Genomic DNA, 115343 nt, shown 5'->3' on the forward strand with positions numbered 1-115343 from the left:
CACCGGAATCGAGATCGCCTCAGCCAGAGCCGCCGTCTGTTCGACATTCACCCCCTGCATCATCCCATCGCGGCTAATATCGGTATAGACGATAGCGCTCACCCCCACCTGCTCAAAGCTCTTTGCCAGATCAATCGCCTTAACATCGGTCACATCGGCCCAGCCGGAGACGGCCACCTGCCCCTCTTTCGCATCGATACCGACAATAATATGGCCCTCAAACTCGCTACATAGTTGGCGTACAAATTCAGGCTCCTCTACCGCCTTGGTGCCGATAATCGTATAGCTGACTCCGGCGAGTAGATAGCTCTCTACCGTAGCGAGATCACGAATACCGCCACCGATTTGAATTGGCAGCGTAGGGTAGGCTCTGCTAATGGCCGTCACCACCTCGCTATTCACCGGCTCACCGGCAAAGGCACCGTTTAAATCGACTAGGTGGAGGCGGCGGCAACCAGCATCGACCCAACGCTGCGCCACCGAGATAGGATCGGTCGAAAATTGGGTGCTCTCCTCCATCCGTCCCTGACGCAGGCGGACGCAGTGGCCATCTTTGAGATCAATTGCAGGAATCAGTAGCATCGGTGGTAATCCTTAGGCGTCACCGCTCCAGTTAAGAAAGTTATGGTAGAGCTGTAGTCCGTCATGCTGGCTCTTTTCGGGATGAAACTGTACCGCAAAACAGTTGTCGCGGCCGATGGCGGCGCAGAACTCAACGCCATGGTAGCAGCTAGCGCGGCACTCTTGCCCGTTGGTAGGCTCGGCATAATAGCTATGAACAAAGTAGAAGCGGCTCTCTTGGGCAATATGGTGCCATAGCGGGTGGTTATCGTGGTAGCGAACCCGATTCCAGCCCATGTGAGGGACCTTTAGCGCCGTGCCGCTAACGGCATCAACTAAGTGATCACCAAAAAAACGCACCTCCCCCTCAAATAGCCCTAGCGCAGCGGTACCGCCATTCTCCTCGCTGTGGGTTAGTAGTGCCTGCATACCAACACAGACACCGAGAAACGGCTTGTTAACAACGACTTCACGCACCACCTCATCGACCCCTAACCGTACCATTTCGGCGATACAATCACGCATCGCCCCCACACCTGGGAGCACGACTCGATCAGCTCTCCGAATCTGGTCGCCATCGCAGGTGACCACAACACGATGCTCCCCAGCATGCTCCAGCGCTTTGGCCACCGAATGGAGGTTACCCATTCCGTAATCGATCACAGCAACCGTTTGCCCCATCTACAGCGCTCCTTTGGTTGAGGCGAGAGCACCGGCAGAGCGCAGATCGAACTCGACCGCCATTCGTAGTGCCCGGCCAAAGGCCTTAAAGATCGTCTCTGCAATATGGTGTGAGTTGCGACCGCGCAGAGTATCGATATGCAGGGTTAGGTGGGCATGGTTAACAAAACCTTGAAAAAATTCGTAAATAAGCTCGGTATCGAAACTGCCGAGGGTGGCTGAGGGGAAGTCGGCCTGAAACACCAGCCCGGGACGGCCAGAGAGATCGACTACCACTCTCGATAGCGCCTCATCTAAAGGGACATAGGCATAGCCGTAACGGTTAATGCCCCGTTTATCGCCCACCGCTTTCGCAAACGCTTGGCCTAAGGTAATGCCGATATCTTCCGTGGTATGGTGGCCATCAATGTGGAGATCGCCCTGCGCCTCAATGGTAAGATCCATCATCCCGTGACGGGCGACCTGATCTAGCATGTGATCTAAAAAGGGGATACCACTATGGAGCGCCTGCTGGCCAGCACCATCCAGATTTAGGCGGACACTGATATTGGTTTCGAGGGTTTTGCGGCAAACTTCGGCCTGTCTTGAACTCATTTGCGGTCTATTGAATCAGCTTCGGTAACTTAATAAAGAGTCGCCATGATAGCGACAAATCGGCACGATGCAAGGGGTTAGCGAGTACCAAACACGACAATCGTCTTGCCATGGGCCGAAATTAACCCCTCCTCTTCGAGATTTTTGAGCACACGACCGGCCATTTCGCGCGAACAGCCGACAATTTTGCCGATCTCCTGGCGAGTAATTTTTATCTGCATCCCATCAGGATGGGTCATCGAATCGGGCTCTTGCGCCAGTTCGAGCAAGGTACGAGCGATGCGCCCGGTGACATCATAAAAGGCCAGATCACCCACTTTTTGGCTGGTTTTACGCAGCCGATTGGCCATCTGTCCCGAGAGTTTAAACAGAATCTCGGGATCGCTATGGGCGAGCTCCCGAAAACGGGGGTAGCTGATTTCAGCTAGTTCACACTCGGTTCGGGCAACCACACGGGCGCTGCGAGTCATCCCATCTTCAAACAGCCCCATCTCACCAAAAAAGTCCCCAGGGTTAAGATAGGCTAGCACTAGCTCATGAGAGTCCTCATCTTCGATAGTCACCGTGACCGAACCGTTGAGCAGGTAGTAGAGGACATCGGGAAAATCACCCACCGAAATGATCGTACTACCGGGAGGGTAGCGGTGGCGGTGACAATGGGAGAGAAAGCGGTCAGTTACAGCTTCATGGCCAAGATGAGAGAGTTTTGGTTTCAATGGTCGCCCCTTACTTCTTAATTCGGTCTCAATCGCAGATGCTGTTATACTGAAGCTATGAGTTTAGGGCAAGTCTCTTTTTGAAAGGAGGAGTGATGCAAGCGTTAGTCAAGTGGGTTGAGGGGGCACAATTTATCGCCGAATCGGGTAGCGGTCATAGCGTAGTGATGGATGGCCCGCCGGAGCATGGCGGTAAAAATCTAGCCGCACGACCAATGGAGATGGTTCTCATGGGGTTAGGAGGCTGCTCGGCCTTTGATGTCGTCCATATTTTACAAAAATCGCGCCAGCCGGTGAGCGACTGCCGCGTTGAACTGACCGCCGAGCGGGCTGAGAGTGAACCGAAGGTCTTTACCAAAATTCACCTCCACTTTATCGTCGCCGGAGAGGGGTTAAGTCGCGACAAGGTGGCGCGAGCAGTCGCTCTATCGGCGGAGAAGTATTGTTCGGCGTCGATTATGCTAGCCCGTGGCGGCGTCACAATAGAGCACGATTTTGAGATGGTATGAGTGTACCTGAGTCGCTTTGCCGTGCGAAACGATGAACCAGGCCGTATAATCAAATGGCTCTCTTAACATCAAGCTAATGAAAGTCTCCGCCTGAATCTCACCTAAATGGCGCATCAATAGCGCCATACCCTCCATTTTGAGTTCAGTTTCCGTCATCGTTGTCATTAATCCACTCCAGAAAATTGATAGGTGAAACCGTCTTTATGCGTTGCTCCTGCCGCATACGCTTTAAAATACGGTGATCGGTAGTAATAAAATAGTCGGCACCCGCCTCTAGCGCACAGACAACATGCAGTGCATCTTTGGTATGTATGCCCAAGCCACTTATGATCATTGCGTTATGTCTAATCGACTCATTCGGCAAAATTTCGATAGTGGCGCGTGTTCGCCATACTCCTATGGCCATGCGGCGCTCAGCGAACGGATTTTGGCTATTCTCCATATCAAGCATAAATGACCAGACTAACTGGTAGTGTTTATCTCGAATTCCCTGTTGAATGGCGAGCTTGGCAATGGTTTCCAGTCGAACCCGTATAGCATCCTGAACATCAAATGGTCGGTTAAACATACAGTTATCGAGATAGAGCAGCACGCTACACACCCCCAAACAGATCACCCATCGACCCCACCTGACCGGCATTAAAGCTCTCTGAGACGATATTACCCCAGCTGGTAATTAGTTCGTTATAACCCCGCGCGTCATCGGCCCAACCGTGGCGTTCGCACAGGGTATAGAGGTGGTAGGCGAGCTGGCGTACCGCTTCGGCTTTGTCGGGAATATGGGCTAACAGTCTGCCGGCGGCGCTCTCGCCCCCTTCGTTGAGCTGGAGGATAAAGTGGTGCAGCGCCTCCCACACCGGCATACGGGTATCGTTTTCGGGGTTCCAGTCGGCGGGGTACTCTTTCCAAGTGAACAGGCGCACTTTACCGCCCCCCGCTTCAACGACGCCTGCCGTTTTTACCCCCTCAACGCTGGTGCCTTTGGCGCGGGCAAGGGTGTCGGCCTCGCCAAAAGCGCCGCTCTTCCAGCCATACTGATCAAACCACGCCGAACAGAACAGGGTATCGCCATCGGCGTTACCGGCATCGGGGCTGAGGTAGTCGGTGATTTCGCGGTTTATCATCACCAGTGCATCGTGGACGCTCATGGCGGTGCCGTCTTGATTCAACACCGCAGCGTATTGGGAGTAGATGCCCATGCCGGGGCCGATAGCGGCTTGGGCGAGGTCAACGGGGGCGATGGGGGGGAGAGACCTCACCCCCGGCCCCTCTCCATGAATGGAGAGGGGAGTTGAGGAGATGCCGATCATCGCTTCTAACGCTTCGGGCATTTCGGCGCGGAGTTGGCGCTGGAAGTCGCGGCGGGAGATGGTGTCGGCGTGGGCGGGGCGTTTTTGGCAGACTAGGACGATGGAGGAGGCTAGGGCGTTGGTGCCGGAACCGATCATTCGATTGGCTAATTCGGTTCGCATTGGCCAGGTGCCGACAATGGCAAAACCGGCATTGATTATCGCTTGTAGAAAGGTCTCCCAACCGGTGTTGCTGGTTTCTAACCTCACCCCCGACCCCTCTCCATGAATGGAGAGGGGGGTGGAGTGCGTTTTGGAGGCTTTGAAGGCGTAGTAGATGGTGACGGGAAAGGCGGGGTGGGCTTGTTCGGCAAGGTTGTGAATCGCTCTGCCCATACCGGTTAAAAAGAACTGCTCCGCCTTCACTTTACTACCGTGACGGTAAGGGGTTGCTACCAGCTCTTCAGCTTTGGGTACTGCCATGGTGGCAAAAAGGTTTGGGTAGATAGAACGAAGCGAACGCCGTAACCAGACATAGAAAAAATCGGAGAGGTCGGCGTAACCGATGTTGTCATAGTAGGGTGGATCTGTGGAAACCACTTTTCTTTGGCTTATAGATTGATTGCTTGCATCCGCTTGGATTGTTTTTGCATTCGATTGAATCGGTAGAAACTCAATCGCCATTTTTCCTTTATCTATGGCAGTTTCTAAATTACCACCTGAATTTGAAAACGGATTCGATTCTGCATAATCCCAAACCATTGGTATGGCTTGTCTAGCAAAAGTTTCTCTAAATGCCCCTCTATCACTCATCCAAGAGGTAATTGTTGACCATAAACTTGCACCTTTATTGATAGCAAACCCCAAATAAACCGCCACCGCATCGCCATACGCTGTAGCCCCACAGCCACCGGCATCTAAGCCTAATTCATCCTCACTGCTCTTGCTCCCCTCTCCATTTATGGAGAGGGGTTGGGGGTGAGGTCTGCTCAACACACGCTCCAACTCTTCCCGACTCACCTGCTCATTTCTCAACCGCACTACCGTTACACCAGCAGCGCGTAACAGAGCATCGCGTTCACGGTCATAATCAGCTTGTTGCAGGTGAATATCGCCATCTAGCTCAAGTGCTAACCGTTTTTCAGCACAGTAAAAATCGACAATAAATCCCTGAATCACCTGCTGACGGCGAAACTTTAGCCCTAAACAACGGCGGCCGCGTACCCATTCCCAAACCTGCGCTTCCATATCAGTGGGAAACTTCCGCATCTGCTTGGCAAAGTTCAGTTTTTCGGCGGATACATTGGCGTGGCCCCCTGAGTGTCAAGATACCCTGAGACCACCCCTGATGAGAAATGAATGTAGAATCAGGGGGGCAACCCTGAGTGTCAAGATACCCTGAGACCACCCCTGATGAGAAATGAATGTAGAATCAGGGGGGCAACAGAGGAGATACACGATGCCCAAAGATACTACCGTTTTACCCTCCAACGAGGTTACCGACCCCGATGAAGAGAAGCGCTCCTACCGCAAATTTAGTGAGGAAGAGAAGCTTCGGATCCTAGCAGAAGCAGAGCAGTGCAAGGAGCCGGGTCAGCTAGGCGAGCTGCTGCGCAAAGAGCAGATCTACAGCTCCCATCTGACCAAATGGCGCCGACAACTGCAAGCACAGGGGCAGGCTGGCCTGAAAGGGAAACAGAGTGGTCGCAAACCGAGCCTAGACAAGCGAGATAAGGAGATAGAGCGTTTAAAGAAGGAAATTCAGCGTCTTAGCCAACGGTTACAGCAGACCGAAGGGGTGATTGCGCTCCAAAAAAAAGCCTTCAGCTTATTGGAGCAGATGAACACAGAGATAAGCTTATGAGATTAGTTGAAAAAGAGTGCCCCAGTTCGGTGAGCATAAGAGCCGCTTGCGATAGCCTAGCGCTCTCGCGTGCAGGCTACTACCGCCGACAGGCTCCGGTTGTCTCCCCCCGAGCGAGCCTTCCAAGACCCGTCGCAGCCAATGCGCTGAGTGAGGCAGAGAGGCAAGCCGTTCTGGGGCTTTTGAACAGCGAACGATTCTATGACCAACCTCCGGCAGAGATCTATGCTAGCCTGCTGGATGAAGGGAAATATTACTGTTCAATCAGTACGATGTATCGGATCCTTCGTGCTAATCAACAGACGGGAGAGCGGCGAGCTCAAAAACCGGCCAAATCACACGCTATCCCCCGATTACGGGCGACCCGCCCGAATGAGGTTTGGACATGGGATATCACTAAGCTTCCCACCACAGAGCAGGGTAACTTCTTGAATCTCTATGTGGTGATGGATCTCTACAGCCGTTTTATTGTGGCTTGGATGGTCTCAAGGAAGGAGAATAGTGAGCTCTCCAAGCTGTTAATCAGTGACGCAGCGGCTCGCTATCGGGTCGCGCTCAGTGGCTTAACACTGCATCAGGATAGAGGTGTGCCGATGACCGCCAGAGGCTATCTCGACTTGATGGCCGAACTGGGGATCACCTGCTCCCACAGCCGTCCACGAGTCAGTAACGACAATCCGTTTAGCGAGAGTCAATTTAAAACACTCAAGCAACAACCCGATTATCCTCAACGATTTACAGGAGTTGACCATGCCAGAATATGGTTTAGTGACTATGTTGACTGGTACTGTTTCCACCACCACCATCGAGGGATTGCGTGGTTCACTCCAGAGCAGGTATTTACCGGTCGTTACAAGGAGGTTAGCGAGCAGCGTGAACAGGCGCTGAAGCAGGCCTATCAGCAGCATCCGAAACGCTTTATTCATGGTGAGCCCAAGGTTAAGCAACCCCCTACTGAGGTATGGATTAACCCCGCTCTACCGGAGGAGGGGGTGGGGTCGCTGGAGGTCAACTATCCAACCCTGAATAGAGCGAAGGAGAGATGAGTGACGGTGCCGCTAGTGGGTCTATCGTCGATGGCTTTAGCCGGTTGTGGTGGCTGAATGACAGAGCGTTATCCATAGCCCGCCCCCCGGAGACCCCCTTATTATCGTAGGGGGGCGGGCTGTGGGTAACGCGGTGCAGGAGGGAGGTTCCTAGATTAGGGGTTGCAGTTCGCCTTGCAGCTCCCCCTTGCTGAAGGGCTTGGCTCTTGCGGCAAAGGGCCATGAGGGTCATGTTCGCTCCTTGTTGCGTCATGACTCAACATAGGCGAAATTTGCCGGTGAGGGCAGTGGCAATCACCGGCTAGATTTAGAGCTTTATTTTTTTAACAACTGGTCTCAAATTGCTTGACAGCTTCCGCCCTCTACCGTGACATTATTTTGCAAACGGTAATGCCGGATAACTTCTCTAAAATAGAGAGGCTCGGTTTTTTGGCCTTCTGTGACGATTAATACCCGATCATAACCTTTCCGTTTTGCTTTTTGCCGCCTGAGTTGTTGCTCTTTACGCTCTTTGCGGCGGTGAAACAGATCATCGCTACCCATGTTCACCATCCAGTAGTGACTGCACAATCGGCAGTGCGCCATAGCGACCGGTCAAGTAAGCACGCTGCAGATTCTCCTCTTTACGCGGACTAAAATCGGTCAGCGGATAGAGTGAAGTCGATTGATTGCGGTTGCGCTCACAAAACCAGATTTGATCACGCCGAAAGGTCTCCTGATCTAGATTGCTGGTTTCATGGGTGGTAAAGATCAGTTGCGCCCCGTTAGGATTCGTTTGACTGTTGTGATAAAAATCGAGCAGATATTTGACTAAAAAGGGGTGCAGGTTGCTGTGTAGCTCATCCATAAAGATGACTTTTCCCTGCTGCAGCGCATCGAGCCACGGGCCGGCAAAACTAAACAGTTTTTGGGTACCGTCCGATTCATCCGCGAGGTTTAGCTCAACGGTTTCATTTTCATTTGTGTGGTGACACATCCACACCCGATAACTTTTTCCCTGTTTAATTTGACTGGCAAAAAGCTGGCGTAACGCTGGGGGGACTTTCTTTTCCACCTCTTCTGGCAGGATGTGCTCCTCTTCCAGACGCAAATCATCAATGGCAATATCGGCACTTTGCAAAAATTTAAGAATTTGTGGCAATTTACTCTGGTTTTGCAGGCACTCTACGGTAAACCCTGGGCTCCAACCGCTTACCGAGGCAATACGCAAAGTATCGTTAAACCAGTTAAATACTGGCAGAAGTTGCTGGCTGTTGAGTTGCACAGCTGTGGTTAAAAAAAGTGCGTCATGGCGGGTTACTTTGCGCCACACCTCTTTTTCTCCGGTTAACTTGTCGCCAAAACGGTACTGCTCCTGATTGGATTGTGGGTCAAAGCTGCGTTCGTACCAGCGTTGTAACCGTCCTTTAGGGTAGGCAAACAGCCACTCGTCGTAAATACGATCGGCGGTCAACCGAAAACCGTATTGATAGCGTACCTGTTCGGCATAGATCACCACTTCAAACAGGGTGGGTGCCTCTCGGTTCGCTGAATCAAACATAAATGGCGTAAGGGATTGATGCCCCAATTGCGTCGATGAACGAATAATTGACTGCATCGCCAGCATTGCTTTGAGCAAATTTGATTTTCCCGATGCATTCGCGCCATAAATCGCAGCCGTATGCAGTAGCGGCATCGATTTTACGCCGTTACAGAGTTCTGGCGTAAAGGTATGGCTTGGGAAAAGCGCCTTATCGCTATTCGCTACCAGCGAAAATCGCTGTTCTGTCTGGTAGGAGCGGTAATTCTGTAAATTAAATTCAATAAGCATGAGTCATCCGATTTAAGGTGATATTTTGCAGAATAACCGCAAATATAACATTTTAATCACATGGTTGTTGCTATTGAAACAAGCTATTTTGTGCTGACACAGCACGAGAAAGCAATTCATCGAGGTCATAATTCACACTCGCCACGCCAAAATCGGGCTCGCTGGTAAAGGCAGTTCGGCGTAGGCTTCATACTCGGCGGCAGAGAGCTCTTCATCGAGCTCATCAAAGTTATCGGGGAGTTCGATGGTTTTAGTGATGGCGTATTCACCAAGGGTTTCGGCAATCTGATCGGTATCGGTTTTAACCTTTTTGCCGCGGGCTATCAGCTTCTCTTCGTTTAAGCGGGATTCAAGCTTTTTGCGCCGCCGTTTGAGTGATTGGTAGATCGCTTCGGGGCTGGAGGCGAGTCGGCGTTGCAGTTGGGTCAGGGCAAAGCCGACGGTGTTTCTGTTCCTAAAAACCTAAGCAAAGTTGCTCATGGCGGTTTTTGGTAATTCGCTCTCCGTTGATAACACCCTTGCGGGCGAGCAACTGGAGTCCTGGTTGAGCAGTCCCAACCGGATGGCCGGTCAACACCGGCAACATGGGCAGTTTCAGCCATCGAAACCCAGCTTGCGCCATAAAAATTGCCTCGACGTTCATCCTGAACAGAGAACAACCTTGCGATTCGACTTCGACTCTAACCATGGCACGCAAAACTTTCGCGCTTGTAGATAACCTATCTACGGTGGAAAATTCTAATGACAAATAAATAAAAAATCAAGAACTGTTTTTTGCTCTTTTTGCCACTTAGGCGGTCGGCGCGGTTCATCTCTTCGCGCACATAGGTGGTGACCTGCTCATAGAGTGCCGCTTCGAGATCGGAGAGGTGGTAGTTGGCGGTATAGGCGCATCGCTCGGGAAAGAGTGGCCGGCCATCAAATTTAAGCAGCTCCTCTTTCACCATGCGCCGCATCAGATCGCTAATATCGACTTGATGCACCCCTTCGCGAAACTTGCCGTAGAAGCGATCGCCATCGAGTAGCAACAGCCAGAGCTGTGCACCGCCATCATCGGATCAAACAGTGCCGCTTGGGTGATGCGGTACGCCTCTAACCCCAGCTTAAAGTCGTCACCATCGGCATCAAACGCCCAAGAACGCCCCACCTCAGCGAGCGATAGCCGCGCTTCATCGACACGAAACACCATCTGCTCCCCCAGCCGTCCCTGAGCATCTTTATAGTAGAGCGTGAGCGCGTCATTGCCGACCGCTTCAATTTGAACGATACGCACGACATCGCTACCGGTGAGGCCAATGATTTGACAATCTTTTTGAATCTGTTCGAGTTTTAGCATGTCCTGTTCGCATCACCCAGTTTTTGGGTTCGTGCCGTCTGGTTATTAAGGCTAATCCAAACGGGGTCGTTTTCAATCGGGCACTAGCATATATCGGTGATGAATAATGTCAATGGCTCTCCCGATTCTGAAGTAATGACACTTGATAGTGACAATATTTATGCTATTATTTACCCATGAACAGCGAAAACACCTATTCCATGACCGAGCTATGCAAGCTGGTGGACATGGCTCCGCGTACCGTGCGCTTCTACATCACCCAAGGGTTAGTCGATGCACCGGGTGCACGAGGCCGAGGCGCTAAATATGGCGCCAAACAGCTACAGCAGCTTCTCACCATCCAACAATGGCAGCAGGCAGGCTTAACCCTCGAAGCGATTAAACGATTGATGCTACAACAGCAGCAGCCGGAAGGATTGATTCCGAGAGAGGAGCCGGGCAGTGTCAAAGTCTGGAGCCATTTAACCCTCGCTGCCGGCATTGAGCTCCATATTCAGCCTGAACTGGCTCAACTCAACCCACAACAGATCCGCCACCTCAGCCAAACCCTGCAGCAGTGGCTCACCGAACAGGAGTCCTATGATGAATAACCCCGGTCTCAACTGTGATCTGCCGCTACAGCGGCTCGATATCACCGTTACTGTCTCCGATATTGCCTATCGTGTCGAAACGACCCAGTCGTGGAAAAATAGCCACGACCACGCGGTGGAGATTCACTATACCCTGCCACTACCGCGTAATGCCGTACTGTTAGAACTCATCGGTCAGCTAGGGGAGAAGCGGCTACAGGCTGAAGTCAAAGCCAAAGCGGTGGCGGAGAATAACTATGAACAGGCGATCAGTGACGGCAATAGCGCCATCCATCTGCAGCAGCTCGAAGCGGGATTATGGGGGCTTTCGTTAGGTAATCTAGCGGCAGGGGAGGAGCTGACACTGACCTACCGTTGGATCCATCGTAGCCTGTGGCAGGGCAATACCCTACGCCTCTATATCCCGACCACTATTGCTCCCAAATTTGGCCGGGCAACCGTCACGGATGAGTTTATCCCCGATATCACCGTGGCAGCAGCCATCCCGTTGGACTGCCGACTGCAATCGGAACCGCTGGCACAACTAGACGGTGAGTGGCACAGCCCGAGTCACCCGTTAGAATCGGATGAGTCGGGGTATCGTCTGGCAGCAGGGGCAGAGCCAGATCGCGATATTATCTTCACCCTAATAGCTGATCAGCCTCCCGTTTCGCGTCTGCTGCCTATTAAGGATGGCGATAACGGCTATTTCCAAATCTCACGCTGGCATATTGACGCGGAGCCGCAGGAGGATGCCGCCTTAGATGAGACGCTATGGCTGGTAATCGACTGCTCCGGTTCAATGGCGGGGGACTCGATTGCAACTGCCAAAACAGCACTGAGCCAAATCATTGACCACCTGCCACCAGAACAGCGGGTGAATCTGCTTGCGTTTGGATCGAGTACCCACCGCTATAGTCGCCAACCACTCAATGTGACTCCACGATGGCGCAAAGCGGCGCTAAGGTGGGTAGCTAAACTCGAAGCCAATTTAGGCGGTACCGAACTGCATCGCGCCTTAGACGAGATCTATCGCCAACAACAACAGAGCTCCTCGCGCATTGTACTGCTGACCGATGGCGAAGTATGGGGGGAGGAGGCGCTGCTTGAGCGGGCTAAAACCGAAACCGCACGCTTTTATACCATCGGCATTGGTAGCGCCGTGAGTGAATCTTTAGTCCGCTCACTTGCCGAGCAGAGTGGCGGCTGTTGTGAACTAGTCAACCCCAGAGAAAATATGACCGAAGTGATAGAGCGTCAAACCTACCGCGCCTGTCGGCCGGTTATCTTAGCTAGCGTGAGCCAGAGTGGTTTACCGTCTGCTCCGTCCGATCCTGCCCTGCCGCATCTTAAAAAATTGTGGCGTTTAGCCCGGCAGCCGCGACCGGTGACGCTCCACTTAGGTCAGCCGTTAACCTTAATTCATCACTTGCCAGCTTTGGCAGATGAGTGGCACCTTGAGTATGGAGAGGGGAAGCCGGTGCAACTAACAGCGGAAACAGCCATTGATGATCGTGACCTGCAACGCCTCGCGGCAGCTGCGTTTAGCCCGTTATGGCAGAGCAACCAGAGGGCGAAATGGGATCAGTTTTACCAACTGCTTGGCCCCGAGACCAGTATGGTGGCGGTGTTACAACGGGAGGAGGCGATTGAAACGCTACCACAGAGCCTGAAGCAGCCGCACCTGCTAGCTGCGGGGTATGGGGGCAGTAGTGGGGTGTTAGACTATGCCACTTGCATACCCTCAGTAACCGATGCGTCACTGGATCTGCTGGAGGTACCGGTCTTTTTAAGACGCCTCTCTAGTCCGGCGCGTTCAGAAGGAGTCAATGTTAATCAAAACGATATGAGTTTGGCTGAACGGATTAAAGCGACATTCCAGGCACCACCGCCCCCGCCTGATCCGATGACAGAGCTACTACTTCGGTTAGAAAAGTGGCTACGCGGCCATCCGACCCTGACTAAAACGGCACTGTTAGAACAGTTGGCAGCCTATCTCTATCAGCTATGGTGCGAAGAGAATCTGCCACCGCTGGAGCGCCTGACTCAAACCGAGATAGAACAGATGCTGGAGGATAGCGATAGTTTTATTGCCATGGTGCAGCAGTGGATAGCGCAATCAGAGGTTAGTAAGAGTAAAACTAAACAGCTAGAGCGGTTGTTGCAAGGGGCACATGATTAAACCGGAGATAGAGAACGAGATCCACCGCCGTTTGCAAGCGGCGGAGGTAGAGCATCAGGTCACTATACTCTATGCCTGTGAATCGGGAAGCCGAGCATGGGGCTTTGAGTCATCAGACTCAGATTACGATGTGCGTTTTATCTATGCCCACCGGCCTGAATGGTACCTGACTTTTGATGTAGAGCGGCAGCGGGATGTGATTGAGTACCCGATTGTTGATGAGATTGATTGTAACGGCTGGGATATGCGCAAAGCACTCTATCTTTTTACCCGAACCAATCCCATCTTTCGTCAAATCCGACCAAAATCCCCAAAATATATCGGGAACCCGATATGCTATTTTAATTAAATCAATTACTTGAGTTTTGAAAATAAATCGTAGTGCCATAATGTGACGGATAGGCTTGCAATCCCCCATTTTGCAGCTACACTGTCAGTATGTATATTCGTCGCACTACGATTAAAAGCCACGGCTCCGGTGAGCCCTACTTCACCTATCGACTGGTGGAATCCACCCGTGTGGCCGGCAAGGTCAAGCAACAGACCCTGCTCAATTTGGGTCGCCACTTTAGTGTAGAGTCGGCGCAATGGCCGCTTCTGACCGCCCGCATTGAGCAACTGTTGAACGCACAGGGCGATTTTCTCACCCTGGCACTGCCAACCGCCCTGGAGCAGACCGCCCAGCAGTTGAGCAACAAACTACAGCAAACCGGTTACGGCGAACCGTTACCGCCGCACACCTGGCAATCGGTCGATATGGACTCTCTGGAGCTAAGCCGGCCTCGTCAGGTTGGCATTGAACAGTTGGCTCTGCATGCGCTGCAACAGCTGAAACTGATTGATAAACTGCAAGAGCTTGGCTTTAACCGTCATGAACTGGCCGCAGCCATTGGCAATATCGTTGGGCGCATGGCTTCTCCTGCCAGCGAGTGGGCCACCTATCACTGGCTCCAGCAGCAGAGTGGACTGGGCGAGCTCATCGGTTATGACTTTGACGCCATGGGGCATGATCGCCTCTATCAAGCCAGCGACCTGCTCTGGAAACACAAAGCGGCACTGGAGGCCCATCTCTGGCAGCGGGAGCAGACGCTTTTCGATCTGAAGGAGACTATCGCCCTCTATGACTTGACCAATACCTTCTTTGAAGGAGCGCCCGACTCCGAACTGGCACAGCGTGGGCGCTCCAAGGAGCGGCGCAGTGACTGCCCGCTCGTTACCCTCGGTCTGGTACTCGATAGCAGTGGCTTTCCGCGCTGTTCACGCCACTTTGCCGGTAATGTCAGCGAACCCTCCACCCTGGAGGGTCTGCTCACTGAGCTGGAAGCCTCGCCACACAGTACTGTTATTATGGATGCCGGCATTGCCAGTGAGAAGAATCTACAGTGGCTGAAAGGTGCCGGTTACCACTATATTGTCGTGAGCCGTCAACCCCATCGAGAGTTTGATGAGACCCAGGCCACGCTGATCAAAGAGAGCCCCGGCAATTGCGTACGCGCGCAGCGGGTTGAGGATGGCGAGCGGGGGGAAGTCAAACTCTACTGCCACTCCGAAGCGCGAGAACTGAAAGAGCAGGCGATTCTGGATAGCATTGCGCAACGCTTTGAAGCGGGGTTAACCGCCCTTAATGAGGGACTATCTAAACCCCGTTGCACCAAAAGCAGCGAGAAAATCCATGAGCGGATTGGTCGGCTCAAACAGAAGTATTCCCGTGCAGCCGCCCGCTATACCATTAGCGTCAGCGAACAAGAGGGCAAAGCCACGGCCATCACCTGGTCTCTCAACGATGCCGCCGACTCAGCGGCCAGCCATCCCGGCGTCTACTGTCTGCGCACCGATTTACTCGATTGGGATGCTGCCAAGCTGTGGCAGACCTATATCCTGCTCACCGACCTCGAAGCGGTCTTTCGCAGCCTGAAAAGCGAACTGGGGATGCGCCCCGTCTATCACCATACAGCCGATCGCCTCGAGGGCCACCTCTTCATCACCCTGCTCGGTTACCATCTCGTGCATACGCTGCGACATCAACTCAAAGCACACGACATTCATGCGAGCTGGACATCCCTGCGACAGCTGTTTGCCAATCGTCAGCGGGTGAGTGTCACCGTCAAGCGTGAAGATAATCGCACCATTCATCTGCGCAAAACCACCCGCATCGAACCCCATCAACGTCCAGTTCTGGATGCGCTGGGACTCGACTATTCGGTCCATCCGACAAAGATGACGCTGATCTAAATTCGGCTCAGTCAACACGCGTTCTGCATTCTGCATCGTGAAAAATCATAGATGTAGTGCCATACTACCCATTGAATTCGTCTCAACTATTTGATTTTTTGCACTATTCGATCTAGCAAATCGAAAGATGGGCAATGGTGCGCTGCTGGAGTGGCTTAACAGCCCTGTTATCTATGTGGAGCAAGGCAATACCGCACAGCAGCTACGCCAGTTAGCGCAAACCGCGTTTAACCCGGTGGCGCTCTGTTACCACTATCACCACATGGTACAGGGTAACTGGCGGGAGTATCTTCAGAGTGAACAAGTGCGATTAAAAAAATATCTCTATGTGATTCGGCCTCTGTTAGCAATCCGTTATGTTGAACAATACCATACCCCACCACCGGTCGCTTTTGAGGCACTGGTTGCCGCCGTGGCTCCTGAGTCGGTGAGGGCTGAGATTGAAACCTTGGTCGAGCGCAAACGCCATGCACCAGAATTAGGGGTAGGGGGGGCTATACCAGCGCTTAATCGATTTATTCGGGCAGAAATAGAGCGGCATGGTGATTCGTTCAAAGGGCTGGGGCGACCGGCTCAGAGGGGTGTTGGTCATGTTCGGCAAGCGTTAAATCGGGTATTTAGCCCATCTTTCGATTTGCTAGATCGAATAGTGCAAAAAATCAAATAGTTGAGACGAATTCAATGGGTAGTATGGCACTACATCTATGATTTTTCACGATGCAGAATGCAGAACGCGTGTTGACTGAGCCGAATTTAGATCAGCGTCATCTTTGTCGGATGGACCGAATAGTCGAGTCCCAGCGCATCCAGAACTGGACGTTGATGGGGTTCGATGCGGGTGGTTTTGCGCAGATGAATGGTGCGATTATCTTCACGCTTGACGGTGACACTCACCCGCTGACGATTGGCAAACAGCTGTCGCAGGGATGTCCAGCTCGCATGAATGTCGTGTGCTTTGAGTTGATGTCGCAGCGTATGCACGAGATGGTAACCGAGCAGGGTGATGAAGAGGTGGCCCTCGAGGCGATCGGCTGTATGGTGATAGACGGGGCGCATCCCCAGTTCGCTTTTCAGGCTGCGAAAGACCGCTTCGAGGTCGGTGAGCAGGATATAGGTCTGCCACAGCTTGGCAGCATCCCAATCGAGTAAATCGGTGCGCAGACAGTAGACGCCGGGATGGCTGGCCGCTGAGTCGGCGGCATCGTTGAGAGACCAGGTGATGGCCGTGGCTTTGCCCTCTTGTTCGCTGACGCTAATGGTATAGCGGGCGGCTGCACGGGAATACTTCTGTTTGAGCCGACCAATCCGCTCATGGATTTTCTCGCTGCTTTTGGTGCAACGGGGTTTAGATAGTCCCTCATTAAGGGCGGTTAACCCCGCTTCAAAGCGTTGCGCAATGCTATCCAGAATCGCCTGCTCTTTCAGTTCTCGCGCTTCGGAGTGGCAGTAGAGTTTGACTTCCCCCCGCTCGCCATCCTCAACCCGCTGCGCGCGTACGCAATTGCCGGGGCTCTCTTTGATCAGCGTGGCCTGGGTCTCATCAAACTCTCGATGGGGTTGACGGCTCACGACAATATAGTGGTAACCGGCACCTTTCAGCCACTGTAGATTCTTCTCACTGGCAATGCCGGCATCCATAATAACAGTACTGTGTGGCGAGGCTTCCAGCTCAGTGAGCAGACCCTCCAGGGTGGAGGGTTCGCTGACATTACCGGCAAAGTGGCGTGAACAGCGCGGAAAGCCACTGCTATCGAGTACCAGACCGAGGGTAACGAGCGGGCAGTCACTGCGCCGCTCCTTGGAGCGCCCACGCTGTGCCAGTTCGGAGTCGGGCGCTCCTTCAAAGAAGGTATTGGTCAAGTCATAGAGGGCGATAGTCTCCTTCAGATCGAAAAGCGTCTGCTCCCGCTGCCAGAGATGGGCCTCCAGTGCCGCTTTGTGTTTCCAGAGCAGGTCGCTGGCTTGATAGAGGCGATCATGCCCCATGGCGTCAAAGTCATAACCGATGAGCTCGCCCAGTCCACTCTGCTGCTGGAGCCAGTGATAGGTGGCCCACTCGCTGGCAGGAGAAGCCATGCGCCCAACGATATTGCCAATGGCTGCGGCCAGTTCATGACGGTTAAAGCCAAGCTCTTGCAGTTTATCAATCAGTTTCAGCTGTTGCAGCGCATGCAGAGCCAACTGTTCAATGCCAACCTGACGAGGCCGGCTTAGCTCCAGAGAGTCCATATCGACCGATTGCCAGGTGTGCGGCGGTAACGGTTCGCCGTAACCGGTTTGCTGTAGTTTGTTGCTCAACTGCTGGGCGGTCTGCTCCAGGGCGGTTGGCAGTGCCAGGGTGAGAAAATCGCCCTGTGCGTTCAACAGTTGCTCAATGCGGGCGGTCAGAAGCGGCCATTGCGCCGACTCTACACTAAAGTGGCGACCCAAATTGAGCAGGGTCTGTTGCTTGACCTTGCCGGCCACACGGGTGGATTCCACCAGTCGATAGGTGAAGTAGGGCTCACCGGAGCCGTGGCTTTTAATCGTAGTGCGACGAATATACATACTGACAGTGTAGCTGCAAAATGGGGGATTGCAAGCCTATCCGTCACATTATGGCACTACGATTTATTTTCAAAACTCAAGTAATTGATTTAATTAAAATAGCATATCGGGTTCCCGATATATTTTGGGGATTTTGGTCGGATTTGACGAAAGATGGGTTAGGGAAAGTTTGGGAGCAATTAACAGATTGTAGCTGCTTGATGTGGTTCTCGGTGAACGGGATCTCCTGCCACGACAAGAACACCAGATCCATCAGCTCGGCGTAGCCGGCCACTTCCTGCTCATCGCGGGTAGCGAAAGACTTGATCTCCAGATTCGACAGCAGTTGTTCCACTTCGCGGTCGGACAGCTTGCTGCCCTCTATGCGAGTTGATGAGCCGATGCTCTCGATAGTAGCCACGCGGCGCAGGGCAGATAAACGCTCAGGCGCGAGCATTACGCCAGTCCATGCGTGAAGAGTGTCCAGACTTCAGTGTGAACGATCTCAAAGCGGAGTTCAGAGGGCGCCAATATGTCTTGGAAGCTTTAAAATTGCTTCCAGAAATGCCGGATGCGGTTATTATTGACCAAATTATTCAGCAGGCGGCTAATAGAGGCCGTATTAATCAGATACCTAAGGCTGCCTAGCATGAATAATTTTGGCGAAGGTATTGTGAGATTGACAAAATTGAGAATAATCTTCTTATGAAAATTCTAACCGATGCATTAGGCAATATGACTCAGGATGAGCTGAAACAACTGGCTGAAGCCACTGGTATAGAAAACACAAGTGGGATAACACCAGAAACCATCGCAGGTCTGTTTCAAGCAGTTTTTCGCGCTGGTGGGTTTAAGTCATATCAATTAACACTAATCGTAGTTAATGCAGTTATGAAAGCACTTATTGGTCGCGGTCTATCTTTTGCCGGAAATGCAGCGCTTACCCGAACGATGGCTATTTTAACCGGTCCGATTGGATGGGCTATTACCGGTATTTGGACTGCCATAGATATTGCCGGTCCCGCTTATAGGGTAACGATTCCTGCAGTGATTCAGGTAGCAGCGTTGCGCCAGAAATTTTTGTATGAACAATAGGTTTTTTATGCTGAATCCGGCTAACGGGTAAAATTTTATAGCTAAAATTAGGATTAGATAGATGAATCAAAACCAAAACTACGCCCCCGGCATGCGTATTGTCGTCAGAGATGCCGAATGGGTGATCCATAGAGCCGATATGACCCACTTAGGAGACTATCTGCTTGAGTGTGAGGGTATTTCAGAGCTGGTGCGTGGCAAGGTGGGGCGGTTTTTAACCGAAATTGAGAACGATCCTGCTTTCAGTCCAGAGCCGATCCGAATTCTGGATCCGGCGGAAACGGTGATTACCGAAGATAGCTCCCCTGGTTTTAAAGACAGTCTGCTCTTTATCGAAAGCCAGTTGCGTCAAAAGATGCCGACGGATGAGAAGATCTATTTTGGCCATCAGGCAGCGATGGATCCGCTACCGTTTCAGCTTGATCCAACTAAAATTGCCCTAAAACAGCCCCGACAACGACTATTGATTGCCGATGCCGTCGGTTTAGGCAAAACGCTAGAGGCGGGCATACTGCTATCCGAGCTGATACGCCGCGGGCGGGGCAAGCGAATTTTGGTGCTGGCGGTTAAATCGATGCTCACCCAGTTTCAAAAAGAGATGTGGTCGCGCTTTACTATTCCGCTAACCCGGCTCGACTCCGCCGGTATTCAGCGGGTACGCAATCGCATACCGACTAACCACAATCCGTTTCACTACTACGATAAGGCGATTATCTCGATAGATACCCTCAAACAGGATGTGGAGTACCGCCACTACCTCGAACATGCCTACTGGGATATTATCGTGATCGATGAGGCACATAATGTGGCGCGGCGCGGTAGCAATTCGCAGCGCAGTAAACTGGCACAACTGCTTTCGGGTCGATCCGATACCCTGATTATGCTCTCAGCAACGCCGCATGATGGTAAACCGGAAAGTTTCGCCAGTCTGGTCAATATGCTCGATGCGACCGCCATTAGTCACGAAAAAGATTACCAGCACGACGATTTTAGCGACAAAGGGCTGGTGGTGCGCCGCTTTAAAAAGGATGTTAAAGATCAGATTGCCAGCGAGTTTCCTGAACGCGATATTGCGGTGATAAAAACCCGTGCAACTGCCGAAGAGGAGAGCCTGTTTCGGGAGTTGGCGCAGGCGAAATTTACCACTTTAGATAGAGGTAAGAGCCAAAGTCAGCTATTTCGGGTCACGCTGGAAAAAGCGCTCTTCTCCAGCCCTGCTGCCTGTGTTTCGGTGGTCAATAACCGACTGAAACGGTTACAAAAGCTGGATGATCCGCAGTTTAACGACGATATCGACACCTTACACTCATTAGCTCAGGGGTTGGCGCAAATTACCCCGGATAAATTCAGTAAATATCAACGCCTGCTGAGTTTAATTCAGGATAAAAAGGGTGGTTTTGGCTGGAGGGCAACCCAAACCGATGATCGATTGGTCATCTTTACCGAAAGTATCGCCACCCTTAACTTTTTGGCGCAAAAGCTGCAACAGGATCTTAAGCTCAAACCGGAGCAGTTAGGCATTTTACACGGTCAAATGGCCGATGCCGAGTTAATGAACACGGTGGAGGAGTTTGGTAAAAACCAATCGAAACTGCGGTTACTGGTCTGTTCCGATGTCGCCTCAGAAGGGATCAATCTGCACTATTTGAGCTATCGCATGATTCACTTCGATATCCCCTGGTCACTGATGGTATTTCAGCAGCGTAATGGCCGGATTGATCGCTATGGTCAGAGCCGTCAGCCGCAAATTCGTTATCTGATCACCGAAAGTAGCGAAGAGAAGATTCGTGGTGATAGCCGGATTCTGGAAGTGCTGATTGAAAAGGATGATCAGGCGCAAAAAAATATCGGTGATCCATCGGAATTTACCAAACGCTACGATCAGGAGAGTGAAGAGGAGCTGGTTGCTGAAGTGGTCGGCAGTCAGCAAACCAATGGTGCCGATATATTGGCCGCACTGTTTGATAATAATGCCGCTCATACCGCTAATAAGCAGGATAATCCACTGGCATCATTCGCCCACCACTCACCCATCAGCCACAGTGATGACGATAACGCCACCTTGCCATCCCTCTATAGCAGTCAGCTGGCGTTTGCGACCGAGGCACTGGCGTTTATTCAGCGCAAAGGGCAACCGATCGACTATCAGGTAAGCGGCAATAGCCTCAAGCTGACGGTGAACGATGAGCTAAAACAGCGCATGAAATGGGTGACGCCGGAGATCTACCCTAAGGATGATCAATTCATTTTGACCGAATCGATTAGCGCCATCACGCAGGAGATCGCCGAGGCAAGAGGGGAACAACACGCCTGGCCACGCAAACACTACCTCTGGCACCTACATCCGGTGATGGAGTGGCTCACCGATAAAATGGTCTCCGCTTTTGGTCGCCATCACGCCCCGTTAATTCGCATGCCTACTCAACTATCGGCCAATCAGAATCAGTTTATCCTCAGTGGGCTCTATCCTAATCGTAAGGGGCAGGCGATTATTCACGAATGGATCGTCATTACTTTTACTAATCAACAGATGAGCCAGCTGCAGACACTGGATGAATTTCTGACCACAACGCCGTTAGGCTCAATCAAACTGGCCAATCCCGCCAAAGCGGACAACTGTAAACCTCAGCAGCAGCTACTACCCAAAGCGATAGAGGTGGCGAGCAACCACTTTGCCGGGGTACGCAAAGAGGTCGAGAACCGTTTGAATCAAAAACTGCAACAGCAGATGGATGCACTGGAAAAACTGCGTGGTGAGCGTTTGGAGCAATTAGCGCTTCAGTATAATAGTGAACAAGGGATAGGGGCGATTAGGGAAGACAAAAAGCGCAAGCAGGAGCGGTACATCGAAACCGTTTTTGATGACTATTGGCAGTGGATTGAAGAGACCATGACCACTGAGCCGCAGCCCTATATTCAGTTAATTGCAGTAATTACTGGTGTAGATGTTTAGTAAAAGGAAAAATGAGAATGGATAATTGTGATAAAGACCGTCAAAAAAAACATGAATTGGATAAGAAAATCATATCAGTGAGAAGGTTGCTCTCCGAACCGATACTATCTATTCCTGCTTATCAGCGCCCCTATAAATGGTCACAAAAAAACCTTAACGACCTGTTAGGCGATTTAAGGTTCTATCGTGATAAACCTGCTTACCGTTTAGGCGCAGTGGTGTTTCACCACCACTGTGACGGAGATGACAAGCACGAAAAGCAGGAGAAATTGGATATTGTTGATGGTCAGCAGCGCACCTTAACTTTAATACTTATTGTTAAGGCATTATTGGATGAGCGTGTAGAAAAATTGGAACGAGAGGATATAAAAAAACAACTTTTAGAACTAACCCCTGCAATTGAAAAATTTCTATCTCGACAGCACTTTAAAAGTGATATTAGCCACCACAATCTGCATCAGAATTTTATGGCTGCAAAGCGAGCTGTTGCACGTAAAGATGACTTTACCGAAACTGATATCGACTTTCTATTGAACCGCTGTCAATTAGTCACTTTTGTACTGACTGATATCTCGGAAGCCTTCCAATTTTTTGACTCACAAAATGCCCGTGGTCGAGATTTGGAACCACACGATCTACTCAAGGCCTTTCATTTGCGTGAGTTTGCAGAGTCTGAATCGCACTTAAAGGCAAAAACGGTTCAACACTGGGAAAATCTGGAAAGTGATACATTGGCACAGCTGTTTGCCAACTATTTATACCGTATCCGTCACTGGGTTCAAGGCAAATCAGCGCGATATTTCAGTAAAGCTGATGTGGGTGTGTTCAAAGGGGTTAATCTTGATCGGGTGGGTTCCTACCCCTATGTCGAATCGCTACGTATCGCACACCACTTTGTTGATGACTATAATAGTCAGTATCAACGCCATATTGATCACCAGAAAATGGATTTTCCCTTTCACTTAGATCAGATGATCATAAACGGTCGCAGATTTTTTGAAATGGCTGAGCACTATCAAAAAAAGATTGGTGCCATTACACATGACGAAAAAACGGGCAGGGTGAATGTATTAGATAACGATTTGAGTGAAATGGCATACAAAATTGTCGAAGTTCTGAATAGTTATCCCTCTCGAACACGTACAGGAGATAGGTATATTCGCACTCTGTTTGATTGTGCGCTGATATTTTATATCGATAAATTTGGCACTGACGAACTCTCAGTGGCTATCGAAAAATTATTTATTTGGGCATACAGATGTCGCCTGAAAAAGCAGGTGGTACAGCTGGCTACGATGGACAACCATGCACTTGAAGACAATGTGTTCGAGCGCATCAAACACGCGATTAAGCCTCTCGAAATACTCAGTCTGCCGTTAGAGACAATAAAAAGCTCTGAGGCTAATGGCACCAAATTGGATGAGATTACAGCGCTATTCAAGGGGTTGAAATATTATGAGTGAAGCTATCTCTAGCTACAGTGTTCGTGGATTACTAACCGATACTACTCGCTATTTAATCCCCATGTATCAACGTAACTACGCTTGGGGTGAGGGTGAGATCAAACAGTTAATCCAAGATGTACGGGATATGCTGGATAAGCAGCAGAAACAACATAATTCCGATAATAAGTCACACTATTACATCGGCACTCTAATTGTTTTTAAGCGTTCAGACGGCAGTTTTGAAGTGATTGATGGTCAGCAGCGTTTTACTACGCTCACGCTGATGGCAATTTGTCTACGACGGTTAATGAATTATCCTTCTCATTGCTTGGACATGAGCTGGTACGATAAGCCCAATCTTGACTTTGAGAGTCGGAAAAAGTCATCCGATACTTTTGAAAAGTTGAGCCAAGGTTTAGCACCCGAAAAACTGGATAAGTCGGAATATAATTGTGATGTCATTACAGGATTTGTGCTAATAGAAAAAGAACTATTATTATTGGGAAATCAACTGACTGATTTTTGTGACTATCTCTTTAACTATGTACAGATAGCACGTGTTCCGGTTCCCGATAAGACCGACTTAAATCACTAGACATGTTTCTTTTTTTAAATCAATGGGTTAGCGAGAGAGAAATTCCAGATTCCAGCGCATATTCCTAGTATTTTGCTATATAACTTGACGGAATGAGTTCTTAATCTATCAGCTAAAGCTCTAAAACGTTTTAGCCCACCAATGCTATGTTCAACGAAAATCCTCTCAGAACCAACCATTTTATTTTCTGCTTTTTGCTCATCTGTCAATGAGCCATTTTTAGGTTTTTTATGTGGAATTTTTATTGAGTTAAAATCATAAACAGACTCAATACCAAGAAACCCTAAATCAACATTTGCATTCATATTTTCAAACCAGTTTTCCATCGGATCAAATTCTTGCTTCATCATTGAAAAATCATGTACACTACCTGCATATGGCATACTTATATATGGGATATTTCTTCCAGAGGTTGCAATCACTAAAGCCTTTACTGTATGCCTTTTTTTTTACCTGAAAAATGTTCTTTTTGTCTATCATATTCTGATGGTCTTTGTTTCGGTTGCTCGGTTGCGTCTATGAGTATGTTTTCGATATTATTTTTCTCAAAAAACTCTTTAAATTCAGTGGGATCCTTAAATTTTCTAATTGGCATACATTCTAACTCATTTAATGCGTGCTCCAAAACAGAGAGACCAAATGCTTGAATTTTGTGCGCATAAGATGATGATATTCCAGCCACAAAACCCAAGTTATCATAAGTTAATCCACTCTTTAAACTGAACAGCGTAAAAAATAAAAGTTCCTCTGTGTTTTTGATACAGAATTCATCACCAATTTCAATCGTATTTTTAAGTAATTTCGATTCGATAATACTAGAGTGGCTTTTTTCGAAAGTTTCCAAAATTAAGTAAAACTGCTTTTTCTTTATGCCAGTAGCAGCAGCCCAACCTCTATCAGTATTTAACTCTGATGTGCTAAATTTCATCATTAAAACCTTTCAAAAAATTGTTTAAAAAAATTAATTATAAACTATATGGTTTGATTGGGAAACAACTTTACTATTTTGAAGTGATGAATAATCGTGGAGAGCAGCTCGAAAAACACGAGGTATTAAAAGCCAAACTAATGGCAGTGCTGAATGAGATAGAGGATAAAACGGAGAGGGATGTAGCTATTCAGGTACTTTCAAAGGTCTGGGATGCTGCGTCCAATATGGAGCGCTATATTCAGTATGGTTTTACCATTAATGAACGGTATGAGATTTTTGGGGGTAGCTGGGGAAAGCTTATTCCCAAAAATTTTACTGATCTAACAATGTGTATCACTGATGGTACTGATAAAACAACTGCCATTGAAACTTTTCTAACCATGGAAGAAATTTTGGCCAACCCACCACAAAAAGAGGTGCTTCTGGACGTTGATCCGACAAAAAAATCTGAACGATTTAACAGCGTAATTAACTTCTCAAACTTCCTTCTTCATGTGCTGAGAGTATGTAGCAGGAAAGATATCCCGCTGGATGATAAGCGGTTACTAGAGCAGTTTGAAACATATATTCTGAAATCAGGTGATGCCATTAGCGCGACGAAAAGCTTTATTTTTGCGCTTCTAAAAGTCAAATATCTGTTTGATCACTATATCATTAAACGCGAGTTTACCGATCGAGGTGACCACTGGAGTCTAAAACGGCTCAAATGTTACAATCAAAACAGTCAAAGTTACATTAATACCTTTGATGAAGATGCGGAAGATGGCTTTGAAGGTAATAACCGACGCATACTGATGCTACTCAGTGCATTTCATGTCTCTACACCCACTCTAGTCTATAAACACTGGCTAAATGGCGCTCTATCGATCCTCTACGAGATGACAGATATTAATGCAGGGGACTATTTGGCAAAGCTCGAACACTTGGCAAGACAGTTTGTTTATGGTCGTTTTTTGAGTGTAGATCCGCCTGCTGAATATTATCCGATGATTTATGAGAACAGCAGTTATGCTCCAATCAATAGGGTTCACCCAAAGGTTTTAGAACGACTAAAATTTTCTCACATCGAAAATAATCTGGTTTTTAACTATCTCGACTACCTGATCTGGTGCAACGCCATGGATAAGGATAACGGTCAGAAGGATAAGGGTAACTGTCAGAAGGATGAGGTGATAAAACAGTTTGAATACAGCTTCCGCAGCTCGGTCGAGCACTTCTATCCTCAACACCCAATAGATGGACACCCTAAGTTAGATGAATGTTATCTTCATCGGTTTGGCAACCTCTGTTTAATCAGTCATAGCAAAAATTCACGCTTAAGCAATTTGCAGCCAAGAGCCAAACGCGATCACTTTCAGGCAGCGATTAGAGATAGGAAAATTGATACATTGAAACTCTATAAAATGATCAAATTGATGGATGAAAATGGGCAGTGGTATGTGGATGAGATAGCACAGCATGAAGCTGATATGCTCCAACTGTTTGTAACTGACTCAGCCAAATAAGAGTAGGAGAACCCCCATGCCCATGATCGGAATTTACAACGAAAACGACTTCTACTCCAGCCACTACCTCAGCTCGCTGTTTGAGAGCGATATTCGCGGCGTATTGGAGTGGTGGCAGAGCAAAGAGAGCGAAGCGCGGGAGCAGGAGCGCCAACAGCGGGCACTGGGTCGGGAGGCTGAAACCGGCTATCGCGCCCCCCATACCCGATTAGCCAGCTATAGCGGTCAGTTTTTCAAACAACTGAATGAACATAGCAAAGAGCAGAGCCTCAGCCGCCGCTTAAAGCAGCAACGCCAACGCTGGCAGTCGATTCTGTCGCCGTTAGGTTATCAATTTAACCCGACCACCGCTCTGTTGGAGTCAGGTGCAGAGCTACCGCTGTTGGCCGACTATCGTGACAGCGATAACCGCCCCTGTTTATGGCTTGTGGAGGCGCACGACCAGCGTGATGAAGATAGCCACGATCCGCTGGCACTGTCACTGCTACCAGAACAGCTGTCACCGGTTGCCGCAGAGGATGACGAGCAGCACAAACACCAACAGTCACTGCTAAAACGCAAAGGGGGCGAAGCCCTCACCTGGCAAGAGCTGATTGCCAAGCAGATCTTCTCCTTAGAAGAGCCACCCCGCTGGCTGCTGCTACTGGGCAACCGCCAAGCGCTACTGATTGACCGCACCAAATGGGCGCAAAACCGGCTGCTGCGTTTCGATTTTGAAGAGATACTTGGCCGCAAAGAGGGCGGAAGCTGTCAAGCAATTTGAGACCAGTTGTTAAAAAAATAAAGCTCTAAATCTAGCCGGTGATTGCCACTGCCCTCACCGGCAAATTTCGCCTATGTTGAGTCATGACGCAACAAGGAGCGAACATGACCCTCATGGCCCTTTGCCGCAAGAGCCAAGCCCTTCAGCAAGGGGGAGCTGCAAGGCGAACTGCAACCCCTAATCTAGGAACCTCCCTCCTGCACCGCGTTACCCACAGCCCGCCCCCCTACGATAATAAGGGGGTCTCCGGGGGGCGGGCTATGGATAACGCTCTGTCATTCAGCCACCACAACCGGCTAAAGCCATCGACGATAGACCCACTAGCGGCACCGTCACTCATCTCTCCTTCGCTCTATTCAGGGTTGGATAGTTGACCTCCAGCGACCCCACCCCCTCCTCCGGTAGAGCGGGGTTAATCCATACCTCAGTAGGGGGTTGCTTAACCTTGGGCTCACCATGAATAAAGCGTTTCGGATGCTGCTGATAGGCCTGCTTCAGCGCCTGTTCACGCTGCTCGCTAACCTCCTTGTAACGACCGGTAAATACCTGCTCTGGAGTGAACCACGCAATCCCTCGATGGTGGTGGTGGAAACAGTACCAGTCAACATAGTCACTAAACCATATTCTGGCATGGTCAACTCCTGTCAATCGTTGAGGATAATCGGGTTGTTGCTTGAGTGTTTTAAATTGACTCTCGCTAAACGGATTGTCGTTACTGACTCGTGGACGGCTGTGGGAGCAGGTGATCCCCAGTTCGGCCATCAAGTCGAGATAGCCTCTGGCGGTCATCGGCACACCTCTATCCTGATGCAGTGTTAAGCCACTGAGCGCGACCCGATAGCGAGCCGCTGCGTCACTGATTAACAGCTTGGAGAGCTCACTATTCTCCTTCCTTGAGACCATCCAAGCCACAATAAAACGGCTGTAGAGATCCATCACCACATAGAGATTCAAGAAGTTACCCTGCTCTGTGGTGGGAAGCTTAGTGATATCCCATGTCCAAACCTCATTCGGTCGGGTCGCCCGTAATCGGGGGATAGCGTGTGATTTGGCCGGTTTTTGAGCTCGCCGCTCTCCCGTCTGTTGATTAGCACGAAGGATCCGATACATCGTACTGATTGAACAGTAATATTTCCCTTCATCCAGCAGGCTAGCATAGATCTCTGCCGGAGGTTGGTCATAGAATCGTTCGCTGTTCAAAAGCCCCAGAACGGCTTGCCTCTCTGCCTCACTCAGCGCATTGGCTGCGACGGGTCTTGGAAGGCTCGCTCGGGGGGAGACAACCGGAGCCTGTCGGCGGTAGTAGCCTGCACGCGAGAGCGCTAGGCTATCGCAAGCGGCTCTTATGCTCACCGAACTGGGGCACTCTTTTTCAACTAATCTCATAAGCTTATCTCTGTGTTCATCTGCTCCAATAAGCTGAAGGCTTTTTTTTGGAGCGCAATCACCCCTTCGGTCTGCTGTAACCGTTGGCTAAGACGCTGAATTTCCTTCTTTAAACGCTCTATCTCCTTATCTCGCTTGTCTAGGCTCGGTTTGCGACCACTCTGTTTCCCTTTCAGGCCAGCCTGCCCCTGTGCTTGCAGTTGTCGGCGCCATTTGGTCAGATGGGAGCTGTAGATCTGCTCTTTGCGCAGCAGCTCGCCTAGCTGACCCGGCTCCTTGCACTGCTCTGCTTCTGCTAGGATCCGAAGCTTCTCTTCCTCACTAAATTTGCGGTAGGAGCGCTTCTCTTCATCGGGGTCGGTAACCTCGTTGGAGGGTAAAACGGTAGTATCTTTGGGCATCGTGTATCTCCTCTGTTGCCCCCCTGATTCTACATTCATTTCTCATCAGGGGTGGTCTCAGGGTATCTTGACACTCAGGGTCGCCACCTTTATCGAAGTCTTCGATAAGGGCAGTCTCTATCTGTTTGGCAGTCGGGTCGATGATCGGCTAAAAGGGGGCGATATCGACCTCTATATTCAGCCGGAGCAGCCGACCAATCTGGCGGAGAAGCGGCTTAACTTTATAGCCAAACTCTACCGCCAACTGGGAGAACAGAAGATCGATGTCGTAATTCAACGCCGCCAGCCGAAACTTATCGACCGCATCGCCACCGAACAGGGGATATTACTGTGCCAACGCCACTAACCGAAACCATTAGCAAAATCGCCCGTCTGTTTGAAAGTTGTGATAACGACTATCAACTGCTTCAGGATGCCACAATAGATGAGACGTGGTTCGATGACTACAATAACCAGCGTCTTGTGAGCGGAGGGGTAGAGTAGTGCTGCCCTCGATTATTAATCGCCAAATCGATAGTGAACTGCGACAATTTTTGCGCCATGCGTTTCGGATGGGCTCACCGCTGTTTCGTCGTGCCGATGGCAGCACCGCCATGGATGAGTTTTTGGCGACCGAAGGGCTACTGGCTAAAGGTCCCTATGTTTCACTGCAGTTACCGTTTCGCATCAGCGCACTCCCGCTCGACTACTTTGCCAATTTTCAACTGCCGTTTGCCCCCTATCAACATCAGGCAATCGCCTATGAACGGTTAAGCCGGCCACAGCCGTTATCGACTTTAGTCGCTACCGGTACCGGCTCGGGTAAGACCGAGTGCTTTCTCTACCCGATTCTCAACTACTGTGCTAACCATAAAGCGCCGGGGATTAAGGCGATTATCATCTATCCGATGAATGCGCTGGCAACCGATCAGGCCAAGCGCTTTGCTAAAGAGGTGTTTAATAATCCCGGACTCAAAAACAGAGTCACCGTCGGCCTCTATGTGGGACAGGAGGATGCCGACAAAACCCAATCGATGCAACCGGAAAAGGTGATTACCGATAAAGAGACGCTGCGCCAATACCCGCCCGATATTCTGCTGACTAACTATAAAATGCTCGACTACCTGCTACTACGACCGCAGGACCAACCGCTGTGGCAACACAATACCCCGGAGACACTGCAATATATTGTCGTCGATGAGCTGCACACTTTTGACGGCGCTCAGGGAACCGATTTGGCCTGTCTGTTGCGGCGGCTGAAACATCGACTGCAGTCACCGACCGATCATATCGCCGTTGTGGGTACTTCGGCGACGGTCGGTAACAGCAGTGCGGCACTGATTGACTACGCCTCAGATATTTTTGATGCCCGCTTTGATGCCGAGGCAGTGATTAACGAAGATCGTTACAGTGCCGCCGAGTATCTGAGTCAGGAGTCACTCCACTTCTTCTCCTATCCTGCGCCTGATGCGTTGCCCGACTGGCACGATGATCACTCGCTACAGCACTATATTAACCAATCTATCGCCTGCTGGTTTGAGGAAGATTTAGCCATTGATGCGGATTGGGAGTCCGATGCGGGGCGTGCTGGGCGAATTAAACTGGGCGAAAAGCTAAAGCAGCACCGCTTTTTTCACCATCTGCTGCATAAATTGGCAGGGCAAGCGGTCGCGCTGGAAGCGTTAGCGCAAGATATGATTCATGGTCAGCACTACGCATTGAGTCAGCGCTTAAAGGTGGTTGAAAACTTTTGTGCCCTGATTTCAGTGGCCCGATTAGCGGTCAATGAGAGCGAAGCTGTGTTACAACAGCGAATACAACAGGGCAAACCGCGACCGGTTCTGCCTCTGTTGCAAGTGCGTTTTCAGCATTGGGTGCGAGAGTTACGGCGAATGGTGGCTACTCTGGGACAGCAACGGGTGGAGGGCTTCGTGGCTGAACCGCAACTGCTGTTTAGTGACGATTTGGCCACAGATACCGATCAAATTAAATACCTGCCGGTGATCCACTGCCGTGACTGCCATGCGACCGGCTGGGGTGGGGTATTGCAGAGCGACTCCGATACACATATCGAGGACGATTTGCCGCTCTTTTATCAACTCTATTTTGAACATCGTCCCGAAGCGGTGCTTTTGTTCCCGATAGCGGAGGAGATTATCGGCCAGGCGTTAACCAAACTGGGTCAGGTATACCGGCTCTGCCCGCAATGTTTACGGCTGAATACGACTCAACAGAACAGCTGTGTCAGCTGTCATCACGAACCTCTGCTTAGTCTGTTTCTCTATAACGACTCGAATCTAAGAAGTAGTGGTGGTGCTACATCATTAGTGGCGAATCATAACTGCCCCTTTTGCCGTAGCGAACATGGCTTAAGTATTATCGGTGCCCGGGTTGCCAGTCTGCTCAGTGTGATGGCGCAGAATCTGTTTGGTTCACGCTTTAATAGTGATAAACAGCTGATTACCTTTAACGACTCGGTGCAGGATGCGGCTCATCGCGCCGGGTTTATCACTGCGCGTGCCTATCCGTTACTGATTCGATCCTTTTTTGCTAAAGTGATTCAACACGCCCCTAATGAGATATCGTTATCACAACTGGCGATTCGGGTGGGTGAAGAGGCGTTATCGGGTGCCGGCAGTGAAGAGAACTTTGTCGGCACCTTTATCGCCCCCGATATGCAGTGGCAGTGGCACTATAAGGAGCTGACCCATCGCCAAAAATTGCCGGAAAAGAGTCCTTTGGTCAAACGGGTTAAACAGCGGCTGGCGTGGGAGCTGCTGGTTGAGATGGGGTTGAGATCCGTCATCGGTCGATCGCTGTTGCGCTCCGGTTCTGCCGCTGTCACGCCCTCGTTGCCGCTACTGGACAAAGCGTGTCTCGATATCCACGCCGCGTTAACGGAAGAGATTGGGAGGCTGAACAGCTTATCAGTCGAGCGGGTAGAGCTGTTTGTGGTCGGGATAGTGCAACTGCTTTTGAGTCGGGGGGCGATCTATCATCCGCTGCTGAAAACTTTTATTCAGCAGGGCGGAAATAGCTACCGGCTCAGTCGGGTAGGCGATAACGGCTACTTTATGCCCAATTATGGGCCGAGATCCCGCCTGCCGCGTTTTTTAAGTGTGGCTAAACTCTCTGCCCAATTTGATTCAGTGCAAGGGAAGCAGAGCCTCAATGCCCCCTATCTGAACTGGTTTAAGAAGAGTATTGCGGTGGATAGCTCGGTTTTGGCCTCAGGTTCTGCCGATTTGGTCTATCGAAGAGCCTTAGCGATACTGCATAAGCAGGGTCTTCTAGCAACTGAGGCGTATAGAGGCGAACCGGTTTACGGTCTCAACCCTGATCATTTGCAGATTAATCGTCAGCCGATCTCATTGCGTTGTGACCATTGTCACATTGAGCAAATAGTTGCCGCCGATTTACGCGCTTATTGGCAAAAAGCCCCTTGTTTGGTAAACAGTTGTAGCGGTGAACTGATCCCTAGTGATGAAGCTGTGCCGTCCGGTCGCTGGGAGCAGTTACAGAGTGTGCGGATTAACGGTTTTGAACACACCGGACTATTAGATCGCCCGTTACGGGAACAGATTGAGCAGTCGTTTATTAAGGGTAAACAGGTTTGGGATCTTAATCTGCTCTCGGCAACGCCAACACTGGAGATGGGGATCGATATTGGTGATCTCTCTACTGTTGCCTTAAGTTCGGTACCGCCGGCGCAATCGAACTATCTGCAACGCATCGGCAGGGCAGGACGGCGCGATGGCAATGCCTACAACATCACCTTTACCGAGGCTCAACCGCACGATCTCTACTATTTTGAAGATCCGCTACAGATGATTCAGGGCGATGTCGAACCGCCCGGGGTTTTTTTAGGTGCGATTGCGGTGTTGGAGCGGCAGTTAACCGCGTTCTGTTTTGATCGCTGGATAGCAACCGGGGTGGATGAGTCGATGATTCCTAAGTCGGTTCGTGAGCTACTCAATAGCGTAGAGGGTGGCCAAACGCACCACTTTCCATTTTTGTGGTTCGATTTTATTGAACGCCATCAAGGTGCGTTGCTGGAGGCATTTGTTCAGCTTTTTGAGAATCTGGACAGAGAGGCGATCGCCCATTTATCACGATTTATTCGTGGCGGAGGAGGCGAAGAGTACTCGCTGAGCTGGCGGATTCGTAACCGTTTGCAACAGTTAATTAAGGAGCGAGCATCACTCAATGCCCGGGTCAAAAAGATCGATAACCAGGTGGCTAAGCTGGCTAAAGCTGTCATTCAGGAGAGTGATCACGAGGAGAAGGTCGAGGCGTTACAGGGGGAACGAACCGCCCTTCGTGCCTTAATTCGTTCCATGAATAGCAAACAGACGCTTAACTTCTTTACCGATGAGGGGTTGCTACCCAACTATACTTTCCCCGAAGAGGGGGTCACGATTCGCTCGATTTTGTGGCGTAAACGCGAAGCGGATGAGTCATCAACCGATGGCACTCAATTTATTCGTACCACTTATGAGTATGAGCGCCCTTCTGCCTCGGCTATCGCCGAACTAGCTCCCGATAACTATTTCTACGCCGGTGGCCATAAGGTGGAGATTGAGCAGGTCGATTTAAAACTCTCTGAAATTGAGAACTGGAAAATCTGTGATAACTGCCACTACGCAGAAAATATCGATATCACTAAAGATCTCTTGACCACTTGCCCTAAATGTCAGAGCGTCACCTGGGGTGATAGTGGCCAAAAGACGCAAATGGTGAAGTTGCGTCAGGTCTATGCCCGCACTCCGGAACAGGATGCCAGAATCAGCGATGATAGCGATAATCGTGAACCCAAATTTTACAAGCGGCAGATGTTGGTTAGCTATGAACCGGCAGATCTGTTGCAGGCCTATAAAATCGACTGTGACGATCTGCCGTTTGGTTTCGATTTTCTGAAAAAGGTCAACATTAAGGATATCAATTTTGGCGTACCCGATTCGCAATGTCAGGAGAGTGCCTTTGCCGGTGATAAAGCCAAACGCAGCGGGTTTTATATCTGCAACCAGTGCGGCATGGTCAAAACCAGAAAACGCAATAAGATTAAGCACGACTTAACCTGTCCCTATCACGATGATCTGGAAAAGGCAGAAGATCCGGCTAACTTTATCCACTGTCTCTATCTCTACCGGGAACTGGCTTCAGAGGCGATTCGGATGGTGTTGCCGGTCTCCAGCTATCGTGCTGATAGCGCCAATGAAGCCTCTTTCGCCGCAGCGATTCAGTTGGGGATTAAACACTACTTTAAGGGAAGTATCGATCATATCAGAGCCACCACCTATAGTGAACCTCTGAATGAGGGGGGGCGCATCTACTATCTGGTGATCTATGACTCGATTCCGGGAGGAACCGGCTATCTAAAAGAGCTGATGCGCGATCCGCAAAATCTGTTTGCGCTAATTGAAAAGGCTTTTGTGGTACTCGATAGTTGTGGCTGTAATCAGGATCCACTCCGAGACGGTTGCTACCATTGCCTTTACGCTTATCGTGATCGCTATAACCGCTTAAAAATTTCACGCGATTTGGCCAAAAAACTGATGCTGTCGATTTTGGAAAACCGTCAATATCTGGTTGAAGTAGCGTCACTGGCAGAGGTTAACCCTAATGTGCTGCTGGAGAGTGAGCTGGAACAGAAGTTTATTGATACCTTAAAGCTCTACAGCGCTGAGTGGCGTGTTAGCAATAGTACAGTTAATGGCAAAAATGGTTATCTGTTAACGGTCGGGACAAAAGATAAGCTTTCAGTGGCCTGGAAAATCGAGCCACAGGTCAATCTTGACTCTCAGCAGGGGGTTGATATCGCCAGTAAACCCGACTTTATCCTCTGGCCAGTTAAAACCGATGCAACGATTAAACCGATTGCCCTGTTTCTGGATGGCTATGAGTTTCATCGAGATATTGTGGCCGATGATGCTAATAAACGACTGGCAATTGCCCAATCCGGAAAATTCATGGTCTGGACACTCTACTGGGATGATTTGGAGAGTGATAACGGCGACCACTTGAAAGCGTATCTGAACCAGTATCAGAATAAGATGGTACGGGATCTACTTGGAAGCACAATCGGAGATAAGCACTATGCCCAGTGGCAGACGGTACACAATAACAAGAACAGCTTTTCCCTATTGATAGATATTTTGAAAGAACCACCCGCTGCCTTGTCGCGCTTAACTGGCTGTGCTGTCGCCCATACACTCTGCTGGCTAAGTGCAGATGGCAGAAGCGATATGAACACCGATATTGCGCATAAGCTGGCGTGGGAGATGCGGGAAAATGCCCCCCCTAACCGTGTGGATGAGCTATTACCCGATGAGCCGTTTTGGTTTGGCGGCTTGCTCGACAGTTTACAAAGTTCGGAAAAGTTGGTTGAAATTGCGACTTCAATAACCCTTTCAGCCTTTGGACAAGCCCATTTTAGCCAAAGTGATGCAGATTTAGCCTATCTGAGTCACCATCTGAAAACCCATATCTGCTTTGATGATCGGGATAATCAGCATCCCGGCTATAAAGCGGCACTGATTGGGTATTGGAAGCTGATAAATATTTTGCAACTGCTGGATAATATTAGCTGGTGTTCACGAACCTCGGTCAAAAATGGGGCATCTTCGTTTGCTTTGGAAACAAGCCGCGAGGCCAGAATCGATGCCGCCAAACAGCCGGAGCCATCTTCTGAGAAGAGCGCAGCCTGGCAGAGTTGCTTAGATGAGACCCTGCTTTCAGGTGAGATAGAGCGCTTTTACGCCTCAAAACTACCTATTCCAGAGGTTGGTTATGAATTAACCCTCAATAGTGTTGTGGTGGCTGAAGCAGAGCTGGCATGGGAGGCGAAAAAAGTGGCTGTTTTTGCACCGACTACAGCTGAGTCAGAGATTGAACACTTCAAGCAACAGGGTTGGAGCTGCTTATCTGATCCGGTTCATTCCGGGTTAATCGAACAGTTAGAACAACTATTGGGAGTAAACTAATATGCCACAGGTTGCCATTGCATCTGATTTTTTGACCGCTATGATGAATTTACCTAAAACACAGCAGAAAAAGGTGAATCAATTTGTGAACAAATTTCGTAATAATCCCACTGCAGCGGGTATTCACTACGAAAAGATCAATAATGCAGCTAATTCATTGATGCGATCCGTACGGATCGATAACAGTTATCGTGGGGTAGTGCTCAAACCGGAGCAGGGCGAATTATTTATTTTGCTATGGGTTGATCATCACGATGAGGCTTACGCCTGGGCCAGAAGCCATCAGTGTAAAATTCATCCGGCAACCGGTACGATTCAACTCTATGCTACCGAAACGATACTAGCAGAGCATGAGGTCACTAAACCGTCCGATAAACCTGACGAGTTAGCTCAAGACGCCACGCAACCTATCTTCTCAGACTACTCAAATCAGCAGTTAATTGCTATCGGACTACCAGAGGAGCTGTTATCCCCCATTCGAACCTTACGCTCCTTGGTGGATCTGGAACAGTTAACCAATAGACTCCCATCTGATGCTTATGAAGCACTCTATTTTTTAGCCGATGGCATCCCCTATGAAGAGGTTCTGGACGACTATACCTCGACACAAACCCACATCGACACCGATGACTATAGCGCGGCACTTGAACGGGAAGGCTCAAAGCGTCGTTTTGTGTTGGTTTCAGATGAAGAGCTGGAAAAGATGCTCGATGCACCACTGGAGAAGTGGCGGATATTTTTGCATCCTTCGCAGCGAAAACTGGTAGAGAGGGACTGGAATGGTCCAGTTCGTGTATTAGGAGGCGCCGGCACCGGTAAAACGGTTGCCGCGATTCATCGAGCAAAATGGCTGGTAAACCATCTGCCCCCTTCAAACCAAAAAGTTCTGTTCACGACCTTCACCAAAAATCTTGCATCGGATATTAGAGATCACTTAGCGCTCATCTGTAACCACCATGAGTTACAACGAGTTGAAGTCTCTAATATTGATGCCTGGGTTTATAGTTTTTTAAAGAGAAATAGCTATAGCTATCAAATCGTGTTTCCGAATGATTCGAATCCGGCCAGACAGCAGTGCTGGCAATTGGCGTTAGATGTTCAACCTGCTGAACTTGATTTGACAGATCGCTTTTACGAAGAGGAGTGGCGTTTGGTGATTCAGGCGCAGAAAATCACCACAAAACAGGCGTATATTAAGGCAAAGCGTACCGGGCGAGGTACCCGTTTAAACCGTAAAGAGAGACTACTCGTCTGGCCGGTTTTCGAAGAGTACATGTTGCAGCTAAGTCACAGCAACCTAAGAGAGATGCCCGATGCGATGCAGGACTGTATTCAAATTATCGAGCAAAAATCGATTAAACCGATCTATTCAGCCGTTATTGTGGATGAGGGGCAGGATATGGGAAAAACGGCTTACCAACTGTTAAGACGAGTGGTTGCCGAGCAGCCAAATGATCTGTTTATTGTCGGTGACGGTCATCAACGCATCTATCGCAATAAGGTAGTGCTAGGGCAGTGCGGGATTAATATTATCGGGCGAAGCCGAAAGCTCAGGATTAACTACCGCACTACTGAAGAGACCAAAAAGCTGGCCGTTTCTGTACTTGAAGGGGTCTCGGTTGATGATCTGGATGGGGGAGGGGATGACAATAGAGGCTATGTCTCCCTGATGCATGGTGAAGCACCAGAGGTCATTAATTTTACTAATTTTACCGAAGAGTTAGATGCCATTTGTGAACGGATTGAACAGCTAGAAGCTGCCGGGGCTTTACTGAAGGATATTTGTGTTGTTGCCCGAACCAAAGATCTGCTGAACAGTTATGCTAAAGAGCTGGAAAAAGCGGGATTTTCCACTTATGAAATATTGGCCAATGGTTCGGAAGACAGAAACATTAAAGGCGTTAGGATAGCTACGATGCATCGGGTGAAGGGGCTGGAGTTTCAACATATCTTGATTGCAGGTGCCAACATCGACAAATTACCACTCAAGCTGACGGCTGCCACAACGGATCCGGTCGAACTAAGAGAGCATGAGTTATCTGAGCGGGCGCTACTCCATGTTGCGATGACGAGGGCAATCAAGAGTCTGACGATTACGAGTTATGGCCAGATGAGTGAGTTTATCAATTATTCAATTAGATAAGGCTAATTGTCGCCCCTGACGGTGGCGTACCTCGGCCAGTTTTACCGCTAGGGAGGCTGCATCCCAACGGAAGCCTGGCCAATCTGTATGCTCATGAATCCACATTTTAATCACCGCATCATTTAAGGCGAATATGCGGCCTGTTCAGTGAAAAGTCCAGTTTATTCGTTGCAATTTTTGCGGTGATTAGGTGCGGTATTCACCGCATTGCCTCGTAAATGAGCTGCTTTTGCCGGATTGTCGTGACAAAACTGAAGCAGATTATATTCCGATTCGCCACAAGTGTACCGTCCCACATAAGGCAATCCGTTTCATGGCAACGCACTTGTTGCATCCAGCAGACCGTTCAGGTGAGCCATTACGCACTCAGCTAGAGCGGAGAGTGTATAACCGCCCTCTAACACTGACACTACTCTTCCTTGAGTAGAGGCTAAACAAGAGCGGGTTAGCTCGGTGGTCATTTGATAATAACTGTTCCTAAAAACCTAAGCAAAGTTGCTCATGGCGGTTTTTGGTAATTCGCTCTCCGTTGATAACACCCTTGCGGGCGAGCAACTGGAGTCCTGGTTGAGCAGTCCCAACCGGATGGCCGGTCAACACCGGCAACATGGGCAGTTTCAGCCATCGAAACCCAGCTTGCGCCATAAAAATTGCCTCGACGTTCATCCTGAACAGAGAACAACCTTGCGATTCGACTTCGACTCTAACCATGGCACGCAAAACTTTCGCGCTTGTAGATAACCTATCTACGGTGGAAAATTCTAATGACAAATAAATAAAAAATCAAGAACTGTTTTTTGCTCTCGGTAGACCAGTTCAGACCGCCAATCCAGTCATCCTGATGCGCATCAAAACCGGCAGAGAAGAACAGCATATCGGGCTGTAATGACTTAAGCGTGGGTAGCCACTGCTGTTGCATGAGTTTCCATGCATGGGTGTCCTGACTTCCTGCTGGTAAGAGGATGGTGTAGGGTGTAACCGCAACGGTACCGGGGTAGAACGGGTGTTGATAGCTGGAAAAGAGCGATACTCGCGGTTGATTGGCAAAAATGGCATCGGTTCCATTGCCATGATGGACATCAAAATCGATGATCGCTACCTTGTTGATGTCGGGATGGCTTAAAGCGTGAGCTACTCCAATTGCCAAATTGTTAAAAAAGCAAAATCCCATCGCTTGATCGGCCTCTGCAACCAAACCTTGATTGTGATCACGATGATAACCTCGATAGTAATTGCCTCCAGCCGAATTTTTCCAGCTCCTGACGCATGGCCCGATACCCTGAGCCATAGATGCGATCTTTACTGAGCTCCATTTTTTTCAGCTGCTGCTGAGCCAGCGGGCTACCATCCTGCTGATAGATGACCATAGAACCCAGATTACAGAACCCTTCCAGCTTAGCCCGACTGAGTTTGACCGCATGATGATTGCACCAGACATGCAGTAACTCATGCGCTAGGACGGCCATAAATGCCGGTTTTGGCAGATGGTTCAGAATGAAAATTTCGTGCGTTTCACTGATTGTATCTCCCCGCAATTGCCGGGTATATTTGGCCAATCCCTGCGTATCCCCCCGACCATTTTGAGCCTCAACTTTTAACCGCTCCCGATTAACCAGCCTGACGGGCACGGAAGCGGGGATTTGAAACCCTTTTGCAGCGAGCAGAGCGCGTACGATCTGCTCGGCTGAGCTGGCTTCAGATAGATGAGTAATGGCGGAGGTTTGGCAGTAACCACAACTCCATCTGCCATCGGCTAATTGCGTACCCTTGTTAGAGCTTTCGATACCAATGATGCGACCGCAGCTATTACATTGGGGTGTTTGACGCTGATGATGCGTTTTATGGGCGTTGTTACCCCAGCTATCGGTGATGTAACCACGGGTTAAGGCGCGATGGCAGACACAACATTTCGGTAAAAAGTGTTTGGCATAACAGGTCTGATGGTAAAGTTGGTTCTCTTTTGCAACATATTTGCCGCTAATAGGTTGGCTGCATTGAGCACAACGGGGCTGAATATGCGTCTCATAACAGTGTTGATGATATCGTTTTTTTTGGTAGGTGACCCAACGCTCCCCCAATAACTCTCCACACTGTTCGCACCGATAGCCAAAGCGTTGTTGATAACAGTGCGGATGGTAGATTTTTCCTCTTGAAGCGTTATACGGACCATTAATCCGTTGATGACAAGCGTGACAGATAAAACAGTCAGCCCTGAGTGTCAAGATACCCTGAGACCACCCCTGATGAGAAATGAATGTAGAATCAGGGGGGCAACAGAGGAGATACACGATGCCCAAAGATACTACCGTTTTACCCTCCAACGAGGTTACCGACCCCGATGAAGAGAAGCGCTCCTACCGCAAATTTAGTGAGGAAGAGAAGCTTCGGATCCTAGCAGAAGCAGAGCAGTGCAAGGAGCCGGGTCAGCTAGGCGAGCTGCTGCGCAAAGAGCAGATCTACAGCTCCCATCTGACCAAATGGCGCCGACAACTGCAAGCACAGGGGCAGGCTGGCCTGAAAGGGAAACAGAGTGGTCGCAAACCGAGCCTAGACAAGCGAGATAAGGAGATAGAGCGTTTAAAGAAGGAAATTCAGCGTCTTAGCCAACGGTTACAGCAGACCGAAGGGGTGATTGCGCTCCAAAAAAAAGCCTTCAGCTTATTGGAGCAGATGAACACAGAGATAAGCTTATGAGATTAGTTGAAAAAGAGTGCCCCAGTTCGGTGAGCATAAGAGCCGCTTGCGATAGCCTAGCGCTCTCGCGTGCAGGCTACTACCGCCGACAGGCTCCGGTTGTCTCCCCCCGAGCGAGCCTTCCAAGACCCGTCGCAGCCAATGCGCTGAGTGAGGCAGAGAGGCAAGCCGTTCTGGGGCTTTTGAACAGCGAACGATTCTATGACCAACCTCCGGCAGAGATCTATGCTAGCCTGCTGGATGAAGGGAAATATTACTGTTCAATCAGTACGATGTATCGGATCCTTCGTGCTAATCAACAGACGGGAGAGCGGCGAGCTCAAAAACCGGCCAAATCACACGCTATCCCCCGATTACGGGCGACCCGCCCGAATGAGGTTTGGACATGGGATATCACTAAGCTTCCCACCACAGAGCAGGGTAACTTCTTGAATCTCTATGTGGTGATGGATCTCTACAGCCGTTTTATTGTGGCTTGGATGGTCTCAAGGAAGGAGAATAGTGAGCTCTCCAAGCTGTTAATCAGTGACGCAGCGGCTCGCTATCGGGTCGCGCTCAGTGGCTTAACACTGCATCAGGATAGAGGTGTGCCGATGACCGCCAGAGGCTATCTCGACTTGATGGCCGAACTGGGGATCACCTGCTCCCACAGCCGTCCACGAGTCAGTAACGACAATCCGTTTAGCGAGAGTCAATTTAAAACACTCAAGCAACAACCCGATTATCCTCAACGATTGACAGGAGTTGACCATGCCAGAATATGGTTTAGTGACTATGTTGACTGGTACTGTTTCCACCACCACCATCGAGGGATTGCGTGGTTCACTCCAGAGCAGGTATTTACCGGTCGTTACAAGGAGGTTAGCGAGCAGCGTGAACAGGCGCTGAAGCAGGCCTATCAGCAGCATCCGAAACGCTTTATTCATGGTGAGCCCAAGGTTAAGCAACCCCCTACTGAGGTATGGATTAACCCCGCTCTACCGGAGGAGGGGGTGGGGTCGCTGGAGGTCAACTATCCAACCCTGAATAGAGCGAAGGAGAGATGAGTGACGGTGCCGCTAGTGGGTCTATCGTCGATGGCTTTAGCCGGTTGTGGTGGCTGAATGACAGAGCGTTATCCATAGCCCGCCCCCCGGAGACCCCCTTATTATCGTAGGGGGGCGGGCTGTGGGTAACGCGGTGCAGGAGGGAGGTTCCTAGATTAGGGGTTGCAGTTCGCCTTGCAGCTCCCCCTTGCTGAAGGGCTTGGCTCTTGCGGCAAAGGGCCATGAGGGTCATATTCGCTCCTTGTTGCGTCATGACTCAACATAGGCGAAATTTGCCGGTGAGGGCAGTGGCAATCACCGGCTAGATTTAGAGCTTTATTTTTTTAACAACTGGTCTCAAATTACTTGACAGCTTCCGGTCAGGGTGCAGTGCAGTTTTACCCACTTTAAGATACTGACCTTCGATAGGCTTGTTACAGCGGGCACAACTGAGTTTTTTGAATAGTCCGAACACAGGTTTCAGGTATTATCCAACGATTGCCAGAGATACCAGGAAGCGACTGAACGATAGGGTTGCCATTTTTGGCCAAGTAGAGCCATATCACTATTGGAGCCATACAACATCGAGCAGTGTCTGCAAATCCTCTTCGCTTAAGTTGTTCGCTATCTCATCTGGAGATAAATCTTTCAAACGCTCATTAGGTGACAGAATTCCCAAATGGCTAGCAACAAACTCTTTAGTAAACTGTTCTAGGGTATAGGCCACCTCAGGCTCCTCCTCGCTGTAGATTTCCAATAACTGCCGATTTGAGTCAGGACAATGAGTGTGATTGTATCACTGCCCCAGCTAAGGCGGTAGAGCCGGCTTATTGCCTGCACTGAGATAAGCCGACAGATTCTGCGGGTAGTGGTGGCTGACCGCATAGAGCCCGAAATCGGACTGGGGCGGGCTATTGGCGCATATCGATTCATCAGGGCTCTTTAAAATGAAATAGGTCGCTATATTAAGCGGCCCGATAGCACTAATTGCAGCTAACAAAATACCAACCGAGCGTAACCTTACGCCACCATAGCGTAACAGCCCCGGACCGGCCTGATAGACTTAAACAGAGGGAGGGAGTGGGCTCGGCTAAGCCGCAGCTTTCAGAGGAACTGACAACGATGCCAGCGTCTGCTGATAGTTCCAAGGGAACCACAACTGTGGGTGGCGATTAACCTGATGGACATAACGCTGTAGCGCCACCAAATAATCAAACGGATTGACCCCGGCCAAATAGCAAGTAGCGACCAGAGAGAGAATGACACCGGCTCCGCCGAGCGTTCTGAAGAAGAGACTGTTATGCCGTCCCCGAATCACCAGCTTGAGCATGCGCTCCATCTGGTTATTATCGATTTGCGCCCCCTCAATGCGGCAAAATCCGGTCAATTTGTCGTAGTGGTTGAGCAGATAGCGGATCGCTTTGCCCAGCGGACTGTTTTCCTCGACATCGCCACTCTCAATCTGCGCCTCGCCCCACTGTTTGAGCTGCGCCATCAGCGGCAGTGAGTGCTGCTGATGGTAAGCCAGCCGCTCTGCCGGGGTGTACTTCTCCTCCTTGCAGTGAGCATCGTGGTGCCACACCGGGTCGTAGAGCGCTAACACCCACGGGCCGTTATCCGGATGCAGCTCTGCCACATCCACAAACCCCCGCCTACAGTGGCTGTTGCAGAATGTATCGTGTCGCTGTGTTTCATCCAGCACCGTAGGCAGATTGCGACTGAGCGCATCGCACATGATAGTGGGTTTGGCTAACCCGGAATGGCGCAGACGCAGAATCTCATCGATCAACTCTCCGGCATGGCCGATATCGGTCTGGTAGAGCACGATTTGTTGGCCACTCTCCAGTGTCGCGATTACGCCGGAAGTGAAGGTGCCGCTGCGGGATTTAAGTTGACCGCTCCGTCTGTTAGCAGCCTAGCAAGAGTAAAATTAAGCAGCTGGAGCGGTTGTTGCGGGGGGCACATAATTAAACTGGGGATATGGAGACAGGACTGGATAGAACTTACATTAGTTTGATGGAGCGAGGCTTACGGGCACCGAGTATCCACACACTGTTTGTGTTGGCGCAGCATTTGGCGTGTAAACCTTCACAAATGATGGCAGAACTGGAAGAGAAGATGGATAATGGCCACTCGCTTTGAACAGTTATCAGGATACCTTTTGATAAAAGTATGTAGGATATTATGAAATGATGACCCGTAAGAGAGCTCTCTCCGAACGCGATATTTGCACCAAATTCATCAATCCGGCCTTAGAGTTAGCAGGATGGGATATGGTCAAACAGGTGCGCGAAGAGGTGAGTTTCACCGACGGTCGTATCTTTGTTAAAGGCAATCTGTCAGTACGCGGCAAACGCAAACGCGCCGACTATATCCTCTACTACAAGCCCAATATCCCCGTTGCGGTGATTGAGGCCAAAGATAACAACCACTCGGTAAAAGCAGGCATTCAGCAGGGGCTAGACTACGCCACTATTCTTGATATTCCGGTGGTGTTCAGTAGTAACGGCGATGGCTTCTATGAACATGATCGCAGCGCCAGTTCCGGTCAAATAGAACGCGAGATACCCCTTGACCAGTTCCCCACGCCCGAAGCGTTATGGCAGTGCTATAAACGTTACAAAGGGATAGAGAGTATTGATGCCGAGCGTATTAGCGCCCAGGACTACTTCTTTGATGGCAGTGGCCGCAACCCCCGTTATTACCAGCAGATCGCAATAAACCGCACCGTCGAAGCGATTGCCAAAGGACAGCAACGGATATTGCTGACAATGGCCACCGGAACCGGTAAAACCTATACCGCGTTCCAGATTGTCTATCGGCTATGGAAGTCGCGCACCAAAAAACGGATTCTCTTTTTAGCCGACCGAAATGCCCTGATTGACCAGACCAAACGCGGTGATTTTCGTCACTTTAAGGACAAAATGACGGTAATTCGCCATAAAGCGATCGACAAGTCGTATGAGATCTATCTGGCGATCTATCAGGGGATCACCAACTACGACCAAAACCGCGATGCCTATCGCCAGTTTAGCCCTGAATTTTTCGATCTGATTGTGATTGATGAGTGTCATCGCGGCAGTGCGTCTGAAGAGAGTGCCTGGCGCATGATTCTCGACTACTTCCATCAAGCCACCCACATCGGTTTAACGGCAACCCCCAAAGAGACCGAAACGATCTCCAGCACCGAATATTTTGGTGATCCCATCTACACCTACTCCCTCAAACAGGGGATCGAGGATGGTTTTCTTGCCCCATACAAAGTCGTCCGCGTGGGCTTAAATGTCGATCTCGAAGGGTGGCGACCCGAAGCGGGCAAAACCGACAAAAGCGGCCAAAGGGTCGAAGACCGCATCTATAACCGCAAAGATTACGACCGAACGCTGGTGATTGATGAGCGCACCCAAACCGTTGCCGACAAAATCACACAACTGCTCACCAAAACCAACCGCTTCGATAAAACCATCGTCTTTTGCGTCGATATTGACCACGCCGAACGGATGCGCGCCGCCCTTGCCAATGCCAACCGCGATCTGGTGCAGCAGAACCCCAAATATGTGATGCAGATCACCGGTGATAATGAAGAGGGCAAGCGCGAGCTGGATAACTTTATCAATCCCGAAGAGCGCTATCCGGTGATAGCCACCACCTCCAAATTAATGACCACCGGCGTCGATGCCCAGACCTGCAAGCTGATTGTGCTCGATAGTAACATCGGCTCGATGACCGAGTTTAAGCAGATTATTGGTCGCGGCACCCGTATCAACGAAGCCTTTGGCAAACACTTCTTCACCATTCTCGATTTCCGCAATGTCACCGATCTGTTTGCCGATCCTGACTTTGACGGGGAGCCGGTACGCATTAAAGAGGTCGGTCAGGATGAAGCGTTTGAAAACCCCGACGATGAGCTGACTGACGACACACCCATCATTGATGAAATCAGTGGTGAAGAGGTGATTTTTGAACCAACAGAAGCCGATAATCCGCCTGACATTATTAATGGCGGCACTATTATTAGTGAACCACGCGCCAAATACTATGTTAATGGCGTCAATGTCGCGGTGCTGAACGAGCGGGTTCAATACCTCGACAACCACGGCAAACTGATCACCGGCAGCCTGAAAGATTACACCCGCCAAAAGGTACGCGAGGAGTATCAATCGCTCAACGAGTTCCTCAACCGCTGGCACAGCAGTGCCCAAAAGCAGGCGATTATTGATGAGTTAATCGAACAGGGCGTGGTGCTGGAGAACCTTAAAGAAGCTGTGGGCAAAGAGATGGATCTGTTTGACCTCATCTGCCACACCGCCTTTGACCAACCGCCGCTCACCCGTGCCGAACGCGCCAATCGGGTTAAAAAACGCGATGCCTTCAGCCAATATGGCGAACAGGCACGACAAGTGCTTAATGCCCTGCTGGATAAATATGCCGATGAAGGGATTGAGAATATTGAAGATATTAAAATCCTCAAAATTAACCCGTTTAACCAAATCGGCACCCCGACCGAGATTATTCGCCACTTTGGCGGCAAACAGAACTACCTGCAAGCGCTCGCCACACTGGAAGAGCAGCTCTATCAAACGGCATAAATTTTGGAGAATCAATAACGCATGAGCAATGTCAGCAGTATCGTCAAATCCGCCCGCAACATCATGCGCAAAGATACTGGCACCGGTAGCGATGAACTACGCATCCTGCAATTGGGGTGGATGCTGTTTCTCAAAATCATCAGCGACAAAGATGAAGAGCTGGAGCTGCTGGACGATAGCTACACCTCACCGATCCCCGCCGATCTGCGCTGGCAGGCGTGGGCGGCTGATGATGAGGGAATCACCGGTGATGAGCTGATTAGCTTTGTCAATGATCGCCTCTTTCCCGAACTGGCGAACCTTGATCTTTCTACCGGAAACCGCCGTACCCTGCTGATTCACGAAGTCTTTGCCGATAACTACAACTACATCAAAAAGGGCGTTCACCTGCGGCAGGTGATTAACAAACTCAACGAAATCGACTTTAACGACAGCAAAGACCTTCAGCTATTCGGCCAAATCTACGAATCGTTCCTCGGTGAACTGCAAAGTGCCGGCACCCTCGGCGAGTTCTACACCCCACGCGCCATCACCCAACTGATGACCGAACTTGTCGATCCGCAACAGGGGGAGATCGCGCTCGATCCCGCCTGCGGTACCGGCGGCTTTCTCACCGCCGCGATTGAACACCTGAAACAGAGTGCCACCTCAGGCGAGCAACACGAAGCGATCAACCAGAATGTACGCGGCTGGGAGTACAAACCGCTCCCCTATATGCTCGCCAATACCAACCTGATCCTGCACGACATGACCACCCCCAATATTCGCTATAGTGATTCGTTAGAGCGACCACTGACCGAATACACCCACGCCGATCGGGTCGATATTATCCTCGCTAATCCCCCCTTTGGTGGCGTGGTCTCCAATAACAACGAAAACAACTTCCCGCAGAGCTACCGCACCAAGGAATCGGCTGATCTGTTTCTGATTCTAATGATCCACCTGCTCAAGCAGGGGGGCGGGCGGCGATTGTCCTGCCCGATGGCTCCCTCACCGGCGATGGCGTGAAGCAGCGCATCCGCCAAAAACTGCTCGATGAGTGCAATCTGCACACCATTATCCGCCTGCCCAACTCGGTGTTTCAGCCCTACGCCTCGGTCGCCACCAATCTGCTCTTCTTCACCAAAGGAGAGCCGACCCAAACCATCTGGTACTACGAACATCAGCTACCCGAAGGCTACAAGGCCTACTCCAAAACCAAGCCGATTCAGCTCAATGAGTTTGAATCGCTCAAAGCGTGGTGGCACAACCGAAGCGCCAATGAACAGGCGTGGCAGGTCGAACGCGCCACACTGGAGAGCAACGGCTATAACCTCGATATCAAGAATCCACACCAACCGGAGCAGGCGCAACAACTGAGCAGTGGTGAACTGCTGGAACGATTACAGCAGTCGTTTGCCAAGTCGGATGAGCTATTGCAACAACTAAAGCGGGAGTTAAGTGCATGAATATTGAACAGATGATGCCATTGGTACAACAGCTTCAACACCATGAAAAACTTGAACTTATCCATCGGTTAATTGATTGGGTGGATGAGGAGAGCAAGCGTTTACCGAAAGAGGAACCCAATGGCACTAAAGTAGCGCAATTGATGGCAAAAATTGCCGAACGAGGCACCGCTTTTCGGGAGATAGACGATCCCGCAGCATGGCAACGGGAGATCCGTCAGGATCGACCCCTGCCGGGGAGAGAGTAACGGTGCTACTCGATAGCAATATCTTCATCTATGCGATTCAGCCACAATTCAACCAACTACGGGAATGGTGTCTGCAACGCAAAATGTCGTTAGGCGATGCGGTGATCGCGGCGACTGCGTTGGAGTATCAGCAAACATTAGCCACTCGGAACATCGATGACTTTGAGTGGATTGAGGGGCTGAGGTTAATTAATCCAATGGAAGGTGAATCGCTATGAGTTGGCGAACTGTCAAAGTCAGTGATTTTATGCTTGAACTGGGCAAAGGCTTCTCATTCGTCGCCCGCCAGATGCGCAATCGTCCGCTATTCGATATTGCAGGAAAACCAGCAGCTCTTCGCCTCCAAATATCAGCGCATCCTGCCTACCGAAGCGGAGCTGATTGCTGAACTGGAACGCGAGCGGCGATTGATTGAGGGGGAAATGGTGGTGTGTGATTTGATGTTGAGGTGGTTTTGGAAGGGGGTGGTGTAGTGGATAAATGGAATAAGGTTTATATTCAGAACCTGCCTATTTACATGCAATTGATTGAAAACTATTTTGCGCGTGATGAAATTAAAAAACAGAACGTCTCTGTTGAACACCTGTTGGATAAACTCCCGTTTAAGTTACCTAAAGGGCTGACAAAAAAAGAGATTAAAAAATTCGGTCAGTATCCAGTTGTGTCACAAAGCAAGGAACTGATCGTTGGATACAGTGATTTCGAAAAGAATGTAATTAGTACCGATTTGCCTTTAATAATTTATGGTGACCATTCGAAAACGATCAAATTTATAGACTTTCCATTTGTAGTTGGCGCTGATGGTGTAAAACTCCTTAAGCCCAAGAAAGATGTTGACCCAAAGTATTTTTACTATAGCTTGATTGGTCTTGAAACAGATACAAAGAACTATGGTCGACACTTCAGTTTTCTTAAAAAGAAATTGTTAGCTATTCCCTTATCATTGGAAGTTCAAGGTAAGGTAGTGAAGTTTATTGAAGATTTGGAAGTAAACGGAATTTCGAAGGGTGAGTCATATTTTTCTTCACAGATCGAAAAAATAATTGAGTCCCTACAAAATAATTCAATAATCGTATTAGAATTAAACGACGAACTCACCCACCAAAAAACCCTGCTCAAACAACTGCGCCAACAAATTTTGCAAGAGGCGATAGAGGGTAAACTCACCGCCGACTGGCGAGCAGAAAACCCCAATGTCGAACCTGCCAGCGAATTACTCAAACGCATTGCCGCTGAAAAGGCGCAACTGATTAAAGAGGGAAAGATTAAAAAGCAAAAGCCCCTGCCGCCGATTAGTGAGGAGGAAAAACCGTTTGAACTGCCGCAGGGGTGGGAGTGGTGTCGGTTAGAGGTAATAGCTAACCTAAAGAGTGGGAATCAGTATCACTATCCAAAAACTGATAGCGGCGTTATGTTTGTAAAAGTAGGTGATATGAATTTGTATGGAAATGAATACGAGATTGTTACATCTTCAACATACTTTCATCTTGACAAAATTAGGAAGCAAGATTTAATACCATGCGGAAGTATTATTTTTCCAAAGCGTGGCGGTGCTATTTCAACTAATAAACGTCGTGTTGTACTGAAAGAGCCAATATTAATAGATTCAAATACTATGGCAGTAACGACATTAAATAATGTTGGCTTCGGTTATTTTAAAATGTGGTTTGATAGCATTGATCTTGCATTGCTTGGTAATGATTCCGTTGTTCCTCAAGTTAATAACAAGGACATAAACCCTTTAGTTATCCCATTGCCACCTCTTTATGAACAACATGCCATCGTCACCAAAGTCGAAAAGCTCCTCGCCCTCTGCGATCAACTCGAAACCCAAATCAACCAAAACCAGAGCCATGCCGACCAACTGATGCAAGCGGTATTGCGCGAGGCGTTTAGGCAAAATAACGGGGACTAGATGAGTAGCACTAACACCCTGTTACTTGTGCTTGGTATATCGCTTTGGGGATTGCTTATTCCTATTCGCAAACGCAATAAGATTACTGAACACATCAGTTTCTCAGAGAATTTTCTGCAACTGTTAAAACAATACTGGAATAGCGGTGGCAGAGATAACGAGGCTTATAGTCAATTACTGCATGATTCCCATAAGATGCAGAACATAATGGGGGGTTTAGGGGTGTTTGTTCATTACCAACCCCCGTACCGCAACTATATGATGAAAAATTATCCTGTCATTTTGAATATGTTGCCGGAGTTAAGGCAGACACTGGATGACGAGTTCTTGTCGGCTCAGTTGGCAAGTAATTACATGAACGCAATGCAGGAAACACTCATTCGCTATATGGGCTATCTAGATAACCAACTCGAAACAAATAAACAAGAATTAGTAAACCCAATTAAGTGGTTCCGTAACGGTATCAGAGAGGTATTATCTTTGCCAATTCAGCTGCTTGACTGGCTAGATATTATTAACCACCAAAAGGCAGCAACAGCAATTACGAGCAAACTATTCAAAATAATTGCTGGAGTGGTCGCTTTAATCAGTTTTTTCAGTGCAATCGTAACCATAGTAACCGGTTGGAAGCCGTTTATTGGTTTGGTTCAGAATATAATGATATGAAAGTTCATGATACTGCTCGAAATTACCGAAAACAGGAGAACACCATGCTAAATCAAACCCTCCACCCCCAATTCATAACCACCCCGGAAGGGCAGCGCATTTCGGTGATTCTGCCGATTGATGAGTATGAGTCACTGCTACGCAACCCACCGGTTGAAGTTGAAGAGGCAGAGAAACCGGTGATTATGGGACGCTGGGATACTTTTTTTGATACCAAACCCGCCTTTGACGATGATTTTTTAGCCGATAGAGCTGATTCATTGCCGCAGGAACGGGATTTTTAACCATGATCATGCTCGATACCAACATCTGTATCTATGTCATGAAGCAAAGGACTCCCGAACTACGGGACAAATTTAATCTGGCTAAAGATCTCTGTATCTCAGCAATTACCCATGCGGAACTCTGCTATGGCATTGAAAATGGCGCAGAGCATCTACAGAAACAGCGCTACCATCAGCTACAACTCTTTACCGATAATCTGGTGATTGAGCCATGGGATGCGCTCTGTAGCCGCCATTATGGTGAGATTCGCAGCTACTTAAAACGACAAGGTAATCCGATTGGCAACAACGATCTGCTGATTGCAGCGCATGCTCGTCGATTGCAAGCAACGCTGATCACCAACAATAGTAGTGAGTTTAATCGGGTACCTCAATTGAGGGTGGAGAACTGGGTTTAACACCAGAACAGGAGTTATGCAGATGGATATTCACGCTATTATTGTTCACAAAATCGAAAAAGGGCAAAGAGAACAGGGTCAACCAGCACCTATTGCAATAATCACCCCACGAAAAACCGAATTATCCCACGATGATGAGCTAGTCATTGATCTGTTGGATTATGTCTGGAAAGCCTACAAAACCGGTAAAACTTTTGGCTCATTCGATGGTGATACCGATAACTATCCGGTACAGCAGTGGCTAAAAAACTATCTGGACAAGCCAGCAGAAAACCTGTTTATCCCTCTGACCAATCAAATCATGAACCGCTTGAAACAGCAGATTGAAAATCAGAACTTTGCTACCGGTGGTCATATCCTCTTTGCTCATCTGACAAAAGATGACCAACCATGGTGTAACGACCCACAAAATCAAAGGGCACTACAGCCGAAATGACCCGCTCTGACAAAGAGGTTCTTTTTCAATTCACTTGCTAGCAGTCTGGGACGGAAAGAAGAAAAACAGAGGGTATCTCCCTGCGGTAAAATGTGACAATTTGCCGTCATCGCACGCAACCGAAAGGAGTACCCATGTCGCGTATTGTGCCCAATATCACCACTCTTGAGCAACACCATCAGCAACTTCAGGCCGATCCGGAGCGTTATCGTCCGGATGACTGCCCGCACTGTGGCAAAACACAACTGTGGAGCCATGGCGTCTATTTTCGCTATCCAGATCGAGGGTTGGAGAGTCAAGGGGCTTATAACCCTTGCCGTCGCCGCCAGCGTAAAAGTGAAGCCGTCGCTGAGAACCACAGTAGCGGCCCCTCACCGGTCGATCTGGCCGCACAACGCCACTACGGAGGGGAGTCCTAATGCGTACCTTACATCACTTTGGATTCAAACACTTTCCGCTCGATCAACGTCAAGAAAACTTGTGGCAGGATGAGACGCACAAGCGGCTGAAAAACCGGTTTCAGTGGTGACTGATCAGCTTATCTATCTGGCCGAAACCGATTTTGGCCGGGTCGATATCTATCGGGCGCTGGCACTAGAGCTCGGACTGGAGCCGGCATATCGCCGTGCCCAATTGTGGCGTGATATTAAGCAACGAATTGAAGAGCTCACGACCCATCAGGCGCTGTTACCGATCTGGATTATCGATGAAGCACAAAATCTGCCCACTGCTTTTTTCCACGATTTTCCGGCCTACATTAACTTTGCCTTTGATTCGAAAGAGCTGTTAACCGTTTGGTTTGTCGGTCACCCCTATCTGGCGACTTTGCTGGAGCGACAACCCTATAATGCTTTAAACAGTCGGATCCATGTGCGGTTACAGCTTAAACCGGTGACTGAACGCCAGCTATTCCGGCAGCTCATTGAACACGCTTTTGAAAGTGCCGGTGCGTCTCAGACCCTGCTCTCCGATTCGGGAATAGAGTTGCTACACCAAGCGTCGGGAGGGATCCCCCGCCGGGCCGCCCGTTTATTGAAAACCTCGTTAAATCTGGCAGCGGAAAAAGGGATGAATCATCTACCCGATGAGTTAATCCAGGCCGCTATTGAGGAGTTGCGTTAGGGGCAATCTAGCGTTATCCACAATTCGCTCCCCTGAAGACCCTTATATATCGTAAGGGGAGCGGGTTGTGGGTAACGCGGCCAACCACAAATAGAGCGGGACGAGTCTGTGATGGATTTGTCCCGTTTTGTTTTGGGGTGAGGTGTGCTCTGTTTTAGCGTGGGACTTTGCTTCTGTCTCATCTAAAAAAGGGCGGGACAAATCTCCTTGGAGAGTGTGGGACGGTACAGCGACTGACACCGCAACACGACCAGAAGTGGGGGGTGACACTACCTGAATTAACTATGAAGAGAATTGGTCAATTGATGCAGCGTAACCTTACGCCACCATAGCGTAAAAAGCCCCGAAAAATTTGTTTCACTACTCCCCTGATGAACCACAGAGGAGAACAGAGATGCCGAACCCCACCCTGGTAGCCGTATCACAGGCCTTTAAAGATTGGCGGGAGAACCCAGAAAAGAGCGCGCGAAGCCGAATTCCCGAGGCGCTGCAACAACAAACCGTAGCGTTAATAGGCCACTACCCGGTGAGCCACATACTCAAAGCGCTGCGCATCAATTACCGTCAACTCAGCAGCTGGAAGAAGAGCCGGGAGGAGAACGACACCATCCCGGGATTCATCGCGCTTGAGCCGTCAGAGCCGACTAGCGAACCTCTTCTGGCTCTCAAATGGACGACCGAAACCACTACCGGTCGACCATTGAGTGTGGAGGGCGAGTTATCACCGGAACAATGGCGGCAACTACTGCCCCTGCTCAGTCAGATGGGAGCTAACTCATGATCTACCTCACAGAACAGACTCCGGTGATGATAGCGACAGCACCGGCTGATTTTCGCCGTGGCATCGACGGCTTTGTCGCGCTGTGCCAACACCAACTCGGCCAACAGCCGCGCTCGGGCACCGTGTTTGCCTTTATTAACCGCTCCAAAACGATGATTCGCCTGCTGGTCTATGAGAACAATGGCTACTGGCTGATGACCAAACGCCTCTCCAAAGGCAAATACCGGGGTTGGCCTCGCCCGGCAGAGCCGATAAGTGCGATTAAGGCACAACAATTACGCCAACTCCTCTCAAATTTGGTAAGATAGTGCCATGACAGAGTTTAAAACATTGAGTAAAACCGAGATTGACGAGCTGATTGAGCGTGTTGAGAGAGCCATTGCAGAAGATTTGGCCCTCTCTAAAGCCGATATGCAGCTACTGTTGGGGGTTTTGTTAATGGTCACAGAGCGACAGATCTCATTGTCTCTGAAAGATGTCACGATACACAAATGGCGTAAACTGGCTGGGATAATCAGCAGCTCAGAGAAACGCTCTGCGGTTATTCCTGATGGCGATGCGTCAAACGACTCGGATGGTACCCAAAAGAGCGATGCAGCTACTTCAAAACCCGACGGTAACAGCGAGTCAACCGCATCAGGCAAGCCGAAGAAAAAGCCATCGACTCAAAAAGCAGAGCGGGTGATTCGGTTGCAGTGCCATCACAACCATGATGAGCTGAAGGCGGGACAGCTCTGCCCAGAATGCGGTCATGGCCGGCTCTACATCTATCAGCCGGTGATACGGGTACGGATTCAGGGCGAGCCCCCTTTAAGTGCGGTCGAACATATTTTCGAGCGGCTGCGCTGCAATAGCTGTGGCGCCTACTTTACCGCGACCCCTACAGACGATTTTCAGCAAGATGGCGGCATGAATCAGCTCTATGGCTACAGCGCCCGGGCTATTATCGCGCTTCACCGCCACTTTGCCGGTCTGCCGCTTCACCGGCAGCAGACGCTGCAGCAGATATTAGGGGTGCCACTGACTGCGTCGTCACTCTATGACCAGACCCAGTCTGTCGCCAATGATGGCTTCGTGGTATTTAAGGCACTCAAACAACGGGCTGCTGATGCGCCCCACTTCAATCTGGATGATACACCCAACCGGATTTTGAATCAGGGCACGATTCTGAAGCCTGACAGACGGAGCGGTCAACTTAAATCCCGCAGCGGCACCTTCACTTCCGGCGTAATCGCGACACTGGAGAGTGGCCAACAAATCGTGCTCTACCAGACCGATATTGGCCATGCCGGAGAGTTGATCGATGAGATTCTGCGTCTGCGCCATCCTGGGTTACCCAAACCCACTATCATGTGCGATGCGCTCGGTTGGTTCGTGGCGGACAGTGATTTTACTTTTTTGATTTAAGGCTTTAACCCATGGAAAAATTCTTCAACACCGAAGGGCCGGTCAACCCATCCATGCACTATATTATGCCGCCATTGGGTCGGATAGAGTGGCCGGAGATAGAGCACCTGCTTCAACAGCAAAAATATTTTCTGCTCCACGCCCCGCGCCAAACCGGTAAAACCACCGCCATGCTGGCGATGGTGGAACGATTGAACCAGCAGGGAGATTACCACGCCCTCTATGCCAATATTGAAGCAGCCCAAACGGCACGCAACGATGCCGACAAAGGTAATCGCATTATTTGCGACACCCTAATGCAAAGCGGCGAGCTCTTTTTTAACGAACCGCTACCATGGGGTGAAATCAGAGATAAATTGAGTACAATTGAACCGCAACAGCGGTTAAGTCAGCTACTTAGTTGGTGGGCAATTAACAGTACCAAACCCATCGTACTCCTTCTCGATGAGGTCGATGCCCTGATTGGTGACACCCTCATTTCGTTACTACGCCAACTACGCGCCGGCTACAGCCAGCGCCCGCACGCCTTTCCCCATAGCGTGATACTTTGTGGTGTGAGAGATATTAAAGACTACCGTATCCATCAGGGCAATGGCGAGATTATCACCGGCGGCAGTGCCTTTAACATTAAAGCCAAATCGCTGACGATGGGTAATTTCACTCAGCAGGAGATCAAAACCCTCTATCAGCAACACACTGAAGCGACCGGCCAATCTTTTGACAACGCAATCTTTGACCAGCTCTGGCCCGATACCCATGGCCAACCGTGGCTGGTCAATGCCTTAGCTTATCAAATGACCTGGGAAGAGCGCGAACTGCGCGACCGCAGTCGCCCCGTCACCCTGCAACACTACTATGCCGCCCGCGAACGGCTGATTCAATCCCGTGCCACCCACCTCGATCAACTGGCTGACAAACTGCGTGAAGAACGAGTGCATCGGGTCATCGCACCGATACTGACCGGAGAGAGTATCGAACAGCACGACAGTGACTTGCAATATTGTCAAGATTTAGGGCTGATTCGTACCCGACCCCATCTGGCCATCAGCAACCGTATCTACCGTGAGATACTGCCGCGTGAACTCACCTACGGCCTACAGGCATCGATAGCTAATCAGGAACAGCAGTGGTACCTCACCGGCGACAACCGCCTGAACATGGTCAAACTGCTGCAAGCGTTTCAACACTTCTTTCGCGAAAATGCAGAGAGCTGGATAGAGCGCTTCGACTACAAAGAGGCAGGACCGCAACTACTACTGCAAGCCTTCTTGCAACGCATTATCAACGGCGGCGGTCGCCTCAACCGTGAATACGCCCTCGGCCGACGCCGTACCGACCTGATTATCGAGTGGCCAACCACAGCGCAGGGCTATTTTGGCGACATACAGCGCATTGTGATTGAACTAAAAATCTTACGCGGCGAACTGGAACAGATCATCACCGAAGGCATCGAACAGACCCTCGACTATGCGGATAAAGCCGATGCCGGAGAGTGCCATTTGATGATATTTAACCGCAATCCCGATACCCCCTGGGACAAGAAAATCTGGCAACAGCAGCGCAGTAACGGGCAGCAAACCATTACGGTATGGGGTGCTTGAATATAGCACTGTATCCATGAAGCGCAGGACATCCTCCTCGTACGCCAACAGGCGTTCCAGTAAGTTTCTGGATTTAGAACGCTTTAACCGTCCTCGCTGCCCTTTTTTTCGTTGAGACTCATCCGGAGGGGGTGTTTCGTTCTCACCCCTCTTCAGTATTTGCCGGTATCGCTCCCTGTAACCTTCGACTGCTGCCGTATTGAGTACTCCCCCCGCCATATTCACGGCATGATTGATCTCAATACCTTCGCCAAAATTATTCATGCTAGGCAGCCTTAGGTATCTGATTAATACGGCCTCTATTAGCCGCCTGCTGAATAATTTGGTCAATAATAACCGCATCCGGCATTTGTGGAAGCAATTTTAAAGCTTCCAAGACATATTGGCGCCCTCTGAACTGCGCTTTGAGATCGTTCACACTGAAGTCTGGACACTCTTCACGCATGGACTGGCGTAATATATAAGAGAGGTTAACCATCAGCATCGCAAGATTAGCACTGTTGTAAACTGGGGTTTGTTTGACGGCCATAAAATCTTCCAGTCCCCAGTACTGCTTGGCATCCCTAAAATTGAACTCAATTTGGAATCTGAGTCGGTAGTAGTCAACCAACTTCTCATAGCCTAATTCCACATCACTGCTGAAGAGAATGACATGAGAGTGTGCACCACTCATTTGATTCGTTTTGACAATGATTACAACATTCAGTAAATCGGCAAATGTCTTGTGGAAAACAGGCATCTGATAGATGTCCGTTCGAATATGGTCTTCAGTCGATGTGTTTTTGAGATAGGCTTGTGGCAGGTTGCGATAACCAAGCCGTTCACCCTATTTGCGTCGTCGGCCTCGGCCACTGTAGGGACTGTCATAGGGGAGATAAAGTGCTGAATTGCAGCGTAGCTTTGAGATGAGGTGTAATTTCAATTGTTGAACCATTTGCAGGGCGTTATTGTGTCCAAATGCGCCATCGAAAACAAAATAGCGGATTAAAACCCGGCCATTGATCCGCGTTAATACCTGATTTATCAATCCTTTTGCAAACTGCAAATAAGGAGATAACTCGACTTCTTTAAGGTTTCGATTGCTACTCCCTTTCGGACGACCACTCTTTTTTTCTTTAACGCTACTCGTTCCTTTAGGACAACTCGCCGCTGCCTCTTTTATAATCGGCTCTAGCAGCATCGGGTGCGAACTGCGTCGCTTTACATTAATAAGCGATAGACTGAAAAAGCACAATCCGGGTACCGTCTTGCCATATATTGAAGAAAAAAATCGTTCCAAGCCATATGTTTTTTTACCCGATTTCGTGACCACAACCTCATCCGCAGCCATCACCCATTCGGTATCCTCTCCTAAAAGATGGCTCTGAAACAGCGACCAATTCAGTTGTGGCCAATTAATCGTGCTATGAAAAAAACGCTGAAGTGTACGATAACTCCCCCCTCGACCGCTCTAACGCGAAAGTCCCAACATGGTGACTCGGCCTGTCATCGACAGCATCGCTTCAGCGATTCGAACTAAACAACGCTGATTTGTTTTTCCTAACTCGTAGCTTAAACAGGTTAAAAGTAGCATAATGTCTGGCATGGGCTGGGGCTCCGGTGTTCGCTTGTTGTTTGGTCACTTAAGCTTATCACCTTAGCCCCTCGCCCTCCTCATTTTTTTGGCGAAGGTATTGATATCGCCTATCGGGTTGAAACGATCCAGACATGGAAAAATAGCCACGACCACGCGGTGGAGATCCACTACACCCTACCACTACCGCGCAATGCTGTGCTGCTGGAGCTTACTGGTCAGTTAGGCGAGAAGCGGTTGCAGGCTGAAGTTAAAGTCAAAGCGGTGGCAGAAGAACGCTATGAACAGGCGATAAGTGACGGCAATAGCGCTATTCATCTGCAACAGCTTGAAGCGGGATTATGGGGGCTCTCATTAGGGAATTTAGCAGCAGGGGAGCAGCTGACACTGACCTACCGTTGGATACACCGCAGCTTGTGGCAAGGCCATACCTTATGCCTCTACATCCCGACCACCATTGCGCCCAAATTTGGTCGGACAACTGTCACCGATGAGTTTATTCCTGACATCGCGGTGGCGGCGACCATTCCGTTGAGCTGTCGGCTACAACCGGAGCCGCTGGCACAACTGCATGGTGAGTGGCGCAGCCCGAGCCACCGGTTAGAGCCGGATGAGTCGGGGTATTGCCTAGCAGCAGGGGCAGAACCGGATCGCGATATTATCTTTACACTACAGGCCGAACAGCCCCCTGCGAATCGTCTGCTACCGATAACCGACGGTGAGAACGGCTATTTTCAAATCTCACGCTGGGTGATCGAACCGGGCGATACCGTCTCAACCCAACCGTTGGATGAGACTCTCTGGTTAGTGGTTGACTGCTCCGGCTCAATGGCAGGGGATTCGATAGCGACCGCAAAAAAGGCACTGAGCCAAATCATCGACCACCTGCCATCCGAACAGCGGGTGAACCTGCTTGCGTTTGGTTCGACGACCCGTCGCTATAGCCGCCAACCACTCAATGTAACTCCCCGATGGCGCAAAGCGGCGCTACGCTGGGTGCCTAACCTCGAGGCCGATTTAGGTGGAACTGAACTACACCGCGCATTAGACGAGATCTACCGCCAACAGCAACAAAATCCCTCACGCATTGTGCTGCTAACCGATGGCGAAGTCTGGGGCGAGGAGGCGATGCTTGAACGGGCTAAAACCGAAGCCGCACGCTTTTACACTATCGGTATTGGTAGCGCCGTGAGTGAATCGTTAGTTCGCTCACTCGCGGAGCAGAGTGGCGGCTGTTGTGAGCTGGTCAACCTCAGGGAAAATATGACCGAAGTGATAGAGCGTCAAACCTACCGCGCCTGTCGTCCGGTCACCTCGGCTACCGTGCACCAGAGCGGTTTACCCTTTGCTCCATCCGATCCGGCTCTGCCGCATCTTAACAAGGCAGCCGAAACGGCCATTAATGATCGGGATCTGCAACGCCTTGCGGCAGCTGCGTTTAGCCCGTTATGGCAGGGTAAACAGCGGGCTAAATGGGATCAGTTTTACCAACTGATTGGCCCCGAGACCAGCATGATTGCGGTATTGCAGCGGGAAGAGGCGATTGAGACGCTGCCGCAGAGTCTGAAACAGCCGCATCTGTTAGCAGCCGGGTATGGGGGCAGTAGTCGGGTGAGGGCCTCTGCTTGTGTTGGAGAGATGACCCATGACTCACTCGATGTTCTGCAAGCTGTTTTTTGCTCCTGCCTTTTTACGCCGTTCATCGACTCCGGCATCGGCTAATGCGATGTTCTCCGTAAGGCAAGATGATGATGACTTTTTTACGCGATTAATGAATAAAATTAAGCCTGAGAAACCAGCAGAACCGGTTGAGCAGTTGCTCTTAACTCTGGAACAATGGCTACGCGACCATCCGACCCTGACTAAAACGGCACTGTTGGAGCAGCTGGCAGCCTACCTCTATCAGTTGTGGTGCGAAGAGGCGCTGCAACCACTGGAGAGTCTGGCTCAAGCCGAGATAGAACAGGTGCTGGAGGATAGCGATAGTTTTATTGCCATAGTGCAGCAGTGGATAGCGCAGGCAGAGGTTAGCAAGGGTAAAATTAAGCAGCTGGAGCGGTTGTTACGGGGGGCACATGATTAAACCGGAGATAGAGAGTGAGATTCATCGCCGTTTGCACGCGGCCGAGGCAGAGCATCAAGTTACCATACTCTATGCCTGTGAATCGGGAAGCCGGGCATGGGGCTTTGAGTCATCCGACTCAGATTACGATGTGCGTTTTATCTATGCCCATCGAACTGAATGGTATCTCACTTTTGATGTAGAGCGGCAGCGGGATGTGATTGAATATCCGATTGTTGATGAAATTGATTATAACGGCTGGGATATACGCAAAGCGCTCTACCTTTTTACCCGAACCAATGGTGCGCTGCTGGAGTGGCTCAATAGCCCGGTTGTCTATGTGGAGCAAGGCAATACCGCACAGCAGCTGCGCCAGTTAGCGCAAACCGCGTTTAACCCGGTGGCGCTCTGTTACCACTATCACCACATGGCACAAGGGAATTGGCGGGAGTATCTTCAGAGTGAACAGGTGCGATTAAAGAAATATCTCTATGTGATTCGCCCGCTGTTAGCGATTCGTTATATTGAACAAAATCATACTCCACCTCCGGTCGCTTTTGCAGCACTGGTTGCTGCCGTGGCTCCTGAGTGGGTGAGATCTGACATTGAAGCGTTGATCGAACATAAACGCCATGCGCCGGAATTAGGGGTAGGGGAGGCTATGCCGGCGCTAAACCGATTTATTAAATCAGAAATAGAGCGACATGGTGACTCGTTTAAAGGGCTGGGGCGACCGGCTCTAAGTGGTGCTGATAATATTCTCCAAGCGTTAAATCGGGTATTTAGGGAAAGTTTGGCAACAAAACCAAGTCGCATTGATTGATCTGGCAGGGGTAGCGAACTTCAATGGGGAAATTAGAGAGCATAGCGCATGTTCGTTGTGATGATTCTGAAACAGTCATCAAACCACACGCTCTTAAAGAACATCTAATCGAAACGGCAAAGCTAGCCGCTGAGGTTTCAACACCATTTCAGGCTCAAGCGTGGGCTGAGCTGGCTGGGCGCTGGCACGATTTAGGTAAATATCGGCAACGGTTTCAGGACTATATTCGTCTGCAAACCGGCTATGAGGCTGAAAGTGCCCATCTTGAACATATTAATAAAGCGCCTCACTCGACTGTGGGTGCTATTCATGCGATTAAGCAACAAGGCGATAGTTTAGGTCATATTCTTGCCTATCTGATAGCGGGTCACCATGCCGGATTACCCGATTGGCATGGTGGTAAAGCGAGTCTTGGTTATCGGCTGAAACAGGGGCAACAGGAGTACCAGGAAGCGATGAGAGCTGATATTCCAGCCGACATTCTGAGTGGTATAGAGCTATCCCTACCGCAGTTTACCAATTCGTCAAAATCGATCTGGTCACTGTGGATGCGCTTACTATTTTCGGCACTGGTTGATGCCGATTTTCTCGATACTGAACGCTATATGAGTCCTGAACGGGCGTCGAAGCGAGATACTTGGCCATCGCTGGAGGAGTTGCGTGGTCGCTTTGATACATCGATAGCGGAATTACAAGCGAAACAGGGTGATTCGCCCTTAGCGTCGATACGATCCCAAATTTATCAACAGTGCCTTGTCGCTGCAAATTGGGAACCCGGATTATTTAGCCTGACAGTGCCAACCGGTGGCGGTAAAACTCTTTCCAGTCTTGCGTTTGCGCTACAACACGCTAAAAAGTATTACAAACGGCGCATTATCTATGCGATTCCGTTTACCTCAATTATTGAACAAAATGCCGATGTTTTTCGTCGCTATCTGGGTGATGATGCCGTTTTAGAACACCACAGTAATTTGGATCTGCCGTTGAGTGAAGAGGGCGGTCGTAGTCGTTTAGCAGCGGAAAATTGGGATGCGCCCCTGATTGTGACGACTAATGTGCAGCTGTTTGAGTCACTGCATGCCAGTCGTACCAGCCGTTGTCGTAAACTACACAATCTGGTTAACAGTATCATTATTCTGGATGAGGTACAGCAGTTACCTCGGGATTTTCACGCGCCGATTACTACCGTGATGCAGCAGTTAGCGGATGACTTTGGCGTAAGCTGGGTGCTCTGTACCGCGACTCAGCCAGAGTTAGGCAGGCAGCAGAACAGCTTTGGTCAAACGCTACTTGAAGGACTGAGTAATGTACGCGAAATCATCAATGCTCCCTCTGAGCTGGCAAATCAACTACAGCGGGTTATAATTCAATTACCACAACCAGATGCCAAACGCCAGAGCTGGCAAGGCATTGCAGAGGTATTAATCGCCGAGCCGTTAGTGTTGGCGGTGGTTAATCGTCGTGATGATGCTCGTACTTTATTTGAACTGCTACCGGATGAAGGGCAGAAATATCACCTTTCTGCACAGATGTGTCCAGAACATCGTAGTGTTATTTTGGGTGAAATTAAAAAATCTTTATTGAATTGGAAACAAGATGATCCACCACTAAGGGTCGTCACCACACAGCTTATTGAGGCTGGTGTCGATATCGACTTTCCGGTGGTCTATCGGGCGATGGCGGGATTGGATTCGATTGCACAGGCGGCAGGGCGTTGTAATCGTGAAGCTAAATTACCCCAACCTGGTCGGGTGGTGGTCTTTCTACCGCCGACTGCTGCACCAATGGGGCTGTTAAAGCAGGGCGAAGAGGTCACTATAGAGCTGTTGCAGAGTGGTAAACTGACCAACCCATTAGCGCCAGAGAGTTTTTCAGCCTATTTTGATCTGCTTAACAGCAAAGGGGAACGAGATAAACAGGGCATCCTTAAACTGCTCACACCAGAACATAGTCAGGACGCACCACTTGCGATTGCTTTTCGTACGGCGGCAGAAAAATTTCGTTTAATCGATAATGAGGGAGAGAGTGTTATCGTCCCCTACCGTAGCGATAAAAAAGAGTCGCCAGTGTATCAGTGGTTGAGTCTGCTGGAGCAAGATAGCAGCCAAAAGTGGATCTACCGTAAATTACAGCGTTATAGCGTCACACTACCGCAAAAATGGGTTCAGCGGTTAATGGATGACAATGTGATTGAAGTGATGGCTGGGCAACGGTTGCTGTTAGCCGAATATTACGATATCAGTTGGGGTGTGAATTTGGGTGATCTGCAACTCTCGGCAGAAGAGAGCATTATTTGAGGAGTGAACATGGGATTTTGTCTGGAAGTGGCGGGTGATTTTGCCTGTTTTACCCGTCCGGAGATGAAAGTCGAACGGGTCAGTTACGATGTAATTACCCCTTCGGCGGCACGGGCTATTTTTGAGGCGATACTCTGGAAACCGGCGATAAGCTGGCAAATTGATCGTATTGAAGTATTACAACCGATTCGCTGGATCAATTTGCGCCGCAATGAGTTAAGCAGTGTGATACCGATGATGAATGTCACCAAGGCGATGAAGGGAGGTACGATGCCGCACTGTTCAATTGAAGATGATCGCCAGCAGCGGGCAGGGCTGTTTTTGCGCGATGTGCGCTATCGCCTGCATGGCCATTTTATGATGACTAACAAAGCCGGAACCACAGATAGTGAAGCCAAATTTGCCGAAATGTTCCGGCGGCGGGCGCAAAAGGGGCAGTGTTTTAACCAACCCTATCTCGGCTGTCGGGAATTTTCCTGTTCGTTTGAACTGATTGAGGAGGAGCCAGCCACACCCGCGATTAACGAAAGCCGACCATTGGGATGGATGCTCTATGATATTGATCACAGTGGCAGAGAACCGACCCCGCTCTTTTTTAATGCCATGATGCAAAACGGTGTGATTGAGGTGCCGCCTCGCCATAGTGAGGAGGTACGGGGATGATACTGCAGGCATTGTGTGACTATTATGAGCGTAAGCGAGATGAATTACCAAAATATGGTTTTGAGAATAAGAAAATACCCTTTGTGATTGTGATTGACGAAAATGGCCAGTTCATCTCATTAGAGGATACTCGTGAGATGGATGGAAAACGGAAGGTGGTGAGAGAGTTTTTAGTGCCAAAATTACCGCAGACCCGAAAAGCGAAAGATGAGGTGGTGCGTAGTGGATTAACTGCTGGAATAGCAATAGATCATTTTGGTTATGTGGCTGGGCAAGCTAAATGTGATAAAAAAACTAAAGGCTATCTTGAAAAAGATGTTGTATTAGCTAAGGAGCAATTAGCAGGTTTTCAAGCTAAAACAGATCAGCTTGCTAAAATATTGCTTAATGATTCAGGAGTTAAATCTTTAGCTAGATTTTATCAAGATGAAGCAAATCTGGATAAACTCAAACAACACGAGAGTTGGAACGATGTGGTTAAACAGGATGGTACGATGCTGGCATTTCGTTTGGCTGGATGTGCTCATCTTGTTTGCCAATCTCATGATGTAATTAGATATATTGAGAGTGAAACCGCATTAGAAAGTGACGGATTTTGTTTGCTAAAAGGAGATAATGCCAAAATTGCTAGAATTCATAGCGTTATAAAAGTTAAAGGAAGTCAGGAAAGCAAGCCGAAGACTCCAAGAGTCGTATCTTTTAATCAAAAATCATTTGAGTCACTCGGTAAATCTCAGAGCTATAACTCTCCGATTGGTGAGTTAGCCAGTTTTCAATACTCAACTGCACTTAATCATTTGTTAAGTGGTCATTCTCAAAATAGTTTTCATATTGGTGATATGGACTACCTTTTTTGGTCAGAGAAACGAACTCCACTCGAAAATACTTTCTCCGCCATTTTTGGTTACAGCGATAATCCCGATAGCGGCACCGAGGCGGTTAAATCACTGTTTCAAACCATTCATAACGGCGCCTACACCGCAGCCGATGGTCAGGACCGCTTCTATCTGTTAGCACTGGCGCCCAACTCGGCGCGTATTATGGTGCGGCTGTGGCAAAACGGCACCGTAGCCGAATTTGCCGAAAATTTGGCGCAGTGGTTTCATGATCTCGATATTGTTGGTCGGGATCACTATGGTTACCCACCACTCATCAGGCTGCTGCGGGCAACAGCACTCAAAGGGGAGGATAAACACCTCTCACCACGACTGCCTGCTGATCTACTTCGAGCGATATTGCTAAATCAGCCATTACCAATATCGTTAGTAAATGCATTGCTGTACAGAATGAAAATAGAAAAATGCCCAAAGGATAAAAACGAGAAAGCAATTAAGGATAATTTAGATTTTCTTAGAACTTCAGCCATTAAAGCGTGGCTCAATCGTCAAAATCGTTATAACCCCACTTTCAAGGAGGTGACCGTGTCGCTAAATCCCGAAGAAGATCGTCCCGGCTATCTGCTGGGTCGTCTGTTTGCCCTGTTAGAGAAGCTACAGCAAGATGCTAATCCGGGGCTGAATGCTACTATTCGTGATCGTTACTACAGCAGTGCCAGTACCACACCGCAATCGGTGTTTGCCACGCTGATGCGGTTACATACCCATCATCTCAAAAAGATTGAAAACCCTAAATGGCGTGGGTCGATGGAGAAAAGGATTGGTGAAGTGATGGCAAAAATCCAGCAGTTCCCGTCCCATCTGAATCTTGAAAATCAGGGGCTGTTTGCTATCGGTTACTACCACCAGCGCCAACATCTATTTAGCAAAAATACCACCTCCAAGGAGAGTCAACATGAGTCTGAATAACCGCTATGAATTTGTTTTACTGTTTGATGTTAAGGATGGCAATCCTAACGGCGATCCCGATGCCGGTAATCTGCCACGGTTAGATCCCGAAACCGGGATGGGGCTGGTTACTGATGTCTGTTTGAAGCGTAAGGTGCGTAACTATGTCGGAATTGCAAAAGAAAATAGTGCACCGTTTGAAATATATGTCACTGAAAAAGCGATATTAAATAATCAACATGCCAGAGCCTATACTGAGTCAGATGAGTTAACAGAGAAGCTGCAACAATTGGAAGAGGCAAAGAGGGTGCCAAAACCAAAAAAAGGAGCCGATGAAACAGCCTATAAAGAGGCGCAAAAACTAATTAAATCAATACACCATGAAGATTTAGCCAAAAGATGGGTATGTGACAACTTTTTCGATGTACGCACTTTCGGTGCCGTGATGTCCACCAGCGATAAAAATGACGAAGATGACAAAAGTGATATTGCCAAAAAAGCAGGGCAGGTTAGAGGGCCGGTACAGATAACATTCTCCCGCTCTATTGATCCTGTCGTTACAGCAGAACACTCTTTGAGTGTGGTAGCTGCTCGTAAAGATCCGGATAAACCTGGTAATAAGTCCATTCAGGAACAAATTGGAATACAAGGCAGAAAATTCACCATCCCCTACGCTCTCTATCGTTGTCACGGCTTTGTTTCTGCCCACTTGGCCGATCAAACCGGCTTTGACGCAGAGGATTTGGAGCTGTTGTGGCAGGCATTAATCAATATGTTTGATCATGACCGCTCTGCCGCTCGTGGTGAAATGAGCTGTCGTGGTCTTTTTGTGTTCAAACATGAGAGCAAATTAGGTAATGCGCCGGCGCATCAGCTGTTTGACCTCATTACAGTAACGGCTAACAACCAGCCACCACGATCTTTTAGCGATTATTCGGTTGTTATTGACGAACAAAGCCTGCCAGAACAAGTGACTTTGGAAAAAAAGGTGGGGTAGTTTTATGTCGTTAGCACTGAATCATCAATTTGAAGAGATACTGGAACCGCTAGGTCAACATTCCGTAAATTTCTTTATGGCTGCAGCGCTTTATCATGCCCATAAGCTGAGCTTCACAGCCGCAGCCAGCTTAGCGGGGTTAGAGTTTGAAGCGTTTGCTGTACTTTTAAAAGAGCGCTACGGTAGTGGTTTTTGGATAACTGATGAAGTCGGACATGAAGATATTCAATTAGCTACTGAGTTGTCACAGCGGTGAAGGTTGTTTGTAACAGTAGTCTTTACCCGAATTTATCGTAACTCCTCATAAACCGTTAGCATTCTCGCCGCTGATTTTGCTAGACTAATGCCATCAAATTCATCAACTCGCCAAAATTCAAACTGAACCAGTGACCGATACAGAACAGACATTACTCAGCATGCTACTTGCTCAACAAGAGAGAATTGAGCAGTTAGAAGCGGAGATTATTCGTCTGAAGAATCTGAATCAAAAACCGACCATCAAACCGAGTAAAATAGATCAGCAGGATGAGGCCGACTCATCCGGTGATGCCAACTCTGATGAAGAAGGTAATGAGTCAAAAGATAATCAGGACAAATCGGGTCGTGGCAAAAAACGCAACTCAGGTCCCAAAGGAAGCAAAAAAGATAAATTAGTCGTCACAACGCTTCGCGAGCTTGCCCCGCCCGATCTGCCTGACGATCCGAAAGAGGCAGGATGGAAGCATGTGAGTCATAGCGACTATCTGGTTCAGGAGCTATTGATGGAGGTCGATGTGATCTGCTATCGGCGCGAGGTTTGGCGTCGTCCGGATGGCTCATTGGCGATTGGCGAGTTGCCTGACGATGTTAAAGGTCATTTTGGCCCTACTCTAAAAAGCTATCTGCTCTACCAAAACCACCACGGCTGCATGACGCAGCCACGAATTCACCAACAACTGACAGAAATAGGGTTCCAGCTTTCCACCGGACAACTGAGCCAGCTTTTAACCGAAGGGCATGAGGCTTTTCATGAAGAAGCGCTTAGTGTGTTACAGGCTGGGATAGATGTCTGTGATTATCTGCAAACCGATGATACCGGTGCGAGGCACGATGGGAAAAATGGCTATTGCACGGTCATTACCAATGACCTGTTTACATGGTTCGGGAGTACAGAGAGTAAAAGTCGGATCAATTTTTTGACGCTGTTGCAGGCAGGCGAGTGTCGCTATGTCCTCAATTCTGAAGCGTTGACCTATATGAGCGGACAAAAATTCCCGCAGAAAAAACAAGAACAGCTGAAATTAGGTCAAACATTCACAGACCGCGACTCATGGCATATCCATCTGAGGAAAGTGGGAATCACAAACCAACGCCATATCCGGATAGTGACCGAAGGGGCTCTGCTCGGTGGGTTAGTCGATTTAGGATTTGATACGAATATCGCCCTGACAAGCGATGATGCCGGTCAGTTTAACCTGTTTTACCATGCGTTGTGTTGGATTCATGCCGAGCGGGTTATCACTAAACTGCTTCCTCTTAACGATGTACATACGAAGCAGCAAGAGTGGGTTCGCCGAGTGATTTGGGATATCTATGCTGACCTGAAACGATTTAAGGCCGACCCGTTGTTGCAGACTGAGGCCTTTAAAACAGAGATATTGGCATGTTTTGATGAGCTGTGTCGAACAAAAACCAGCTATATGTTGATGAACAACGCACTGAGCCGGCTAGCAGCGAATAAAACAGAGTTATTTCGGGTGTTAGAGCGCCCCGACATCCCCTTACACAACAACCTCAGTGAGCGAGAAATCCGGGAATATGTGACCCGACGAAAAATCAGCGGTTCAACCCGCAGCGAAAACGGGCGCCGCTGTCGGGATACTTTTACAAGCCTGAAGAAAACCTGCCGAAAACTCGGAATCTCGTTTTGGGATTATCTGAACGACAGGATATCTGGCGCCAATAAATTAATCCCGTTAGCTGATGCGATCAGAAATGCCGCTGTTGCTAACGGTTAATGAGAAGTTACCAAAAAAACACCTAACTATATGATTAGTTAGGTAATTTATCTGGTGGTGGGGTGGCAACTGGAATCCAACTTGTTAGATCAGGGTTTGATGGCTCATGAGGGCAAATTAGGGTTAATGATAACTGATTAATTTTAAGATAAATAATTGGATAGGGGAGGGGGTTTTAATTCGATTGTTTATTTGGGAATCGAACCAGGATTCCTGCAGGTAGGTGTTGTGCCGAAAATTTGAATCACCTGCACTTCTTGGATAGTGGTATTGGGCTGTATCCATAGACTACTCCACAATAGCTTTTAGAAGCGCATCCCTGGCATCAGAGTAAAATTGAATATCAATTTTCGTCGCCATATCATCCGATAGTTCAAATAGCTGCCTGCGGCAGGTCACTGGCATTAACAGTGCTGAAGCACCCTTTTCAACGGCTATTTCGGCAATAGTAACCGGGTTATGCACAGGCTCTATTGAGCCACCGAGATTAATCTCCCCAACAATAATCAGCCCACCTCGTACACTCTTTTTGAGTAATGAAGTCGAAAGCGCTATTAATGCTGCAATCCCAAGTTTGGCACCTGCTTTTGAGGCATCAAAAGCCCTGAGTTGAACCGTGAATTCGTGGTGACGCGGATCTTTATCACCGACCAATTGCATTGAGCGAGCATATAGATTCTGTTCAGCATAGCCCATACTCTCTTTAAAAGCCGGTGGTACGGGTTTGTTCAATATTTTTAATCCCGAACCGGGTCCTTCATCCGACATTCCGCACATAAACTTGGACATCAGGAATAAACATCAATATACCGTTTTCCAAGCAAAAGCAGTAACTTTTTTTGGTGCTCATTTAGGTTCAGTATCATCTCTTCACATTTCCGAATGACTAAAACATGAATGCCTTTAAAATAGAGAAATACCCAGCGTGCTGTCGGTTTATTAGTCAACCCACCGACTTGGTCAGGAAAAAACTCATCAAATTGGCTAAGAGCTTGTCTAATCCGATGCTCCAAAGCGGCATAAATCATAAGACATAAAGTCATAATCATTGTGATTGCCATCAGTCTTTCCTCAGATTTAACAAAGAATGTTGTTGCCATAAATAATGGATCTTTTAGAAACCGAAATCCACGCTCTACTTTTTGCTGTTCTTTATAAATCTTCAACAGCTTAGAATTCGGCAATTCATTAGAATCAAGTTGATTGGTGGCAATAATAAAGCAACTTTTTTGTTGTATCTTTTTCTGAAATAGAGATGAGTCAGATGATAATATAGCGGAAACTTGAATGACTATCTTATCAGGTTTGGCATTCTTTGCCGGACGCCCCTTTTTGCTATAACGAGCGACTTCTTTATATTCAATATCAGTCAGTTCCGTCAGCTTTAGCTGTTTTTGAAGTTTTTCAACGGACTGCTCAGCATCGGCTTGACAGGCAAATTCCTGACGAAATAATGCGTTAATATTTCTCATCTCTTTGTCGCTTACTTTCTGAAACTGCTTTTTGCAAGTTTTAAGCGAACGTTGTCTCGCCTCAGGAGAATAGACTAATAACCAGCGTTGATCAATATCTCCGTACTGACAAGGCAAATCAATCATTGACATTTGATTAAAATCCACCATCAAAGAAGGAGCATGTGACTCAATAAAATAAAGAGCTAATGACAATGTCTCCGGAACGCGAGATATCCAGAATAAATCTTGGCTTAACTCGAGCGTTTCTCGAGTATAAAACGCGCTATCGGCAACTAAATATTCCAACCCAACGTCCTTTTTTAATTGGGCTATATGCTTAGTCACTGTATCCCTAAAGTTAATCTTATCATTACTGTTACCACTGAGAGGTTGCATGAGCACCGGAATACCCGACTTATTTTCACAAATTAATTGTAAAACAACCTGATTTAAATCAGGACGATGATCGCGACTATAACCTTTCGTGACATGTATAATATCACTACCCTCTTGGGGAGGACATTCGCTATTATATCTGCCATCAGTATGAAAGCTACTACTATCCATGTGGTAGATACCTCCCGTTAAGCCGAGTGTATGAACGCTTTTAACAGCTAATTGTCCATAGAGTGAGTCAATGCCATAGTTATATACAGCGTCTAAGGCTCGCCCCAGAGCATCGTCATTAATTTGATCAGCAGTAACTCCTTCTCCGATTAATCTATCGACAGGTTTATCCCGAAAAAAAAGAGGCGTGAGATAGAGTGCGCGATGAGCAAACCCTAATCCGTTCAAAATCATTGCTTTAACAGCCTGTCCGTGGGAAATAGTTTGTTTCTCTTCATCTTTAGGTAGTAGGGCATCTATTTGCTCAACCAACCCTAATTCATCAATCATGGCGGATACTAGACCCAAATGGTCTAGGGTTTTGGTTTCGTAATGGTTGGGATGTAATGGGGTACCTGTTTCTACATGGACTGACATACAATTCTACACCTGATGCTATATTAAAATTCACCAAATCTGGGCGTTGGCTAAATACTCAAGTGAAAATTTTGTATGCAGAACATCAAATACAGGCATGAATTTTGCTTAATATTATTCTTTATTTAAAATCAAAATTTTATTAAATTGCCAAATCTTGGAAATGTATGCGGAATGTCGGCTTCATTCACTTCGATACGATACAAACCCGGATGATCATCTTCACCTCCGGGTGAGATAGACCAAACCTGTCCCGGTTCTAATGGATCACCACCAATACTGTTATCACTCTGGAGTTCCGGTGTAGAGACAAACTTCTCAACGCCATCAGTTCCCATCACATAGCTGAAATGGGTATTACGAAACTCTGCAGCACCGATACGTTTCTGCTGTTCCTTGACGCGACGCCTCGCTTCCATCGCAATATGGACAGCCCACTCAATATCTTCATCCGGAATCAAATCTTCTCCGGGATAGAGCAGTTTCAGTAACCCGCTCGCGGTTTTATTCACCGCATTGGTATCTCTTCCTGATAGGGAACCGCCAAAAAATACTCTTCCCTGAAGTTGGTTAACCCGGCTTTGATTACGTAACTGGCTCCAACACTCGGACAGAAAGTCACTGACCAAACCAAAATGGTCGGTTAATAACGCTTTACCAATTTTCGGCACATCCCAGCCCGGCAAAAAGGCGTGGATGCGATCCATAAACGCGGAAGCTGTCAAGCAATTTGAGACCAGTTGTTAAAAAAATAAAGCTCTAAATCTAGCCGGTGATTGCCACTGCCCTCACCGGCAAATTTCGCCTATGTTGAGTCATGACGCAACAAGGAGCGAACATGACCCTCATGGCCCTTTGCCGCAAGAGCCAAGCCCTTCAGCAAGGGGGAGCTGCAAGGCGAACTGCAACCCCTAATCTAGGAACCTCCCTCCTGCACCGCGTTACCCACAGCCCGCCCCCCTACGATAATAAGGGGGTCTCCGGGGGGCGGGCTATGGATAACGCTCTGTCATTCAGCCACCACAACCGGCTAAAGCCATCGACGATAGACCCACTAGCGGCACCGTCACTCATCTCTCCTTCGCTCTATTCAGGGTTGGATAGTTGACCTCCAGCGACCCCACCCCCTCCTCCGGTAGAGCGGGGTTAATCCATACCTCAGTAGGGGGTTGCTTAACCTTGGGCTCACCATGAATAAAGCGTTTCGGATGCTGCTGATAGGCCTGCTTCAGCGCCTGTTCACGCTGCTCGCTAACCTCCTTGTAACGACCGGTAAATACCTGCTCTGGAGTGAACCACGCAATCCCTCGATGGTGGTGGTGGAAACAGTACCAGTCAACATAGTCACTAAACCATATTCTGGCATGGTCAACTCCTGTCAATCGTTGAGGATAATCGGGTTGTTGCTTGAGTGTTTTAAATTGACTCTCGCTAAACGGATTGTCGTTACTGACTCGTGGACGGCTGTGGGAGCAGGTGATCCCCAGTTCGGCCATCAAGTCGAGATAGCCTCTGGCGGTCATCGGCACACCTCTATCCTGATGCAGTGTTAAGCCACTGAGCGCGACCCGATAGCGAGCCGCTGCGTCACTGATTAACAGCTTGGAGAGCTCACTATTCTCCTTCCTTGAGACCATCCAAGCCACAATAAAACGGCTGTAGAGATCCATCACCACATAGAGATTCAAGAAGTTACCCTGCTCTGTGGTGGGAAGCTTAGTGATATCCCATGTCCAAACATCATTCGGGCGGGTCGCCCGTAATCGGGGGATAGCGTGTGATTTGGCCGGTTTTTGAGCTCGCCGCTCTCCCGTCTGTTGATTAGCACGAAGGATCCGATACATCGTACTGATTGAACAGTAATATTTCCCTTCATCCAGCAGGCTAGCATAGATCTCTGCCGGAGGTTGGTCATAGAATCGTTCGCTGTTCAAAAGCCCCAGAACGGCTTGCCTCTCTGCCTCACTCAGCGCATTGGCTGCGACGGGTCTTGGAAGGCTCGCTCGGGGGGAGACAACCGGAGCCTGTCGGCGGTAGTAGCCTGCACGCGAGAGCGCTAGGCTATCGCAAGCGGCTCTTATGCTCACCGAACTGGGGCACTCTTTTTCAACTAATCTCATAAGCTTATCTCTGTGTTCATCTGCTCCAATAAGCTGAAGGCTTTTTTTTGGAGCGCAATCACCCCTTCGGTCTGCTGTAACCGTTGGCTAAGACGCTGAATTTCCTTCTTTAAACGCTCTATCTCCTTATCTCGCTTGTCTAGGCTCGGTTTGCGACCACTCTGTTTCCCTTTCAGGCCAGCCTGCCCCTGTGCTTGCAGTTGTCGGCGCCATTTGGTCAGATGGGAGCTGTAGATCTGCTCTTTGCGCAGCAGCTCGCCTAGCTGACCCGGCTCCTTGCACTGCTCTGCTTCTGCTAGGATCCGAAGCTTCTCTTCCTCACTAAATTTGCGGTAGGAGCGCTTCTCTTCATCGGGGTCGGTAACCTCGTTGGAGGGTAAAACGGTAGTATCTTTGGGCATCGTGTATCTCCTCTGTTGCCCCCCTGATTCTACATTCATTTCTCATCAGGGGTGGTCTCAGGGTATCTTGACACTCAGGGGGGTATTAAAATAGTCTTTATCGAGGTGTTTACCTTGTAATAATGCCAATTGCTCATTCAGAAAGTGGGGTAGTGCCAATAGCATCGCCTCTTTACTTGCGCCATCTTGCGCGACATCGAGACCAAGCCCACCCTGATCTGATTTCAGATAGGCCAATATGGTCCAATCTTTTGAATTGAGTTGCGACCATATCGCTCCCCGGTACTGTAGCTCCGCTAACGGCTTTAAATGATCCGGACAACTTTCAACCGCGCGCAAATCTTGTCGGCTCACACCGGGCAGGTAGATAATCGGAGGGCAATTTTTAGGCAACGCGATATCAGGCACTTGATCAGCAATCACGCAACGCAACCAAATAGCCGGACCTGTTCTGGTTTCGGGCGCATAGTCACCCAAAACTATCAGTTCAGTCATCTCAGTTTGTAGGGTGGAAATAATAGATTGCCATTGCCCATCTTGATCAGGCCAAAGGATACAGGCGGGTGCAACCTGCACCTCAGGATTAAAGATAGCGGCATCACGAACTGCTTTCAGGAGGTGGTCGAGTACTTTCATAGTCGTACGAATTGTTTGTGTAGCAGAAAGCTCTTACCCAAACCGTTATCTCCGGTTAGCAGATTCAGGCGCTTGCCGAACTCCAGCTCCATCTCGGATGCAGGCCCGATATTGGACATTTTCAGATGTTTAATCATAATGAGTCTCTTAGTGTTCTCCTTCGGTACCCAGTCCCTCAAGCTGTTTAACCCAGTTGTCAAACAACAGACACTCCTTTCGTATGGTGTCCAAACCCATATCGAGTGCCGCAAATAGCGGGTGTTCCGGTTTATCGTATGGGGGGAATAATTTTGCGATTCTTTTGCTGGGTGCAGTACTGGGGCTGTCGTTAATCCATTCCGGGGTTAGAAAATCGGCACGAATCTGTTGAAACTCACTGGTCGAGTGAGAACAATCTAGCGCATTGGCTAAAACCATCGGCTCACTGAATAGCAGACCTTCAAATTCATACATCTGCACATAGGGAATAAAGCGTTTGGCGGTTTGAATACCGAAAGCATCCTCAGCCCATTGGGATAGTGATCGGATTATTCCTGCGTGCTTATCAGAAATATCAGAAATCGACTCGCCAGCGGCTTTACCGGGAAAATCGGTAGGCAAGCCATAATAGTCAAACAGAGTGGTGCAATAGCAACTCTGATCACGCAGCAATCGTACTCTGAGATCCAGCGCAAGCCGTGGCAGGCTGACATTACCGCCTTTATGACCAACTTTGCCAATGCACGACGGTAATAAATGAATCTGCTTTTCCAGTAATGCCGGAATTAACAGATGGCGAACAAACTCCTCTTCCGTTTGTCCTTCGCAAATGACATGCACCCGTTTCATCCGCGCCCTCCGAGCAGGTTCTTCTCCCAGAGATCGCCAACGGTGTACTCTTTCAACCACTCCTGAAACTGCTTTTCATCGTGACGCTGAAAAACCGTGACTCCATTTTGTCTCTCGACGACAATCAGGTCGTCAACAGAAAATCCATTCACCAAAGTGACCGATTGTGTCGAAACAATGAGTTGTCGCTGTTTGGCAGTAGAACGCAACATCGAAGCCAGAAAACCGATAGCTCTGGGGTGAAGCCCTAATTCCGGCTCATCAATCAAAATCGTCTCGGGTAACCACTCCTCGGGTTGATTCAGTAGCGTAGCTAAACAGATAAAGCGTAATGTCCCATCGGATAACTGATGCGCTTTGAAAGGCCTATCCTCTCCCTGTTCAGTCCACTCCAGTTCGATATATTCGGGGTTATCGGTATTGGGGCGAAGGTAAAAATCGCCAAAAAAAGGGGCAATAAACTGAACCAAACGAACAATGCGCTGATAGTGCTGAGGGTAGTTTTTCTGCAACCGATAGAGAAAGGCTGCCAGGTTACGGGCATCGGGCCGTAAATAGGCATTATCGTTAATACCATGCCGCTGCTTTACCAAGGCGGATTCGCTGGTGTCATGAAAATGGTACAGTCGCCAATTACGCATGACCGGTAACAGAAAGTGACTTTGAATCGATCCATCATCTTGTGATGCGGTTTCGAAATGTCCGGAATAAGCTATATCCATCATGTTGTTGAACATGAATTGCTCCTTATCGAACATCAGGCGATTATCTTGTGTTGGAACAAGCTCCATCGTATATGCGTGTGGTTGGAATACTAGTGCAGCTGTAATTTGTTCTGTTTTTTTTCTTCCAAAGTGAAGTAGAGAATCCGCACCACCATTTAATCCTATATGGCGTTGCAGCTTACCCTCCAGCATTTGTTGAACAAGCTTAAAGAAACTTATAAAGTTAGACTTACCGGCACCATTGGGACCAATCAGTACATTCAACTCTTTCAGTTCCAAATCACACTGACGAATAGACTTATAACCACTTAAAACGATTCGGGAGAGTTGATTGTCATTCATAAAACACTCTCCGCAGCACCCATCGACGGTGGTAAACCATAGGATGCTGTCCATCTTCGCCAACCACCCAAATCGGGTCGCATCCCATATCGGCGCAATAGTGCACCGAAAATCACCCAAGCAGTTTTGGCATATCGATAGGCGACAATGAAATCTGCATTTGCAATTGGAGCAGTTTTTTTGTCACCTTCTACAAGATGCGTAATGGTATTTCTGTATCTGTGCAGTTCTTCGGCATAATCCACCACAAATTGAGGCAGTTCTAATTGTTTTGCAATTGAATGGATTTTATCCGTACCTGATAAGGATTGCCCGCAACCGACTCGCTCTCTTGTCTTATTTCCTTTACAAAGTAAACGATAGTAGTTCGTCACTGATATTATCCAAATATGCGAAAACAGAATTGAAGCCAGTGCCTGTGTGTACTCTTCACTCTCATGAAACATAAATGCTTTCCTGGCCTGCATAAATTCACACTTACCCCACTCAGCAGAATCTGATGGTACTTTTTGGAACCATTGATGTTCTACTTTGCTTCGATAATTCTCATGGCATCCCTGAAGGTGACGATAAGCAATATCACACATCCGGCGGTTGTGATCATCCTGCAACGACAAGGGCGAAGAGAAGTCGTGTTTAATCAGCACCCTTATTCTCCCTCGCGGCGCGTTTCTCGGCTAGGGTTAAATGGTGGTCGTTGATGCGGTCGCCGTTGAAGCGGTGATACCAGGGGGCGGATTCCACATCTTTGCCGCGATCTTTGGTCCATTTAATGTCGGGTTTATCACGCAGAACACCGGCACCTTTTTTACCGACATCGGGCACGCTGAGGAAGGGGCGGATGTTGAGGCGCACGCCGTCGTTAAGGTCCGGATCCCAGCCGATGGGCTGCTGTTCTAGTGGTTTCCAGCGCACGAAGATGTCGTAGGGCGCTTCGCCTTCGAGGATCAGCTCCAGCTTTTTCTTGAGAGCTTCGGCGGCGGCGAGCTTCTCTTCAGCGCCATCAATTCCGCTGGTGATGTCCTGCTTCTGGCGCGAAATCCAGTCGCCCAGATAGGTGTAGATCAAGGTCTCCAGCAGCTTGGCGTCAAACTTGTGGTAGTTGACCAAGGCGGCAAAGCCGTCGCGCAGGCCATCCCAGATGTGCCAGATGAAGGGGCGATTTTGAAACAGTTTGCAGTGCTGGGTGAAGAACTTCTCCCGCAGCCAGGTTTCCAGCGTCTTGCCGGCGTGATCGGCGCTTTTGAGTAGTTGTGCCAGAGTATCATTCGACCAGGCATCGCCCCCATTCTGATTAAATGCGGCGGCCAGCAGGTTCAGCAGTCGGTCGCTTGCTGCCGCCTCGCCCCGTACCGGCGGGATGCAGACGATGCCGTCATCATCCACTAATGAATGCCCCCTCTCCCCTTGGGAGAGGGCTGGGGTGAGGGACAGAGTTTCACAGCGCTTGACCCATTCGCGCTGCTCGTCGGCCAGTTCCATTACCTCACCCCCCGTCCCCCTCACCATAAATGGCGAGGGGGAGTCAGGCGAAGTCCCCTCTCCATTTATGGAGAGGGGATTTAGGGGTGAGGTTTCGGCAGGCCAGCGGTAGCCGAGCAGACGGGCAACGGCGACTTGAAGCACCGTATCATCGGTTCTTAATGTACCGTGAATTGTCCATTTTTTTTCTTCGTCCCAGATGACCGAGCCGCAGGGGTGGCCGTGGAAGATCCATTGGGTGGGGTCGTCGGTGTAGGGTTTGGGCAGGCCGTTGGAGTATGTTTCTTCCGCAACTTTGGCCCAGCGATTAACATCGAAGGGGACTTTGGTGATCGTAGCAGCAGTAACTTTCAGCGCTTGATCGACAGCGCGAACTGCGTCGTGAAATTCACTTGAATCCACGTAAGACCATATAGCCGGAATATTATCTTCGGTGGTCGGACAGATTGGACAAATATTGTCGTCAAAAGCTTCGCCAAAATAGAGGAAAGGCTCAAGCTTTCGCATCTTGTTAACTACTACTCCGGGACGACCAAACACGTTTTGACCGTGTAGACGACAACCGAGTTGTTCATTTAACTCCACGTCATTCAAAGGCACTTTGCAAAGTTGAGATCTGCCAGTCCATAGATCACGAGAGTTTGGAGAGTTCAGCCAGTATCTGTGGCTTCTCTGAATCTCAGAAAACTCCCAAAAGAAAGCTAAAAATCTTGGCCCGTCACCTGTTGTACTGCCTTTTCCGTAATCAGCAATCTCTGCAAGCAGCGGGACACTCTCAAACTTCTCAAAACCTACCCTCGCATCCGGATTCTCCAACTGCTTCGCCTGTTCAACGCTCTTGATTTCCCCTGTCAGCAACTGCGCCGCTTTTTCGGCGGCAGTGCGAGGCTCGGAGACATCCACTCCGCGAATCAGGTTGTTACCCTCACCCCAGCCCTCTCCCAGAGGGAGAGGGAGTGAATGTTCCCCTCGCCCTTTGGGAGAGGGGTTAGGGGTGAGGGAGGAATTGCCACGGCTAAGGGTGATTAAGATAGCTTTCACCACCTCACCACTAATGGTTTCAAAGGCACCCGGCCCCAATCGTGCAATCAGATGCCAAGTGTCGTTGTTCAGCAGCTTCTCGCGGAATTTCTTGTAGCTGGTCAGGAAGAGCCAGTTCTGCGGCAGTACGATGCTGGAGGTGCCGCTTTCAACACAAAGTTCTAAACAGCGGTCGAGAAATACGGTCGCCAGATCGTTCTTCGCTTCGGAATAGTGCTTTTCACAAAAATCTCTGAGCCGCTCGTTCTGCTTGCCTCGTGCCAAATACGGCACATTGGTAATCACCCATTGATAGCGTCCGGCAAGCAAGGTTGCGGCCTTTGCCAGTCCTTGAGCCACCACAGCGACCTCTTGTTGCTCGTAACCCTCACCCTCGGTCCCTCTCCCTGAGGGCGAGGGAGGAGAAAAGCTCCTCTCCTTTTGGGAGAGGGGTTGGGGTGAGGGAATCTTCAACGCCTGCTCCAGTGCGCTGGAGAGTTCATCCCATTGCACATAGTGCTCACCTAAACCCTGCTTTTTCGGATCAAGCAGACTACCCAGCACCGGCGCATCCTTAAAGGTATCGTGCATCCAGTCGAGGGCAATCGTCAGGTTCCGTTTACCCAAACCCAGCTGCTTCCACTCCTCTTTCGCCACGCTCACGGACAAACCCGAACAGGCCACATTCAATTCCGGCAGCACGCGGTAGCCGCCAGCGCTCGGGTACTTCCACGCGGTCAGCGCCAGGGCAAACGCCGCCAGCTCCACGCAGCGCTGATCCAGCTCCAGCCCGTGAATATTCTCCCGCAGCACCGCATCGACCGCTTGCTGTGCCGATAACCCTTCCAGCTCCATGCGCATCGGCACCAGCATCAGCAAGGCGGCGACCAGAAAATGGCCGGAACCGCAGCAGGGATCCAGCGTTTTGAGTTCACTTAGATTATCGGGCCAGCCCTCAAACCAACCGGCGGCGGGCATCCAGTGTTCGCCTGTGAAAACGCTGGAGTTATCAGTGGTCAGTGTGCAGTGGTCAGTTTTGACAAACCGGAGATAGGCAAACGGGATTCCGGACCGGCTAAAAAACGATCTCAGTTCATCTTCGTTTGCTGCGCTTTGCAGTAACTCACGCGCTTTTACTGACAACTGTTCACTACCCACTGCCCACTGCCTAACCCACCACGCTCCCAATGAATTGTCGAGCAGGAAGCTGACCATGTAGGGCTCGGTGAAGAGCTGGGTGACAGCAGGCAGCTCCCGTGCGCCGATTTTGACCTCGGCGGCGTTGACCTCGTCCTTTTTCTTCGCCTGCCAGAATTGATAGACCCAACCGAGGCTGTCGGAAGCGGTGAAGACCTCCGGCGGCAGATCGGCCACCAGTCGCTCCAATTTCTGCTGATGCTCCGGCGGCAAGCTGAGTTGAAACACCGGCGAATCGAGGCGAAAGATCTGTGGCAGCATACGGGCAGCAAAGCGGGCGGCCAGTTCCCAACCGTTGGCAGCACCCTCATCGGCAGCAAGGTCATCACACTCTTCAAGGGTAACCGCCACCGGATCGTCGGGGTCGGGATACATCAGCAGATTATTTTCCGCCAGGAAGCGGGCAAACAACATACGGTGCCAGTGTTCGTAGGCGGTCTCTTCAATCAGGCGGCTGATCTCCTGTTCGCCATTGGGTTGGCGCTGGTCGCCTAATTGCCGACCATGCACCCGCAGTCGGCGGCGCAGTTCGCGATCTGTTTCACTTAAATGGCTAAACGGGGCGGTTTCACCGACACCGAGCTGTTGCAGCGCGGCACGGGCGGCGTTTTCAGCCAGTTCACGGGCACTTTTTATAGTGGCTTCAAGGCGGTTACGCAGGGTTTTATCAAGCGGTTGCATTAGCACTGTCCCCCTTGTCTGACAATAGGCGCGTAGCCGTTAGTTACATCAAAGCATTCTTGGCAAGTTCCCGGAAATGCCTCAAGAAAGCGTCTAAGCATGTCTGCATCCTCTTTAAAAACGGTTATCCAAACGCTCCAAAAACCGTTCGCCAAGGCTGTATCCACAATTTGCTCTCTAAAATCATTATTATCGTTGTTGGCTAAACGCTTGCTGGAACGCACCGCAATATCCCAAGCCTCTTTCCGATTCAGCCATCTTCGATCAGAGGCTTTATGATCATTTGGAGTCTTATCGAGACCTGTAAGCCCGATTGTGTTTATTGCTTTTTGTTTTAGATCGCCATCCATTGCAGGAGAGACAACGCCTCCTTCAGAATACTTCAAAGCACGGAAGGTATTGTCCCGATCTGGCCAGAGATACTCACTCAAATCGACATCAGTATTGCCTTTGGTAGCATTGCAGTTGGTGCAGGCTAAAAGAAAATTATTCCAGTTCAAAGCCCGTGTTTGGTCTACCTGAGTTGCCCCCGGAGGATGTTTTGGCTGTACATGTTCAACCGCCAAAGATGTATCAAGATGCATTTCGCAATAGGAACAGTATTCTCCAATCCGGTTAATCAATTCTCCTCTGGCGTTAGCATACTCGCTGAATTGGATATGATGTCCCTGTTTATCTACAGGTCCGTCTCCTCTGGTAACAGGACGCATCTATTTATCTCCCTGAATTTCTGATTTTCCTAACCCTGCAGCCATCCGTTCCATCTCAAGGAAAGCGTGATAGGCGACATTGTCGCTGTAGGGGGCGGACAGCTCATCGAGTTGATTTTTGAGTTGCTCTTTTTGCTTGGTGTCGCCATGTTTCGATTGTTGCAACAGGCGGTAGTATTCTTGCGCCGTTTCATACATTTTCTGATAGCGTTGGCTTCTCTGTGGGATAGCGATTCCCATTACTTCTTCAACGATATCTTCAAGAGAGCGGTGGCTAAATGCATGCCCCGGTCCCGGAGATGCAACTAAATGACCAGATGAGGCGAATTCAACAATCTGTTCCGGATGCAGCGGTGGTTGGCCTAAATCGATCACCTCTCCAGGTTCTAACGATTGGATGATAAAGGGTGAATGGGTCGTAGCAATAAATTGTAGTTTCGGAAAGGCGGACTTTAAATCGGCTACCACACTTCGTTGCCATTTAGGGTGCAGATGCAGGTCGATTTCGTCGATTAAGACCACTCCCTCTGTTCGATTGGCGACCTCTTCCCCCAAGTGCGGATTCAGTTTTGAGGCTCGATGGACGATATCCGCCACCATGGCCAACATATTCCGATAACCATCACTGAGGTAATTAAAGGGAATATGACCTTCTTGCTCCAGGTGGATGGTGATTTGATCTTCAAGGGTATCAAAGTAGAAATCTATAGCGCCTGGCACGCAATGCAATACAATTTCTTTTAATGCATCGAGTACCGGAATATTGTGACCTTTTTGTAGTTTTGCCAGCGAGAGCCGTTTAAACCACTCTTCAAAGGCATTTTGATCCGATTTGGGATCCAGGGCATAGCGATAGGCATCCAGTTGGGACCCGGGCTTACCACTCTTAATATCTTTATGGGTATTCCATAAGCGACCTGAACCGTAATAGAGCATCAGGGGTAACGCTTTTGTACCCCCTTTTTGTATGGCTGCTCTATCTTCTGCACCGAGTACTACGATACTTTTGGCTTTTCCGCCTCTGTCACCAATCTCTCTGAGCCATTGGTAGTGTTCTCCCCCGATTTTGGCTTCAGCCTGTAGAAAAACTTCCGATTGTGGTTCGCGAAAAACCTGTCCTTGTTTTTCAGTAATGATAAAACGAGCGTCCTCTTTTTTGATGGAACCGGCTGCCGTTCTAATTCCTGAACCCTGAAAATAGGTATTGAGCATAATCGATAACGCATCAAGAATTGTCGTTTTCCCAGAACCATTATTTCCAATAATGACCGTAAATTTTTCGTTAAACAGAAACTTTGCCGCCGCATATTTTCTGTAGTTGTTGAGAATTAAATGCTGAATGTTCATGATTGTTAGTCTACTTAATTACAACGGGGCCATTGGGTAGCGCGGTTTTTAACTGTTGGCCGACATCATCTAACCAAGCTTCAATCTCTTCGTCAGTTTTCAGGGTACGACGCGGTACCTGAATAAATTGTGCTTGTGGTTCACAAAGCTCTGCCGCTCCGGTAGCCACATTATCAAACCGCGATGGCAGGGCAGCAACCCGATCACTAAACATCGGCAGGGTGCAGTTATCCAGAGTGGTCAGCACCTCTTCGGTAGTCTGTACGGCTATTACCGGTTGATCTGTCAGAGTCAACTTTTGGGCCGATAGTAGTTGATTACGCTGCTCCGGCTCCAGTTGCTGCCAGTTGGCGTCTTGCTGTAACCGCTGTAAATTTTGTTCATGCCCCGATTGGTAGGCATGGTTCAGACGATTCAGCTCATCACGCAGTAGCTGCGTCAAATTGGCAATCAGGGGGACAACCGGGTCGGGCTGTTGCAGTAGTTGCCGCTGTTGTTCAATTGTTTCGATCTGAGCCTGAATAACATCCGCATCAGGTAGTGAGGCTGCATGGGCAATCAGTCGCTTGAGCAGTTCCCAATTGGGCCAGCGCCGGGCAACTTGTTCGGCTATTTCACCCCAGCTGTCAATGTTGTGGCTGAGTTGTTCGCGTTGTGTATAGAGCAATAACAGCTGTTCATTACCGGCAGTGGTTCGGATTTCATCTAACAGGGTGGTATCGGGGCGTTCGGGCTTGGGGGCTTCACCACCGGCACGATTCGCCAACGCCTCAAGCTTGTGCAGAAATGTCGGCAGGTGGGCTGACTCTTCCCCTTGTTTAACGGTCAGTCCGCTCTTTTGCAGTAGTTTGCGAATCTGAATCCGCTGCGCGGTGGTAATCGTGGTCGATTCGACTTTAAACCCCATTTTACCGATTGATTTGCGTTCTAGCTCTTTCGGATCTACCGTTTGACCCCGCTCGTCGTGTGCCCGAATCAGGCCTGCCACCAGTAGCACCTGTAGTCCGCCATCGACTGCATCCCGTGACCAGCCGTAGTGGTGCCCTTCAAAGTGAGTACGGATGTCGCTTCCCTTTTTACCGCCGGCAATATGGCTTAACAGCGATTTACAGACCGGATTTTTCGCGGCCTCTCCTTCATCACCGACCGCTTTTAAAGCGTCCGGTGCTCCTTTGGCGGCATTGGCATACACTTTGGCCCAGCCGACATGATCGGCGAGATGAAACTGTGGATAGAGTCGCTGTAATGCATTGTGGGCCGCTTCCAGTATCATCTGTTGCAGATCATTACCTAATACTTCGTTACCCCCACCCTGAAACAGTCGCGCGCCTGAGAAAGGCTCTTCCAGTAACTCACGAATTTTTCCATCGGCACTCTGTTTGGAGGTCTCCATCGCAGCACGCGCTTCAGTGCCTTCCGGGGTATTGGGGACTCCGCGCTTATCTAAAGTGGCACTGGCCGCCTTATACTCAATCAGGTGATGGCGCAAATCATCCGCTGAGCGTTTCGGAATATAGAGAAACAGGGTCGGTGATTGGTTTCCCGCTTGCCGGGCATCGGCTCGTACCGAGTTTTCATCGGTACTCCAGCCGTCGCGTACCCAAACACAGATCCGCTGTGCGGCATCGTTTGGTAGTTGAGCCTCAAAGATAGGGGTGATATCACGAGAGACTTTGGCGCTGCCCTGATTGAGTGAGAGTTTTCGGACTATCTCAGCAAATTTCTTACGAATCCGATCGTCGCGTTCGGCCTCAATGCGATGGGTTTGGCTGGAGAGGGAGGCGCGCTGGCTCAAAAACTCATCATTCCAGGCCGAACTCTCTTCGGTTTGAATGCGATACTCATCACCTACCTTCATCAGCAGTTCACACCTGTCCAGCAGAGAGGGAAGTTTACTGCGCAGGGCGGCGGAGCCTTGAGCCAGATCTTCTACCAGCAGATCAGCCAGTGTATCCACAGTGGCGCGGATGCCAATCTCCTGATTGCTGCCAGCCAGTTTAGTCACCAGAAAAACCAGACCACAAGCGCGGGCCATTAAGGTTTCATCTGCCGATCCTTTTATCCAGCTCAGGGTTTTTTCATGGATTTTGCGCGGTAATATACGTGATTGAAGTAGCTTATCGGCCGAGTCGAAGTAGAGATAGTCGGCCGGAACGACACTGCCCAATGGTTGATCCAAATTGGTCTGAATCACTTTATGAATCATACTGAGCTGGTTGCGCAACTGACTATCGGTGCCAGTCTGATCCAGTATCCGTAAGCTGTTCTCCCAGAAACGACGCCGCACCGGGAGGATGGGGTAGTCCTGAGCATACCAGACTATGTCATCCTGCTGATGGCCAATAGTGGTACCTGCCAGATGGCGTGAAATCTCGCCCAAATTGGTCTGCATGATCTGTTCAATCGGCGCTTTGGCTGCCGGTTTTTTGGCCAGAATCACCTGACGAATCACCGCATCAACATCGGCATCGGAGAGCTCTACCCGAATGGTAAAACGCCCCTCCATTTTTTTCAGGTTATTGGTGCCGGTCACAGCTGTCTGACCGGTGCCAATAAACAGCAGTTTGCCGCCGATATTTTTGCAGCAGGCCTCTACCGCCTCTTGTACATCAATAGAGCGCTGGCTATTTTCGCCGATATATTGCTGTACCTCATCCAGCACCACCAGGGTTAACGGAAATTTACCGGCTTTGGTCAGAGCGTGCCGAATCGCTTTGATCATGTCGTCACTGGAGATGTCCTGCACATAGGGGTAGAGGTTATTGAGTGTTTCGACACACGATGCCGGAGATGTGAACAGATTGGGTTTGGCCGCAACCAGTGCCTCATGCAATCCTTCGGCAACATAGAAGTTATCGAGCTCCTCGTTCCAATCAAAACCTTTTTGTGCCACATGGTTAACAACCTGATCGTAAATCCCTTCCTCTTTTAACCACATTACGAATCGGGCAACGGGATACTGCTCCGGCAGACCAACCGATTTGAAGATAATACGTAGCAGCGCCAGGCGAACACTACCACTCGCCCCCGCGCCCAGCGTTCCGGAGGCGGCGTGCAGACCGCCATGACGTTTGGCTGCGGTGGTTAACTCTTTAAGATGCTCCTGAATATTTTGCGGCAAGTTGGCAATACCCTGTGCTGTAGCGCCATCTTCAAATTCGGTGTTAACCCAAAGAGCCCGTAACATTTTCACCAGATGGGATTTACCCGAACCATAAAAGCCACTCACCCAGACCGCCGGTTGTTGCGCCTGATCAATATTTTTCAGATAGGTGTCGAAAATGTGTGCCAACCCTTTTTGGTACTGGCCATCACAGACAAAGGTTTCCAGCTCGTAACGCAGTACAGCGAGAGCGTGGTCTGTTTGATCATCATTAACGCTGGCGACCCCTTCATTAACCAGCTTGCGGGTGGCCGGATCTTTTTGGTAGATATCACAATTTTTCATCAATAGCCTCAGTATTAATACGCATTATCCGCTGTAATCGGCACCGCGAGATAGTTCCAGCCGTCATAACCATCTAACAGACGGTAGTTGTTATTTTCGTAACTGCCGGGAAAAAAGATCAGTAACCGGCCCTGCACCATCGGCGCGAGTTGATCGACCACATCTTTAATTTTAAGAAAACCGAACAGCGAACCGACGCCCTGAATCGCCACAACCGAGTTCTGATCCGCACCATGCTGGCTGAGAAATTGGGCAAATTCATCGGTAATGTAGCTCAGGTATTTTGGCAATAAGGTCGGTAACAGGTGTGGTTTTTGAAAATAGCTTTTGGCATACCGACCCGATGCCAGCCAAACCGCGAAGCTATCGGTAAGATCAAACAGTTTCCAGTCGTGTTGCGATTGCCGGGTGGCCAGCTCAAACTCATCTGTTTTTGCTCTGAGCGTCCGCTCTTCATTTTCGTTATAGACACAAAAAATCACCCGTTGTGCGGACGCGGCATCCTCACGCCAGGGAACTGCAATGTGTTGACTGTAGGATTGAATCAACCGTTTAATTTTGCTCACGGAGCCACTCCATCTCTTCCGGCTTAATTAAGTTGGGAAAATTAACTTCAATGACATCACCGACCCGTTTTAGGGTTATCCACCCTTTGCGGGAAGCCTCTTCCGCCAAATCAATCGCCTTGTCAAAGCTACACTCCAACAGCCGGATATACTCGGTTTGAAACAGCGACTGCCCACGTTCACCGCTGAGGTAGCCCAGTAGTAGCGCATACACGACGCTCCCGGCTGTGGCAGTAGCCATAGTACGGACTTTTTTTGCTCGTCCGTTCAGATGTCCTGATTTTGTCCACGATGCGTTGATGTTTTGTGCCGTCGACTTAAGCGTACCCGCACTAAAACGACCCGGTTCAAGATCGTCAATAAACTGTTCAACGGTTTCGCGCGCTACGGTTGCCCCTTGCGGGGTATTGATAATCAATTGAGCTGTTGAGCGAAAAATGGAGTCGCGAGCATAACTACAGAGTAAGGCGATGAGTGGCTGACTTTCGGGATCGCGGTTCCAGAGATAGAGCAGCGCCCGAAACAGCAGCTTTGAAGTCTCTAAACTATACAGATCGACCAAATGGCGATAGGTCAGCATGCGCGTTTTAGCTGATCGTTTACCCAGACAGTTATCTTCAACTATTGCGTGCAGATAGGCCTTTTTTTTGGCTTCAGGGTTATCGATACAGGCAAACAGCAGACGAAGCTCATTCAACATGATTGTGCGGGAAGAGTGGGCACCGCCTCGCTCAAATTTAAATCCCAATCGGTTTAGGCAGGAACTACTATTACTCATTTTTATCAGTCGTTTCTGTTGCTCTATCACATCTAACCCACTCATCGATCCTTTTTAAATTTCCATAACTGCTGAGAAAATGGCACAACTCAAACGGTCGGGGAGGGATTTAAACGCTAAGTGATGGAAAGAAACCTGTCAAGTTGATTATGGCTAAGGTTATGCAATTACATCCAACTCCAACTCCAACTCCAAATCTTAAAATTCTTCAGACACAAAAAAAGCGGGTAGCCGCAGCTACCCGTATTCCACTCTAAACGCCATTATCTCACCGTATTCGATCAAATACCCGCCTAAAAACCAAAAATTAAGCACCCCAGCCCAAAGCGCCTGATCGGCTTCGGTCCACGCATGCAGCACCGCACTATCCCAGCTACTGCCCGCATTGATCGCCGCCATAAATATCGCAGTCTTGGCCGTACAGTAGAGCAGCATAAACCAGTAAGTAATCACTGGCCGTACGCTAGCCGACAGACCATCGGCCCATCTTACACCGGAGCTATGGCCTTGTGAAGTAACCGCCTGCTGTAAAGTGGCCATCGCCCCGCTATTCCAGCTTGTTTGCGCTTCAGCCTGCTGCTCTGCCAACTGCTGACTCCCGCGCAACTTCTCCAGCTCCAGCGTCTGCTGCTGCAGTTTGAGCTGATGCTGCCGCTCCCCTTTGCGGTCAATCCATTTGAGCACCTCCGGTGCCAGCCTGAAAGTGCCGCCCAGCAACCCACCTAGCAGTGTCTCAATCATTGTGCCCCTCCAAAGATTTTCAGCTTAATCACCGCCCCGGCCAGCAGAGCCAGCACAAAGCCGGTGGTTAAGATTTTGACAAAGGTATGCCACGCAGTGCGCTTGGCCGCGTTATAGGCCTCCAGCAGGCTTCTCAGCGTACGGATATCGTGCGCAGCATCATCGCCATCGAGTCCGACATCGGCTAAGGCGTGACGCGCCCCTTTCTCTGCCACCTCTTCCAATAGCGCCTCAAACTCCTCTCGCGGCATGGTGACCATCCCTTCGCATAAATTCGGTGCATGCATCGCCTCTCTCCTCAAATTTCAATCTCTACAAACGGTAATTCGGGTGCTTCGCCAATCACCTGATCGGCTTTAACAAAAACCCGCTGCCCCAATTCTGCTTCGCCAGTGACTCGCAGCTGCCCACCACCGGGTAATTCAACAATCAGATCGCCACTTTCTTGCCGGCTAATGACTTTTCCTGTCAGCAGTGGTGCTTGCGGTAACAGCCGCTCAAACTCTCGCCAGATATTGCTCATGAGAAATGTCGCTCCACTTCGATGGTTTGCCGGATAGTTAACGATTGCTGCCATTGGGCCTCGCGGTTTATCTTCCAACGCTTTATCGAGCTGGAGGGGGGTGTCGAATTGGTGAAAGAGCTCAGGGCGATGGGGGCCACCTCCAAATCGTGGACCACTCAGGATGGCAGATTCCGACAGGGCACACCGATTCACAAATCGATGATATACCGTCTGCTCAACAACCGCACCTACCTCGGCGAGTTACGCCATCGCGAGGAGTGGGTCAATGGCGAGCATCCGGCGATTATCGAGCAGCCCCTATGGGATAAGGTACAGGCTATTCTCAAAACCAACAGTCGGGTAAGAGGTAACCGAACCCGGGCCAAGGTGCCGTTCCTGCTTAAAGGTTTAATCTTCGGGTCAGATGGTCGGGCGATGTCACCCAATCATACCCGCAAGAAAAACGGCCGGCTCTACCGCTACTACATCCCTCAACGCGATGCCAAAGAGCATGCCGGGGTATCAGGGCTGCCGAGATTGCCCGCCGATGAGATAGAGACAGCGGTGATTAACCAGCTCAGAGGTATTCTTCGCTCCGAAACCATGATTCAGCAGATATTACCCAACGCCCGGCAGCATGAACCGGCTATTGATGAAGCCCAAGTCACCGTAGCGATGACGCAACTGGATGCGATATGGGAGGAGCTGTTTCCGACTGAACAGCAGCGCATTGCTCAACTGCTGATTCAAAAGGTGACTGTCTCCAGCAGTGAGGTACAGTTGCAATTGCATTCTACCGGACTGCAGAGTGTGGCGCTGGAACTGCATCAGCCACAGGCAGGTGCGGCATGAGTTACCATACCGTTATGCGGCAAACCGGTGAGGCAGAGATAGGCGAGGGGAGTGGTGGCAGTGCAGTTGTGACACTGCCGATACAGGTCAAACCACGAGGGGAGCGCAAGCAGATTATTGCTCCGGATGGCCAGTCCCGGCAGCGGGTCGAGATAACACCGATGCAGCAGGCGCTGCTACGAGGGTATCGTTGGCTGTAACTCCTCATAAACCGTTAGCATTCTCGCCGCTGATTTTGCTAGACTAATGCCATCAAATTCATCAACTCGCCAAAATTCAAACTGAACCAGTGACCGATACAGAACAGACATTACTCAGCATGCTACTTGCTCAACAAGAGAGAATTGAGCAGTTGGAAGCGGAGATTATTCGTCTGAAGAATCTGAATCAAAAACCGACCATCAAGCCGAGCAAAATAGATCAGCAGGATGACGCTGACTCATCCGGTGATGCCAACTCTGATGAAGAAGGTAATGAGTCAACAGATAATCAGGACAAATCGGGTCGTGGCAAAAAACGCAACTCAGGTCCCAAAGGAAGCAAAAAAGATAAATTAGTCGTCACAACGCTTCGCGAGCTTGCCCCGCCCGATCTGCCTGACGATCCGAAAGAGGCAGGATGGAAGCATGTGAGTCATAGCGACTATCTGGTTCAGGAGCTGTTGATGGAAGTCAATGTGATCTGCTATCGGCGCGAGGTGTGGCGTCGTCCGGATGGCTCATTGGCGATTGGCGAGTTGCCTGACGATGTTAAAGGTCATTTTGGCCCTACTCTCAAAAGCTATCTGCTCTACCAAAACCACCACGGCTGCATGACACAGCCACGAATTCACCAACAATTGACAGAAATAGGGTTCCAGCTTTCCACCGGACAACTGAGCCAGCTTTTAACCGAAGGGCATGACGCGTTTCATGAAGAAGCGCTTAGTGTGTTACAGGCTGGGATAGATGTCTGTGATTATCTGCAAACCGATGATACCGGTGCGAGGCACGATGGGAAAAATGGCTATTGCACGGTCATTACCAATGACCTGTTTACATGGTTCGGGAGTACAGAGAGTAAAAGTCGGATCAATTTTTTGACGCTGTTGCAGGCAGGCGAGTGTCGCTATGTCCTCAATTCTGAAGCGTTGACCTATATGAGCGGACAAAAATTCCCGCAGAAAAAACAAGAACAGCTGAAATTAGGTCAAACATTCACAGACCGCGACTCATGGCATATCCATCTGAGGAAAGTGGGAATCACAAACCAACGCCATATCCGGATAGTGACCGAAGGGGCTCTGCTCGGTGGGTTAGTCGATTTAGGATTTGATACGAATATCGCCCTGATAAGCGATGATGCCGGTCAGTTTAACCTGTTTTACCATGCGTTGTGTTGGATTCATGCCGAGCGGGTTGATGAGCTGTGTCGAACAAAAACCAGCTATATGTTGATGAACAACGCACTGAGCCGGCTAGCAGCGAATAAAACAGAGTTATTTCGGGTGTTAGAGCGCCCCGACATCCCCTTACACAACAACCTCAGTGAGCGAGAAATCCGGGAATATGTGACCCGACGAAAAATCAGCGGTTCAACCCGCAGCGAAAACGGGCGCCGCTGTCGGGATACTTTTACAAGCCTGAAGAAAACCTGCCGAAAACTCGGAATCTCGTTTTGGGATTATCTGAACGACAGGATATCTGGCGCCAATAAATTAATCCCGTTAGCTGATGCGATCAGAAATGCCGCTGTTGCTAACGGTTAATGAGAAGTTACGTTTGGCAGATGTGCAGGCATCCACTTAAATAAGCGAAATTAAAGCTTGCTTTATATGCTTTTTATAGACATCAAATAACCTACGACATAAGTTATTAATTGACTGTTTTAATTACTCATGTTAATTTTAAAACTTGGCCATGTTTGAAAGATGACGAAACGATGAATAGGGTCGTTTTGTGATATAAAACCAATTACAACACAGTTAAGGACAGCTTGCATATGACTCCTGTTATCGCACACTATCGAAAAATTGATAACTCAGCACAACTATTGGCTTCGCACCTGCAGAGTGTGGCGCAACTGGGTGCTGCATTCGGTGATAAAATCGATCTGGCTGAAATGGCAGAGTTGCTGGGATTATTGCATGATTTAGGTAAATATAGCGCCGCTTTTCAAGCCTATTTAGGTTCAGCGACCGGACAGATAGACCCCGATGCCGATGGTTGGATCGACGCAACCCATCAAAAAGGCAAAATTGACCACTCCAGCGCCGGAGCGCAGTGGATTTGGCAGCAGTGGCAAGGTTATGGTGAGTTGGGAAAACTAGCCGCGCAAATGATTGCACTCTGCGTCGCCTCCCACCACAGCGGCCTGATTGACTGTTTAACCCCTGAAGGAGACGATAACTTTAACAAACGGATCCAAAAAGAGGAGAGCAAAACCCATCTTAACGAAGTCAATGCAAAAATAGATGCGGAGATTCGTCAACGTTTGGAACAGTTGAGCGATAAAACGGTTCTTAACGCCTTTTTGACTCGATTACAATCGATCACTCAGGGTAGGCCACCCCTACAGCGTGACTTCTATCTTGGTATGGTCACCCGTTTTCTGTTTAGTGCTTTAATTGATGCGGATCGACAAGATAGTGCTGATTTTGAAACGCCCGAAAATCGCCAGTTTCGCGTCAAAGATCGACCCGACTGGCCTATTGCTATCGAACGATTTGAAGCTGCTCTGCAAAACTGGTCAGCAACAACACCAATAGATACGATTCGTCAACGCATATCCGATAACTGCTACCAACGGGCAAACGGTGAGCGAGGATTATATACTCTGTCGGTACCCACCGGTGGCGGTAAGACTTTAGCCAGCCTCCGTTTTGCACTGCATCATGCACAGCAGCATCAGATGGATCGGATTTTTTATATTATTCCCTACACCTCCATCATTGAACAAAATGCTACTGCGATTCGTGAACTACTGGAGCAGGAGGGCGATGTTACCCCATGGGTGTTAGAACACCATAGTAATCTTGAACCCGAGCATCAAACCTGGCATAGCAAACTAAGTAGTGAAAACTGGAGTGCGCCGATTGTGCTGACGACCATGGTGCAGTTTCTGGAGACCCTGTTTGCTGGCGGAACCCGTAGTGCGCGACGACTGCATCAATTCGCTAACAGCGTGCTGATTTTTGATGAGATTCAGACCTTGCCAGTCAAGATGGTTCATCTCTTCTGTAATGCACTTAATTTTTTATTGGAGCAGACCCAAACCACAGCACTGCTCTGTACCGCGACTCAACCGCTGTTACAGGGATTAAAACATCCCGATAAAGGGGAACTAAAACTCAACCCCGCTAACGAATTAGCGGGTGATGTTGGTCAGCTCTTTGATGATCTGGAACGAATTGAGTTTATCGATCAACGACGAATGGGGGGCTGGCAGGCCGATGAGATTGCACAATTGGCGCAACAGCAACTGAGAGAACAAGGCAGTACTTTGGTAATTGTGAATACCAAGGGCTGGGCTAAAACGATCTATCAGCTCTGTTGTGATGGGGTTGACCAAGAGAGCATCTACCACCTCTCTACCCATCAGTGTGCCGCACACCGTAAGGTTATCTTGACGACGATTAAACAGCGGTTAGCCGATAAACTACCGGTACTGCTTATTAGCACGCAGCTCATAGAGGCCGGTGTCGATATTGATTTTGCCAGCGTTATCCGTTTTATGGCAGGACTCGATTCTATCGCTCAAGCGGCGGGACGCTGTAATCGTCATGGTGCCAATCCCAATCATCGCGGTCAAGTGACGATTATCAACCCCGCAGAGGAGCCTTTAGAATGGTTAATTGATATTCGCATCGGCAAAGAGAGCGCCGATCGGGTAATGAGAGAATTTGCCGCTAACGAATGGCTGAAACCCAAAGCGATAAGTCGCTATTTTGACTACTACTTCTACCAGCGAGCCGATGAGATGAGTTATCGCGTTGATAGCGACTCATTACTTAGTTGGTTAAGCTGTAATGATAAAAATAGTGGTTATCAGGATAAACCGAAATTACAGCAATCGTTTATGAGTGCAGGTAAGGCGTTTAAGGCGATTGATGCACCGACCGAACCGCTCTTAGTGCCCTATAGTGAAGGGGAGCAGATTATTGCTGAGTTGTGCGCCGTTGCCAAAGATTTCCAACCTGCGCTTTACCGAAAACTGCTGCGATCGGCTCAGTCCTATAGTGTGAACCTCTATGCCAATGATTGGCGCAGGTTGAGCGAAGCCGGAGCAATTTATGAAATTACTGCAGGTGAGGGGGTCTACTATCTTGATTCTCGCCATTATAGTGATGAATGGGGTATTAATGATAAAGCGGTGGAGGCGATGCCATTTTTAGGTGTTTAAACAAGGGGAAAGAGTTTGCAAAATAGTATTCAATTTAAAGTGAGTGGCCGTTATGCTCTGTTTACCGATCCGGTAACACGGGTCGGTGGCGAAAAGTGCAGCTACCATCTACCCACCTACGAGGCGATAAAAGGGATCACCAAATCGATCTACTGGAAACCGACGATTATCTGGGTAGTGGATCGGGTGCGGGTGATTAAGCCGCTCCGTACCCAGACCAAAGGTACCAAACCGATTAAATATCAGGCAGAAGGTAATGATCTGGCCATCTACACCTTTTTGCGCGATGTCGAGTATCAGGTTGAAGCCCATTTTGAGTGGAATGAACACCGTCCTGAGTTAACCGCTGATCGCAATCCACAGAAACATCTGGCGATTGCTCAAAGAATGGTCGAACGGGGTGGACGGCAGGATATTTTTCTCGGCACCCGTGACTGTCAGGGCTATGTTGAGCCCTGCACATTTGGCGAGGGTAAAGGGGCCTATGACGAAATTGACGAGCTTGGCTTCGGTGTACAGTTTCACGGCTTTGATTATCCGGATGAGAGTGGCAATCCGGAGTTGGTGAGCCGATTTTGGCAAGCGGTGATGCAAAAAGGGGTAATTCATTATCCACGCCCCGAAGGGTGCACTCTGCGCCGTCATGTACGCAAGATGGAGGCGAAGCCATTTGAGCTCGATGAAAATCAGTGTACTGTTGCAGATGAGGAGGAGCAGTCATGAGTTGGATGGCGAAACTTTATGATACCTATGACGCTGCCATGCAGCTCGATTTGGATGGCGATCAGGCGTTGATGCCTATTAGCCACTCCATACAGAATGCCCATATTCATATTGTGTTAGATGGTGACGGGAAATTTATCCGTGCAGAAGTACTCGATAAGTTGCAGATTATGTTACCCGCTACCGAAGCTTCAGCGGGTCGAACCAGTGGTGAAGCCCCTCATGCACTGGCCGATAAACTGCAATATGTAGCTGCTGATTACAGTGAATTTGGTGGAACTAAAAAAGCTTATTTTTCTAGCTATCATGACCAGTTATCAGCATGGTGTAACTCAATCTACGTCCATACTAAAGCACAAGCGGTTTTAAGCTATATCGAACAGGAGCGGGTAATAGCCGATTTAGTGGCGCAACAGGTAATTCATCTGGATGATAACGGTCATTTACTAAACTGCTGGGAGCATGAGGAGGAGATTCCTGCTCTGTTTAAAATATTACCTAAACAGAAAGGCGAAACCGATCAAGGTGCAGCACTGGTCTGTTGGAGTGTTGAACTCTCCGGTGATCGGCAGCCTCATACATGGCTCGATGAGACTCTGCAACAGAGCTGGGTCGATTATCAGGCGAGTGAAAGTTCTGATGCCGGGTTCTGTTTTATTACCGGAGAGAATGCACCGCTGGCAACTTCGCACCCTGCTAAACTGCGCCATTCCGGCGATAGCGCAAAGTTAATTTCAGCCAATGATAGCAGCGGTTTTACCTATCGTGGTCGTTTTACTACTCCGCAGCAGGCTGCTTCGGTTGGTTTTGGTGCTACGCAAAAAGCCCACAATGCCCTGCGCTGGCTAATCAAACGGCAGGGATTTCGTAACGGCGATCAGGTTTGGGTCAGTTGGGCGGTATCGGGTCAACCGATCCCGGAGCCGGCAGTCAGCAGTTGGGATTGGAATCTAAATCTTGATGCGCTGGATAATACAACCGATCATGCAACGGAATCGGTTAGCAATGACAACGAACCCACGCTACAACACAGTCGTAATTTAGGCGCACAGTTTGCCAAACAGTTGAACCGTTATCTGGCAGGGTATCGTGCCAAACTGAAGCCGACGGAGGAGGTCGTGGTAATGGGGCTTGACTCGGCTACGCAGGGACGAATGAGTCTAATCTACTACCGCGAACTACTGTCGGGGGAGTTCTTAGATCGGGTTGAGCAGTGGCACCGCCAGTTTGCTTGGTATCAGCGCCATAGCGAAGAGCTACCCACCGAGGGTAAAAAGAAGCCGAAAACGCGCACTATCTGGCCGATTGCCTCACTCGCACCACGAAAAATTGCTGAAACGATTTACGGCAGTCGTCTCGATGATGCGCTGAAAAAGAGCGTGATTGAGCGGCTGATGCCCTGCATTATTGATCAACGCCCGCTACCTGAAGATTTACTGCGATTAGCGGTAAAGCGGGTCAGTAATCGGGTCGGTTATCCCACTGACGAGTGGTGGCGTTGGGAACAGGATTTAGGCGTAGCCTGCGCCCTCTATCGCGGCTATCGTGCCCGTCATCCTCAAATGAATCAACAAAAGGAGTACTCTATGGCTTTAGAAGAAGAGAACCACAGTCGTGACTATCTCTACGGTCGTCTGCTGGCGATTGCCGAACGCATTGAGGAGGTCGCGCTCAGTGTTGGCGGTGAGAATCGTACTACCATGGCGGCGCGACTGATGCAGCGCTTTGCCGATCGTCCCTATACCACCTGGCGCACGCTGGAGCTGTCGTTACAGCCCTATATGCAGCGGCTCCAAGTATCCCGAACCGGCTTTTTAGTCAATCGTAAACGAGAGCTGGATCAGATTTTGGCACAATTTATCCCGGCCGACTTTATCAGCGATAAGGCACTCAGTGGTGAGTTTCTGCTCGGCTACCATTGTCAGCGCATGGCGCAAAAACCCAAATTAACGGACGATAGCAGTGAACATGCTGAATCCATCGAACTATCGAATCAGGAGTAATAGAAATGAGTCTGAACCATAAAATTGATTTTGCCATTATCTTTAGCGTCAACCATGCCAATCCCAATGGCGATCCGCTCAATGGCAACCGTCCCCGTACCGATTATGATGGCTACGGCGAAGTGACTGATGTCTGCCTTAAGCGTAAACTACGCGATCGACTGTTGGCTGATGGCGAGTCTATTTTTGTACAGTCGGATGAGAAGAAGATTGATGGCATGACTAGTCTGAAAAATCGTGCTGAATCAGCTGAGTTTGGGCTAGGTAAAGATGCCTTTAACGCTAAAAAAACCACACCGAATGAAGCGGCTAAATTGGCGTGTGAGAAGTGGCTCGATGTCCGCAGTTTTGGCCAATTATTTGCTTTTAAAAGTGAGAGTAAAGATGGGGTATCGATTCCGATTCGGGGGCCGGTCACAATACAGTCTGCTTTTAGTGTTGAACCGGTGAGCATTACCAGTACTCAAATCACCAAAAGCGTCAGCGGTGAGGGTGATGGTACTAAACGCAGCAGTGATACGATGGGTATGAAACACCGTGTTGATAGAGCAGTCTATGTAACCTATGGTGCGATGAGCCCGCAGTTAGCCGAACGCACCGGTTTTAGCGATGCGGATGCTGAACTGTTAAAAGCGGCTTTACCGCGTCTGTTTGAAGGCGACGCCTCCTCAGCCAGACCTGAGGGAAGTATGGTGATCGAAAAGGTGATTTGGTGGCAACACAACTGTAAAAGTGGCCAATATTCCTCAGCGAAAGTGCACCGTAGTCTGCAAGTTAATGCCGACGGGAGTTATACTTTGGAATCACTGACCGATTTGCAGCCTGAAGAGATTAATGGGTTTTAGGTGCGAGCGATGAAAACAATTACCTTACAAATTGATGAGACCATTCAGGAAAAATTTGAGTGGTTGCTACACCATTTTAGTCAGGATGAGCTGAAAATTATCGAACAGAGCGAATATCAGAGTGATGATCACTATCTGCGAACCATTCCGGGAATGGTCGAGTCAATAAAATCTGCTCGCAAAGAGCCATTAGAGAGTGGCGTAGAGCTCTCACAATTGGATTGGTGATGTACCGGCTGTTATTGATGAAACAAGCCCAGAAGGATGCTAAAAAACTCGCCTCATCCGGGTTAAAAGCGATTACGAATCGGCTATTGGGTTTGATTGCAGAAAACCCATACGGCTATCCACCTGGCTATGAGTACCTGAAGGGGGATTTGGCGGGGCTGATTAGTCGTAGGATTAATCGACAACATCGGTTGGTATATGAGGTGATTGAATCTGAAAAGATCATCAAAGTTTATCGAATGTGGACACACTACGAGTAGTGTATGGCCTATTACTCTGAGGATGAACTGCTGCAACTCTCTGGTTTGCAACACCTGGCCTTCTGCTCACGCCAGTGGGCACTGATTCATATTGAGCAACAGTGGCAGGAGAATCGTTATACCGCTGAGGGGCAGATTCTGCACCAACGCGCCGACAGTGGAAGTCATGAAAAACGCGGTGATACGATTACGGTACGCTCGTTACGATTACAGTCGTTGCGGTTAGGACTATCCGGCATTGCCGATGTAGTTGAATTCCACCGGGTAACCAGCGGGGGTTGTCCATTGCCACACCATCGTGGCTTGTGGCAACCCTATCCGGTCGAATACAAACGGGGTCGTAAAAAGCGGGAAGATTGGGATGAGGTGCAGCTCTGCGCTCAGGCGCTCTGTCTGGAAGAGATGCTGCAAGTGTCGCTTGGGGAGGGTTCACTCTATTATGGCCAAACCCATCGACGGGTTAAAGTTACCTTCACCGAAGCGTTACGCCAACGAGTGGAGGCGTTAGCCGCACAGATGCAGCAGTTGTGGCAACAGCAGCAGACTCCGGCAGCGCAGCCGGATGCGAAGTGCGAACACTGCTCGCTCTACGATCGTTGTCTGCCAGATGGTGTTGCAGGGCGCAGTGCAAAAAGTTACCTGCAACAGCTATGGGAGGCAGACGATTGAAAAAATTACTCAATACGCTCTATATCACCACACAGGGTGCTTTCATTGCCAAAGAGGGCGAAACCCTGCTGATACGGGTCGAAAAAGAGACCAAATTGCGCCTCCCAATCCATACTCTGGGCGCTGTTGTCTGTTTTGGTCAGGTATCGGCCAGTCCGGCAGCAATGGCCTTTTGTGCTGAACACGATATTCTGCTGGCATTTTACACCGAACAGGGTAAATTTCAGGCACGAGTGCAGGGCGCGGTGAGTGGTAATGTGTTATTACGACGACAGCAGTATCGTTGGGCGGATAGTGAAACACAGTCAGCAACCATTGCCCGTGCAATAATTAGTGGAAAAATCGCCAACAGCCGCACCGTCATTGGTCGGGCACTGCGTGATCATCCGGATCATGCAGAAAAACAGGCCTTAGAGCAGAGCCATCTACACTTTAAGTCGCTGCTGCGAACCATTGGGCGTGATGATTCGCTCTCGCTCGATAGCTTGCGTGGTATAGAGGGCGAGGCGGCAAAGCGCTATTTTGCCGTTTTTGATGTGTTGATTTATGGCGATAAACAGCACTTTTTCTTTAAGGGGCGTAGCAAACGGCCACCGCTGGATAATGTGAATGCGCTGTTGTCGTTTGTCTATACCCTGTTAGCTCACGATATCACCGCAGCATTGGAGGGCGTCGGTCTCGATCCTGCGGTGGGCTATCTGCATCGGGATCGCCCCGGGCGTGCCGGCTTGGCGCTGGATCTAATGGAGGAGTTACGCGCCTATTTGGCGGATCGGTTGGTTTTATCACTTATTAATCGCAAACAGGTAAAGGGGAGTGGTTTTAATCAAAGTGAATCGGGGGCAGTGGTGATGGATGAGGCGACACGAAAAACGGTGCTGGTCGCGTGGCAAGAGCGAAAGCGTGAGACCATTACCCACCCGTTTCTGGATGAGAAGGTCGAAATTGGCCTGCTGCCGCATATTCAGGCGATGCTATTTGCCCGTTATGTTCGGGGGGATCTGGATGGTTATCCACCTTTTATCTGGCGTTAGTTTATCAGGAGGCTTTGATGTTGGTATTAGTGACCTATGATGTCAAAACAGAAGATGCAGCCGGGGCAAAACGGTTGCGGCGAGTCGCTAAGGTTTGTAAAGATGTGGGGCAGCGGGTGCAATATTCTGTGTTTGAGTGCTGGGTCGATCCGGCGCAGTGGGCGATGTTGCGACAGCGTTTAATTGATACCATTGATGAAGATCAGGATAGTTTGCGTTTTTACTTTTTAGGTTCTAACTGGAAAAAGCGTATTGAGCATATTGGCGCTAAACCGGCGTATGATCCGGAAGGGGTGTTACTGGTGTAAATTACCAGTTGCGAACCGGAAGCGATCATAATTATTGTGGTGGGTTCGCAATTTTGTAAGCTCTTTAAAAATATGATTATTTTTTTGTTTTTTTCATGAGGGTTATGTTTTTATGGAAAATTGGCGTTTGGATCGCAAAAATGGGATACTAAAGCTAAGCTGTAGCACTGATTTTTAGTGGTGCAGTCGCCCCCCGTGCGGGGGCGTGGATTGAAACTTTTGGCACCAGTGAATATATTGACGATAGAGACGTCGCCCCCCGTGCGGGGGCGTGGATTGAAACATGTGATACATATCCGATCTAGCCAGTACCTCATGTCGCCCCCCGTGCGGGGGCGTGGATTGAAACGTTCGAGCAGAGATACCAGAGCAGCTCCAGCAAAGTCGCCCCCCGTGCGGGGGCGTGGATTGAAACGCGAGTTTGGCTTTACCAATCCGGTGCTGATAGGTCGCCCCCCGTGCGGGGGCGTGGATTGAAACCCTGACCGCAAAGGCGCAAAGCTGACAGACTTTAAGTCGCCCCCCGTGCGGGGGCGTGGATTGAAACATTGTTACCGCATAGGTTCCAAATGCGATGGCGAGTCGCCCCCCGTGCGGGGGCGTGGATTGAAACATATCGATCTGGATAAAATCTGAACCACAAGACGGTCGCCCCCCGTGCGGGGGCGTGGATTGAAACGATGTAATTGATGTCGAACCTAACTTGCAACACCGTCGCCCCCCGTGCGGGGGCGTGGATTGAAACTCTGCGACCAAGGCATCAGACACACCGTCATTTAGTCGCCCCCCGTGCGGGGGCGTGGATTGAAACGTCTCCGGAGCGAGATGTTGATCCTGATGATGTTCGTCGCCCCCCGTGCGGGGGCGTGGATTGAAACATTGGTGCCGGTGGCGATGCTGAACTGGTCGCCGGTCGCCCCCCGTGCGGGGGCGTGGATTGAAACCAACCCTTCCAGCTCGATACCGAACGCATTTTGCGTCGCCCCCCGTGCGGGGGCGTGGATTGAAACCACGTCTACGTCATCACCTAACTCAACCTCATCGTCGCCCCCCGTGCGGGGGCGTGGATTGAAACACGCGCTGGCAGCGCTACGGCTGATCTACCCGCTGTGTCGCCCCCCGTGCGGGGGCGTGGATTGAAACAGAATGGCTTCGCGGGTGATGGCGATAATGTTAGGTCGCCCCCCGTGCGGGGGCGTGGATTGAAACTTAACGCGGCATCTGCTCGCTCAACAACTCATGGAGGTCGCCCCCCGTGCGGGGGCGTGGATTGAAACCGGGCATCGAGGCGGTCTGCTATATCCCCCCAGGTCGCCCCCCGTGCGGGGGCGTGGATTGAAACCGGATGATCCCGTACCCCGAATCGCTGTCTATAAGTCGCCCCCCGTGCGGGGGCGTGGATTGAAACCCCCTCGCACCGAACGACGACCAAGTGGACAGCAGTCGCCCCCCGTGCGGGGGCGTGGATTGAAACGATTGGCGATACGGTGACCGAGATGCGAGAGATCAGTCGCCCCCCGTGCGGGGGCGTGGATTGAAACGGGCAGCGGGAAAACCACGGTCAACATCAGCCGAGGTCGCCCCCCGTGCGGGGGCGTGGATTGAAACAGGCAAATCTGCGCTCGCGCCAGCAATGGTGGGGAGTCGCCCCCCGTGCGGGGGCGTGGATTGAAACGGCATGGCGTGGGTCAGGGGGGGCATAGATGGATAGTCGCCCCCCGTGCGGGGGCGTGGATTGAAACAGGCGCATTGACTATAGCAATTGGGGAGGAGAGTGTCGCCCCCCGTGCGGGGGCGTGGATTGAAACGTACGAGGGCATCGCCTTATTGTACGCGCACCTTGTCGCCCCCCGTGCGGGGGCGTGGATTGAAACCTTTGGGCAATCCAAAATATTACCTAAGATAGGTCGCCCCCCGTGCGGGGGCGTGGATTGAAACTTTTTGGCGTCCATTATTTGTCCCGCCGATCTATGTCGCCCCCCGTGCGGGGGCGTGGATTGAAACCTCCACGCCAAGATCGACTCGCCCCCTGGCAGGGGGTCGCCCCCCGTGCGGGGGCGTGGATTGAAACGATATTATGGCCACGGCTGCCAGCAAAAGTAGCGTCGCCCCCCGTGCGGGGGCGTGGATTGAAACATAAACGGGGAAGCCGTCCTCCCATATTTGGAGGGTCGCCCCCCGTGCGGGGGCGTGGATTGAAACTTTTTTGGCGTCCATTATTTGTCCATGCTATCTTGTCGCCCCCCGTGCGGGGGCGTGGATTGAAACTTTTTGGCGTCCATTATTTGTCCCGCCGATCTATGTCGCCCCCCGTGCGGGGGCGTGGATTGAAACGATACCCCTTGCTATTTGTCCCACTTAGATATCGTCGCCCCCCGTGCGGGGGCGTGGATTGAAACCGATAATTTTGCATTGCTATTTGTCCCACTTAGAGTCGCCCCCCGTGCGGGGGCGTGGATTGAAACATGGCAGGGCGCTGTGTCCTGCCAGCAACTTGGGTCGCCCCCCGTGCGGGGGCGTGGATTGAAACGGTTATATCGCCAGTTGATACCGCGGCTACCGTAGGTCGCCCCCCGTGCGGGGGCGTGGATTGAAACAAGCTTGAACGGTTATAGGGGTATAAATGTTTTTGTCGCCCCCCGTGCGGGGGCGTGGATTGAAACAAAATTGAACGGCCGTTTGGTAGGGAGCTGTGGCGTCGCCCCCCGTGCGGGGGCGTGGATTGAAACACTATCCGACAATTTGCTGAATTCTTGGCTCGCCGTCGCCCCCCGTGCGGGGGCGTGGATTGAAACGTGGAATCGCGATTAGAGGGGGTTACAATATGTTGTCGCCCCCCGTGCGGGGGCGTGGATTGAAACTTTTTAGTTCTCGCTTTATCCAGTGATCTAGCGGGTCGCCCCCCGTGCGGGGGCGTGGATTGAAACCCCCGCTATGACCCATCGCTATCGCTCGGGTCAATGTCGCCCCCCGTGCGGGGGCGTGGATTGAAACTCAACAAACACACCTCGCTTAACAGCACCGCCAGTCGCCCCCCGTGCGGGGGCGTGGATTGAAACGTAACACTCAGTGAGATCGCCAATATCAATATCGTCGCCCCCCGTGCGGGGGCGTGGATTGAAACGTAACACTCAGTGAGATCGCCAATATCAATATCGTCGCCCCCCGTGCGGGGGCGTGGATTGAAACGTTACACCTGTGCCATCATACCATGCGCAATATGTCGCCCCCCGTGCGGGGGCGTGGATTGAAACTTTGCCAGCAGGAATCGCACTAAACTTAGATCGGCGTCGCCCCCCGTGCGGGGGCGTGGATTGAAACGCATTGTCGTTGATTGTTACTGTTACTCCCTCAGTCGCCCCCCGTGCGGGGGCGTGGATTGAAACATCGGCTGTTTGTCCCTTTGATCTTGCTCAACTCGTCGCCCCCCGTGCGGGGGCGTGGATTGAAACGTCCCTGCCCCTGCTGCGCCGAATTGCAGCATATGTCGCCCCCCGTGCGGGGGCGTGGATTGAAACGTTCTGACATTCGGGAATGTGCTGAGGCTGCGTGTCGCCCCCCGTGCGGGGGCGTGGATTGAAACGGCTCTATGAAAGAGGAACAGAACAATACATTACGTCGCCCCCCGTGCGGGGGCGTGGATTGAAACGCCTTACCCAGAACACAGGAGAGTAAAAAATGAGTCGCCCCCCGTGCGGGGGCGTGGATTGAAACACACCCCACGTGTATTGGATGCCAATTGCATCAAGTCGCCCCCCGTGCGGGGGCGTGGATTGAAACGCGCTCTTCTGCGGCGGTGATGGCGGCGGTTAAGCGTCGCCCCCCGTGCGGGGGCGTGGATTGAAACGCAATATGCGCATCGTAAGTATTTGATTTTATTGGTCGCCCCCCGTGCGGGGGCGTGGATTGAAACCCGCCAAACCCTGCAAAATTGGTACAAACACAAGCGTCGCCCCCCGTGCGGGGGCGTGGATTGAAACGGCGAGCGATTTTATAATGCCATCGTCATCGCCCGTCGCCCCCCGTGCGGGGGCGTGGATTGAAACGCAGCTCCGGTCGTTCATTTTCGGGGGCGGTGGGTCGCCCCCCGTGCGGGGGCGTGGATTGAAACGCATACGCTTCGCGTGTCGCGGTCATCGTCTCTCGTCGCCCCCCGTGCGGGGGCGTGGATTGAAACAAGCAGCTTGTGCTGCTGCGGGGTGATGACTTGGTGTCGCCCCCCGTGCGGGGGCGTGGATTGAAACGATTTGGGCATGGGCAATGGCACTCATGGTTAATGTCGCCCCCCGTGCGGGGGCGTGGATTGAAACAAGCCGACATCCCCGCCATACCCAAGAGCAAAACGTCGCCCCCCGTGCGGGGGCGTGGATTGAAACTAGTTGGTTCATGCTCTGTTCACGGGGAGCTTGCGTCGCCCCCCGTGCGGGGGCGTGGATTGAAACGGTCAGCTCGGCGACTATAGCTGAGGAATAGCATGTCGCCCCCCGTGCGGGGGCGTGGATTGAAACGCCCTGAAATACTGACTGTTTTTAGCCCGGATGCGTCGCCCCCCGTGCGGGGGCGTGGATTGAAACGTCAAGTCGCTTCCAGTGAGCGATCAATTTTTTTGTCGCCCCCCGTGCGGGGGCGTGGATTGAAACGCCGTCCACTAAAACGACGCTAAACCATGTCCGGTCGCCCCCCGTGCGGGGGCGTGGATTGAAACTATAATTTGTCATTGCGAATACCCCTAATTGCTATGTCGCCCCCCGTGCGGGGGCGTGGATTGAAACATCTTTGGAAGACGATGGGCTGCTTAGCAGGCATGTCGCCCCCCGTGCGGGGGCGTGGATTGAAACCGGTTACCGTCAACTACGACGGAGTAGTACTCTGTCGCCCCCCGTGCGGGGGCGTGGATTGAAACTGATTCGCGCACTGCGGCTAGTCACCATTGGTGTGTCGCCCCCCGTGCGGGGGCGTGGATTGAAACGTGACCAAACGGGGGCCAATCTCCAATAGGTCCTGTCGCCCCCCGTGCGGGGGCGTGGATTGAAACAATCTCCTTTTGGCATACAGGTTGTAGTCGCTCGTCGCCCCCCGTGCGGGGGCGTGGATTGAAACATACCGGGTTGGGACGTAGTCTGGCTGGCTGTACGTCGCCCCCCGTGCGGGGGCGTGGATTGAAACCTCGATCACTTGATCGAGGACGGCGATCTACAGGTCGCCCCCCGTGCGGGGGCGTGGATTGAAACACGGGTAATTGGTGTATTGATACTGCTTTTAATAGTCGCCCCCCGTGCGGGGGCGTGGATTGAAACTACTTTAACCTGAGCGACGAGTGGCGCGATTTTTGTCGCCCCCCGTGCGGGGGCGTGGATTGAAACCTCTACGGAGGACTACATAGACAGCTATTTATGCGTCGCCCCCCGTGCGGGGGCGTGGATTGAAACCTCGATCACTTGATCGAGGACGGCGATCTACAGGTGTCGCCCCCCGTGCGGGGGCGTGGATTGAAACGTGGAAGCATGATCAAGAATGCTACTACTCCGTCGGTCGCCCCCCGTGCGGGGGCGTGGATTGAAACGCATCGCTACAGACAACCCCATTCGAGTTTTCGTGTCGCCCCCCGTGCGGGGGCGTGGATTGAAACGGCAGTGCGTGGTCGGAACTCATCCCGCATGAAAGTCGCCCCCCGTGCGGGGGCGTGGATTGAAACGCAATTGAACGAATCTAGTATCACGTCAAGATCGGTCGCCCCCCGTGCGGGGGCGTGGATTGAAACGTCCCAGACTGGGTAGTCGTAGCGCTCGCGATGAAGTCGCCCCCCGTGCGGGGGCGTGGATTGAAACGGTCTGATGCTGTATCGGGCAACCACGCGGCAACCGTCGCCCCCCGTGCGGGGGCGTGGATTGAAACCCTAAGATCGAGACTGCTGCAATCATCAGCAGTAGTCGCCCCCCGTGCGGGGGCGTGGATTGAAACAGTAGAGGCCTCTATGTAACCAATAAGATCAATTGTCGCCCCCCGTGCGGGGGCGTGGATTGAAACTGGCCAATGTCTTGTTGATTGCTCGGTACGTCACGTCGCCCCCCGTGCGGGGGCGTGGATTGAAACGAGGGCGGTAGCAGAAGGGAGGAGCGGCCCGCTTGGTCGCCCCCCGTGCGGGGGCGTGGATTGAAACACCAAGCGTGGACCAAACTCAAGGAGGTCCTCGTACGTCGCCCCCCGTGCGGGGGCGTGGATTGAAACGTAGCTGAAGGAGGTAATTCCCAGTTCCGCGAACGGTCGCCCCCCGTGCGGGGGCGTGGATTGAAACGATCATCGGCTCATCGACGCCATCGAGGAAGGCTGTCGCCCCCCGTGCGGGGGCGTGGATTGAAACGCCGCTAATATCTGCTTGTTGGCCCATTAAAACTGTCGCCCCCCGTGCGGGGGCGTGGATTGAAACTGGTATCCCCACTACTCCCTACTCCCTACTCCCTGTCGCCCCCCGTGCGGGGGCGTGGATTGAAACGCGCGTGATGGCGATAATGTTGGCTTTGGTTTTGTCGCCCCCCGTGCGGGGGCGTGGATTGAAACGGATCTGCAAAAAGATATCGACGAGTCCCGCTAGTCGCCCCCCGTGCGGGGGCGTGGATTGAAACCCGTCCCTCATTGTCGGGCCGAGACCGCCATTTTGTCGCCCCCCGTGCGGGGGCGTGGATTGAAACTAGCATCGCGCTGATACCGTCACGGCTGGCAAACGGTCGCCCCCCGTGCGGGGGCGTGGATTGAAACGCGTTCACTGGCTCAGGGGATGCGCCCTCGCCAAGTCGCCCCCCGTGCGGGGGCGTGGATTGAAACATCGTAGCGTGACAGATCGCGCAATTTGGCAAAGTGTCGCCCCCCGTGCGGGGGCGTGGATTGAAACTCGTCTATCGTACCTGCGGCTATCAGTCGGTAGATGTCGCCCCCCGTGCGGGGGCGTGGATTGAAACAGCTTGAACTCACAGGAGATTATTGACGGGAGGTGTCGCCCCCCGTGCGGGGGCGTGGATTGAAACCCATCAGAAAGATCGAAACACCGGATGTGGTCTGTCGCCCCCCGTGCGGGGGCGTGGATTGAAACGCGGCTATGGTCTTTAGCCGTAAAAAGGGCGGTCGCCCCCCGTGCGGGGGCGTGGATTGAAACGAGATCGACACAGCATGCCTCCACGATCCGATCATGGTCGCCCCCCGTGCGGGGGCGTGGATTGAAACCTTGGTGGCGATTGCTATTGGCGCATGGTGTCCACGTCGCCCCCCGTGCGGGGGCGTGGATTGAAACATCCCACCTGCCTAAGATCGAGACCGCGGCTATTAGTCGCCCCCCGTGCGGGGGCGTGGATTGAAACGCATCTTTTGTAGGCGATGCTGTCGCCTACAACGGTCGCCCCCCGTGCGGGGGCGTGGATTGAAACCGTAGCAACCCATTCACCGTTGAAGATTACCTTAGTCGCCCCCCGTGCGGGGGCGTGGATTGAAACATCGCTGGGAATTACGGTGGAATTACGGTGACACCTTACCAATTACACTAATTTTAACTGTCCATCCCCTTACTCTGTGATGGCGGGCGACCACGCTTGCCCCAGATAGTGAAATTCAAAGCGGGGCTTTTTAGAGGGAGAGGCCATAACAGCTCCAAAGGGTTACCCAAAAACACCGTTTGCCCTGTAACGAAAAGAGCAAACAACTATCTTATGAGCCTATTATGCCAACTTATGACTGCTGCGCCAACCCCTGCCGCCCGAGCCAGGCCAACACCCCGCACCCGGCGATAATCGCCACCATCGGCCACTGTGTCTCATTATAGAGCAGCCCCGATAACGCCCCCATCACCGCGCCGAAACCGAACTGCGCCACCCCGAACAGCCCCGACACCGTTCCGGCCAGCTGTGGGTGGAGATTGAGCGCGCAGGAGAGGGCATTCGCTGCAATCGGCAGCAGTGTGACAAAAAAGAGCATCATGCCGATAATCGTACCCCACGGATAGAGCGCCTCAATTGAGGCTAATCCTAGCAGCAACAGTGCAATTAGCGCCACATAAGTGGTGGCTAAACGAAACAGCGCATCGGCATGATAGCGATTTAACAATATCCGGTTCAAATGAGAACTGATAACCGAAGTCAGCACACTGGCAGCAAAAATCAGACTAAACGCCGTCTCACTAAAGCCATAGAGCGACATATAGACAAAAGGGGCAGCAGAGATAAAGGTAAACAGCGCGCCGAACATCGCTCCGGCCGAGAGCAGATAACCGAGTAGCTGCCTGTCACGCAACAGGCGGCCATAATTGCGCAGTAACAGCCGCAACTGAAACGGCTGTCGCCGCTCCGGTGGTAACGACTCCGGCAACTCCCGCCACGCCAACAGCCCGATAGCGACCGACACCAGCGCTAACGCGGTAAAGATAGCGCGCCAGTCGAACCAAATCAGCACTATCGCCCCCAGTATCGGTGCCACCAAAGGCGCTACCGCCATGACCATCAACACCATCGACAACACCCGTGCCACATCATCGCCGCTAAAGCGGTCGCGAATTACCGCTCTTGAAGCGACAATCGATGCGCCGGCGGTCAATGCTAAGACAAAGCGCAAACCGATGAGCCATTCAATCGAAATACCAACCGGGCTTTAGAGAGGGAGGCAATCACCACACAAACAGACTACAGTGGCGCTGCATCACCTGAATCGGAATCACCTTCGAACAGGCCGAGCCCGCCAACCCGACACAACAGTGCAGCGGCAACAGATGCTCTGGCCGTGGATGACAAAAACGGGCGCCGGGCACCTGCTGCCAATCGATTAACTGCTGCCACCGCTCTGACTCACTGAGTGAGGTATCGCCGCAACACCCTCTTAACCAGCGCTCAAAGCCCTGATTTAAGCGTAACGACTCACTATCGGGACGGGTAAAAAAGGCGCGCAGATTATGAAACGAAAAGCCGGAGCCAATCACCAACAGCTTCTCAACCTCTAACTCCCGTAACGCCTGACCAATAGATAAATGGGCTGCTGGGTCGAGAGAGTTTAATAACGACAACTGTACCACCGGAATCGACGCCTCAGGGTACATCACCTTTAACGGTACAAATACCCCATGGTCGAGACCGCGCTGCGCATCGCTTTTAACGGCTATCTCTTTTGCTTGAAGCGCAGTCACCACCGAATCAGCCAACTCAGGCGAACCGGGGCAGGGGTAGGTGATTTGATACGACTCCGGTGGAAAGCCGCCATAGTCATAAATCAACGCCGGCTCTGTAGCGGTCGTGACCGTCGCTACCTCCGTCTCCCAGTGGGCACTAACGACCAAAATCGCCTCAGGGCGGGGCAGCTCAGCGGCTAATTTTTTTAACGCCGCCACCAGCTGCTGATGTCCGGCATCACCTAACAGCGGCAGCGGGCCACCGCCATGGGAGAGAAATAGTACCGACATCAATTCTCCCCGAAAAAGCGACAAAACGCATCCACCCCTAACCGCTCGGTACGATACTGATCTAAACCCTGTTCTACCGCAGCTAGCATTAACGACTGCCAGAACATGCCGTAATCGATAAACGAGCCGGTCTCCATCACACCACCGAGAAAAAACAGTAGCATCACCGGTGCATCAAAGGCGCGATAGTTAGCGGCCCACTGATTGAGCTGCCGCTCTTTATCCTCGCGGCTAATCTGCAGTGCTGAGTAGAGCTGTAGGCCACACGCTTTACGCCGGCTCTTATAGGGCTCCCCTGATAGTTAGCTGTTTTAGCCAGGGGTCATGTGTGTTAGCGGATGATGTTAGCATTCAAAGCAGAAAAATGAAAAATAGTGAATGGAAAAAGACTCTATCAATCAAATAAATGGCGCGCCCGAGAGGATTTGAACCTCTGACCTCAGCCTCCGGAGGGCTGCGCTCTATCCAGCTGAGCTACGGGCGCTTTGATCTGTCTTGTTTCTGAAGGCGGCCATTATACGGTAAAAGTGACCATTAGCCTAGCGTTGATTTCAGCTACGATAATCGGCATTAATCCGTACATAGTCATAGGAGAGATCGCAGCTATAGATCCTCGCCTGCGCCTCACCCCGCCCTAAATTGACGCTAAGGGTAATGTCACTCTGCGCCACCGCCGCAGCACCCTCCTGCTCCCGATAGCTATCGGCTCGGCCACCATTAGCAACAATCAGCACGCCATTCATCGCGATAGTTAACCTTGCAATATCGAAATCAGGAAGACCCGAACGACCGATAGCGGCTAAAATTCGTCCCCAGTTCGCATCGCTAGCGAAGAGCGCCGTTTTCACTAGCGGCGAGTGGGCAATCGTAAAGCCGACCTGCTCCGCCTCCGCCTCGCTCAGCGCTTGATTGATCTCAAGGGTGATAAATTTAGTCGCCCCCTCGCCATCTCGTACTAGCAGTTGTGCTAGCTGCTGCATCACCTCGATCAGCGCCTGCTGTAGCTGTTGTAGCTCCTCCTCCCCCCTCACCGACACGCCACTTGCTCCGGTTGCGATTAGCAGACAGCTATCGTTAGTAGAGGTATCACCATCGACTGTCACCCGATTAAACGACACCTTGACCGCCCGATTGGCTAGCTGCTGTAGCTCTGCTCGCTCCACTTCGGCATCGGTAGCGATAAAGGCGAGCATGGTCGCCATATCGGGGCGAATCATCCCCGACCCCTTAGCGATACCGGTAATCGTAATCGGCCGACCCTGTAGCGTTATCTGGCGCGAACACCCTTTGGCGACGGTATCGGTGGTCATAATCGCCGCCGCTGCCCGCTCCCAAGCCGCTGCACTGGCGCTTAATTCGCTCAATAGCTGGGGTAGTTGCGGCACAATCGCCCGCTTATAGGGGAGATCTTCACCAATCACACCGGTAGAGAAGGGGAGTACCGCCTCCGGTGCGCACCCCGCTAACTCGGCCACTGCTCGACAACACGCCGCTGCAACCACCATACCGCGACTACCGGTACCGGCATTGGCGTTACCGGTATTAATCAGTAGGTAGCGAGCGGCACCCTCACTCTGGTGCAGATGGGTTTTAGTTAGCTGTACTGGCGCTGCGCAGAAGGCGTTTTGGGTAAAGAGTCCCACCACCCGACTCCCTACGGCTAGTCTGAACAGGGTGATGTCGTCACGATTAGGGTACTTTACCCCACCTGCAGCACAGGCGAGTTCGACCCCCGCGACGGGGAGTAGGGGAGGGAGCTGCTGATAACCGACCGCCATGGCTTAATTCAATTTACCGTGACACTGCTTGTATTTTTTACCCGAACCGCAGGGGCAGGGCTCATTGCGCCCGACTTTGCGCTCTTCACGCACAAACGGTTTGTGCTCCTCTGCTGTGCTAGCCTCCTCGGTCGCAGCCGTGAGGGCGGAGCTCTGCTGGTGCTGAAACTCCAGCTCTACCTGCTGCCGCCGCTGCTCTTCGATCGCTTTGACCTCCTCTTCAGTACGCACCTGCAGGCGGGAGAGGGTTCCGATCACATCACGCTTAATCCGATCTAGTAGCTGAGTAAAGAGCTCAAACGATTCGCGTTTATACTCCTGTTTAGGATTCTTCTGTGCGTAGCCGCGCAGATGGATCCCTTGGCGCAGATAGTCCATCGCTGCAAGATGCTCTTTCCATAAACCATCGAGCACCTGTAGCATCACCGCCTTCTCAAAATTTCGCGCTACTTCGGTGCCGGCGAGCGCCTCTTTACGCTGATACTCCTCCTCTAGCGCCGCCAAAATTCTCTGTCGCAGCCCCTGCTCGTGCAGCTCATCATCACTATCGAGCCACCCCTGAAGATCGACTTTAAGTGCCAACTCCTCCTCTAGCCGTGCGCTCAAGCCGGGCACATCCCACTGCTCCTCAATGCTTTGCGGCGGAATATACTCCGAAACTAGCTCGGCCACGACATCGGCCCGAATCGCCCGCACCATCGGTGAGATATCGGTTTGGGACATAATTTCGTTACGCTGCTGGTAGATCACTTTACGCTGATCGTTGGCGACATCGTCAAATTCAAGCAGATTTTTACGAATATCGAAGTTATGCCCCTCAACTTTGCGCTGGGCGTTCTCAATCGCTCGACTCACCCAAGGGTGCTCTATCGCCTCCCCCCTCTCCATACCTAGCTTTTGCATAAATGAGGCCATCTTCTCTGAGGCGAAGATACGCATTAAACTATCCTGTAACGAGAGGTAGAAGCGGCTGGAACCGGGATCTCCCTGTCGGCCGGAGCGCCCTCTGAGCTGGTTATCGATACGGCGCGACTCATGGCGTTCGGTACCGATAATATGGAGACCGCCGCTATCGAGCACCTGCTGGTGGCGTCGCTGCCAGGCCTGCTTTATCTCCTCTACCTGCGCCGGATCAGGGCTCTCACCTAGCGGTGCTAATTCGGCATCGAGCGAGCCGCCGAGCACAATATCGGTGCCGCGACCGGCCATATTAGTCGCAATCGTCACCGCACCTGGGCTTCCCGCTTGGGCGATAATCTCCGCCTCACGCTGGTGCTGCTTGGCATTGAGTACCTCGTGCGCAATCTTCTTATCCTGCAGCAGTTTGGCTAGATACTCTGAGGTCTCGATAGAGGCGGTGCCGACTAGCACCGGTTGTCCCCGTTGACGGCAATCTTCGATATCAGCCACAATCGCCTCATACTTCTCCTCGGCGGTTAGATAGATGAGATCGCCCATATCGTTACGAAGCATCGGCCGGTGGGTCGGAATCACCACCACCTCTAGCTTATAGATCTGCTGAAACTCATACGCTTCGGTATCAGCTGTTCCTGTCATACCGGAGAGTTTGTTATAGAGCCGAAAGTAGTTTTGGAAGGTAATGGAGGCTAGAGTCTGATTTTCGTGCTGAATCTGTACCCTCTCTTTCGCCTCTATCGCCTGATGCAGTCCATCAGACCAGCGCCGCCCCGGCATGGTACGGCCGGTAAACTCATCGACAATAATCACTTGGCCGTTACTGACAATATAATCGACATTGCGCTGAAACAGTACATGAGCTCGAAGGGCGGCATTGAGGTGGTGCATTAGGCCGACATTGACTGTATCGTAGAGGCTGTCGTTCTCACCGAGCAGACCGTGCGCCATTAGCAGCTCTTCGACACGCTGGTGGCCCGCCTCGGTAAGATAGATCTGCTTCTGCTTCTCCTCGACGCTGTAGTCGCCGGGGGGCTCCTCTTCACTCTCTTTATCGTAATCGGGCTGGCGCTGTAGCTCTGGAATAAGCTCATTAATTTTACTGTAGAGCTCGGAGCTATTCTCCGCCGGCCCCGAGATAATCAGTGGAGTACGCGCCTCATCGATTAAAATCGAGTCAACCTCATCGACAATGGCGAAGTTAAGCTCCCGCTGCACCCTCTCTTCAGCCGAGAAGGCCATGTTATCGCGCAGATAGTCGAAACCGAACTCGTTATTGGTGCCATAAACGATATCGCAATGGTAGGCCTCGCGTCGGCTCTGGTGAGTTAGCCCCGAGACAATAACCCCTGTGGTTAACCCTAAAAAGCGGTAGAGACGCCCCATCCAAGCGGCATCACGCTGCGCTAGATAGTCGTTCACGGTAATCACATGAACCCCTTTTCCCTCTAGCGCATTGAGATAGACCGCCAAGGTGGCCATGAGGGTCTTACCCTCACCGGTCTTCATTTCAGCAATTTTGCCCTGGTGCAGCACCATCGCTCCGATAAGCTGAACATCGAAGTGGCGCATTCCGAGCACCCGCCCACTCGCCTCTTTGACCACAGCAAAGGCCTCCGGCAGTAGCTCATCTAGTGTGGTGCCCTGCTGTAGCCTCGTTTTAAATTCAGCGCTCTTGTGCCTTAGCTGTTCATCACTAAGCGCGGCCATCTGCCCATCAAAGGCATGAATCTGTTCAACCCGCTGGCGCAGCTTTTTGACGATGCGATCATTGCGACTGCCAAAAATTTTGCTTAAAAATTTTGAAACCATAGTAACTACTTTATGAAAGTTGGTGAAATAGGAATAGTGTTGGGTCTTATCAGTTTGCCGCAGTCATAAATTGAAGCGGATTTTGTGATCGCCCCCCCTTCACCACCTCGAAATGGAGGTGCGGTCCAGTTGAGCGGCCTGTCGAGCCGACGGTCGCAATCGTCTCGCCTCTATTGACCACATCACCGGTTTTTACCCGATTGTCACGGTTGTGGCCGTAGCGGGTCACATAGCCATTCCCATGGGCAATTTCGACCAAATAACCATACCCCGACCGCTCTCCCGCCCAAGTGACGACGCCGGAGGCGACCGCCATAATCTCGCTCCCCTCCTCAGCCGCCAGATCGATACCGTGGTGAAAATCGGGCTTACCCGTAAACGGATCGGTACGGTAGCCATAGCGGGAGGAGAGATATCCCCCTTTGAGCGGACGACCTGAGGGGAGGGTGAGTTCGCTCACCTGCTGCTGCTGTAGCGTTAGCTGTAGCATCTCCAGTTTACGACCCCGATCCTCCAGTAACCACTCCAGCTTTGCCATCTGCCCTAGCAGATCAGAGAGCGGTAGCTCCCTCTGTGTCAGTAGATCGGTATGCGGCCCTCCGATCGCGGGGGGGGTGGTAAAGTCAAATTCGTCACGATTAAGCGCCGCGATATCGACTAACTGGTATCCCATCGCATCGAGGCGGCCAATTTGCGCTTGTAGCCTCCCTAAACGCAGCGCTACAACCTCCAGCCGTTGTTGGGCCTCCTCCCTCAAATGGGTTACCAACTGCCGCTGCTCGTTCAGGCTCTGCTGTAGTTCGGCGATAATCGTCGGCTCAACGCCAACCACCTGTGGCTGCGCTAGCCCTTGGGCCAACATTAGGCCAAAAGTGAACGGTAGCGCCAATAGCAGCAGGGTTAAAACTCCCCACGCTACGGGTGACAGAGCGAGCGAACGGGTTCCGATGCTCCTAGAGACGATTATAATATTCACACTCTCAATCCAAACTCTATTATTATCTCGGGCTCTTACTCTCAGCCGGTGCTAACAATGAACCCTCCTAAATACCTATCCCACTGGTTATGTCCCTCAAATCGCGCTTTGGGCGCGATTACCCACTATGCGACCCATCTGGCCAAATTCGAGCAGCAGTTGCGTCAACAGCTCCCGGTGGCACTCGCCCAGTCGTCGCAGTGGCAGTTGGCTAATCTGCATAACGATACTCTAGTCGTTACGGTGGAAAATGGCAGC

The 115343-nt window shown here is 50.4% G+C and carries 97 protein-coding genes, 1 tRNA gene, 10 pseudogenes and 1 CRISPR repeat array (2 of these 109 running past the window's edge); of the genes and pseudogenes, 58 read left to right on the forward strand and 50 right to left on the reverse strand.

All coding sequences use genetic code 11. The features are described 5' to 3' along the window. The 4 genes from hisA to D5085_07365 all read right to left on the reverse strand — a co-directional run. Positions 1 to 582 carry the 5' portion of a 1-(5-phosphoribosyl)-5-[(5-phosphoribosylamino)methylideneamino]imidazole-4-carboxamide isomerase gene (gene hisA, locus D5085_07350; GenBank protein QEP42954.1) on the reverse strand. The gene continues 162 nt to the left of window position 1, outside the view, so 582 of the gene's 744 nt are visible here — the first part of the coding sequence; its start codon is at positions 580 to 582; its stop codon lies beyond the left edge, outside the window. A 12-nt stretch (positions 583 to 594) separates the two neighbouring features. Then, positions 595 to 1242 (reverse strand): imidazole glycerol phosphate synthase subunit HisH, encoded by a 648-nt coding sequence (gene hisH / locus D5085_07355; protein QEP42955.1) that lies wholly within the window; start codon positions 1240 to 1242, stop codon positions 595 to 597. Next, positions 1243 to 1836: an imidazoleglycerol-phosphate dehydratase HisB gene (gene hisB / locus D5085_07360; protein QEP42956.1), complete on the reverse strand. Its 594-nt coding sequence runs from the start codon at positions 1834 to 1836 to the stop codon at positions 1243 to 1245. It abuts the gene before it with no gap. A gap of 77 nt (positions 1837 to 1913) precedes the next feature. Beyond that, entirely contained in the window at positions 1914 to 2552 is a 639-nt protein-coding gene (locus tag D5085_07365; protein QEP42957.1) for a cAMP-activated global transcriptional regulator CRP, read from the reverse strand. A gap of 95 nt (positions 2553 to 2647) precedes the next feature. Between D5085_07365 and D5085_07370 the strand changes: the two genes are divergently transcribed. Then, on the forward strand, positions 2648 to 3061 hold the full coding sequence (locus tag D5085_07370) for an OsmC family protein (GenBank protein QEP42958.1): 414 nt from the start codon (positions 2648 to 2650) through the stop codon (positions 3059 to 3061). A gap of 142 nt (positions 3062 to 3203) precedes the next feature. Here the strand turns inward: D5085_07370 and D5085_07375 are convergent, their stop codons facing one another. Next, the gene (locus tag D5085_07375; GenBank protein QEP42959.1) at positions 3204 to 3653 is read right to left on the reverse strand and encodes a PIN domain protein; all 450 of its coding nucleotides are present in this window, start codon (positions 3651 to 3653) and stop codon (positions 3204 to 3206) included. Between the two features lies 1 nt (position 3654). Then, complete coding sequence (locus D5085_07380) at positions 3655 to 5619, reverse strand: DUF559 domain-containing protein (GenBank protein ID QEP42960.1); 1965 nt, start codon at positions 5617 to 5619, stop codon at positions 3655 to 3657. 151 nt (positions 5620 to 5770) lie between these two features. On the opposite strand from D5085_07380, the gene D5085_07385 reads away from it, so the two are divergent. Further along, on the forward strand, positions 5771 to 6214 hold the full coding sequence (locus D5085_07385; GenBank protein QEP42961.1) for a hypothetical protein: 444 nt from the start codon (positions 5771 to 5773) through the stop codon (positions 6212 to 6214). Further along, complete coding sequence (locus D5085_07390) at positions 6211 to 7260, forward strand: IS3 family transposase (GenBank protein QEP42962.1); 1050 nt, start codon at positions 6211 to 6213, stop codon at positions 7258 to 7260. Before D5085_07385 ends, D5085_07390 begins: the two co-directional genes overlap by 4 nt. A gap of 336 nt (positions 7261 to 7596) precedes the next feature. Here the strand turns inward: D5085_07390 and D5085_07395 are convergent, their stop codons facing one another. From D5085_07395 to D5085_07415, 5 genes and pseudogenes are all read right to left on the reverse strand, one after another. After that, positions 7597 to 7803, reverse strand: a complete 207-nt coding sequence (locus D5085_07395) for a hypothetical protein (GenBank protein QEP42963.1) — start codon at positions 7801 to 7803, stop codon at positions 7597 to 7599. After that, positions 7796 to 9070, reverse strand: a complete 1275-nt coding sequence (locus tag D5085_07400) for an ATP-binding protein (protein ID QEP42964.1) — start codon at positions 9068 to 9070, stop codon at positions 7796 to 7798. Before D5085_07400 ends, D5085_07395 begins: the two co-directional genes overlap by 8 nt. 174 nt (positions 9071 to 9244) lie before the next feature. Next, positions 9245 to 9520 (reverse strand): annotated as a pseudogene (locus D5085_07405) (hypothetical protein). A gap of 4 nt (positions 9521 to 9524) precedes the next feature. Then, complete coding sequence (locus D5085_07410; GenBank protein QEP42965.1) at positions 9525 to 9758, reverse strand: hypothetical protein; 234 nt, start codon at positions 9756 to 9758, stop codon at positions 9525 to 9527. A 97-nt stretch (positions 9759 to 9855) separates the two neighbouring features. Beyond that, positions 9856 to 10406 (reverse strand): annotated as a pseudogene (locus D5085_07415) (hypothetical protein). 176 nt (positions 10407 to 10582) lie between these two features. Here D5085_07415 and D5085_07420 point away from each other — a divergent pair. The 5 genes from D5085_07420 (at position 10583) to D5085_07440 (ending at position 16056) form a co-directional block, all read left to right on the forward strand. Next, positions 10583 to 10996, forward strand: coding sequence for a MerR family transcriptional regulator (locus D5085_07420; GenBank protein ID QEP42966.1), 414 nt, complete (start codon positions 10583 to 10585; stop codon positions 10994 to 10996). Next, complete coding sequence (locus D5085_07425; GenBank protein ID QEP42967.1) at positions 10986 to 13157, forward strand: VWA domain-containing protein; 2172 nt, start codon at positions 10986 to 10988, stop codon at positions 13155 to 13157. The genes D5085_07420 and D5085_07425 overlap by 11 nt, the downstream gene beginning before the upstream one ends. Then, positions 13150 to 13506, forward strand: coding sequence for a hypothetical protein (locus D5085_07430; protein ID QEP42968.1), 357 nt, complete (start codon positions 13150 to 13152; stop codon positions 13504 to 13506). The genes D5085_07425 and D5085_07430 overlap by 8 nt, the downstream gene beginning before the upstream one ends. 89 nt (positions 13507 to 13595) lie before the next feature. Then, positions 13596 to 15389 (forward strand): IS1634 family transposase, encoded by a 1794-nt coding sequence (locus tag D5085_07435; protein QEP42969.1) that lies wholly within the window; start codon positions 13596 to 13598, stop codon positions 15387 to 15389. A gap of 127 nt (positions 15390 to 15516) precedes the next feature. Continuing rightward, a complete protein-coding gene (locus tag D5085_07440) occupies positions 15517 to 16056 on the forward strand; it encodes a hypothetical protein (GenBank protein ID QEP42970.1) in 540 nt (179 codons plus the stop codon). Between the two features lie 86 nt (positions 16057 to 16142). On the opposite strand, the gene D5085_07445 is transcribed toward D5085_07440, so the two are convergent. Beyond that, complete coding sequence (locus tag D5085_07445; protein ID QEP42971.1) at positions 16143 to 17936, reverse strand: IS1634 family transposase; 1794 nt, start codon at positions 17934 to 17936, stop codon at positions 16143 to 16145. A 190-nt stretch (positions 17937 to 18126) separates the two neighbouring features. Beyond that, positions 18127 to 18369 (reverse strand): annotated as a pseudogene (locus tag D5085_07450) (Fic family protein). A 224-nt stretch (positions 18370 to 18593) separates the two neighbouring features. On the opposite strand from D5085_07450, the pseudogene D5085_07455 reads away from it, so the two are divergent. The 4 genes and pseudogenes from D5085_07455 to D5085_07470 all read left to right on the forward strand — a co-directional run bounded on the left by D5085_07455 (position 18594) and on the right by D5085_07470 (position 24003). Then, positions 18594 to 19010: pseudogene (locus tag D5085_07455) on the forward strand (hypothetical protein). A 91-nt stretch (positions 19011 to 19101) separates the two neighbouring features. Then, a complete protein-coding gene (locus tag D5085_07460; GenBank protein QEP45087.1) occupies positions 19102 to 21963 on the forward strand; it encodes a DEAD/DEAH box helicase in 2862 nt (953 codons plus the stop codon). Positions 21964 to 21980: 17 nt separating this feature from the next. Further along, positions 21981 to 23426, forward strand: coding sequence for a DUF262 domain-containing protein (locus D5085_07465; protein QEP42972.1), 1446 nt, complete (start codon positions 21981 to 21983; stop codon positions 23424 to 23426). Then, positions 23419 to 24003, forward strand: a complete 585-nt coding sequence (locus D5085_07470; protein QEP42973.1) for a DUF262 domain-containing protein — start codon at positions 23419 to 23421, stop codon at positions 24001 to 24003. The genes D5085_07465 and D5085_07470 overlap by 8 nt, the downstream gene beginning before the upstream one ends. Positions 24004 to 24017: 14 nt before the next feature. Here the strand turns inward: D5085_07470 and D5085_07475 are convergent, their stop codons facing one another. After that, positions 24018 to 24425, reverse strand: a complete 408-nt coding sequence (locus D5085_07475) for a hypothetical protein (protein QEP42974.1) — start codon at positions 24423 to 24425, stop codon at positions 24018 to 24020. 8 nt (positions 24426 to 24433) lie between these two features. Further along, a complete protein-coding gene (locus tag D5085_07480; protein ID QEP42975.1) occupies positions 24434 to 24931 on the reverse strand; it encodes a transposase family protein in 498 nt (165 codons plus the stop codon). Between the two features lie 86 nt (positions 24932 to 25017). Here D5085_07480 and D5085_07485 point away from each other — a divergent pair, with 86 nt between their 5' ends. Both D5085_07485 and D5085_07490 read left to right on the forward strand, forming a co-directional pair. After that, the gene (locus tag D5085_07485; GenBank protein ID QEP45088.1) at positions 25018 to 26439 is read left to right on the forward strand and encodes an HNH endonuclease; all 1422 of its coding nucleotides are present in this window, start codon (positions 25018 to 25020) and stop codon (positions 26437 to 26439) included. A 16-nt stretch (positions 26440 to 26455) separates the two neighbouring features. Continuing rightward, positions 26456 to 27202, forward strand: a complete 747-nt coding sequence (locus tag D5085_07490) for a hypothetical protein (GenBank protein ID QEP42976.1) — start codon at positions 26456 to 26458, stop codon at positions 27200 to 27202. A 336-nt stretch (positions 27203 to 27538) separates the two neighbouring features. On the opposite strand, the gene D5085_07495 is transcribed toward D5085_07490, so the two are convergent. Together D5085_07495 and D5085_07500 are read right to left on the reverse strand one after the other, a co-directional pair. After that, on the reverse strand, positions 27539 to 28588 hold the full coding sequence (locus tag D5085_07495) for an IS3 family transposase (GenBank protein ID QEP42977.1): 1050 nt from the start codon (positions 28586 to 28588) through the stop codon (positions 27539 to 27541). Continuing rightward, entirely contained in the window at positions 28585 to 29028 is a 444-nt protein-coding gene (locus D5085_07500) for a hypothetical protein (GenBank protein ID QEP42978.1), read from the reverse strand. The genes D5085_07495 and D5085_07500 overlap by 4 nt, the downstream gene beginning before the upstream one ends. Before the next feature lie 25 nt (positions 29029 to 29053). Between D5085_07500 and D5085_07505 the strand changes: the two genes are divergently transcribed. From D5085_07505 to D5085_07515, 3 genes are all read left to right on the forward strand, one after another. Then, a complete protein-coding gene (locus D5085_07505; GenBank protein QEP45089.1) occupies positions 29054 to 29335 on the forward strand; it encodes a hypothetical protein in 282 nt (93 codons plus the stop codon). A 136-nt stretch (positions 29336 to 29471) separates the two neighbouring features. After that, positions 29472 to 35951 carry a DEAD/DEAH box helicase gene (locus D5085_07510; protein ID QEP42979.1) on the forward strand — a complete coding sequence of 2160 codons (6480 nt, stop codon included), beginning with the start codon at positions 29472 to 29474 and terminating at the stop codon, positions 35949 to 35951. A gap of 1 nt (position 35952) precedes the next feature. Further along, a complete protein-coding gene (locus D5085_07515; protein QEP42980.1) occupies positions 35953 to 38094 on the forward strand; it encodes a DNA helicase in 2142 nt (713 codons plus the stop codon). Here D5085_07515 and D5085_07520 read toward each other — a convergent pair. The 5 genes from D5085_07520 to D5085_07540 form a co-directional block, all read right to left on the reverse strand. Then, the gene (locus D5085_07520) at positions 38083 to 38199 is read right to left on the reverse strand and encodes a DUF4172 domain-containing protein (GenBank protein QEP45090.1); all 117 of its coding nucleotides are present in this window, start codon (positions 38197 to 38199) and stop codon (positions 38083 to 38085) included. The genes D5085_07515 and D5085_07520 overlap by 12 nt on opposite strands. A gap of 206 nt (positions 38200 to 38405) precedes the next feature. Beyond that, positions 38406 to 38555 (reverse strand): hypothetical protein, encoded by a 150-nt coding sequence (locus D5085_07525; GenBank protein QEP42981.1) that lies wholly within the window; start codon positions 38553 to 38555, stop codon positions 38406 to 38408. Positions 38556 to 38571: 16 nt separating this feature from the next. After that, the gene (locus D5085_07530) at positions 38572 to 38805 is read right to left on the reverse strand and encodes a hypothetical protein (protein ID QEP42982.1); all 234 of its coding nucleotides are present in this window, start codon (positions 38803 to 38805) and stop codon (positions 38572 to 38574) included. Between the two features lie 31 nt (positions 38806 to 38836). Beyond that, positions 38837 to 39382: a hypothetical protein gene (locus D5085_07535; protein QEP42983.1), complete on the reverse strand. Its 546-nt coding sequence runs from the start codon at positions 39380 to 39382 to the stop codon at positions 38837 to 38839. Continuing rightward, positions 39303 to 40172 carry a hypothetical protein gene (locus D5085_07540; protein ID QEP42984.1) on the reverse strand — a complete coding sequence of 290 codons (870 nt, stop codon included), beginning with the start codon at positions 40170 to 40172 and terminating at the stop codon, positions 39303 to 39305. The genes D5085_07535 and D5085_07540 overlap by 80 nt, the downstream gene beginning before the upstream one ends. A gap of 172 nt (positions 40173 to 40344) precedes the next feature. On the opposite strand from D5085_07540, the gene D5085_07545 reads away from it, so the two are divergent. Both D5085_07545 and D5085_07550 read left to right on the forward strand, forming a co-directional pair. After that, positions 40345 to 40788, forward strand: a complete 444-nt coding sequence (locus D5085_07545) for a hypothetical protein (GenBank protein ID QEP42985.1) — start codon at positions 40345 to 40347, stop codon at positions 40786 to 40788. Then, a complete protein-coding gene (locus D5085_07550) occupies positions 40785 to 41834 on the forward strand; it encodes an IS3 family transposase (protein QEP42986.1) in 1050 nt (349 codons plus the stop codon). Before D5085_07545 ends, D5085_07550 begins: the two co-directional genes overlap by 4 nt. A gap of 1069 nt (positions 41835 to 42903) precedes the next feature. On the opposite strand, the gene D5085_07555 is transcribed toward D5085_07550, so the two are convergent. Next, positions 42904 to 43668 (reverse strand): transposase, encoded by a 765-nt coding sequence (locus D5085_07555; GenBank protein QEP42987.1) that lies wholly within the window; start codon positions 43666 to 43668, stop codon positions 42904 to 42906. 125 nt (positions 43669 to 43793) lie between these two features. Here D5085_07555 and D5085_07560 point away from each other — a divergent pair, with 125 nt between their 5' ends. From D5085_07560 to D5085_07640, 17 genes and pseudogenes are all read left to right on the forward strand, one after another. Next, complete coding sequence (locus tag D5085_07560) at positions 43794 to 43955, forward strand: XRE family transcriptional regulator (protein QEP42988.1); 162 nt, start codon at positions 43794 to 43796, stop codon at positions 43953 to 43955. A gap of 50 nt (positions 43956 to 44005) precedes the next feature. Further along, complete coding sequence (locus D5085_07565; GenBank protein QEP45091.1) at positions 44006 to 46402, forward strand: DEAD/DEAH box helicase; 2397 nt, start codon at positions 44006 to 44008, stop codon at positions 46400 to 46402. Between the two features lie 21 nt (positions 46403 to 46423). Next, positions 46424 to 47850, forward strand: a pseudogene (locus D5085_07570) (SAM-dependent DNA methyltransferase). Then, the gene (locus D5085_07575) at positions 47847 to 48098 is read left to right on the forward strand and encodes a hypothetical protein (protein QEP42989.1); all 252 of its coding nucleotides are present in this window, start codon (positions 47847 to 47849) and stop codon (positions 48096 to 48098) included. The pseudogene D5085_07570 and the gene D5085_07575 overlap by 4 nt, the downstream one beginning before the upstream one ends. A gap of 2 nt (positions 48099 to 48100) precedes the next feature. After that, a complete protein-coding gene (locus tag D5085_07580) occupies positions 48101 to 48316 on the forward strand; it encodes a hypothetical protein (protein ID QEP42990.1) in 216 nt (71 codons plus the stop codon). Positions 48317 to 48337: 21 nt separating this feature from the next. After that, positions 48338 to 48571, forward strand: a complete 234-nt coding sequence (locus tag D5085_07585; protein QEP42991.1) for a hypothetical protein — start codon at positions 48338 to 48340, stop codon at positions 48569 to 48571. Then, the gene (locus D5085_07590) at positions 48571 to 50013 is read left to right on the forward strand and encodes a hypothetical protein (GenBank protein ID QEP42992.1); all 1443 of its coding nucleotides are present in this window, start codon (positions 48571 to 48573) and stop codon (positions 50011 to 50013) included. The genes D5085_07585 and D5085_07590 overlap by 1 nt, the downstream gene beginning before the upstream one ends. Then, entirely contained in the window at positions 50014 to 50679 is a 666-nt protein-coding gene (locus tag D5085_07595; protein QEP42993.1) for a hypothetical protein, read from the forward strand. Between the two features lie 44 nt (positions 50680 to 50723). Beyond that, complete coding sequence (locus D5085_07600) at positions 50724 to 50963, forward strand: hypothetical protein (protein QEP42994.1); 240 nt, start codon at positions 50724 to 50726, stop codon at positions 50961 to 50963. A gap of 2 nt (positions 50964 to 50965) precedes the next feature. Beyond that, on the forward strand, positions 50966 to 51361 hold the full coding sequence (locus D5085_07605) for a type II toxin-antitoxin system VapC family toxin (protein ID QEP42995.1): 396 nt from the start codon (positions 50966 to 50968) through the stop codon (positions 51359 to 51361). Positions 51362 to 51377: 16 nt separating this feature from the next. Further along, the gene (locus D5085_07610; GenBank protein QEP42996.1) at positions 51378 to 51797 is read left to right on the forward strand and encodes a hypothetical protein; all 420 of its coding nucleotides are present in this window, start codon (positions 51378 to 51380) and stop codon (positions 51795 to 51797) included. Between the two features lie 134 nt (positions 51798 to 51931). Further along, a complete protein-coding gene (locus D5085_07615) occupies positions 51932 to 52216 on the forward strand; it encodes a hypothetical protein (protein ID QEP42997.1) in 285 nt (94 codons plus the stop codon). A 103-nt stretch (positions 52217 to 52319) separates the two neighbouring features. Further along, entirely contained in the window at positions 52320 to 52919 is a 600-nt protein-coding gene (locus tag D5085_07620; protein QEP42998.1) for an AAA family ATPase, read from the forward strand. A 394-nt stretch (positions 52920 to 53313) separates the two neighbouring features. Continuing rightward, positions 53314 to 53700, forward strand: coding sequence for a hypothetical protein (locus D5085_07625; protein QEP42999.1), 387 nt, complete (start codon positions 53314 to 53316; stop codon positions 53698 to 53700). Then, positions 53697 to 54008 (forward strand): transposase, encoded by a 312-nt coding sequence (locus D5085_07630; GenBank protein ID QEP43000.1) that lies wholly within the window; start codon positions 53697 to 53699, stop codon positions 54006 to 54008. Before D5085_07625 ends, D5085_07630 begins: the two co-directional genes overlap by 4 nt. A 4-nt stretch (positions 54009 to 54012) precedes the next feature. Further along, entirely contained in the window at positions 54013 to 55107 is a 1095-nt protein-coding gene (locus tag D5085_07635) for a hypothetical protein (GenBank protein QEP43001.1), read from the forward strand. Positions 55108 to 55118: 11 nt separating this feature from the next. After that, on the forward strand, positions 55119 to 56708 hold the full coding sequence (locus D5085_07640) for an AAA family ATPase (protein ID QEP43002.1): 1590 nt from the start codon (positions 55119 to 55121) through the stop codon (positions 56706 to 56708). Positions 56709 to 56973: 265 nt separating this feature from the next. Here the strand turns inward: D5085_07640 and D5085_07645 are convergent. Further along, positions 56974 to 58293 (reverse strand): annotated as a pseudogene (locus D5085_07645) (IS701 family transposase). Between the two features lie 147 nt (positions 58294 to 58440). Here D5085_07645 and D5085_07650 point away from each other — a divergent pair. The 9 genes from D5085_07650 to D5085_07690 all read left to right on the forward strand — a co-directional run bounded on the left by D5085_07650 (position 58441) and on the right by D5085_07690 (position 68904). Next, a complete protein-coding gene (locus D5085_07650; GenBank protein QEP43003.1) occupies positions 58441 to 60003 on the forward strand; it encodes a VWA domain-containing protein in 1563 nt (520 codons plus the stop codon). Between the two features lie 49 nt (positions 60004 to 60052). Next, a complete protein-coding gene (locus D5085_07655) occupies positions 60053 to 60364 on the forward strand; it encodes a hypothetical protein (protein QEP43004.1) in 312 nt (103 codons plus the stop codon). Further along, entirely contained in the window at positions 60357 to 61166 is an 810-nt protein-coding gene (locus tag D5085_07660; GenBank protein ID QEP43005.1) for a nucleotidyltransferase domain-containing protein, read from the forward strand. The genes D5085_07655 and D5085_07660 overlap by 8 nt, the downstream gene beginning before the upstream one ends. A 23-nt stretch (positions 61167 to 61189) precedes the next feature. After that, entirely contained in the window at positions 61190 to 63463 is a 2274-nt protein-coding gene (gene cas3 / locus D5085_07665) for a CRISPR-associated helicase Cas3' (protein ID QEP43006.1), read from the forward strand. Between the two features lie 9 nt (positions 63464 to 63472). Next, positions 63473 to 64126: a type I-C CRISPR-associated protein Cas5 gene (gene cas5c / locus D5085_07670; protein ID QEP43007.1), complete on the forward strand. Its 654-nt coding sequence runs from the start codon at positions 63473 to 63475 to the stop codon at positions 64124 to 64126. Beyond that, the gene (cas8c, locus tag D5085_07675; GenBank protein QEP43008.1) at positions 64123 to 65931 is read left to right on the forward strand and encodes a type I-C CRISPR-associated protein Cas8c/Csd1; all 1809 of its coding nucleotides are present in this window, start codon (positions 64123 to 64125) and stop codon (positions 65929 to 65931) included. Before cas5c (D5085_07670) ends, cas8c (D5085_07675) begins: the two co-directional genes overlap by 4 nt. After that, the gene (gene cas7c, locus D5085_07680; GenBank protein QEP43009.1) at positions 65918 to 66907 is read left to right on the forward strand and encodes a type I-C CRISPR-associated protein Cas7/Csd2; all 990 of its coding nucleotides are present in this window, start codon (positions 65918 to 65920) and stop codon (positions 66905 to 66907) included. The genes cas8c (D5085_07675) and cas7c (D5085_07680) overlap by 14 nt, the downstream gene beginning before the upstream one ends. A gap of 4 nt (positions 66908 to 66911) precedes the next feature. Next, positions 66912 to 67163 (forward strand): hypothetical protein, encoded by a 252-nt coding sequence (locus tag D5085_07685; protein ID QEP43010.1) that lies wholly within the window; start codon positions 66912 to 66914, stop codon positions 67161 to 67163. 469 nt (positions 67164 to 67632) lie between these two features. Further along, positions 67633 to 68904 (forward strand): transposase, encoded by a 1272-nt coding sequence (locus D5085_07690; GenBank protein QEP45092.1) that lies wholly within the window; start codon positions 67633 to 67635, stop codon positions 68902 to 68904. Between the two features lie 288 nt (positions 68905 to 69192). Here the strand turns inward: D5085_07690 and D5085_07695 are convergent. From D5085_07695 to D5085_07785, 19 genes and pseudogenes are all read right to left on the reverse strand, one after another. Continuing rightward, a pseudogene (locus tag D5085_07695) lies at positions 69193 to 69669 on the reverse strand (peptidase). Positions 69670 to 69692: 23 nt separating this feature from the next. Further along, positions 69693 to 71342 (reverse strand): IS1634 family transposase, encoded by a 1650-nt coding sequence (locus D5085_07700; protein ID QEP43011.1) that lies wholly within the window; start codon positions 71340 to 71342, stop codon positions 69693 to 69695. Positions 71343 to 71524: 182 nt separating this feature from the next. Further along, positions 71525 to 72058 (reverse strand): annotated as a pseudogene (locus D5085_07705) (peptidase). 354 nt (positions 72059 to 72412) lie between these two features. Further along, positions 72413 to 73462, reverse strand: a complete 1050-nt coding sequence (locus D5085_07710; GenBank protein ID QEP43012.1) for an IS3 family transposase — start codon at positions 73460 to 73462, stop codon at positions 72413 to 72415. Continuing rightward, a complete protein-coding gene (locus tag D5085_07715; GenBank protein QEP43013.1) occupies positions 73459 to 73902 on the reverse strand; it encodes a hypothetical protein in 444 nt (147 codons plus the stop codon). The genes D5085_07710 and D5085_07715 overlap by 4 nt, the downstream gene beginning before the upstream one ends. A 36-nt stretch (positions 73903 to 73938) precedes the next feature. Continuing rightward, a pseudogene (locus D5085_07720) lies at positions 73939 to 74499 on the reverse strand (BREX-1 system phosphatase PglZ type B). A gap of 20 nt (positions 74500 to 74519) precedes the next feature. After that, a pseudogene (locus tag D5085_07725) lies at positions 74520 to 74636 on the reverse strand (hypothetical protein). Between the two features lie 10 nt (positions 74637 to 74646). Beyond that, positions 74647 to 75327 carry a DUF4276 family protein gene (locus tag D5085_07730; GenBank protein ID QEP43014.1) on the reverse strand — a complete coding sequence of 227 codons (681 nt, stop codon included), beginning with the start codon at positions 75325 to 75327 and terminating at the stop codon, positions 74647 to 74649. Continuing rightward, entirely contained in the window at positions 75324 to 76394 is a 1071-nt protein-coding gene (locus D5085_07735) for a chromosome segregation protein SMC (protein QEP43015.1), read from the reverse strand. Before D5085_07735 ends, D5085_07730 begins: the two co-directional genes overlap by 4 nt. After that, a complete protein-coding gene (locus tag D5085_07740; GenBank protein QEP43016.1) occupies positions 76391 to 77041 on the reverse strand; it encodes a hypothetical protein in 651 nt (216 codons plus the stop codon). Before D5085_07740 ends, D5085_07735 begins: the two co-directional genes overlap by 4 nt. After that, positions 77031 to 80774, reverse strand: coding sequence for an SAM-dependent DNA methyltransferase (locus tag D5085_07745; protein ID QEP43017.1), 3744 nt, complete (start codon positions 80772 to 80774; stop codon positions 77031 to 77033). Before D5085_07745 ends, D5085_07740 begins: the two co-directional genes overlap by 11 nt. Further along, entirely contained in the window at positions 80774 to 81484 is a 711-nt protein-coding gene (locus D5085_07750; GenBank protein QEP43018.1) for an HNH endonuclease, read from the reverse strand. Before D5085_07750 ends, D5085_07745 begins: the two co-directional genes overlap by 1 nt. Further along, on the reverse strand, positions 81485 to 82831 hold the full coding sequence (locus tag D5085_07755) for an AAA family ATPase (GenBank protein QEP43019.1): 1347 nt from the start codon (positions 82829 to 82831) through the stop codon (positions 81485 to 81487). A 10-nt stretch (positions 82832 to 82841) separates the two neighbouring features. Further along, on the reverse strand, positions 82842 to 86279 hold the full coding sequence (brxC, locus tag D5085_07760; GenBank protein QEP43020.1) for a BREX system P-loop protein BrxC: 3438 nt from the start codon (positions 86277 to 86279) through the stop codon (positions 82842 to 82844). A 14-nt stretch (positions 86280 to 86293) separates the two neighbouring features. Next, on the reverse strand, positions 86294 to 86845 hold the full coding sequence (locus tag D5085_07765; protein ID QEP43021.1) for a DUF1788 domain-containing protein: 552 nt from the start codon (positions 86843 to 86845) through the stop codon (positions 86294 to 86296). Beyond that, positions 86832 to 87623 carry a hypothetical protein gene (locus tag D5085_07770; protein ID QEP45093.1) on the reverse strand — a complete coding sequence of 264 codons (792 nt, stop codon included), beginning with the start codon at positions 87621 to 87623 and terminating at the stop codon, positions 86832 to 86834. Before D5085_07770 ends, D5085_07765 begins: the two co-directional genes overlap by 14 nt. A 237-nt stretch (positions 87624 to 87860) precedes the next feature. After that, entirely contained in the window at positions 87861 to 88364 is a 504-nt protein-coding gene (locus D5085_07775) for a hypothetical protein (protein QEP43022.1), read from the reverse strand. Continuing rightward, complete coding sequence (locus tag D5085_07780; GenBank protein QEP43023.1) at positions 88361 to 88651, reverse strand: hypothetical protein; 291 nt, start codon at positions 88649 to 88651, stop codon at positions 88361 to 88363. Before D5085_07780 ends, D5085_07775 begins: the two co-directional genes overlap by 4 nt. A gap of 11 nt (positions 88652 to 88662) precedes the next feature. Further along, complete coding sequence (locus D5085_07785) at positions 88663 to 88887, reverse strand: hypothetical protein (GenBank protein ID QEP43024.1); 225 nt, start codon at positions 88885 to 88887, stop codon at positions 88663 to 88665. A 21-nt stretch (positions 88888 to 88908) separates the two neighbouring features. Between D5085_07785 and D5085_07790 the strand changes: the two genes are divergently transcribed. From D5085_07790 to cas2, 12 genes are all read left to right on the forward strand, one after another. Then, positions 88909 to 89721: a hypothetical protein gene (locus D5085_07790; protein ID QEP43025.1), complete on the forward strand. Its 813-nt coding sequence runs from the start codon at positions 88909 to 88911 to the stop codon at positions 89719 to 89721. Beyond that, positions 89718 to 89921 (forward strand): hypothetical protein, encoded by a 204-nt coding sequence (locus D5085_07795; GenBank protein ID QEP43026.1) that lies wholly within the window; start codon positions 89718 to 89720, stop codon positions 89919 to 89921. Before D5085_07790 ends, D5085_07795 begins: the two co-directional genes overlap by 4 nt. A gap of 428 nt (positions 89922 to 90349) precedes the next feature. Further along, positions 90350 to 91468 carry a transposase gene (locus D5085_07800; GenBank protein ID QEP45094.1) on the forward strand — a complete coding sequence of 373 codons (1119 nt, stop codon included), beginning with the start codon at positions 90350 to 90352 and terminating at the stop codon, positions 91466 to 91468. A 233-nt stretch (positions 91469 to 91701) separates the two neighbouring features. Beyond that, the gene (cas3, locus tag D5085_07805) at positions 91702 to 94101 is read left to right on the forward strand and encodes a CRISPR-associated helicase Cas3' (GenBank protein ID QEP43027.1); all 2400 of its coding nucleotides are present in this window, start codon (positions 91702 to 91704) and stop codon (positions 94099 to 94101) included. A gap of 15 nt (positions 94102 to 94116) precedes the next feature. Beyond that, entirely contained in the window at positions 94117 to 94824 is a 708-nt protein-coding gene (gene cas5c / locus D5085_07810) for a type I-C CRISPR-associated protein Cas5 (GenBank protein QEP43028.1), read from the forward strand. After that, on the forward strand, positions 94821 to 96827 hold the full coding sequence (gene cas8c, locus D5085_07815) for a type I-C CRISPR-associated protein Cas8c/Csd1 (protein ID QEP43029.1): 2007 nt from the start codon (positions 94821 to 94823) through the stop codon (positions 96825 to 96827). Before cas5c (D5085_07810) ends, cas8c (D5085_07815) begins: the two co-directional genes overlap by 4 nt. Before the next feature lie 5 nt (positions 96828 to 96832). Next, positions 96833 to 97672, forward strand: a complete 840-nt coding sequence (cas7c, locus tag D5085_07820) for a type I-C CRISPR-associated protein Cas7/Csd2 (GenBank protein ID QEP43030.1) — start codon at positions 96833 to 96835, stop codon at positions 97670 to 97672. A 9-nt stretch (positions 97673 to 97681) separates the two neighbouring features. Further along, the gene (locus D5085_07825) at positions 97682 to 97900 is read left to right on the forward strand and encodes a hypothetical protein (GenBank protein ID QEP45095.1); all 219 of its coding nucleotides are present in this window, start codon (positions 97682 to 97684) and stop codon (positions 97898 to 97900) included. After that, a complete protein-coding gene (locus D5085_07830) occupies positions 97900 to 98160 on the forward strand; it encodes a Txe/YoeB family addiction module toxin (GenBank protein QEP43031.1) in 261 nt (86 codons plus the stop codon). Before D5085_07825 ends, D5085_07830 begins: the two co-directional genes overlap by 1 nt. Positions 98161 to 98163: 3 nt before the next feature. Continuing rightward, positions 98164 to 98829: a CRISPR-associated protein Cas4 gene (gene cas4, locus D5085_07835; GenBank protein ID QEP43032.1), complete on the forward strand. Its 666-nt coding sequence runs from the start codon at positions 98164 to 98166 to the stop codon at positions 98827 to 98829. After that, entirely contained in the window at positions 98826 to 99863 is a 1038-nt protein-coding gene (gene cas1c, locus D5085_07840; protein QEP43033.1) for a type I-C CRISPR-associated endonuclease Cas1, read from the forward strand. Before cas4 ends, cas1c begins: the two co-directional genes overlap by 4 nt. Positions 99864 to 99880: 17 nt before the next feature. After that, on the forward strand, positions 99881 to 100171 hold the full coding sequence (gene cas2 / locus D5085_07845) for a CRISPR-associated endonuclease Cas2 (GenBank protein QEP43034.1): 291 nt from the start codon (positions 99881 to 99883) through the stop codon (positions 100169 to 100171). 185 nt (positions 100172 to 100356) lie between these two features. Next, a CRISPR array of direct repeats spans positions 100357 to 107655; the repeat unit is 32 nt; unit sequence GTCGCCCCCCGTGCGGGGGCGTGGATTGAAAC. A gap of 232 nt (positions 107656 to 107887) precedes the next feature. Here the strand turns inward: cas2 and D5085_07850 are convergent. The 7 genes from D5085_07850 to D5085_07880 form a co-directional block, all read right to left on the reverse strand. Further along, positions 107888 to 108790, reverse strand: coding sequence for a Bcr/CflA family efflux MFS transporter (locus tag D5085_07850; GenBank protein ID QEP43035.1), 903 nt, complete (start codon positions 108788 to 108790; stop codon positions 107888 to 107890). A 28-nt stretch (positions 108791 to 108818) separates the two neighbouring features. Continuing rightward, positions 108819 to 109604, reverse strand: coding sequence for a dioxygenase (locus D5085_07855; GenBank protein ID QEP43036.1), 786 nt, complete (start codon positions 109602 to 109604; stop codon positions 108819 to 108821). Then, positions 109604 to 109846, reverse strand: a complete 243-nt coding sequence (locus tag D5085_07860) for a hypothetical protein (GenBank protein ID QEP43037.1) — start codon at positions 109844 to 109846, stop codon at positions 109604 to 109606. Before D5085_07860 ends, D5085_07855 begins: the two co-directional genes overlap by 1 nt. Before the next feature lie 165 nt (positions 109847 to 110011). Continuing rightward, positions 110012 to 110088: transfer RNA gene (locus D5085_07865), tRNA-Arg, on the reverse strand. A 67-nt stretch (positions 110089 to 110155) separates the two neighbouring features. Further along, positions 110156 to 111382 (reverse strand): bifunctional glutamate N-acetyltransferase/amino-acid acetyltransferase ArgJ, encoded by a 1227-nt coding sequence (gene argJ, locus D5085_07870; GenBank protein QEP43038.1) that lies wholly within the window; start codon positions 111380 to 111382, stop codon positions 110156 to 110158. A 3-nt stretch (positions 111383 to 111385) separates the two neighbouring features. Next, positions 111386 to 114109: a preprotein translocase subunit SecA gene (secA, locus tag D5085_07875; protein ID QEP43039.1), complete on the reverse strand. Its 2724-nt coding sequence runs from the start codon at positions 114107 to 114109 to the stop codon at positions 111386 to 111388. Positions 114110 to 114158: 49 nt separating this feature from the next. Beyond that, complete coding sequence (locus tag D5085_07880) at positions 114159 to 115085, reverse strand: M23 family metallopeptidase (protein ID QEP43040.1); 927 nt, start codon at positions 115083 to 115085, stop codon at positions 114159 to 114161. A 57-nt stretch (positions 115086 to 115142) separates the two neighbouring features. On the opposite strand from D5085_07880, the gene D5085_07885 reads away from it, so the two are divergent. Beyond that, on the forward strand, positions 115143 to 115343 hold the 5' end (the start) of the coding sequence (locus D5085_07885) for a DUF721 domain-containing protein (GenBank protein ID QEP43041.1). It continues 252 nt past the right edge of the window; the window shows 201 of its 453 coding nt (coding positions 1-201); it begins with the start codon at positions 115143 to 115145; the stop codon falls past the right edge of the window.

The organism is Ectothiorhodospiraceae bacterium BW-2, assembly GCA_008375315.1.
Taxonomy (GTDB): domain Bacteria; phylum Pseudomonadota; class Gammaproteobacteria; order Thiohalomonadales; family Thiohalomonadaceae; genus BW-2.

Coding starts and splice junctions, on each gene's coding strand:
- hisH (QEP42955.1), bottom strand. CDS start 1,242: ATGGGGCAAACGGTTGCTGTGATCGATTACGGAATGGGTAACCTCCAT.
- hisB (QEP42956.1), bottom strand. CDS start 1,836: ATGAGTTCAAGACAGGCCGAAGTTTGCCGCAAAACCCTCGAAACCAAT.
- D5085_07370 (QEP42958.1), top strand. CDS start 2,648: ATGCAAGCGTTAGTCAAGTGGGTTGAGGGGGCACAATTTATCGCCGAA.
- D5085_07380 (QEP42960.1), bottom strand. CDS start 5,619: ATGCGGAAGTTTCCCACTGATATGGAAGCGCAGGTTTGGGAATGGGTA.
- D5085_07385 (QEP42961.1), top strand. CDS start 5,771: ATGAATGTAGAATCAGGGGGGCAACAGAGGAGATACACGATGCCCAAA.
- D5085_07390 (QEP42962.1), top strand. CDS start 6,211: ATGAGATTAGTTGAAAAAGAGTGCCCCAGTTCGGTGAGCATAAGAGCC.
- D5085_07395 (QEP42963.1), bottom strand. CDS start 7,803: ATGGGTAGCGATGATCTGTTTCACCGCCGCAAAGAGCGTAAAGAGCAA.
- D5085_07400 (QEP42964.1), bottom strand. CDS start 9,070: ATGCTTATTGAATTTAATTTACAGAATTACCGCTCCTACCAGACAGAA.
- D5085_07410 (QEP42965.1), bottom strand. CDS start 9,758: ATGGTTAGAGTCGAAGTCGAATCGCAAGGTTGTTCTCTGTTCAGGATG.
- D5085_07420 (QEP42966.1), top strand. CDS start 10,583: ATGAACAGCGAAAACACCTATTCCATGACCGAGCTATGCAAGCTGGTG.
- D5085_07425 (QEP42967.1), top strand. CDS start 10,986: ATGATGAATAACCCCGGTCTCAACTGTGATCTGCCGCTACAGCGGCTC.
- D5085_07430 (QEP42968.1), top strand. CDS start 13,150: ATGATTAAACCGGAGATAGAGAACGAGATCCACCGCCGTTTGCAAGCG.
- D5085_07435 (QEP42969.1), top strand. CDS start 13,596: ATGTATATTCGTCGCACTACGATTAAAAGCCACGGCTCCGGTGAGCCC.
- D5085_07440 (QEP42970.1), top strand. CDS start 15,517: ATGGGCAATGGTGCGCTGCTGGAGTGGCTTAACAGCCCTGTTATCTAT.
- D5085_07445 (QEP42971.1), bottom strand. CDS start 17,936: ATGTATATTCGTCGCACTACGATTAAAAGCCACGGCTCCGGTGAGCCC.
- D5085_07460 (QEP45087.1), top strand. CDS start 19,102: ATGCGTATTGTCGTCAGAGATGCCGAATGGGTGATCCATAGAGCCGAT.
- D5085_07465 (QEP42972.1), top strand. CDS start 21,981: ATGGATAATTGTGATAAAGACCGTCAAAAAAAACATGAATTGGATAAG.
- D5085_07470 (QEP42973.1), top strand. CDS start 23,419: ATGAGTGAAGCTATCTCTAGCTACAGTGTTCGTGGATTACTAACCGAT.
- D5085_07480 (QEP42975.1), bottom strand. CDS start 24,931: ATGAAATTTAGCACATCAGAGTTAAATACTGATAGAGGTTGGGCTGCT.
- D5085_07485 (QEP45088.1), top strand. CDS start 25,018: ATGAATAATCGTGGAGAGCAGCTCGAAAAACACGAGGTATTAAAAGCC.
- D5085_07490 (QEP42976.1), top strand. CDS start 26,456: ATGCCCATGATCGGAATTTACAACGAAAACGACTTCTACTCCAGCCAC.
- D5085_07495 (QEP42977.1), bottom strand. CDS start 28,588: ATGAGATTAGTTGAAAAAGAGTGCCCCAGTTCGGTGAGCATAAGAGCC.
- D5085_07500 (QEP42978.1), bottom strand. CDS start 29,028: ATGAATGTAGAATCAGGGGGGCAACAGAGGAGATACACGATGCCCAAA.
- D5085_07515 (QEP42980.1), top strand. CDS start 35,953: ATGCCACAGGTTGCCATTGCATCTGATTTTTTGACCGCTATGATGAAT.
- D5085_07520 (QEP45090.1), bottom strand. CDS start 38,199: ATGTGGATTCATGAGCATACAGATTGGCCAGGCTTCCGTTGGGATGCA.
- D5085_07525 (QEP42981.1), bottom strand. CDS start 38,555: ATGACCACCGAGCTAACCCGCTCTTGTTTAGCCTCTACTCAAGGAAGA.
- D5085_07530 (QEP42982.1), bottom strand. CDS start 38,805: ATGGTTAGAGTCGAAGTCGAATCGCAAGGTTGTTCTCTGTTCAGGATG.
- D5085_07535 (QEP42983.1), bottom strand. CDS start 39,382: ATGGCTCAGGGTATCGGGCCATGCGTCAGGAGCTGGAAAAATTCGGCT.
- D5085_07545 (QEP42985.1), top strand. CDS start 40,345: ATGAATGTAGAATCAGGGGGGCAACAGAGGAGATACACGATGCCCAAA.
- D5085_07550 (QEP42986.1), top strand. CDS start 40,785: ATGAGATTAGTTGAAAAAGAGTGCCCCAGTTCGGTGAGCATAAGAGCC.
- D5085_07560 (QEP42988.1), top strand. CDS start 43,794: ATGGAGACAGGACTGGATAGAACTTACATTAGTTTGATGGAGCGAGGC.
- D5085_07565 (QEP45091.1), top strand. CDS start 44,006: ATGACCCGTAAGAGAGCTCTCTCCGAACGCGATATTTGCACCAAATTC.
- D5085_07575 (QEP42989.1), top strand. CDS start 47,847: ATGAATATTGAACAGATGATGCCATTGGTACAACAGCTTCAACACCAT.
- D5085_07595 (QEP42993.1), top strand. CDS start 50,014: ATGAGTAGCACTAACACCCTGTTACTTGTGCTTGGTATATCGCTTTGG.
- D5085_07600 (QEP42994.1), top strand. CDS start 50,724: ATGCTAAATCAAACCCTCCACCCCCAATTCATAACCACCCCGGAAGGG.
- D5085_07605 (QEP42995.1), top strand. CDS start 50,966: ATGATCATGCTCGATACCAACATCTGTATCTATGTCATGAAGCAAAGG.
- D5085_07610 (QEP42996.1), top strand. CDS start 51,378: ATGCAGATGGATATTCACGCTATTATTGTTCACAAAATCGAAAAAGGG.
- D5085_07615 (QEP42997.1), top strand. CDS start 51,932: ATGTCGCGTATTGTGCCCAATATCACCACTCTTGAGCAACACCATCAG.
- D5085_07625 (QEP42999.1), top strand. CDS start 53,314: ATGCCGAACCCCACCCTGGTAGCCGTATCACAGGCCTTTAAAGATTGG.
- D5085_07630 (QEP43000.1), top strand. CDS start 53,697: ATGATCTACCTCACAGAACAGACTCCGGTGATGATAGCGACAGCACCG.
- D5085_07635 (QEP43001.1), top strand. CDS start 54,013: ATGACAGAGTTTAAAACATTGAGTAAAACCGAGATTGACGAGCTGATT.
- D5085_07640 (QEP43002.1), top strand. CDS start 55,119: ATGGAAAAATTCTTCAACACCGAAGGGCCGGTCAACCCATCCATGCAC.
- D5085_07655 (QEP43004.1), top strand. CDS start 60,053: ATGAATAAAATTAAGCCTGAGAAACCAGCAGAACCGGTTGAGCAGTTG.
- D5085_07660 (QEP43005.1), top strand. CDS start 60,357: ATGATTAAACCGGAGATAGAGAGTGAGATTCATCGCCGTTTGCACGCG.
- cas3 (QEP43006.1), top strand. CDS start 61,190: ATGGGGAAATTAGAGAGCATAGCGCATGTTCGTTGTGATGATTCTGAA.
- cas5c (QEP43007.1), top strand. CDS start 63,473: ATGGGATTTTGTCTGGAAGTGGCGGGTGATTTTGCCTGTTTTACCCGT.
- cas8c (QEP43008.1), top strand. CDS start 64,123: ATGATACTGCAGGCATTGTGTGACTATTATGAGCGTAAGCGAGATGAA.
- cas7c (QEP43009.1), top strand. CDS start 65,918: ATGAGTCTGAATAACCGCTATGAATTTGTTTTACTGTTTGATGTTAAG.
- D5085_07685 (QEP43010.1), top strand. CDS start 66,912: ATGTCGTTAGCACTGAATCATCAATTTGAAGAGATACTGGAACCGCTA.
- D5085_07700 (QEP43011.1), bottom strand. CDS start 71,342: ATGTCAGTCCATGTAGAAACAGGTACCCCATTACATCCCAACCATTAC.
- D5085_07710 (QEP43012.1), bottom strand. CDS start 73,462: ATGAGATTAGTTGAAAAAGAGTGCCCCAGTTCGGTGAGCATAAGAGCC.
- D5085_07715 (QEP43013.1), bottom strand. CDS start 73,902: ATGAATGTAGAATCAGGGGGGCAACAGAGGAGATACACGATGCCCAAA.
- D5085_07730 (QEP43014.1), bottom strand. CDS start 75,327: ATGAAACGGGTGCATGTCATTTGCGAAGGACAAACGGAAGAGGAGTTT.
- D5085_07735 (QEP43015.1), bottom strand. CDS start 76,394: ATGAATGACAATCAACTCTCCCGAATCGTTTTAAGTGGTTATAAGTCT.
- D5085_07745 (QEP43017.1), bottom strand. CDS start 80,774: ATGCAACCGCTTGATAAAACCCTGCGTAACCGCCTTGAAGCCACTATA.
- D5085_07750 (QEP43018.1), bottom strand. CDS start 81,484: ATGCGTCCTGTTACCAGAGGAGACGGACCTGTAGATAAACAGGGACAT.
- D5085_07755 (QEP43019.1), bottom strand. CDS start 82,831: ATGAACATTCAGCATTTAATTCTCAACAACTACAGAAAATATGCGGCG.
- brxC (QEP43020.1), bottom strand. CDS start 86,279: ATGAAAAATTGTGATATCTACCAAAAAGATCCGGCCACCCGCAAGCTG.
- D5085_07770 (QEP45093.1), bottom strand. CDS start 87,623: ATGAGTAATAGTAGTTCCTGCCTAAACCGATTGGGATTTAAATTTGAG.
- D5085_07775 (QEP43022.1), bottom strand. CDS start 88,364: ATGATTGAGACACTGCTAGGTGGGTTGCTGGGCGGCACTTTCAGGCTG.
- D5085_07780 (QEP43023.1), bottom strand. CDS start 88,651: ATGCATGCACCGAATTTATGCGAAGGGATGGTCACCATGCCGCGAGAG.
- D5085_07785 (QEP43024.1), bottom strand. CDS start 88,887: ATGAGCAATATCTGGCGAGAGTTTGAGCGGCTGTTACCGCAAGCACCA.
- D5085_07790 (QEP43025.1), top strand. CDS start 88,909: ATGGTTTGCCGGATAGTTAACGATTGCTGCCATTGGGCCTCGCGGTTT.
- D5085_07795 (QEP43026.1), top strand. CDS start 89,718: ATGAGTTACCATACCGTTATGCGGCAAACCGGTGAGGCAGAGATAGGC.
- cas3 (QEP43027.1), top strand. CDS start 91,702: ATGACTCCTGTTATCGCACACTATCGAAAAATTGATAACTCAGCACAA.
- cas8c (QEP43029.1), top strand. CDS start 94,821: ATGAGTTGGATGGCGAAACTTTATGATACCTATGACGCTGCCATGCAG.
- cas7c (QEP43030.1), top strand. CDS start 96,833: ATGAGTCTGAACCATAAAATTGATTTTGCCATTATCTTTAGCGTCAAC.
- D5085_07825 (QEP45095.1), top strand. CDS start 97,682: ATGAAAACAATTACCTTACAAATTGATGAGACCATTCAGGAAAAATTT.
- D5085_07830 (QEP43031.1), top strand. CDS start 97,900: ATGTACCGGCTGTTATTGATGAAACAAGCCCAGAAGGATGCTAAAAAA.
- cas4 (QEP43032.1), top strand. CDS start 98,164: ATGGCCTATTACTCTGAGGATGAACTGCTGCAACTCTCTGGTTTGCAA.
- cas2 (QEP43034.1), top strand. CDS start 99,881: ATGTTGGTATTAGTGACCTATGATGTCAAAACAGAAGATGCAGCCGGG.
- D5085_07855 (QEP43036.1), bottom strand. CDS start 109,604: ATGTCGGTACTATTTCTCTCCCATGGCGGTGGCCCGCTGCCGCTGTTA.
- argJ (QEP43038.1), bottom strand. CDS start 111,382: ATGGCGGTCGGTTATCAGCAGCTCCCTCCCCTACTCCCCGTCGCGGGG.
- secA (QEP43039.1), bottom strand. CDS start 114,109: ATGGTTTCAAAATTTTTAAGCAAAATTTTTGGCAGTCGCAATGATCGC.